Below are 115,343 nucleotides of genomic sequence, written 5' to 3'. Positions count from 1 at the left end.
ATCAGAAGCATTGGGATAGGTAGTATCATCAGCAAGGAAACGGATGGAAGTTAGAGACATCTGTTTTACGTTTTTAAGATAGGAGGTCAGTTCTTCCTGAAAAAGTTTCACCTGTTCCTTGGAGAAAAAGTATTCCAAAGCTTCAAAATCCTGAAAGCTTATGGATTCGTTATTTTCTGCTTGTTCTGTCTCGGTATTTTCATTATTATCGTGTTGAGTATTTTCTGTCTCGGATTTTTTGTTTCCTTTTTGGGATTTCCAGATGGAGGGAAAGACAAATCCGATGATAATTAAAAAGGCCATCATAAAGATAGCCAGAATTGCTTTTTTTCTGTTCATAAGTGTCTCCTTTATTTTTTAGCGAAGATCCAATAGGCATTTGCGGTTGCATGCACTTCCGTCATCATATCGAATTCACGGTTGATGTAGTTTTTGGAGGAACTGTCATTGGGATCATTGACTAATACTTTACCTCCAGCCGTTACACCACGAAGGACAATAAAATGTCCGCCACTGGTAAAAAGCCCAGCTCTTTGGGAACTGATGACCGGATGACCTTCAGATAAAGCCTGAAGTACCTGGTTGGGATCACTGGTCTGTGTGACAGTTCCACACCCAAAATGATCGGACGCTGCCTGGAAATAAGACCAGTAAGTGCCGACTCCTGGTTTGTAATAGGAATTTCCGCACCAGGATATTGCATCAATAGGTGTAATGGTAGTGCCTGTAAGATAACTGGCAATCATAGCAAAGCTTGTCGGACCGCATCCGCTGCTGGCGATGGAACCCCCGCCGTATGGAATGTTTCCATAGTCTGTCTGGAGATAGTGTGGAATCTGCATGCCGTTTGCGGGATAGCTGCCGCCACTGGCAGTAATTTGGTAATAGCGAAGGACATGATCCACATATTCTTTATCCCCATACCGGTCATAAGGCCAGCTTGGTCTTGCACACATCATATCAGAGTAGGCAATCGCATTTTCTTTGGTATAGCCACCGTCACGCTCCATTGCCCAGTCAATGTATGCAGAACCGTAGTTGTAACCCTGAAGAGCCAGTTTAATCCGGTCTAAGTCCGTAGATCCGGTACAGCCGGCTTTGTCGAGGGCATATTTTAATTCCTGAATACCACATTCAATGGAGTATTCAGGATCTGTAATCCCATTTGGCACATGGGGATAGCGGGTATTAAATCCACCTTCCGCTGCTTGCATAACATCCAGCCCTCGTCCGCCAGATTCCTGCATCATGACTGCCAGAATTAAATCCACATAATCACTCATACCATATTTCGCAGCGGCTCTTTCTACAGCAGGGCGGTAGGACAATACCTCATCACTAAGATTGATAGCAGCTACTATGCCGGAAGAAGCAGTTCCAAAGAAAGCAGTCAGATTTTCTGCATAGTTTTTGGCAAGTTCTTTCTGCTTGTCTGTAAGATGGAATACATGGTCTGCAAAATAGGAATCCCCAGCATAAACAACGGTATAGGTGTGTTTCGTAAAAGTAACCGTCTGTGTTTGTGCCTGTCCCTGTTCTGTGCCGGCTTCTCCTTCTGCACCGCCATCAACGGTAACTTCCATGGTAACTGTTTCGGTTGCTACATCATAAGAAAAAAGTCCTTCTTTGTTTTCACGGATGAGTTTCTTTAATTGGTTTAGGTTGATGTTTTTATAGTCATCCTGGCTGGCACAAAATTGTGAAATCAGCAGATTGGCATTGACGGAGATGCTGTATGTATAGGGATCATTGATGGATGCAGTATCACCTTGTGGAAGACGGGAAATTGCTGCATGGATCTCTGCCAGAATGTCTTCATGGCTTTCTTCTAACACTTCAACGATGGCTTCACGGGAAGCACGGATGTTTTCACTGATCATAGAGTTGCTGTTTAGTACATCACTTTGCTCGGTCAGGCTTCCAAAGATCAGACCAGGGAGCATCACAATAAATAAAACCGGGAGCAGCAGTATGGCGAGAATAACAAGAAGAATTTTAGCGAACTGATTCCGGTTGGCTATGACTGCGCCAATCGCTGCTGAAAAAGGCCCGCCAAGGGCTGCACCATATCCTGCTTTGGAGAAAGTGGCTGCTGTTTTTAAGGACTTTAGATGAGAAATGGTACTGGAGCCTACATCCATTGCTTCGTCAAGTCCAGAGCGTTCTGTATCCATCACTAAATCCGATCCTTTCTTGGAGGAGTAGGAGGAAGCTTTTGGACAATGGATTCGTTGTAGGCTATCTTTCCATCGCCAGCATCATAAGGAATTTTGGATACCGTATTTTCAGCATACTGTTTGTACCAGGTAGCTCCGTCTACAGATTGAACAGTTTCATAGGTTCCCTGGGTAGGAGCCGTATATTGATCGGCATGGTACATAGCAAATTCCCGGCTGTCCCCATTGGAACCGGACTCAACTCCTGTTATCCTGCCGCCGCCAATCTCAACATTGGTATAGGAATGATCCGTTTTATCTTCATTTTGAATTCCCATGTAGGATTGAAATGCAGAAACAGCCCCATCACCTTTGATCGAGCCAACCTGACCATAGTTTCCTTGAGCAATATTGCTGATAACGTTATTGGCAAAATCTCCGCCCTTTTCAAGGGAAGATTGATAGAGTGCATTTCCGATACTTGGCCCTTCGGTATATCCGGTGGCTGCATTTACCGCAGAACGCTCTGTCTGCCTTCCAACGGCTCCGGCTAATCCTCCGGAAAGGAAAGAACTTTGTACTGCAGCACTTCCGGGAGAGGAAGAATGGGAACTACTATGGCTTCCACCTCCATGCCCTCGAAAGGAACTTGCAAGACCTCTTCCGGCGATTAAAAGTTCAGCCATCATATTTCCACCAGTATTTCCAACATTGACTCCCAGACTTGCCATAAAGCTGTCAATCTTTTGAGAAACCTTCAAAAAAGCAATGGCACACAGAAACCAGATAAAGACATTACCGGTTACCGTTTCTTTTCCCTGTGCATCTACAGCTTGCTGTACCTCTGCTTCTGTAAGTTCAGCGGCAAAGACCGGCATGGAAGTTACAAGAATCAGACAAGAAATCAATAGCAGGCTGCAGAGCAGTGTTTTCTTATGTTTCATAATCTCCTCCTTCCTAGAGTGATAAAGGGTTTGCAAGGAATGTTCCGACCATGGAAGTAAACAGCCGTAAACACCAGGCGTTCATTAAAAGCAAAAAGAACTGTCCGCCGAGCATACGGCACCAGCTCTTAAAAACATTTCCGGTAGCCTGGGAAGCACCCGTGGAAAACGCAACAGGTGCGGTGTAGACCAGAACTCCAAGCAGTATGTAACGTTCCGCAGCTTCAAAAAGCAGCTTGATGTAATTCCAGGCAAGGATCAGTACCAGTATGAGGGCAACAATGGCAACAGCACCGTTGGCACATACCCCCAGGATTACTGTGATCACAGAATTGAATTTGGCAAATTCCAGTGGTGGAAGATCTTCAGTCAGAATCCAGCTATACGGGGTTCCTGCAATATTCAATAGAAGATCCACAATGTCTTTGGCATAGAATGTCAGGAAAAGGAACATAAATGTCCGCAGTGATAATTTGATTGGATCTTCAGCGTCAATCCCTGTCCCCATAAAATAATTCTTAAAAAGCTGCCAAACCCAGTTTAAAAGGATGAGTCCGATAGCCAGTGCCAGAAAAATCTGGTACATTGTTTCCGCTGCTGGAAAATACCGGAGAAAAGTATCCATGGAACATCCCAGTGCACCCAGAACAGAAGTAGTAATCAAATCCAGAATGTTCATGACCTGTTCGGCAATCCATTCTACAATTCCGTCAAGTATTCCCATGACAGAGCCACCTCCTTATCTGCATTATCCATTCCACTGCCCGCCGGCAAAGAACGGAGTGATGTAAGCCATGATAAATCCCAGACCATTGAGAATAGCCCATGTAATGATGATTCGTTTGAGCCATGCCCTGGATTCATCCACGGTTTTTCCGGATTTGGAAAAATTCATCAAAAGCAAAGCAACCGATGCAGTTACAACAGCCGCAATGGTGGAAATCAGGATAATCTGGTTATATACGTCTTTCATGATTTCTGAAGCTTTGTCCCAGATGGTAGCAGCCATAACGGGTTGTACATTACAGGCAATCAGAGTAAAGACAAGGAAGGCAGTATAGAGATATTTGCCATAGTTCCAATGATGTTTCATGCCCGGTGGTGCTTCTTTGTGAGTATGGTTTTTCAAGTAAATGAACCTCCTTCATAAAAAGAGGGCAAAGTGAGATCTTTCACTTTGCCCTGGCTTATAGTTTTCCTGCCTCATAGAAGCTTCCGTCCGGTCAATACGGAGGAACGCTTATTCTATATTTAGTTGTAATACTCCTTTCCATGCACGAAAAAACGCAGCTTGCACCAGAGAAGAGGCATTCCCTGGAAAGCTGCGTTTTCGCTACATACAATTTTGACAGTATCATTTTAACATGGGTAGATTTCCCTGTAAATCGCAGAAGTGTGCCAAGTTGGGACAAAACATAAGAAATAAATATGCCATATAGGAAGAAAAAAGTTCGATTTAGACAAAAAATATGGGCAAAATATAGAAAATATTGTAATGTGGGAAAAACAAAAAATAATCAATTTTCTCAATAAGAGTCTAATTAGAATATATAGTGTTGATTATTATGTGTGGTAGAGTTATGAATTCACTAATCTTGGAACTGGTAGAACAAAATTATCAATCGGGAGGCAGGTTCTATTTTACAGAATAGTGGATCTTAAAGGTTGACTTTATGGTTTAGGAAAAGTATTAAAATGTGCTAATAATTATATTGGAATGGTGAAAATAAATATGATAAGTGTTAAAAAACTAATAGAGTATATTTCCATGGAATCTATTATAAAAAAACGTATAGTAATTCGACTTGATGAAAATAAAAGTTTGACAGAGATACCAGAAGGGATTGTAGAACAAAAATGCTTCTACAAAATTAATTATTATCTTTTTCTATTTATTGCTTTATCAAGTAAACGTAAAAACAAGATCATAATAGATATAAAGCAGATATCAAACTTTATTTGTATTACTTGGTACTATGAATACCATAATAATAAAATTCTATTATCATTATTTTTAAAAATATTAAATAGAAATTTTAAACGAAATGATAAGTACATAGCATATTTAGATAATAAATTTTTTATGTGGCTATGCTGACTTGATTTTTAATTTTATAAAAATTAATGAGGAGATAAAACATTGTATAAATTATTAAAGGATAGTTTAAAAATAAGAAGATACCTTCTAGTAACAATTTTAGTAATACAATTCATATCGGTTATATTATCTACTTTATTACCGTATATGAACGGAATGTTTGTTGATATGCTTATAGACATAAAGAATGTTGAAGAGGTCATAAAATACGCAATAACTATTGCTGGGGTGGGGATTATTTCACTATTTTTGTCATATATATATAACTTAAAAATAATGAAGGTTAAGAATAATATTTCATTTGAAATAAATAGTCGGGGCATACTCCATCTGCAGAAAATTCCTTTAGAGATTGAATATGAACCTACATATATGACGCAACGCTTAAATTCGGATAGTAGAATAGTGGTTGATTTCTTTTTTGATAAAATTATTACTGCTACTATTAATTTATTCGTAATGTTTTTTCTGATAAGTTTGTTATTTTATTTAAGTAAACCGATTTTTGGGGTTACAGGAGTATTTATTCTTATATATATTTTTATTTATTTGCTTTTAAAAGGGGAAATTTATGAAAGAAATTACAAATTTAAGGAAAATCAAAGTGATTTTTTTAATACGTTGAATGAGCAATTAGTATTACGTGAAGAAATTAAAGTGCATTCTATTTTTAATATATTTGGAAAAGTTTTAAATAGCAGTTATAAGAGTTTTTTTTGGCATGCATATAAAGCATATCAAGTTGGACTTCTATTTCAAACATTGGATCAAATTGTTTGTGTGTGTTTCCAAGCAATAACCCTAATATTGGGAGGGGCATTAGTTTTGAAAGGTCAATTATCAATTGGCCAATATACAATAATTAATATATATTTTTTAAATCTTTTAACGCTGATTAAATACTTTTTCGGATTGGGAAAAGAATATCAAGACGTGAAAAGTTCTATTGACCGTATAAATGAAATTTTTAGTATTCCGCTTGAAAATAATGGGACAGTCTGTCTGGAAAAAATAAAAGAAATAGATATAAAGAATTTTTGTATAAGAAATCTTTTTTGCTTTAACGAAAAGCTAGAAGTGAATAATATGTATGTTGTTACTGGAGAAAATGGGATAGGTAAAACAACATTTTTAAAAGGAATGTTGGGATTATTTAATGAATATACAGGGAATGTTTATTATTCAGATGAAAATTTAGGGAAAATAGATAAATTCTATTTAAGGAAAAATAATATATCAGTTATGCTACAGAATGAAAAAGTTCCATATATGAATGTCGAAGAATATTTATGTAAATTTTTGGATAAGAATTCTTTAAAGAAAATTAAAGACGAAATAATACAAATAGGTGGAGGAGAATTATTAAATAAAATTCACTTAGAAGAGCTAAGAAAGAAAAATTTGCAGCAGATTTCAGATGGAGAAAGACAAATAGTTTTATGTTTGAGAACTATTTTGAAAAAAGCAGATATATATTTGTTGGATGAACCTACCACAAATCTTAGTATAGAAATTGCTAATTTATTTTTAGATTTTTTATTGGAAATAAAGAAGAAAAAAATAGTCTTAATAATAAGCCATGACGAAATGGTTATTAATAAAGCTGATATGAAAATAAAAATATCTAAAAATTTAGTAGAGAAGGTGAAAATAATGAAAACGTAGAAATATTGCAGCATTTAGTATTGTGTAGAAAAGTGAAACATTTGCAAGGCTTTATGAATAATTCAATATTATATAAAATTTAGAACACTAAAGTAGTGGAAAGGAGAAAGATGTATTGTGCATCTGTATAATGGGAGATGGGTAAATATTATAAATATAAAAATTTAGAAGAAAATAGGTTCCAGGAATTTGATAAAAGTGATATTTTATCAGGACCATTACACATAGCGATAGATATTACTAATAAATGTAATGCAAAATGTTTGCATTGTTTTAATAGGAGTGGGAACGAATTGTTGCGTAACGAGATTTCAGACAGAGAAATGTTAGAAATATTTAAAGAAATAGCAGTGATAAAACCATTTTCTACATGCTTTTGTGGAGGCGAACCAATGATGAAATATGATTTAGTTTTGCGAGCAACAGAAGTCTTAAAAAATGGTGGAGTCCCGAATATAGCAATGGTTACAAATGGTTGGTTTTTAACTAAAGATAGAGTAATAAGTTTACGAAATGCTGGTCTTACACATATACAACTTAGTCTGGACGGAAAAGATGCAAAAACGCATGAACGTATGAGAGGGATTAATGGAATTTATGAAAAAGTATTGGATGCTTTAAATTTTATTGATGATGCAGGAATTTCCTCGGCAGTTGCTTTTAGTCCGACACAATTTAATATCAAGCAATTTCCAGAGGTAGTTGAATTGCTTCAAAAATTTGAAAATCTAAGGGAAATTAAAGTTCAGCCTTTGATGCCATTGGGAAAAGCGGTTGAAGGAAAAAGTGAATTATTTGCATCGGAAGAGGAATATAGAGAATTAGTTGCATATATCGAAAGATTTAACGCTAAGAGAGATTATAATAACAAGTTTAGAATAGATTGGAGTGATCCTTTAGATCATCTCAGAAGATTTACTACATTAAATTTTAAAAATAATATATTTTCAGAGATAAAGTCAGATGGCAATCTTACAGCTTCAGCTTATATTCCAGTAACAGTGGGAAATCTAAAAAGACATTCTCTAAAAGATTATTGGAAAGCAGGATTAGGAAAAGTTTGGGATATTCCTGTAATTAGAGAACTTGCGGAGTTTGTGGTTTGTATAGAAGATATGAAATACGATTTACAAGAGCTGCCGAAAATTTTTTATGAAGATAATATTGAAATAGATTTAGTAGATGATGATATAATGCATCATCTTGAAGAATTTACACTTGAAAAATTATATAAATAGGAGAGAAAGATGTTTGATAGAAAATGTAAAGATTGCATAGTTTTGAAAAGGATTAAAAATGCTTTTGTTAGAGAAGAACTAAAAAACAGTGAATTGATAATTCAAAATGGTAAAACATACGATGATGCTATTATTATTAATGAGCAAGGAAAGGAAATCTTAGAATTTATAAATAATAAGAGAACAGTAGAAGAAATAATAAATTTAATGATACAAAAATATCCAGAGGTAGAAAAGGACGTGGTAGAGAACGATGTGTATTCTTTTTTATATGAGGGAGAAAGGCGAGAAATTATTAAAGTGAGAGGAGTAGAAAAAATGTATAAAGGACACGACATAAAAAGAATAAATGATTTTGAAATATATAGATGTAGTGAAGGTGATTTAAAGTTAATTTATAAAATTTTAAACGATCAAGATACTATTTTAGATATGAGAGATTATAATACACCTGAAGAATTGTATAATGCAATCAGTATTCGTGCAAAAGTATTTATGTATGTGGAAGATTATTATTTACTTAGAAAAGAGGATGAAATCTATGGAGTTATTAGTATTGTAAATGGAAAAGTTTACATAAATCAAACATCATTTATAGGAAAGATAGTTTTAACGAAGAGTTTCAACCAGCAAGTTTTAAAAGATTTTATTGGCAGTGTTTTAATCAATTATAAAAATGAGGTGAAAAAGGATAGTAAAAAGATACGTATTAGTTTTGAAAATAAAGATACAGAGATATATAAAGAGCTTATTCAGAGCTTAATAGAATTATCTTTTATTAAAGTAGCAGAATTAAAAGATGAACTGACAATTGGACAAGATGTACTAATATACGATTATTTTTATTAAGTCTGTTCCTTGGACGAATTAAACGATAGTATGGTAATACCTTACTGATTGTGAGGAATATTAACCATAAATACTTTTCAGTAGGAGGTGATACGTATGTATGAAAGTCCGGAAATGTACAGTTTGGCTCAAGATGGACAGAGAGGATCTGTAGCAGCCAATACAAATTGGGTAGGAAACGCTGAGGGCGTAGCCAATGCTATAGGATATGCAAATGCGGCTGTTGCAACATTGGCAGGTGTTGCAGTAGTAGTATTAGCAGTTGTTGGAGCTGTATTTACAGTGAAATGATGGTGAGCTAGTGGAGAGAGTTTAGACAGAATATTATTATTGAAATGAGGTTCTTCTAACTCTCTCTGAGTAGAAAAGGAGATAATTATGAGTAATTTAGAAATATTCTTCACACTTTGCATTCCAATTCTGCTTGTTGGATTAGGAATGGGGATGAAAACAAAGACGCCAAAAAAAAATAGGTGGATTGGTTGGAGGACACCTGCGGCAATGAAAAATGAAACCATTTTTAAGAAAGCCAATATATATGCTGGTAAAATTATGTTTAGATATGGATTTGTAATTTTAATATTAACAAGTATAATTGATATTATATTAAGATATGAAAGCATAGGTTCATTTATTACTCCATGGGTTTGTATGGCACAAATAATTATGTGTGTTTTAATGATTAGAAAAATCGAAAGAAAAATTAGAAAGTTTTGAAGTGTTTTATAAGCATGTATAAATAATTATAAGATAAATTGTAATGCAGAGAAAAGTAAATCAAAGGTCTTATTCTTTAAAATGAGTTTAGAATATATAGGACTATTTTGCTTAAGAGATTCTGTTAAACATGATTGACAAGGAGAAAACAATGATAAGAATAAATATAGAAAAAATTAAAAAATTAAGAAATTATTTAGATGATACTTGCTATGACACATTAAACCAAAAAATCAGGCAGCATCAGAATTATTTTTTTAATCCCTTACCAAATGAATATGATAATATTCAATTAGAATTGTTAAAGCTAAAAAAAGACAAAAGAGTATTGTTGAAATTATTATTGCTAGGAGATAAGATTGAATTAAATGAGATTGAAAATACAATTGGTACCGAGTTCCTGAATTTATTGATTGAATTAGGGATTGTTATAAAAAGTGATGGTTATGTTCAGACGGACAGTTATATTATAATTTCCTTTTTGGATAAATATTTTTTAGTGGGATTACCTTATAATAATCCTAATTGCAGGATAAAGGATCCATCTGTTTATATAGGCATGGATACATATAGATTAACAGAGAATATAACATCTAAACGAGTAGATAAAGTTTTAGACCTATGTGCCGGAAGTGGAATTCAAGGAATTTGTGCTGCTAATAAGGCTAATAGTGTTACCTTGGTAGAAATTAATCATAAAACAATTCCCTTTACAAAATTTAACATTGTTTTAAATAATGTTGAGGATAAGGTAAGAGTGAAAGAAGGATCTTTATATGAAAATCTTGGTAATACAACATTTGATGAAATATATGTAAATCCACCTTTTATTGCTGTGCCACAAGACTGGAATTTTCCAATAGCAGGAAATGGGGGAGAAAATGGTTTAGAAATTACATTGAATATTATACGGGGGTATAAAAGGCATTTAAATATCAATGGGCGAGCATATATGGTAGGAGAAGCAATAGGGACAGAAAAAGAACCGTTTTTAATAGATGAGTTACGTACAGAATTAGGCAATGATTTTAAAATAACGGTGATTTTAGATTTTAAATTCTCAATTGAGGCACATTTAAGAAGATCATCTTATGTTGCTATAAATATGGGGAAAATGAATGGTAAAAATGCTGATGAATTGTTTGAAAAATATAAAGACTGGATAAAAAAAGTTAATGCGACTTCTGTGTATAACTATTATTTAAAAGTAGAAAGAACGCAGCCGGCACAGGGAAGCATAGAAGTCATCAATATGACAACCACATGGTCAAAAGATGATGTTCCAGTTTTAAAAAATAATAAAGACTTTCAAATCCAAAAGTTTCCCCAATATTATGCCATTTGTAGAAACGGAAAAATAATTGCGCAGTTAGATGATGCAACATTAACATTTATAAAAAAGATAGATGGTAAATTGACAATAGAAGAAATATATCAAAAACTTTGCGAAGAAAATAAGAATGTAGCAAACTATTTGCCAAGAGTAGAAGCAATAGAAAGCTTAGCGGAAGCGTGTGGAACTTTAAAAGCAAGAAACATTATTGAAAAATGCAATAGAAATTAGCGGAGAGTAGGAATATATGAAAGTATTATATTTATTTTTGCCGGTTCATCCAAAATGTAATACAATTGGAATGCGCTCAATGCCACCACTGGCACTTTATTATTTAGCTACCATTTTAGAAGATAATGGAATTGAGGTGGATATTGTGGATCCGTCCATAATTTCTAGGTCACAATATTTTGATACGAATGTAGAAGCTAAAAAATTTATTGGAAATTTATTTGACAATAAAGAGTATGATGCTATTTTGTTTTCTGCTACAACGGGGAATTGGGGTGTAACCAAAGAAATGATACAACAAATACATGAAGAGTTTCCCAATATACCTATTTGTGTAGGAGGGATTCATGTATCTTATTTTGCAAGATATATAATTACAGGTATGCCGTATTTAATAGCCTTGAAAGGAGAAGGAGAAAAGAATATTGTAAGTGTAATACAAAATGTAAAGAATTATAATGAGTTAAAAAAAATTCCCAACATTGTGTTTTATGATGGGGAACAAGTAGTAGAAACTGTAAAAAATGAATTAATGGAAATCAAGGAGTTGCAGGAAATTAAAAACGTTGACTATTCTAAAGTACCTAAAAATAGTTATGGGTGTATAGGGTTAGAAACTTCTAGAGGCTGCAGATTTAGATGCGTTTTTTGTTCTGTTTTGTACAAACATATATGGAGAGGATTGACGGAGCAATATGTTGTAAATAATATTATGTCTCAAGTAGAAACTATAAAAGAAAAAACAAAAAGTAATTATGCGAAAATATACTTTGTCGATGACTGTTTTACGGCAGATGTTAAAAGAGCTAAGAATATTTTGAATTTACTTTCAAAAAAGAGTTTGGATCTAAGAATATCATTTGAGGCTAGGGTAACTGATTTAATGCAGGTTGGATTTTTGGAAAATATTCCCGAGAAAATTATAGATAATATTCAAATTGGTGTAGAAGCTGGTTACAATGAAGGGCTTAAAAAAGTTAGAAAAGGGATTACTATAGCACAGTTAGAGGAATGTGCGGAACATTTATATGAGTTGGATCTACAAGACAAAGCTTTTTTTTCTTTTATTATAGGATTTCCTTGGGAAACAATTACGGAAATAAAAAGTACAATTTCTACAGCAGCCTATTTATATGATAATTTTAAAATTTTAGCAAATATTAATTGGTTGTGGTTAATGCCTTCTGACTTGTGGGATGAAAGACAAAACTATGGAATAGAGGTTAACGAAAGTATATTTGATGATCCATTATGGTTTATTAATAGAGAATATTTTATGGAAACACATCCTAATATTGAAATAAAGGATATTAGAGCTGTTGAAGAATTGATAAAATATTATGCAAATAAAGGGATACGATTAGCATATACTGGAGTATTGTTTGATTTAGAGTAATATTCAAATGATTTTTTAATAGAGATTTAATCTATACTTCTTATGAGTTGTAGTTGAGGTTATATAATAGGGACAAGAAAATATTTTATAATGTGCGAAAAGTTGGGGAAGTCTAAAACGAGAAGAGTATAAGAGAAATGTTGGCAACTTTCCAGAGCTTGTTTGATAACTTTTGGTGAAAATTCAGTCAGTTAAGGCTTTGGGTTTTTCAGGGTGAATAACCCGTTGTTTCCACCTGCATAGCAGATGCCTGAAACAGGATAAAGCCCATACTCTCCTTAATTACGCTTGCACCTAAAATGATAGATGCAAGCGTTTTACTTTATTTTAGTTTGAGACGTAGGTGCTTAATTTTGAGTAACTTCCAATTTTATCCTTTTATCGTTCATAATGATAGAAAATAGTTTTTTACTCCATCTTGATGTTAAATATTCTGTTTAATAATCCGAGTGATAATTCCAACTGCAACATTCCGTTCTTCATCAATATGTGTCACAACAAAGGACACCTTATCTTTCTTTCCAACGGTGCGGCTGTCGTAGCAACTATGAGCAATGGCGTTGACGCCCAATTCTAACCGGACAAAAACAGTTCCTTTGTGGATGTCTTCCACCGTTCCGGCATATTTTCCCTGTACCCGACAATTTTTCAGATTTTCTTTGCTGGTGTTGCCTTCCACGCTTTTTACATCTGCATGGATGGAGAGCGTTTCAGGGGAATCTCCATCTACGTTCAGAATACGTACCAAAATGTGTTCCCCTACCTGGAATCGCTCCCTGGCATCACCCAGCCAGTCAAAAGACAGATCTCTTGCAAGGATGGAAGTTTCTACACCAAAGATTTCTGCCCGGACTACTTTTTCAGCAACGGCAATGACCCTGGCCTGTACAATACGGTCTTCATGGATTTTAGTCTGCCCGGAAGAGTCCTGATCAAAATAGAAAATCTGACGTTTTTTCAGCATAGCATCTTTCCGGCTGGCAACGATGCTTCTGGATTTGGTATCCAGACCTTTGATAATGAAATCAATTTCGCAGCCAAGCATATTATTCAGAACCTTATTCTGGCGGAGGGAAATGTCACCGTAGTCATGGGCTTCATCTTGGACCAGATTGATCATCATTTCCGAGATAGGGATGACAGCCCGGTAATCCTTATAGTAAATAATTGCTATTAAGCTGCCGGCTTCGGTCTTTTCAATACCTCCCAGAATACCGGTGAGAATTTTCCTGGTACGATAGGCATTTTGGATGTCATGCCAGATTAAATCCGCTTTTGATTGAGCAGTTTCTAATACAGTATCGGAGTCAAGGGTTAAAATAGGGGTGTTCAGGTTCATTGTTTCGTTTGCCATAAATGTTATCTCCTTTCCAAGGTAGTGAGGAACATCTTTAAAGTTAATATGAAAACATTTTATACCAGAAGGGATACAAATTTCAGTATATTTTATTTTGTTATCAAATAGTTTAACAAAAATATGTTTATAGTACAATGGCAACGATATGCCATTGTACGTTTTTGCAATGCCATCTATATGCCATTGTACGTTTTTGCAATGCCATCTATATGCCATCTATGAATTAGATTTAGTATGAATAGAGAAGCTTGGGGCTATGTAGGCAAAAAAAATAACAATCTACGCAAAAATTATAGAAATAAAATATAAAAAATATAGAATATGGATTAAAAGTAACAGGGAGATATGGTAATAGAACAAAATGGTTATAAAATTTTTAAACGAATTAGACATAAAAATTTCTAAATTAATACTTACACATTTTAAGTGTTTCATTCCGTCATTTATAGCAACAGCAACCAGCCTACTGTTTCCTGGATTTATAAGTAAAATTATTGATCAAGGGCTGGAAAAAGGTGATTTACAGGCAGTAGGTATGTATTGGGGTGAAATGTTGATTTGTGGTGTGCTTTTGGTTATTTCCAATTATATACAGAGCATACTGTATTGTAAATTTGAGCAAGAATTATATTATCAATTAAAAAATAAAGTTTTTGATAAAGTATTACATACAAAAACAGTTGATAGAGATAGCTTAGCCAATGGAGATATATATATGAGCATAGATGATGATTTGAGTAATATATCATCATTTTTGACTACACTTTTGCCAGAATTATTTATTAGCATATTATCTTTAGTGGGAGTCGTGTTTATAATATTTAAATTTTATTCTTTAATGGGCATAGTAATATTGGGTTTAATAGGGGTACTGGTTATAAGTCAACCATGGTTTGGAAAAAAAATAAAAGAACAATCTTCGTTATGTCGAGAAGCAGGGGGAGAAGAAGCTGCATTTTTACAAGAAAGTATTGGAAATGCTCCCTATTTGAATATTATGGGATATGTTGAGGGTGTTCGTGATAAATATTGGGAAAAGAGCAGAAATGTAAAAAATAGGAACATTAGCATATCAAGAATACAATATATCGCTCAAAACTTTCGATTAGGAATCAATACGATGGCCTTGCTGATTACTATCGGGATAGGAGTAATTCTAGTTGAAAAAGAGGTTGTAGGTGTGGGAGGGGTTTTTGCAATGTCAATATACATTCAGCGTGTTAGTGGTCCCCTCAACAGCATTGTTCAAAGTTATCTTTTGATTAAAAGCTATACGCCTTACTTTGAACGAATAACAAAGATATGTAATAGAAGTAAAAGGGATAATACTGTAAAAGAAAATCCAAGAGAAGAGTTAAAAAAAATAGAAATTTCTGATTTGACATATTCATTTTCTTCTAATTTGACGTTATATAAAAATTTTAATTTAGAAATAAACAAAGGAGAAATAGTAGGAATTGTTGGAAATAACGGGGTAGGAAAATCAACATTGATAAAAATTATAATGAAGATGATTCCTATTGACATTGGGCGGATTATAGTAAATGGAAAGTATGGATTGGAAAATATAGATGAAGAATATTTATACAAAAATATCAGTGTCGTACCACAGTCAACTGTTATTTTGAGCGGTAAATTGAGAGATATATTAAACCCGGCAAAGAGGGATATAAGTGACAATAAAATTATAGAAACCTTAAAGAAATTTACAGTTGACTATTCTATTTTTGAAAATGATCTAAATTACGAAATATTAGAAAAAGGTGGGAATATGTCAGGTGGAGAGGCTCAAAAACTGTCACTTGTTAGAATGGTTTTAGAAAATAAGCCTTGGGTTTTGTTGGATGAGCCTACTTCAGCAATGGATGTTGAGTGCGAAAAGATAATTTGTAGTATTTTGAAAGAATACTTGAAAAGAAGAACCGCAGTAATTATTACACATAGACCTGAAATATTAAGTATATGTGACAAAATAATAAGATTGGAGAGTTGAGAGAGCTATGAGGTTTAGCAAACACACAATAATATTGAGAAAAGAGAATAGAGTAGTGTTGGTTAATAAGTGTACCAGAAATTGGTATAGGTTAAGTGAAGAACTCTTTTCTGTAATTAAGTTTGCTGTAGATAAAAATTTGGCAGATGATGAGTTACTTCAGAATTTATATGATGAAGAAGATAGGAAGATTGTTAAAGATATAATCAATCACTTGAAGCGTCTAAAAATTATTTTAGAAACAGAAGAAGATGTAAGAGAAGAACTCAATATTACTATGGCAATTACGGATAGGTGCAATTTGTTATGTAAACATTGTAGTTATAATGCAAAATACAGTGAAAACATAGCTGAAAAAGTTTCAAAAAATGAAATGATGGCGAGGATGAAGTCAATTTTATGCTATAATCCGACCTCTATTATACTTACAGGGGGAGAGCCTATGATAAGAGATGATTTCATAGAATTGATAGATTGGTTGAAAAATCAGTATAAAGGAAAGATATTTTTGATGACAAATGGGACACTCATTAATAATGCAAATGTCAAAAAAATTGTTAACACATTTTCGCAGATTGATATAAGTATAGATGGTATTGATGATGAAACATGCGAGAAAATCCGTGGCAAAGGAGTTTATGATAAAGTTGTAAAAGCTGTGCAACTATTACAACATAATAATTTCCATAAAATATCATTATCAATGGTAGATACACATATAACACATAAATATATCAGAGAGTTTTACAAGCTTAATGAGAAATTAAATACGCATCCAATTATACGATCATTTTCAGCAGTGGGAAGAGGGGAAAAAAATAAACATCAATTGGAACTAAAAGGTGAAGATTATGAAGAAAGTAAACAAATCCTTTCTGAAAATGTTAAAACAAATTTTAAAAGGAATTTTAAATCAAGTGGTTGTGGAGCTGGAAGAGGTAACTTTTTTGTAGATTATGATGGAAAGATTTATGGTTGTGCCACATTGCGTGAATTTGGTTGTAAACTGGGTGAAATAAATAATATAAAGGAAGTCATAAACTATGAGGAAAATGCTTCATATAAAGAAATGACAAGGAAAATTCCTGAGAAATGTAAAAAATGTGATGTTAACATTTTTTGCATAGAATGTTTGGCAGATTTTTTGGAAATAGAAGAGTTTGAAACATTTTGTTCTGAAAGAAAAAAATGTATTCAGGACATTGTTTGGGGAATAGAAGAGGACAAAAAATGTTTGTAAATTTGTGGGTAACAACAAATTGTAATTTTTCATGTAAATATTGCTATGAAGGTGTGGAGAAAAAAAATTACATCTTGGATAAAAAGACTGTTGACAATTTAGTACATCATATACAACAGGCAATATGTATTGGTGAAGAAATAATTATTGAATTTCATGGTGGCGAACCATTATTGAATTTTCCATTGATAGAATACACCATAAGAAAGATTAATGACGTATTCCCCAATATTAAAAGACATTATGGAATTACAACAAATGCCTTTTATTTAAAGGGTGATATTCTTGACTTTATAACAAAATGGATGGATTTTAATTTGTCAGTCAGTATAGATGGAACACCAGAGGTAAATGACAGCTATCGAATTATGAACAATGGTTTAGGGACTTTTGAAAAAATAGAAGAGAATATAAAGGCGTTGTTGAAGAAAAGAGCTGATGCCATGGCTAGAATTACAGTATTACCTGATACTGTTCAATATCTATATAAAAATAGTGTATTTTTAGCAGAAATGGGTTTTCGCATAGTTGGTGGTGCTCTTGATTATTATAATCCAAGATGGAATGAGCGTAAATTTAAAATTCTATATGAGGAACTGGTTAAACTTAAAAAATATCAAATGGAAGAAAAAAACGTACGATTTCCTATGACAAATTTTTATTGTAGGAAAATGGGGGAATGCGGATTTGGAAAAAACTACTTTACTTTATATCCTAACGGGGATATATATCCCTGTACATATTGTGTGGGGAAATCAGAATTTCTTCTAGGAAATATTAATAAAGAGGGATTTAAAGAGGATAAAATATTAGAATTTCAAACTATAAATGCTAAGTGCAATCCTCTATGTGAAGGGTGTGGGCATTTGGAACATTGTGTCAGCAGTCGATGCAAATTTTTGAATTATGCACTTTCAGGAGATTTTTTAACTCCATCTGGAGTGGTTTGTGCAATGGAAAATATAAAATATAAGTTAAGCATATTGTAATAATGTGATAAAAACAGCACTATTTTAGTATCTATTCATAAAAAGAGAGGTATTGATTATGGAAATTAAAAAAATTCAGGATACATACGCAATGGATATTTCAGGACAGAGCTGCCCTGGCACAAATGAAGACTGTTGTTACGACTGTGCACATTGGAAAAATAATACAGGATCTAATCCTAACAGATGTACTGTCAAGTTAGACAAAGAAATTACTGATTTGTGGTAATAAGTGATTCATAGCTATTAGAATTAAGTAGTATAAAGATTTAAGATACTAAGTAGTGCTGTTTTTTATATATGATAGGTGGGAAAGATGAAGTGAGATGTGCAATTGTTGATAGTGGCGTACAAAGAGAACTTTCAGGTAATAATATATTTGGCGGGATAACGTTCAAAAGAAGTGAGGCTGGAATTGAAATAATAGAGAATGAATATCAAGATGAAAACGGGCATGGTAGTATGGTATATCGGACATTAGCCCAAACAGACACAGAGTTTTATATTGTAAAAGTTCTTAATGAATCTAATCAAGGAAATTCGTTGACTTTGTGTGAAGCATTAAAATGGCTTTTAAACATAGAGGTAAAACTTATTGTTATTTGTATTTCAACGAATAATCTGGAAATGGGACAAGAATATGAAAAGCTTATAAATAAGTTATCTATTCAAGGTAAGATATTATTTGCTTCATGGACAAATAATGGCAGGGATACGCTTTCTTATCCTGCAATCTTAAAAAATGTAATATCTGTTGGGAGAAAGAAGATGGATTCTAAATTCATTGAATGTGATTGGAAAAATAACATTCAATGTTTAATAAATATAGATATATCTTATATATGGATACCAGAAAAAGGTTTTAGATCATTTGGAGGAAATAGTCAAGCCACTGCTGATTTAGTAGCGATGGTATGTAAACGGATAGGATATGTTAGGGATATAAAAGAAATGAGAAAACGGATAGATGAACTTGACTATAATTACTATAGAATATATAGGGATTATGAATGTGAAACAGATCAAAGACTTTTATCTATAATCGAGAAATATTCTAAAACGTTTACTGCAGAAAGTGCTATGTGGGAGATATTTCCGACAATAGAAGAATTATCAGACTTTTTAGAGGAAATATGTACGATTTTTGAAATAAATAAGTATACAGTAATATTTAAGCGCTCAATGTTTGTAAGCATAAAAAAATTCTCGAATACAATTAATATAATTAAGAATGGAGAAAAGAAATATGAAAACTAAAAGAAAAATTAATACAATTATTTTGAGCATAATATTGATTTTGGGAATTTTACAACAAAGTATAAATGTATCCGCTGCAAAAATATCGGATTCTTATGAACATGTAGAAAAAATTACAACAAATCAAATGTTTGAACAAAGAGAGACAAACTATTATGTTTATTTTTATAGTGAAAATTGTTTAGCCTGCAATTTTGTTAAGGATAAAGTGTTAAATTTCTCAAAAGAAAATAAAGTTTATTTTATAGATTATAGTTTATCCCACAATCATGTTGGTGCGTATGATTGGAATTCTTTACGTGAAAAATATAATAAAAAAGTAGGATATTTAGATGAGAATGAAGAGATAGTTTTTTTGCCAGGTGAATCATACGAAAAATATGAAAACCAAAAGAATATGTATGGAAAAAAAATTACATATAGCTATAGAATAATAGGAAATGATGTATATACGAACATTATGACTCCTGAAATTGATTATAGTAGTATAAATAATGTAGAAGAAATGGTTATTGCAGGAGTTCCTACTTTATTCTATATAGAAGATAAATGTATCAAAGAATTTTATTTTGATTCATTTGAAATCGATGAGTTTATTAAATAGCATTGTAAATTATGTAGATATGTATGATTGGATTAAATAAAAGGAGAACTAATTATATGAATATTATTGGGAAAAGATTATCGAAAATTTACGGAAGTGGAGAAGGTAGAGTAATTGCGTTAGATAAGGCTGATTTGAATATTTCATCTGGTGACTTTGTTTCTATTATGGGACCTTCTGGAAGCGGAAAGAGTACATTATTGCATTTACTTTCTGGTTTAGACAAACCTACGTCTGGTAATTTAACGTATGACGGAAAGGATATTTATACTTTTAGTGATAAGGAATTAGCTGCTTTTCGACGTAAAAGTATTGGATTTATTTTTCAACAATTCAATTTAATACCTGTTCTAACTGCTAGAGAGAATATTATTATGCCGATGCTTTTGGATCGAAAGCAACCAGATGAAGATTATGTAAGAGAAATAACAAGTTTGTTAGGTATTTATGAAAGATTAGATCATTTGCCACACGAACTTTCTGGAGGACAGCAACAACGTGTAGCAATTGCTCGGGCTTTGATTGCAAAGCCAGATATAATTTTTGCAGATGAACCCACAGGAAATTTGGATAGCACAAATGGCCGAGAGGTTATGGAACTACTTCAGAATGTATGGAAAGAAATGGGAAAGACGCTTGTTGTGATTACTCATGATAAGAGCATTGCTCAAATGGCATCTCGACAGTTTCAGATTATTGACGGAGTTCTTTCGGAGGTGATAAAAGAATGAAATCCTATCGGACATTAGCAATTAAAGAGTTACTATCGCAAAAAGTTACTTCTATTCTTATTTTGCTTGCAGTTATTTTATCTACAATGATGACAACAATTGTAGGTCAATCAATAGGTGCTCTTGCTGCTATGCGAGAGCAGCAGGCAATTATGATTGGAGGGAAGCGATACGCAACTTTTTTGCAAATGGATGCAGAACAGTTGCATGCACTTCGAAAAGATCAAAGGCTTTCTTATATAGGAGCGTCTATTTATATAGGAAGTATGAAACTAACACCGGCTTTAAATCTTGGTCTTACAGAATATTTGGGCGATAATGCTTCCATTTATCCTGCAAATACAAGTATTGAGGAGGGGCGTTTACCTCAAAAACCAATGGAAATAGCTTTATCAAAAGATACATTACAATATCTTGGTATCGAAAAACATATTGGTGATAAAATCACACTCTCCTTGGAGAAATCACTTCGTCATAATATTGCTGATAGCTATACATATACAGCAGAATTTGTGCTTACAGGAATTTTAAAGAACAATTATTTAGGATACACAAGTGGTATGATTACTGGAATTGTTGGTGAAGGAAGTGCAAAGAATGTTCTTCCTAGTTCTCACGTATATTATAATGTTGATATACGGACTGTTGATAAGGGTAAATTCCAGACGATTGTAGACGATATTAATGAGCAATTTCAAATTCATGAACTAGACACTAGCTATAATGTAGTATATTTGAATGCATTGGGGATTTCTTACAATGCCGATTCTGAAGATAGTAATGATACAGGTTTTTCTTTTATGATGCTGGCCGGTATATTGGTTGCTGGTTTGGTACTGTTAGCAGCAGGACTTGTTATTTATAATATTTTGAAAATATCTGTCTCTAAACGAGTTAAAAGTTATGGAATACTTCGTGCAATTGGAGGGGAAAAAGGTCAGCTTTATCAAATTGTAGTAATAGAAGTAATTCTATTATGTTTGCTAGGTATACCTATTGGTATAGCATTAGGTTCTGTGAGTGCCAAAGGTATTTTGACTGCATCTACTACACTAATTTCACCAGAGGTTTTTTTAGTTGAAAACGCTTCAGAACTTAAAAGACTGATTGCAGAGAATAGTTCATTAAAAGGATTTTATTTACTTGTTAGTGGTGTTATTACGTTGGTATTTGCGCTTATTGCTACATTGCCAGCAGCACGATATGCTGCAAAAGTATCACCTGTTCTAGCAATGTCGGGAACAAGTTTAAAGATTCGTCGTAAGAAACGTAAAAAAAAGGTGATTCGTAACTTTGAGTCCTATTATGCTCGCTTGAATTTAAAACGTAATAAGGGAAGAACAGTTATTACAATTCTATCCCTTGTTATGAGTATCACAGTATTTATTGCCTTACAGGGATTTTCTTCAATATTAAATGTGGCCAGTGGTCTTCAAGATAGTCATTTGGGAGATTATCAAATCACAAATGAAACAGTTGGTTTTACTACTGAAAACTTACATGAGTTACTGGAAAATTCCGACGTAAAAAATGTGGCAGCTATTCAGTTTTCGCTTTATGAACAAAATTTAGATGGAAGATTTGATGAAATTGATGTTAGCTTTCATTTGAAACCAAGTGAAACTTTACAGATTGTCGGAATAAATGATGAATATTGGGATTATTTTATGGGAACGGAGTTAAAAGAAGAGCAGCTTGAGCTATTAAAATCAGGAAATGCTTGTGTAGTGCGTAACCCTATTTCTGTTAGTTATGGTGAAGAACAGTTAGAAACTACAAGTATAGAAGTGGGTACAACAATTAATGTTGCAGGAACATCGTTGAAAGTTATAAATACGTTGGATGGCTATGAGGGCTATCTTGGAATCGGTAATAGTGGTTTTACAAATGGTATTCAAGTGATTGTAGATGATAGTATTTATTCACAGTTAACTGGTAAAAACACGTATTCAGAATTTTTACCTACTTTGAATAAAAATGCCGATAGGAGAAGTTTTGATAAGTTTGTTGAGGCATTTTGTGGGAAAATACCAGGAAGTACTTTCCTATCATACGAGGAAACTGAACAGCAATTAAAAGAGAGTTTTGCTCAAATTCAGATGTTAGCTTGGGGATTAATCTTTTTCATAGGTCTGATTGGTATTCTCAATATTATTAATACAGTTTATACCAATATTCATACTAGGGTTACAGAAATAGGTATGCAACGTGCTATTGGTATGAGTGCAACAAGTCTTTATAAAATCTTTTTGTGGGAGGGTGCATACTATGGTATTTTTGCATCTATAATAGGTGGCTTTTTGGGGTATGTTTGTACTATCTTCATTGGAGCAGCAACTAGTGGATCTATTCAATGGGTTTCAGTCCCTATTATTTCAATTATACAGGCGACAGTGTTAGCCGTTGTTGCTTGTCTGGTTGCGACATCTATTCCTTTACGGAAAATTACTAAGATGAGTATAGTAGATTCTATAGAGTCAGTAGAATAGAAAAAAATATTGTAATATTATTGTATCTATTTTGGACAGGAAAGTAAAGAATACTAACCTGTCCATTTTTCTATAATCATGACATGATGGAATCTTTATCTAAAGGAACCATGCCAGAGTCAGGGGAATCTTCTATAAAATTTTCCTGAAGGAAATCCTCCATAAAATCATCGGGAGTAGGTTCCTGATAAACGGGTTCGGATGTAAAATGTGGTTTCTGTTTTGCTATTGACGCAGAAGATGAACGGCGTTTCCTTTTGGCTGATCCGAATGAGGGCTGTGGTCGATACTCTGTTTCTTCCAAGGACCCATTTTTGCGCCATTCAGGTATGTGTTCCGATGCTTTTCTTGGTGTCAGCTTTTTGACATCTGGATGTAGGGTATAATCGTATTTTTCTACTTTTAGGACTTTTTGCCCACGTAGGATAACCAAAGCAGTATCAAGAGGGAGCCGCAAGATTTCATCTGGTGTTAAGAGTTTCCGTTTGCCGATGGATTTTGTCTGCCGGTATTCTGGCGTATAGTCGGATACCCGCCAGCTATTGAGCTGCTTGGCTTCGCTGCTTACCCCTACGGTCACATCGCCGCTGCGGTTGCTGATAAAGGTAGCAGTAACTTCATCTGTGCAGCCCAAAAAGAGCTGGGTATCACAGTTGCCAATGATTTCCTGCCATTGGTTATAAGGATAGCGGTTCTGCATCTGAGGCAAATTCTGAAAGATGCAGGAAATGCTGAGATTCCGGCTTCGGATTACACTGATCTTCTTATTCAGTTCCAGGATAGCTCCGGTGTTGGCAAGCTCATCAGCCAGTATATGTACAGCAACAGGAAGTTTTCCTTCTTCTCCATATTTATCTGCATAACGGACCAGTTTGATGAAGATGAAGGTCATAAACAGGGAAGATAAAAAATCGAAGGTGCTGTCCTGGTCTGAGGTAATGCAAAAGTAAGCACATTTCTGTTTCCCTGGAAGTGTCAGATCAATCTCATCATAAGAGGTAATCTGCCGAATGAGTTTATTCTGAAATACCTGAAGTCTGGCACCCAATCCGATAATAACTCCGCTTCGCACGGTATCACTGGCTTGTTTGTAGATGCAGTAAGGAACTTTTGCTGGATGGGACACTGGGAGCAGATCAAAAAGACTGTTCAGCTCCTTTTCGGAACTCATGGTCAGCAGCTTATAAACCTGTCCGATATTTCTGGCTTCCGGCGGAAATCCCTGATCCACATAGAGAACCAGGGCTTTTAGCAGGTTCATCTCCGCATTATCCCAGAAATGATCTCCTTTTCCGGAACCTGTATTCTGGATGATGACATCTGCAAATACCTGAGCCATCGTTTCCTGTCCATTGATTTCACCCAGGCAATTCCAACTATCCGAGTTTTCCGGATTGACCAGATTAAATGCTTTTACTACATAGCCCTCGTTTTCCAGATAAGCAGACATGCTTTCATAGAGTTCGCTTTTGGGATCGGTAATGATTAAACTTTCCCCGGAAGCGTTGTTGCCTTCCTGCCCTCTGGCGACACACTGGAAAATCATATTCCTGGCAAATGCCCTGGATTTCATGGAACCGCTGGCACCATACACGGCGATATTTTTATTCATTCGTGTTTGATATGGAAGACATACGGCTTTGCCATTCAATTTTCCTAAAATGGTTCCTTTATTTTTCTTTACATCTCCGGTCAGTTCCAAAACTTTCATCATTTCATCTGGAGTCATGAATCCGGATGTACCGTAGGTTCCTTTTGTAGAGTAATTTAAGTTCCGGTCATGGTCACTAATCTCCCCGTTTCTGTCATATCCCATACGCATAAGTAAAAAAGTAAGAAGCCCAAAGAGAACCAGGCAAAGAAAAATCCCATACAAATTGTATGGGAAATCGGTAAGGGCAGTATGAAAGCATACCAATGGGTGTAAAGAAGCTGCTTGCGGATAGGTTCCGTTGCCGGCAAAGTTTCCGGCAGAAGTCCATTCCTGATAGTTTTTAATAAATTGTGCTGCGTATCCTCCGGCATACAGAGTGCAGACGCTTATGGGAAGCAAAAACAGGAACTTCCACCATTTACGGTTCATTGAAAAACCTCCTTTTAAACTTTTGAAAATCAATGCTGGAGAAGTGTATATCTGCAGTTAGGTATTTTTTCAGGCAGGGAAGCTGAAAGTCAAAGCAAATCAGGTTCCCGGATAGCCCATATACATTTAATCCAGTATTGAAGCGGTTGATACGCTGCATGTCAAAATCATACGCAAGCAAAATAGGGTTTTCCTGGCTGTCTATTCCATCATGTTCAATTGGCAGATCCTCACGCTGGGGAAAACAGTCGGACAGTAGTAACTGATTAAGCTGCATCATACGCTGGGGTTGTACCAATAAACGGAGCAGGTATTCTCCGTAGCTGTTATTGGGCAGGAAATAGAAGTGTTCATACGCAGTATCCAGCATGAACAGTGTTTTTTTGTATCCCCCGGTACTGGTAAGGAGACGGAAAGCCATATCCATATCACTGCCGGTCATGATGGCATAAACGGTAGGCGGGCCATGGTAAGGAAGTCCTTGAAGATAGTGCTGCAAAAAAGCATTGAGTCGGACTTCCGTTTTGTATTCCCATTTTAGAAGTGTATTTCCGGTATTATAAACAGCATAGACACAGTGAGGAGCCATCAGGATTCCCATACTACGGGAATTTTTGATTTTAGTAGTGGATGCTCCAAGATTTTTTATTTCCCTAGAAGAGTAAAACAGAGGAAGGCTTCGCATAGGAAACGTAGCCGCTTCGCCGGATTCAGAAAAAAGCAGGGGCTTTTCATCTGGAAAGAATGGGATTCCAGCATGGGAAAGCGTCAAATAGGTTTCTGCTTTTTGATGAAGTCGCAGCCGTCTTGGTAATTCGCTACGTATGAGGTTGGTTTCTGCATTTCCGGTTAAATAGTTTTGAAAACGACAGGAATTTTGCGAAAGCAGCAGTTCTTTTGCCCGTTTGGTAAGGCGATAACCTCGTAGGCCATCTTTATAGTGTGTTCTTATAAGCTTACTCTGCTTTAAATCTGTAACCACCTTCTCTGCATAGGAATCACTCTCAATCAATCTGTTAAGCTGTCCGGAAGGGAATTCCCCACATAGTCCAACCATTTCCAAAAGCTGATATTTTATAGAATCGGTTTTTATCAAATAAGCATCACCTCAGTTCGATTTTTACCTATGACAGCCTATACTTGGGTAAAGTAAGGGCGGTATTAAGCATAAAAAATGCAAAGAATATGGCTTCTTTGCAGAAAAATTACCTATATCGGAAAAAGAAAGAAAAATATCAGGAAATTTCCGATATGGTTTTGATAGACGATTTTCTATTTTTCAGCCAGCCAGGAAAGATTTCCGGTTCCATTACAAAGATAACGGTGTGATCGTAATTCCCCAGTTCTGTAGTGTGATAGGAGTCGCAAAAGAGTCCCGTATCATCAACCAGAACATAGGAAGCGATAGTATCTAAAATCTGTTTGAACTCCAAATTATCGTAATCACGTATTCGTTGTAAAGAAAGGCTCTGGTCATAAATTTGACTGAAACAGACCACACATCTTTTATATAACGGAATAGAATGTTCTGTCACATAAGTCTGCAAGGCAAGGTTTAATGGCTCATGTAGAAAAGCGGTGTTGGTTCGCAATTTACGTTTGGGCAGTAGCCCTGGCATGGTAATGGAAAGAACACTATTTGAAAAAGAGATTTTGATTCTCTGCACATCCGCAGCCTGTTTCAGATAGTCTTTCTTTCCAGTATCAGTTGTGGTATATACCAGATTTCTGAGCTGGCAGGCAATCCTTTCAGAACGTAGGGCAGCACTGATACTCAGCTCTTCGTATTTGTCGGCATACGCTTGAATATCTGTTGTTTTCAATGCAAAAATAGTGTTGTGAAGTTTTTGGACTTCATCATCAATGCTCTGTAAACGGTCAAAAACAGTTTTGGTGTTCATACATACCTCATTTCTTTGCATAATAGCTGACAGATCCGGTAGAGGAGTCTACAAGGCAAAAGGCAATCACGCCTGTGATATGAATTTTTGCAGCTTGTTCTTCCGTTTCTAATACAACCAGCCGTTTAGCATCGCTTTTTGTCTGGCTTTCCATGACATGATTGATAAGATATTCTTGTTCCTGGGGGACATAGAGGACTTCATACCACTCATCTTTAGAGAAAAAGTTCAGTTTTACAGGAAATTCACCGTCAGTATGGTACACAATGGCTGTTTTGAAGTCCAAAAGCACCCAAAAGGATGCAATCATGCCATAATCGGGATTGTTAGCAGATTCCTGGCGGTCGCAGAGAAGCCCGTTTTCCTTATCATAGATAATGCGTTTTTGTTTTACCAGACTGGTGATCAGAGACTTGATAGACTCTCTGTTTTTGGAAAAGAGCCGTAAGATCTGTTCATATTGCAACGAATGGTAAGTTGTAATGAACCGGAGCAGTTGGGCACCTTCCCCTTGATAGATTTCATTTCTTGTTTTCATGGTAATCTCCCTTCATTATATAATAGGAAGTTTTACTTACACTGTACGCACACAATACGTTTTTATTTTAGGGGAAGTACGCTGTACGTACTGTGTAAGTATTGGCTACTGTCAGCGAAAGGTTTACGGGTACAAAAAAGCACCGATAAAGGTGCTGGTAAAAATAGGAATACTATAAGCAATATCAATTGTAACATGGGTAAAATTACCCTTCAATCGCAGAAGTGTGCCAAGTTGTGGCATATTTAGGAAATGATAAAGACAGTTGAAAACCAATTAGGAAGAAAAAATGTCAATCTATACCAAAAATAAAGACGAAATTCGGAGATAGGATATAATAAAAATTAAGATACTTAGGTATCAAAAGGCCCTAGTTCTGAAGAAAGGAATGGTGGATATTATGAGAAAATTTGACAGAACAAATATGAAATATAACAACCCGGCTGGAGATCTTTTGACAGAATTAGAAGCAGCAGATTTGACAAGTAACAAAGTTGATAGTTTAGCTTCATCAGGTGTGGTTTGCACAATTTCTGTTGAATGCGGAAGTATTTTTACACTTGCTTGTTGCTAATTAACCAAAGATGATTTTAGAACTAGGGCCTGGATTAAGAGAAAGGGAGATAACATGAAAAAATCTAGTTATTTATCTGAAAGAGTGTATGATACTATTCCGTCTGAAATAAATATGGAGTCTTTAGAGTATTGGAAGAAAATACTGAAGGAGGAAGGATTACAATATGTAAAGAAAAACCACCTTGAGTATTTTTTTGGTTTTATAAATAATTGTGCTTTTAGCAGCCACGAGAAGATTCAACCACGAAATTTTGTGAAATTGTCTTTGAACAAAAAGGCGTTTAGGCATGAGTGTGAGAAAATGGTTTTCGGAGCATTTTATGATCCTTTTGTGCAAGAGGCAAGTAGACAGCTTAGAGAAATAGTTATACAAAAACGATATATCAATGAATCGATTCTATTTGATTTTCAGCAATTTTTGTTTAATTCGCTTAATAATCTTTGTATCCGGACTTTAATTTATGAAATGTATATATGTGGACAAGAAGGCGTGTTAAGGGGAAATGAATCTGAACAGTATCAATATTATATCGACCATTTTTTAAAAGATAAACAATATTTGAATGATTTATTTTCGCTTTATCCAGTGTTAGAAAGAAGGATAAATGAAATTATACAAAATGCGATAGATATTTACAAAGAAGTGATAGAACGCATCGAGAATGATGCAGATGTTTTAATGAAAAAATTTAATATCACTGAAAAAGGATTTGTTGTAAATCATCTTTCGACAGATTTTTCTGATTCACATAAAAAAGGGAGAAGAGTATTTTGTGTGGAATTTGTATCGGGAGATAAAATTTTATATAAACCACGAAGTTTGCAAAATGAGATTAAGCTACAAGAGATTACAAATTATTTCTATAGAATATGTAATTTGGGAAGTTATGAGTATTCTATACTTGATAAAGAAATGTATGGTTGGTGCGAAATTGTAATACAAAGAGATTGTAAGTCTATAGAAGAACTTTCAAGATATTATCAAAGAATAGGGATTATTTTGTTTATAAATTATCTTTTGGAAGGAGGAGATATTCATTTTGAAAATCTCATTGCATGCAATGAATATCCAGTTATTATTGATGCGGAAACATTTATAGGAAATATAGAAGAGAATAATGGGAAAAGTGCAGCGGAAAAAGTGGCTAGTCTTTTAAGAAAATCGGTGTTGTATTCAGGGATATTACCCTTTTATTCATGGAATAACGCAGGAGATACAGGAATCAATATGAGTGCCATTAGTGGAGAAGAAGGACAAAAATTTCCGATAAAAATCCCTTTTATTATCAATCCAAAGTCGGTTAACATGAGGGTTGTCTATGATTATCCAGTATCGAAAAGAAATCACAATTTGGCAATGCTAAAAGGAAGGTTTATTCAACCATCCGAATTTGCAGATAAAATTATCCAGGGATTTGAAAGTGCATACTTAGGTGCAATGGAAAATACAGAAACACTATTAAGAATCATACAACAATATGGTGAATTAGAGGTGAGATATCTGATTAGAAATACACAACAGTATGCAATTGTGTTGAGTAGTTCATATCATCCTGAATTATTAGTGGATGGAGGAGCACGAAATTTATTTTTTTATTCATTGGTAAATGGAAATCTTCAAAATCAAAGGAGTAGATCTCTTATTGAGTATGAAATTGAAGATTTATTAAGTGGTGATATACCGTATTTTTATTTTCTTGGAAGTAAAAAAAACATTTATACTTGGGATGGCAGAGAAGTAAAGGATTTCTTTAGTAAGCCAGCTTTGCAGCAAATTGAGGAAAATATACAGAATTTGTCCTATAAGAATTTAGAACAACAGACGCAATATATTAAAATTACTTTTAATATGGAGAATGCAGGAACAAGGAAAATAAAGAATAAAAGGTTAAAACTAGATCTTTATAGTAATATGTCCAAAACGGCAGAAGAATTGGCAAAAGAGCTGCTAGATAAAATAGGAACAAATGCGATTTATAGCGAAGATGGAGCAGACGTTAATTGGATTGGCGTAAAATTATTTGGTATAAAAGAAAATCAGTGGATGATCCAGGCATTACCGAATACATTATATGATGGTACGGTTGGGATTAATTTGGTATTCCATTTATATGAATGGATATACCATGACAGAAAATATCATAAGATTTGTGAGGTCTTAGATAATCGTTTGTTGAGGTATATTGATACTATAAGTGAAGGGGAACAGAATATCGAAGACTTTAATACAGGAGTCTTTAGCGGCGAAGGTTCGATTTTATATACGTTGGGTATTTTATATGAAATACATGATGATATCAAGTATAAGGAATATTTCGATAAGTGGCTAAATTGTATGGAAACACTTATCTTAGAAGATCGTTTGTTTGATATGATTTCGGGAAATTCGGGAATAGTTTTGGTTCTGATTAATATGTATAGAAAAACAAAAAAGCCTATTTATCTACAAAAAGCTATACAAATAGCAGAACAATTGATGGAGAATATGATTACTGAAAATGGAGAAGTTGGTTGGAAATCAGAGGTGGTTCCTGAAGTATTGGCGGGATTTGCACATGGAAACAGTGGTTTTATAGAACTATTTTCAAGATTATATGAGGTATATCCACAAACAAAATATTTAGATATCCTTTCGAGTTTAGTAGAATATGAAAATTCTTTATACTCAGAAAAGGATAATAATTGGATTGATTTAAGAAAGTTTTCAGAGGTTGATCAGCATAAGAGTCAACCAATAGCGTGGTGCCATGGAGCTGCGGGTATTCTGTTATCCAGATTAACCTTATATAATGCCATCAAGAATTTAGGAGAAACTGCATTGCTTCAGCAAGCTATTAAAGATATAAGCCTTGCTAAAAATAAATTAATTGAAGACGGTGTACATGCAGGTTTCTGCCTATGCCATGGAAACATGGGAAATTTGTTGATTTTAAAAAGATATGCAGAAATTTTTGATGATAAGCAGGTAAGAAGCATTTGTGATTCTCGATTTGAACAGATTTTGAAATTCCTTAATGAGGAAAATATATTACCCACAGAATTATACAATCCAGGTTTTATGACTGGTTTATCTGGAATTGCTTATGCTTTGTTAAAATATAAGATGCCCAAATTACCATTGCTTATAGGAGTTGAGGGAATATATGATAGAAATGAAGTTTAGTAAAAATGATGAAGAAGATGAGTTGTTCCGAATAAGTTCGAGAGACATAGTTGGATTTTATAATTGTAGTAGTAAACAAGAGCGTAAGATAACAGACATTATAAAATGTTATGGAACAACAAAAAGCATAAAAGAAATTGAACTGAAAAACGTGAACCCAGAGGATAATGTTACAGTATCTCGGTATATAGAGAGAAATGTAGGTTCAATTATAAACAAAGATTATGTGATTGAAGGCTTTCTGGGAATGGGGAAGTTGTCCGATTGTAAAGACGAAATGGTTAGCAGATTGGATATATCTAAGAGATACTGTTTAGAAATATTAGTGGCATTTCTTCAAGAAGCAGACATTATTATTTTGCATGAAATGTTTGAATATGTTTGGAATCATACTATAGAGGAAATTTTAGTTGAATTTTCACTAAGAGGAGCAGTGGTTGTGTTCTCAGAACATGGTGAAGAATCATTGATGAAATTACCAATGCACAGTTACGACCTAAGTGGCAGGTGTGTTGGATGGTAGAATAATTGGGGAATATGATTTTTCATATTCCTTGAGGTATATAGGGTAGAAAATATATGTAGATGTAATGTTTTGTCCCTCCATAGTTAACGAATCTATCTAAATAAGAAATAGGTTATATCAAACAGATTTTACAAAGGAGAAATACATGGAGAGAGTTTTAATAATATCTTATATTATCAGTATGATACTTATGGTAGGCTTTATTTATTGTGTTTATAGGGAGAAATATTGGGTTTTTGAATTTGTAAATAAAATCAAGAAGCCGATACAACAACTTGTTTATGTTTTGCTTATGCTCATATCATCGTATGCATATATTTGCTTTTCGTTACTCATAGAGGCTAACTTTAATGCTGTGATATGTGCAGTGCTATTACTTCTTTTGATTTGGGCTATGGACTATCTGTTTTCTTTATGTTTTAAAAAAAGTGATTTGGGGATAAGTGAAAAAAAACGCTATATTTTTATGGCGTATGTGGGTGCCTGCATATCGGGATTTATTATTGCAAGTCGTGATGCTTCGAAATTGGCTTTAGAAATTCCAAATATAACAATTAGCGTTTTGATCGGAGCTTATGTACCTTTTACATTATTATTAGAGGATGGGAAAAAAGGGAAAGTAGAATTGCAAAGTATGAAAGAAGAATGGGAGGAAAAGTATAAGAAGACATTTCGTGAACGTAAGGCCAAAGACATTCTTTCTGTTCTACTATTTGCGATGGTATATGGCGTTTTACTGGGAGTGGCGTTATCTCCTGCTCAAAATATCATCAATGATATTACTTCAGGGATAGGAATGGGGATGGCTACAGTGGTTGTTGCCTTTGTAGGTTTAGTTGAAGTGAAAAACAGGTTAACGAAAAGGAAGAATAAAAGAGAAGACGCAGATCAAGAGAAATCCGGTACAGAGTAGACGGGGGCAAGACAGCAAGAAATATTTAGCTGGAATTATTTCAGATGTATCTCGCAAGATTGGATGTTGATGCGATATAAATGCTATGATATACTGAAGTCCATATTATTAGATTTGTGGAGAAATAGGGATATCCAGGAGAAAAACTATAAAATTAAATTTTGCAGAAAGAAGGCATTTTTATGAAACTTGTAGGAAGCAGAAAATTAACATGGGGAATTTGCAGTATTGGTGTTTTATTAGCAATAGTAAGTGTGTTTTTCTTACCTCAGATTATTCCTGTTCATTTTGCAAATGGAATAGCAGATGATTTTGGAAATAAGGTAGAGATTTTTTTATTTCCTATTTTGCTACTCATAATTACACTTTTGACTGGGAAAGAAAACATTAAATATTTCCTGACACATTCAAAAACATTTTTGACAGATATACAGTATAATTTGATGATAGATGGTGTTCTCGGAATTATTTTGATTGCAGAAATTTATGTTATTTATGCTTCATTTGTGTAAGTGTTTCAACAAAAAATTCCAGTTTCTATAAAGAGCAAAGGAGAATGGTCATGATTGATATGCAGAATCAAGAGGAAATTCCGATCTTAGAGGATTTTGAGGCATATATTAGAAATCCGGTATTTATGCAATTTTGCTCCGAGATTAAAAAGAAGTACAGGTGCAATGAGAAAATAGAATTTAGCCGTTGTAGTTGGGAACGTGGTTGGAATGTAAAATTTAAAAAGTCTGGAAAAAGCCTGTGTACCGTATATCCCAGGGAAGGATATTTTACGGTACTGGTTGTGGTTGGAGAAAAAGAAAAAGAAGCAGTTGAAGCTATTTTATGGGAATGTACTTCAGAATTAAGAGAACTTTACGAAAAAGCAAGATGGGGAAATGGACAAAAATGGCTTATGATTGATTTAGAAGATCAAGGAGAAATGTTTGCGGATGTACTTCAGCTTATTGAAATTCGTAGGAGATAATTAATTTTGGAGTGTGGAACAAGGAGTAAAGACGGAAGACTGCGAGGTAAATGATGAAGGCGTATGAAAATAAAGAGGAACTAAAGGCAGAAATCAAGAGGGCTTACGACAAATATATTGCAGAGTTTGAGGATATCCCAGAATCCTTGAAGGACAAACGATGTATGGAGGTGGATCGAACACCTGCAGAAAATCTTGCATATCAGGTTGGGTGGACCACATTAGTATTGAAATGGGAAAATGATGAACAGGCTGGACTTCCAGTGAAAACACCATCGGATGGTTTTAAGTGGAATCAATTGGGGGAATTGTATCAGTGGTTTACCAATACCTATGCCAATTTATCTCTAAAAGAACTAATGGGCATGCTGGATGATAATATACAGAAAATTTTTACAATGATTGATTCTATGACGGAAGAGGAGCTATTTTTACCACATAAAAGAAAGTGGGCAGATGAAGCTACCAAAACAGCAGTATGGGAAGTTTATAAGTTTATTCATGTAAATACAGTAGCCCCCTTTGGAACATTTCGGACAAAGATTAGGAAGTGGAAGAAGCTTTTACTTTGACACACAGATAGAGTTTTAGAAAATATCGTGCTTTTTTGTGCAAAAGAAAATAAATATATAATGCTATTTGGAGTGCATATTCGGTTTCAGGATATGCACTTTTTTTTAATAAAATAAAAAGCGACAAACATTATTCAGATTCAAAGGGTATGAAATTGTGATAAATCTATACGGTATGCTTTGATGGTTTTTGAATTTAATTTTTTTATTGTTTCACATGTTTTGAGATATTCGGATATAAAATTTGATAATTGATCCATAATAGGCACCCTCCTTTGTTTTTTTCAATTATGAGTGCCTATATGGAAAATGTCGATTTTATTTTGGGAAAAACTTATTTAAAGTTTCCAGTGTCCCCTTTGCAGAAAATCCCCATAGTATGCTGCTAAGAGCGTTAATAGCAGCCTGCCTCCTTCGGTAGTACGTCCGGTAGGAGATACTGGGAACGTGCTTTTCCAACTCTTCCAGGATTTCCTCTGTGTTTTTCAGTTCATGGGGAGACAGAAAGGCGTAATATAATATCCAGTAATATTCTTCCCCATGTTTATGATTTTTCCGGAGCAGATCCACAGAAGAGAGAAGCAGCTTTATCATTTTGTTACTGCGGGCAATGCTTTTTGCCCATTCTTCAATCTGGCTGTCTCCCAGATCTGCTCCTGCAGCATAGATGGAATCTAGAAATTCGTCTACACTGGTGTTGTATTCCAGTTGGAATTGAATTTCTACCTGCCGGACAGCAACCATCAGGCTATAAGTAGAATCCCGGTAACAACGGAGCAGCTTATAGGTATCATGGTACAACGGATTATTTTCTACTTCAGCAGAAACAGGGTGGTGATTTTTCTTTGCCATTATACAACCCCTCCTTTCAACAGAACTTCTGGGATTTCAGCGAAGGCAGGTAAGGTATGCGGCAGAGGCGGAGTATGCCCTGGGACGTTGGTGACGGCGGGATTTTCCGGTTTTAGTTTTAACTCAAACTGATAGGCGGCTTTCCCCCAGGGGCAGATAATACGTAGTGAATATAGATATATACTATCCTTGCAGGCTGATAAAGGAGATAATATATACTTTGTTTTGGGGCATCTACAACAAGAAATGCCTTGTATTTCCAGTATTTCAGCGACTTTGCGAACAATGGCTTTGATGTGTGATTCTGGAACGCAGGAGCCTTCCTGTGAAACGATGATTTGTTCGTCAGTAATAGATTCTGAAACGCATTCAGAATTGTTTTTGTCAGGCAAGGTATTTTCGGTTATATGTATTGGCAGTTGCATTTTCATGGCAATTTCCTCCTTATCAATCATGACATCACTGATATTAAACATAACGGACAGATAATTACGTAGATATACCATGCTGCCATGTTTCCCGGAATAGGAAATCAGTGTGATCATGTCGGTATCTTCAAGTTTTTTTAGCAGACGGGACACAGAAGATTTCGACTGTTTCCAACGTCTGGCAAGTTCCTGATAACTGAACAAGGGATTTCCAGTCTGATTGCGAAAATATACTACCGGACCGGCATCAGAGCCTTGCACAGATGGATCATTATAGACTGCATGAATCCAAAGATCCAAAAGAGCATCCATTTCCGAACATTTTCCTAGTCCGATTAGTTTATGAACATCTGCGATTGGAAAAAAGAAAAACCCGATGTCTTTTTTGCATGGGTAATTATAGGAAAGGGCAGTATTATCTTTTGGCCAGTCTTTGATCTTGTATTGGATAATCTTATTTTTTTCGTGTAGTGAGTAGGTTAGAAGGTTTTGCTCTACCAGGGTATCCAGTATGGATATGACCTGGTGCTGGAATTTTTGGCGGAAGTGAATCTGTAGTTCTTTAAGAGAACAGATCCATTCGCCAGGAACAACTTTGTAAGTAAGGTGTTCGATGTTCCGATAAGAGGAACTGTAATTTGCATAAGAACATAAAATGAGAAAATAAAAAAGACAGGAACCTCCGTTGGTACGGATGCTTCTGTCTTTCATAAGGGTTTGTATAAATTCCCGGTAAATCCGGCAGCGTGGAAAATCCACAATTTGTTTTAATTCTAATTGATAATTCACGATAAACCTCCATATAATATTGTAGTTGTAGTAAAATAATTGTAGACGAAAGATACTAAAATGTTTATAATATGCCCATAGGGGTGCTAAGTGGCATAGATTTGGCACAGTAAAATACCTGATATGGCATGAAAGCAACATGAAAATTAGGGTGGATATAGGGTGGACAGTTTGGAAAACCTTAGAGTTTTAGCGGGTTCCAAGGATTTTTTCCGGGGTCTGCAACACCTCTATCCCCGGTTCAAATCCGGGTGGCACCTCTCAGAAAGCCCTGGAAGAATAAATTTCCAGGGCTTATTAATTGTTATTTGAAAAAATAAGAGAGCTGACAGCAGAAGCAAAAAAGCTCGCTGATTCCATAAGAAAGTAATCAAACTTAATACACATATTCAATAAAAAAAGCAGAACCCTGCACAACCAAGCAGAGTTTTGCTTTTTTGTCAATTATTGTGAAAATAGATCAATGAAGCAGGATCCGCAGAAGTTTTTTCCAGTTCAGCTGCCAGATCAGCGTCAGAATCTGCAGAAGGTTTCTGAAGATCCATTCGGTAAAGATATAAGATCCCACCGAAGAAACCGGGAATCAGTCCGGCGTATCCACCGGCACATAAGATCACAGTCAGCTTCACCATCAGTTCTGTCTGAAGTCCCAGACAAACAAGTAATCCGGCAAGAATTCCGGCTACACTCCATCCAGCTGTCAAAAGTGTAAGAAAAACAGCTGGCGCAGGGGCCTTTTTTTTATTTTGATCTAAGTGATTCCATAGTGTTTTATACATAATCCATTCCTCCTGTTTTGATGGAATTATACTTCTGCTGTTGTCAGCAACAGTCAGCCATAATATTGATTTCCTTTATCTGTATCTGTCTGTATTATAGAAAAGAAATGTAAAATACAAATGCGCAGGAATGAAAAATTTTTGTAAAATATAAGTAGAAATTGCATTTTGAATTAAGAACCGATATACTTATAAATATAGTTATTGATAATATTCGATCACAGCCGAAAACATTTTTCTACAGCTGTGATACGTGAGTGGGAGAATTAAAAGGGGGCAGATAAAAGCCCCCTGAAATCATATAGAGAGCAAAGAGGAGGGGTGGAAATGGAGCATACGGAAGATTATGTGAAGCTGGAGAATGTATCCAAAATATATGGCTCAAAAGAAGTGAAGATCATAGCGGTGGATGAGATCAGCTTCCGGATAAAAAAAGGAGAATTTGTGGTTGTGGTAGGACCCAGCGGTGCCGGAAAGACGACGGTGCTGAATATCCTGGGCGGAATGGATAAGGCCACATCCGGCAATGTCTGGATCGATGGAAAAAATATCGCAAAATATACAGACCGGCAGCTGACCGGATACCGGCGTGAGGACATTGGATTTGTATTCCAGTTTTATAATCTGGTACCAAATCTGACTGCATTGGAGAATGTGGAGCTTGCTCTTCAGATCTGTAAGGATCCTCTGGATGCCAGGACAGTTCTGGAGGAAGTGGGTCTGAAGGAGAGACTGACTAATTTTCCGGCACAGTTATCCGGCGGTGAGCAGCAGAGAGTTTCCATAGCCAGAGCTCTGGCGAAGAATCCAAAGCTTCTGCTCTGTGATGAACCTACAGGAGCGTTGGATTATCAGACCGGCAAGGCAATCCTGAAGCTCCTTCAGGATACCAGCAGGGAACGTGGCATGACGGTTATTGTCATTACTCACAACTCTGCACTGACACCTATGGCCGACCGTGTGATCAAGATCAAAAACGGCAAGGTTTCCAGGATGACCGAAAATGCACATCCCACACCAGTGGAAGAGATTGAATGGTAGGTGACGGAATGAAAGCATTACACAAAGATTTCTGGATGGAGATCCGGAAAAGTAAAGCACGTTTTATCTCGATCTTTCTGATCGTGGCACTGGGCGTTGCATTTTTTTCCGGGATCCAGGCGTCTTCTCCGGATATGAGATATTCCGGAGATGCCTATTATGAAGCGGCAAAGCTGATGGACCTGAAGATCCAGGGAACACTGGGACTGACTGAGCGTGATGTAAAAGCGGTATCAGACATTGACGGTGTGGAACTGGCTGAGGGCGGTTACTCTACGGATGTTATGAGTGGAGAGGACGATGCCAGGAAGGTTCTTCATCTGGAGTCCATCAGCAGCAATTTTAATCTGCTCACAGCAGATGAAGGAAGGATACCGAAAAAAAGCGGCGAGATTTTTCTGGACAAGCCATTTGCAAAGAATCGGGGGTATAAAATCGGGGATACCATATCCGTCAGTGAGGATGGAGACAGTGAGCTTCTGAAAAAAACAACCTATACAGTTGTGGGAATCGGAAGCAGCCCTCTTTATATTTCGTTTAACAGAGGAAATACGACTCTTGGATCCGGTGAGGTCAGCGGCTTCGGATACATTCTTCCCGAGGATTTTGAACAGGAAGCTTTTACCCAGATCTATGTTATGGTTCATGAATCCGGGGATGTGGTCAGCTATACCGATGCCTACGACAATCTTATCAGGAAAATACAGAAGCGTGTGGAAGGCATCGAAAAAGAACAGTGCAGCCTGCGCTATGATGAGATCGTCGCAGAGGCCAATGAAAAACTGGATGATGCCAGAAAAGAGCTTGAGGACGGAAAGAAGGAATCAGAGGAAAAACTTGGCGACGCGAAGAAAAAGCTGGATGATGGGCAGAAGAAGTATGATGATGGAAAAAAAGAGTACGAAGATGGAAAACAGCAGCTCAGCGATGCAAAAAAAGAACTGACCGACGGAAAACAGCAGCTTGCTGACGGAAGAAAGCAGATCGAAGATGGATGGTCTCAGCTTAACAGCGCAAAACAGCAGGTGGAAGACGGTCTGTCCCAGTTAAATGCTGCCAGATCCCAGCTTGCCGACTCCGAAGCACAGATAAATGAGAAGCAGTCAGAGCTGACTGCCGGATATGAACAGCTGACTGCCGCAAAACAGCAGGTAAGTGACGGTGAGGCTCAGCTCCGGGAAGCGGAGAAAACCCTGGAAAGCAAACAGGCTGAGCTTGACAGTGGAAGAGAACAGCTGGAAACGGGAAAGAATACAATCAAAGAAACAAAGGCTGCTCTCACCAGTCAGAAAGAACAGTGTGAGGCAGGACTTGTACAGGTTTCCGAGGGCGAATCCCAGATCAGTTCCGGTGAAGAAGCCCTTTCCGGGCAGCAGGCACAGCTGGATGAACTGACCAGTCAGAAAGAGGCATTAAGCAGTCAGGCGGCGGAGCTGCAGGCGCAGTATGACGCCGGTGCGGAAGCAGGAAAAACTGAGGAAGAGCTGGCGGAGCTTTTCACACAGATTCAGACATTAAATGGTCAGATCAGTGCAATGGAAGAACAGATAAATGCCGGTCAGGCACAGATCGACGGGGCGCGGTCAGAGCTTACTGCAAAAAAATCAGAGCTGGCCCAGACAAGAGCTGAACTGGAGAGCAGCCTAGGTCAGATCAATGAGGGCTTTAGCCAGATCAAAGAACAGGAAGAAACACTTTCCGGGACAGAGGCACAGCTGAACAAAGGCCAGGAAGAACTGGATAAAGGGAAAAAAGAGCTGGAAACAAAGAAAGCAGAGCTTTCAGCGGCAAAAGAAGAAATTGCGGCAAACCAGGCAACTCTGGATGATGGCCAGAATCAGCTGGATTCGGCCAGAGTCCAGCTCAGCTCCGGGAGGCAGCAGCTGGAGGAAAAACAGGCCCAGTTAAATGCCGGTCAGGCAGAAATCCAGGCCAACACAGAAAAGCTTACCAGCAGTCAGGCTGAACTGGATGCAAATGAACAGAAACTCCTGGACGGAGAAAAGGAAATCCAAGAAAACGAACAGAAATTAAAAGATGCAAAAAAAGATCTGGAGGACGCAAAAAAGAAGCTTTCCGATGGAAAGAAAGAATATCAGGATGGCAAAAAAGAGGCCGATGAAAAAATTGCGGAAGCTAAGCAGAAGATCGAGGATGCCCAGAAAGAGGTGGATGATATTGAAACGCCGGAGTGGATCATCACAGATCGTAATGACCTTCCGGAATATTCGGATTTTGGTGATAATGCAGAGCGGCTGAAAAACATCGGAAAGGTTTTCCCGATGATATTCTTCCTTGTAGCGGCTCTGATCAGTCTTACCACGATGACACGAATGGTGGAGGAGCAGCGAACCCAGATCGGAACCATGAAAGCGCTGGGCTACGGAAAGGCATCCATTGCATCCAAGTACCTCAGCTACGCATTTCTGGCTACAGCAGGCGGAAGTATCGCAGGAGTACTTTTCGGAGAAAAGGTTCTTCCGTGTATCATTATCCAGGCCTATGGGATCATGTACTGGAATATTGGCGATCACATGAAGCTGGATTATGAGTTACAATATGCACTGATCGCTTCCGGAGCAGCGGTGATCTGTACTATGGGCGCTACACTGTTTTCCTGTGCAAAAACCCTGGCAGAAACACCGGCATCTCTGATGCGTCCGCCTGCACCGAAAGAAGGAAAACGGATCCTTATTGAACGGATCAGTTTTATCTGGAAGCATCTGAGCTTTTCCTGGAAATCGTCCATGCGAAACCTTTTCCGTTATAAGAAACGTCTTTTTATGACCATTTTCGGAATTGCAGGAAGCATGGGACTGATGCTTGTAGGATTTGGACTTTATGACTCCATTATGGATATTGCGATTCTTCAGTATGATCAGATCCAGCATTATGATGCCATGGTGATCAATGATGAGGATGCCACAGACAGCCAGGAAAAGGATCTTCTGAAATTCCTGGACAAAAACAGCGAGATCGATCACTATACCCGTGTGCAACTCACCAAGATGACGGCACCAAAAGAAAAGGGAAGTGTCAGTATCTATGTGTATGTTCCGGAAAATACGGAGAATTTTAAAGAGGATGTAACGTTACGTGACAGAAAGTCCCACGAGCGGTATGAGCTTACCGACGACGGAGCCGTGATCTGTGAAAAAACAGCTTCACTTATCGGTGTGAAAACAGGAGACGAGATCACCCTGGAGAAAGATAACAGAAAGTATAAAGTAAAGATCACTGCTGTCACAGAGAACTATATGGGACACTACGTTTACATGACCCCATCCTGCTATGAAAAAACATTCGAAGAGAAACCGGAGTATTCAAGTACAGTATATACTATGAAAGAGGATGCAGAGAGTGATCTGGAAACTCTTGGAAATGCGATCCTGAAATATCCGGCGGCTTTAAGTATCAGCTATACAAGCAGCACGGCAGGTCAGGTAGAGCGAATGCTGGGATCCCTAGGAGCGGTGATCTGGGTCCTGATCATTTCGGCCGGAATGCTGGCATTTGTGGTACTGTATAATCTGAACAACATCAATATCACAGAGCGTCAGAGAGAGCTTGCAACATTGAAGGTTCTGGGATTTTATGATGGCGAGGTTTCCCAGTATGTATTCCGGGAAAATATCCTGCTGTCCTTCATAGGAATCCTGGCAGGCGCAGTGTTCGGAATCTTCCTCCATCGGTATGTGATCACAACCGTTGAGGTAGATGCGGTGATGTTCGGAAGAAATATCAAGCCAATAAGCTTTGTTTACAGTGGAATCATTACCTTCGGATTCTCCATGTTTGTAAATATGGTGATGCATTTTAAGCTGAAAAAGATCAATATGGTAGAGTCACTGAAAAGCGTAGAATAAAATAATAAAAATAAGAAAGCGAAAAATTAATTACCGGAGCGGTAAAAGGATAAGGAGACGAGCATGAAAAAAGTATTATACGAAGAATTACTTCCGGAAGAATGTGTACAGAGGATAAAGGAGATGCCGGTTGCCTATCTGCCACTTGGCACACTGGAATGGCATGGTCCACATATGCCACTTGGAGCTGACGGGATCCAGTCAAAAGAACTGTTTGTCCGGGTGGCAGAAAAGGTCGGCGGTGTGGTGCTTCCGATGCTGTTCATGGGACCTGACCGTTTATTTGATGATCGTGGAACTGTATTTTATGGAATGGATATCAATACAGAGGGTGCATTGAATACCTATTATGCCCAACAGATGAAGGGCAGTGCCTACTGGATGGAAAAGGGACTGTTTCAGGATCTGCTGCGCAGTATTTTTGCTCAGCTTTCCAGAGCAGGAGTCCGTATCGTTGTGGGACATGGACACGGTCCGTCGACAAATGTATTTCAGGAAATGAAGGAAGAGGCAGAAGAAAAATACGGACTGTGCATTATGACAGCATGGACCTATGCGGATGATGAGAGACTGAAATATCAGAATGATCATGCCGGAGCAAATGAGACCTCTATTGTAATGGCTGTTCGGCCGGAGCTGGTTGACTTTGGACAGGTAAAAGAAGATGAGAGTAATCTGATCGGTATTGCAGGACGTCATCCGGTCAGAGAATCATCGGAAGCATTCGGAAATGAAATTCTGGAATATACAATGAAAACACTGATCTCAGGCATTGAAAAGGAGTACAAAACAATAAAAGAAAGATAGATACCTGTCTTGACAAAAAAAGAAAATTTCATTATAGTAGGAACATGGCAAAGGCGTTGAATAAGAGGAGTATGCAGATCTACGCTGACAGAGAGAAATGCACAGACGCAGGAGAAGCGCAGGCTGAAAGGCATTTTCAGATGGAAGACTGCAGAAGGTAGCTTAGGAGCCGGGAAACTGAAAGCAGAAATGCAGAACAGATGCAGATGTTGCTGTGTAGGTTTTCACGTACCCCGCGTTAAGGGACAAGAGATAGACGGGAATAACAGATGTTTTTTCCGGATAATGAAGGTGGTACCGCGAGAATGATCGCCCTTCGCACATTAGTTATTGGCTTTTGTGTGGAGGGCGTGTTTTTTTCTTGCAGAAAACAGGAGCATTTTAAGGTTCCTATAATCAGAAAGATTCAGGAGGAAAACATGAGCAAAGAACTTGCAAAGACTTATGATCCCAAGGGCATTGAGGATCGTCTGTACAAAAAATGGATGGATAACGGATACTTCCATGCAAAAGTTAATCCGGACAAAAAACCTTTTACAATTGTAATGCCGCCGCCCAATGTAACCGGACAGCTGCATATGGGACATGCACTGGATGAGACCATGCAGGATATCCTGATCCGTTTCAAAAGAATGCAGGGCTATGAGGCTCTCTGGCAGCCGGGAACTGACCATGCAGCCATCGCTACAGAGGTTAAGGTAACAGAGAAGCTTCGTAAGGAAGGGATTGATAAGAACGAGATCGGCCGTGACGAATTTATGAAACATGCCTGGGCATGGAAAGAGGAGTACGGCGGAAAGATCATCAATCAGCTGAAAAAGCTGGGAGCATCTGCAGACTGGGAGCGTGAGCGCTTTACCATGGACGAGGGCTGCTCCAAGGCTGTTCAGGAAGTATTTATCCGTCTTTATGAGAAAGGATATATCTACAAAGGCTCCAGGATCATCAACTGGTGTCCTGTATGCCAGACCTCTATTTCTGATGCAGAGGTTGTGCATGAGGACCAGGACGGATTTTTCTGGCACATCAATTATCCCATCGTAGGAGAGGAAGGACGTTTCGTTGAGATCGCAACCACACGTCCGGAGACACTTCTGGGTGATACTGCAGTTGCAGTAAATCCGGAAGATGAGAGATACAAGGATCTGGTTGGCAAGATGCTGAAGCTGCCTCTTACAGACAGAGAGATCCCGGTAATTACTGATGAGTATGTTGACAAAGAATTCGGAACCGGCTGTGTAAAGATCACACCGGCACATGATCCGAACGACTTTGAGGTTGGACGCCGTCATAACCTTGAGGAGATCAATATCTTAAATGATGATGCAACCATCAACAGCCTTGGCGGAAAATACGCAGGCATGGACCGCTACGAGGCACGTAAGGCCATGGTAGAAGACCTGAAAGAGCAGGGACTTCTTGTAAAGGTTGTTCCGCATAACCACAGTGTTGGTACCCATGACCGCTGCGGTACAACCGTAGAGCCGATGATCAAGCCACAGTGGTTTGTAAAAATGAGCGAAATGGCAAAAGCTGCCATCAAGACTCTGGACGACGGAAACCTTCAGTTTGTTCCGGCACGTTTTGACAAGACATATCTTCACTGGCTGGAGAATATCCGTGACTGGTGTATTTCCCGTCAGCTCTGGTGGGGACACAGAATCCCGGCTTATTACTGTGATGAGTGCGGTGAGATGGTAGTGGCAAGAGAAATGCCTGAGAAATGCCCGAAATGCGGATGCACACATATGCATCAGGATGAGGACACTCTGGATACCTGGTTCAGTTCCGCACTTTGGCCGTTTTCCACACTTGGATGGCCGGACAAGACACCGGAGCTTGAGTACTTCTATCCTACAGATGTTCTGGTAACCGGATATGATATCATCTTCTTCTGGGTTATCCGTATGGTATTCTCCGCACTGGAGCAGACCGGTGAGACACCGTTCCACCATGTTCTGATCCACGGACTGGTACGTGATTCCCAGGGACGTAAGATGAGTAAATCTCTTGGAAACGGTATCGATCCTCTGGAAGTTATCGACAAATACGGCGCAGATGCCCTTCGTCTTACACTGATGACAGGTAACGCACCTGGAAATGATATGCGTTTCTATTGGGAACGTGTAGAATCCAGCCGTAACTTTGCAAATAAGATCTGGAATGCTTCCCGTTTCATTATGATGAACCTGGAGGGCAAGACAGTAACAGAGCCGGGAGACCTGAACGCACTGTGCAACGAGGATAAATGGATCCTTTCCAGACTGAACACAGTGATTCGTGATGTTACTGAGAATATGGATAAATATGAGCTTGGAATTGCCGTACAGAAGGTCTATGATTTCCTGTGGGATGAGCTCTGTGACTGGTATATCGAGATGGCAAAGGTAAGACTGTGGAAGGCAGAGGAAAACCCGGCAGCAGCAAACGATGCACTGTGGACACTTCGCACTGCGCTGACACAGGGACTGAAGCTTCTTCATCCGTTCATGCCGTTTATCACAGAGGAGATCTACTGCACACTGCTTCCGGATGAAGAGTCCATCATGATCTCTGACTGGCCGGTATACAGAGACGAGATGAATTTTGCAGATGCTGAGAAAGCAGTTTCAAGCTTCCAGGAGGTTGTACGTGGAATCCGTAATACCAGAAACGAGATGAACGTACCGCAGAACAGAAAGACCAATATCTACATCGTAGGCAAAGATGCAGAGTGCTGTGCCCATTTTGAGTCCTGCAAGAAGTCCTTTACAAACCTTGCGTTTGCAAAAGAGATCCACGTACAGCAGGATAAGAACGGAATCGGTGAGGATGCGGTATCCATCGTTGTGGCAGACGGTGTGGTATATCTGCCGCTGGAGGATCTGATCGACCGTGAAAAAGAGATCGAACGTCTTACAAAGGAGCAGGAGCGTCTGGGCAAAGAGATCGCACGATGCGAGGGAATGTTAAACAATCCGAACTTTGTAAACAAAGCGCCTGCAGCCAAGGTTGAGGCGGAGAAGGAGAAACTTGAGAAATACAAAGAGATGAAAGAGAAAGTGAACCTGCAGTTGAAACAGATGGTGAAATAACGAAGGAGCGTTTTCATGAAGTGGTGTAACTTTTTCAATAAGATTTCGCTGATACTTCAGGCTCTGGGCTGTGCAGTCCTGTACTTTGTGATCGAGGCCATATGCAGGCACTCGTTCACAGAGGCGTGGACCTACATGACCACAAGGCCACTTGTATTTGCTTATAATGCGGCGTTTATCTTTACGACGATGCTGATTGTTTATCTCTTCCGAAAGAGAATTTTCTGGCGTATATTTGTGGGCAGCTTATGGCTGTTTCTGGGAATAGTAAACGGTGTGCTTCTTCTCAACCGTGTCACACCGTTTACAGGACCGGATGTGAAGAATCTGACAGATGGACTCAGTATTGCAAAAAAATATCTGACCCGTACCCAGATGACCATAGGTGCAGTTCTTCTGGGGATTGCAGTTCTGATTCTTCTGATCATCCTGATAAGATCGCCGAAGTACAGAGGCAAGCTGAAATATAAGGTAAATATTCCGCTGGTCCTGGTCGGGGTTCTTGCATTTGGAGGAATCACACAGCTTGCTCTGGAAAAAAGAGTTCTTTCCAATTATTTTGGAAACATTGCCATAGCTTATGAGGATTACGGATATCCCTACTGTCTGGCAACGACGATCTTTAATACCGGAATCAGTGCTCCGAGAGACTATTCCGAGAGTGAGATCAAAAGGATCGAGAAGTCGGAAGAAAATCTTCCGGAAACGAAAGAAGGCAGTCATCCGAATATTCTGTTTTTGCAGCTGGAGTCCTTTTTTGATCCTACGCTGGTAAATTATCTGGAACTGTCAGAAGATCCTATTCCGAATTTCAGAAAGCTGATGAAGGAGTATTCCTCCGGATATTATAAGGTACCTTCCGTAGGAGCCGGAACCGCAAATACCGAGTTTGAGTCCATTACCGGAATGAGCCTTCATTATTTTGGACCAGGAGAGTATCCTTACAAGAGTATCCTTAAGGAAACTACCTGTGAGAGCGCACCGTATGTTCTGAAGAATCTGGGCTATACTGCTCATGCAGTACATAACAATGAGGCGAATTTCTACGGAAGAAGAAGCATTTTTCCGAATCTGGGATTTGATACCTTCACTTCGGCAGAGTACATGAAGGATGAAAACCAGAAGAACCCGTTGGGCTGGACAAAGGACAGTGTCCTCACCGATGAGATCGTCAAGTGTCTGGATTCCACAGAAGGACCTGATTATGTATATACTATTTCCGTGCAGGGACATGGAGATTATCCTTCAGAACCGGTACTGGAAAATCCGGAGATCACAGTTTCCGGGGCACCTACTGACGAGCTGAACAATAAGTGGGAGTATTATGTAAATCAGATCCACGAGATGGATAATTTTGTCAAGGAGCTTACTGATAAGCTGGAAGATTATCCGGAGGATGTGGTGCTTGTCATGTATGGAGATCACCTTCCGACTATGGGACTGACCGTGGAGGATGTGGAGAATAAATATCTGTTCCAGACAGAGTATGTGATGTGGGACAATTTCGGACTTAAGAAAAAGAAAGAAAATCTTGCGGCATACCAGATGGCAGCAGAGGTTATGGATCGTGTAGGTATCCATGAGGGAAATGTTTTCAAGTATCACCAGGCAAGAAGAAACACCAAAAATTATCAGGTGGATCTGGAGACCCTGCAGTACGATCTTCTCTACGGAAAACAGTATACATATGACGGAGAGAATCCTTTTGAGCGGACAAAGATGCGTATGGGAATCTATGATACCACACTGGATTCGATTCAGGTTGTGTCTGAGATGGATCACACCTATTATATCCAGGGAACAAACTTTACGCCATCCAGCCAGGTCAAGATCAACGGAGAATGGTACGATACGGTTTACGTGAATCCTACCAAGCTGATCATTACCGGAAAGGAACTGGATGATTTTGACCGGCTCTCGGTAGTGCAGCGAAGCAACAGTTCCACCAGAAAGGCCATGACAAAGAGCCATGACCGGGCAGTTTATGCACTGCTTGCTGACAGCAAGTGGAAGCTTGACAGTGAAAAGAGCAGTTCTGATACAGGGCTAACGGAGGAAACGGATATAGCGTTAGAAACGGGATCCACAGAAGATTCCGGTGAAGAAAACAGTACAGACAACCAGTAAATGGCATAGAAAAAATACTCCGATACAAAAAATGTCGGATAAAATATTACGATTAGGACTGGACATCTTCCACCACTATTATATAATGGTATCGTAACGAACAGGAGGGGAGAAGCTTTTCTCCCCAAAAGTTCTTTACGAATACATTATAGATAAGTGATGGTTTTTTTTATGAATTACGAAGAAGCAGTTGCGTATATTGAAGATATACCGAGATTTACTACTAAGAACAGCCTGGACCATACCAGAGAATGCTTAAGAAGACTTGGAAATCCGCAGGAGAAATTCCGTGTGATCCATGTGGCAGGAACCAACGGAAAGGGAAGTACCTGTGCTTTTATCACATCGGTCCTTCGGGAAGCAGGATATTCCTGCGGACTTTTTACATCTCCTCATCTGGTGGAGATCAACGAGCGTTTTCAGATCAACGAGGAAGTGATCGATGACGATACCTTCCTTCGTGCTTTTGAAAAAGTTAAAAAGCTTTCCGATGAGCTGGTTGCGGAGGGAAGCTATCATCCCACCTATTTCGAGACACTCCTTCTGATGGGAATGGTGATCTTTGCAGAAGCTGGCGTAGATTATGTAACACTGGAGACCGGTCTTGGCGGACGTCTGGATGCAACCACTGCTGTGGAGAATCCGGCAGCCTGTGTGATCACATCCATCAGCCTCGATCATATGCAGTATCTTGGAAATACAGTTTCCGAGATCGCAGGAGAGAAGGCAGGGATCATGGTGCCGGGTGTTCCGGTGATCTACGATGGAAATGATCCGGATGCGGCCGGAGTGATGCGTGAGCATGCAGAGAAACTGGGATGTCCATATTATGAGCTGAAACGGGAAGATACAGAAATCCATAAGATCACAAAGGACGGAATCAGGTTTTCTCTTAAGGACGAGATATATGGCGATACCGTTTTTGATATACCGTTTATCGCTCGTTATCAGGTTATGAATGCAGCTCTTGCGGTGAAAACCATTCAGGTACTGAAAGATCAGATCCCGGTATCTCTGGAGGCGCTGAAGGCCGGTATGGCAAAAACACGCTGGCAGGGAAGGATGGAAACGGTTCTTCCGGGTGTGATCGTGGATGGCGCACATAACGAAGACGGTGTCGAGAAGTTTGTAGAGACAGCAGAACATTTCCAGAAGGAATTTCCTCTTACTCTGCTGTTTTCCGCAGTGGATGACAAGGACTATACGGATATGATCCGCACGATCTGTACCAGGATCCGTTTCCGACATGTGATCGTCACACAGGTAGGCGGATACCGTAAAGTTCCGGTGGAAGAACTTGCGGAGATCTTCCGTGAAGACGGAGTACCGGAAGTGGAAGCAATAGAGGATGTTCCAGCAGCTTTTGAACGGGCAGTAAAGGAAAAAGGCGAGGATGGAATGCTGTTCTGTGTAGGATCCCTTTATCTGGTCGGTGAGATCAAGGCTGTGATCAGGAGGAAAAAATTATGATCGATTACGAAGAGGAACTGAAGAAATTTGAACCATGTCTGGATGTGGCAGATGTAGAAGGTGCCATTTATGACCGGGAGATCACAGATATCATGGATGTACTCCAGGAGATGCTGCGTGAGGTCAAGAGCAACAGACGTGTAAGATAAGGAGAAGTGAATGAACTGCATAAACTGTGGAGCGTTCCTGACAGATACAGATCTGGATTATTGTCCGCACTGTGGAGCCAATGTACTGATTCAGAAGAAGGTGGATTACCTTTCCAAGCTTTATTATAACCAGGGGCTGGAAAAAGCCAGCATCCGGGATCTGTCCGGGGCGATCAGCTGTCTGAAGCAGAGTCTTGCCTATGACAAACGGAATATCCGTGCAAGAAATCTTCTTGGTCTTGTATATTTTGAGACCGGTGAGGTGGTTGCCGCACTGAGTGAGTGGGTCATCAGCAAGAATATCCAGAAGAACCGAAATCTGGCTTCAGAATATATTGCCAGGCTTCAGGCAAATCAGAACAAACTGGAAACGATCAACGAAAGCATCAAGAAATATAACAATGCCCTCGCCATGTGCAGGGAAGGCCATGAGGATATGGCGGCCATCCGCCTGAAAAAGATCCTGTCCCAGAATCCCAAGCTGATCAAGGGGTATCATCTTCTTGCTCTGATCCAGATGAAGAATCAGGAGTGGAATAAGGCAAGAAGAACCCTGAAAAAAGCAGCCAGGATCGACAAGACCAATACCACCACACTTCGTTTCCTGCGTGAAGTTGACGAGCAGACGGGTGTTACCACAAAGATGGAAAAACGGCGTAAGGGCTTGTTTGGAAATGAAAAAAATGAGAACGATAATATTTCAGGAGAAATCGTTGTAAGGCCGTCATCTTATAAAGAAAGATCAAAGATATCACTTTTCTTTACCACGGTACTTGGATTTGCGGCAGGAGCGGCAGCATTCTGGCTCCTTGTACTGCCGGCTGTGAAACAGGATATTTACAGGCAGGCCAATCAGCAGATCATACAGTACAGTGATTCTCTTTCCAGCCAGAGCGTGGAGCTTACCAAAGCTCAGGGAGAAGCTGCCCAGTCCAGTGATACGGCAGATGCAGTTGCCAGGCAGGCAGAGGAAGAGAAGAAACGCAGTCAGAGCTATGAGGCTTTGTTTAATGCATATACTGCCATGCAGCAGGATGATCTGGATACAGCGGCGCTGGAACTCCAGAAGGTATATGTGGATACACTGTCAGATTCTGCAAAGGGAATCTATAATACCATCAGCGGAAAGACCGGTGTAAGCGGGAGCGAGAGCGGATCTTCTGACGGAACGTCCGGTGATGACAGCAGCACAGATGGAACAGCTGGAGTTGATGCCGCAGCTTCGGATGGAGAAGATACACAGAGCTCTGACGGAGATACCGGAGAAGACAGCAGCTACAGTGACGGAGGATATGGGGATTCCTCTTACGATGGAGGCTATACAGAATAAAAAAGATCATAACTCATACAGAGGAGAAACCTCGGATAAGGGGAATGTGCGTTGGCACATTCCTCTTTTTTTACCCTTTGGTCATTAAAAATGGAATAAAAAATCAAAAATGGGGGAATGATAGAATGACATCAGGTTTTGAAAAATCCGGAACCGTGCTGACTGTACATCTTCCGGCGGAACTGGATCATCCGGCTTCTGATGAGATTCGGAGAGATTCAGACCGTATTATTGGACATAACTATATAAAAAATATGATTTTTGATTTCTCAGAGACCGTTTTTATGGACAGCTCCGGGATCGGTCTGCTGATGGGTAGGTACCGGGCACTTGGCATGAGGGGGAAATGTGTGCAGGTTATCAATGTGAACAGTCATATTGCAAAGATTCTGCGGTTATCCGGAGTGGGAAAATATATTGAAATCTGTGGAATTGAAAAATCGGCAGGTGAACAGGAGGGTGTTTATGATGGAAAACACAAATGAAATGACGATCATTTTTGACAGCAGACCGGTAAATGAAGCACTGGCAAGAGTTGCTGTGGCTTCATTCTGTACACAGCTGAATCCTACGCTGGAGGAAATTTCGGATCTGAAGACCGCAGTATCGGAGGCAGTGACCAATTGTATCATACACGGGTATGAAGGGGAGATACATAAGATCCGGGTAGAATGTCGTCTCCGGGGGCAGGAACTTCAGGTAGATGTGACAGATCACGGAGCCGGGATCCCGGATATCAAAAAAGCCATGGAGCCTCTGTTTACCACAAAGGCGGATAAAGACCGCTCCGGTATGGGGTTTACATTCATGGAGGCGTTTATGGATGAGCTTCAGGTGGAATCGGAGGTTGGCCGTGGAACTACAGTGCACATGAAAAAGATCATCAGGAGGTAACTATGGATCGTACTCTTGTCCTCATCGGGCGTGCACACCAGGGGGATAAAGCGGCAAGGGATCTTTTGTTTGAGGAAAATACAGGACTGATATACAGTGTGGCAAAGCGTTTTCTGGGACGTGGGGTGGAGATGGAGGATCTGTTCCAGATCGGCAGCATCGGACTTCTGAAAGCAGTGGATAAGTTTGACATGTCCTATGATGTGAAATTTTCTACCTATGCAGTTCCCATGATCATCGGAGAGATCAAACGTTATCTCAGGGACGACGGGATACTGAAGGTAAGCCGTTCTCTGAAGGAAAATCATTACAGGATCTATCAGGTGAGAGAAGCACTGACGCGCCGGCTGGAGCGGGAACCTACGACGGAGGAAATGGCAGCGGAAATGGGAATTTCCATAGAAGAACTGATAATGACTATGGAATCCGGTGCAGAGGTGGAATCTCTTCACAAAACGATCTATCAGGGTGAGGGAACGGAGATTTCTCTGATGGACAAGCTCCCGGAAAAAGAAAATCGGCAGGAAAAAGCACTGGACAGGATTTTTCTGGAAGAAATACTGGGAACTCTGGAGGCAAAGGAACGGAGGCTGATCTATATGCGGTATTTTCAGAACATGACCCAGATGGAGATTGCTCATGAGCTTGGCGTATCCCAGGTACAGGTATCCAGAATGGAAAAGAGGATCCTGCGCAGTCTGCAGGAATCCGCAGAGAAAAAATAAAAGGGAGCCATGAGAAATGCTGCTGTTTTCTCATGGCTCCTTTTTGTGGGTAGCAGATTTAGTCAGACTGCTGCTTTTTTATGAAAAAGTACATTTTTGTATTTGGAAAGTGCCCCAAGAAGGATCATACCGATCACACCGGCTGAGATAAATTCGCCGGCTCCTACTGTGAGCATCATAAACGGGATAGGAAGGTTAATGCCATATCCGTAACGAAGCACAAGAGGAACGATCACAATGTTGGAAACGATCGGCGGGATCGGGGCTGTCCATTTGCCTGTATTGCGAAGCTTGTAGGTAAAGAATGCACCGATAAGTGTGGCAATGCTTCCGAAAATGATGTCAACCGGAATCGCACCGCCAAGAAGATTGGCGATGATACATCCCACGAACAGTCCCGGTATGGCAGCCGGTGTGAAGAACGGAAGTACAGTCAGTGCCTCGGAAAACCGGATCTGAACTTCACCGAAGCTAAGTGGCGCGAATACCAGTGTCAGGACAACATATACAGCTGCTATGGCAGCTCCCTGTACCAGAAAATGAGTACCTTTGTTTTTCATGTTTTTTATTCTCCTTTAGTTTTGTTTTACGAGTGGAAGGTCACGAACACTCGGCACATTTATAGGCGGTGACCGCCTTGTAAGCCCTGTACGACCTTGGTTTTTGCGGGCTTTTGCAGCGGAATTGAGTATAGCATAAGGGGCGTGGAAATGCAAGGTACGATCCTGACTATTTGATAACCCTGGCCTGTGTGGACAGACCCTGGCTCTGAAACAGCTTTTTGTAAGAGGAAAGCCTGCTTGCCGGAACTTTTACGGTCAGTTTTTTGTAATTATTCTGACCTGCTCTTGTGAAGATATATTTACCTGAGCTTTTGGAAGTAAGACGTCCTGTCTGTATGGTGACAGAGGTAAGGGCCTTACAGTCACAGAAAGCTTTCGTGCCGATCACAGAAACTCGGGAACCGATTTTTACAGTACGAAGACTTGTGCATCCCTGGAAGGCTCCGGCACCTATGCTTGTGATATTTCCTGAAATCGTTACCTGTTTCAGGTTTTTACAGTTTTTGAAGGCATTGGCTGCAATGGCTGTGACTTTGTAGGTTTTTCCGTTAGCTTTGACAGTGGCCGGAATCTTTGCAGTGACAGTATTGCGTGAACGCGGTCCCTTCAGTGCTACGGAAGTCCCGGTGGCGTTGACTGTGTAGATATTATAAGCATCCTGGAATGTTTTTGCAGTCTGTGGCTTTGGTGTGGCAGCAGGAGTGATCTGGAAATTTAAGGTGATGGTTCCGTAGAAATGGTTATCGCCGATGATCTTCAGAGTAGCGGTTCCTGCTTTTTTATTGTTCTGGTATGTCACATGATAATCATTGATGCCAGAGAGCTTTGCTTTTCCAAGAGTTACGGTTGGAACGGGCTTTATGTCAGAGCCTGTATAAGTATATGTTTTTTTGATCCCTGTTACAGCTGCACCGGAAATATTGCATGCGTAGCTGATATTGTTTTTCTTGGCATATGTAACTGCGTAAGAGCCGTACGGAGCATGGATCTTGCAAAAATATGCATGAGAACTGTCAGACCAGTAATAGCCGCACCACACAGCATCCGTTCCAATGCTTTTAACGGTATCAGGTATGTTGATCCTGGATAGCTTGTCACAGTAGGCGAAAGCTTCTTTTCCGATCTTTGTGACCCCTTTCTGGATGTCCACCTCTTTCAGCTCAGGAAGATAAACAAAGGCCCTTTCGGAAATACTTGTGATTCCGGGTTTTATTATGACTTTTCTGATCTGGTTTTTGATAGCTTTCCAGGAGGAATCGCTGGAGAAGGAAAACCAGCCGTTTGTTGAAGAGACCGGGTACCTGTTGTTTTCCTCTGTGGAAATAGAAAGTGGTCCGTAGCCGGAGATCGTAAGGATACCATTTTTGAAATTCCAGGTTGCGTTGTCACCTGCGATATGGTAAGTTTTTTTGTCAGCTTTTCCGTTGTCGGAATTAATGGAATAAAAGTTCAGGGTGTTGGAGTTTGAAGCATAATAAACGACCTTGGAATCCTTTACCACAGGCTGACAGTCAGAAATCGGAGCAGCTGTTGTAAACTCTTTGCTGAGGCTCTTTCCTTTTCCGTCCACAAAAAGATAATGAAGGGTGCTGGAAGAGAGCGGATCGTTAGTGGAAGAGCTTTTCCTGTCATCGTCGGAAACGTATTCCTCCCAGGAAATCATAAAACGGTTGTCATTTATTTTGGTGATCTTTACGCCCGCAAAGCTTTTTCCTCCGCCTGTAAAGTTGGTAAGCTTCCTGGTAGCGGTTGCTTTTTCGGAAAAGTCAGATATTGGTGTGACGGACAGATAAAGATTATGAGGCGTGTTTTCAGATACCTTATCATATTTGGACTGATCGATGGAAGTGCCGACGCATAATACACTGTCAGAGGAAACAGCCATGCCGTCAACGCTTGCGTAGCAGGCCAGTGCCCACACAGAAGTACGTGAGCCTCCGTATGGCAAAAGTTCTATGGTGGTGCAGTCAAGTGTATTGCTGTCATATCTGGAAAGCTTTGTACATCGTGAACCCTCACTCTGCTCCAGTACGTAGAGATAAGAACCATGTGATTTGATATACTGTGCAAAGGAATGCCACAGATCGCAGGAAACGATCTTTCCTTTCATGGTTGCCTGGTCGATCTCAGCCATAAGGAAGCCCTGATGTCCCCGACCGACAGAGGAATCCACATATCCTTCGTGACCGGTAACAACATAGAGCCTGCCGTTGCTTTCTGTCATTTCCACACAGCCATAGTCAAAGGGCGTGCGGACCTCACCGCCAAAAAGCTCAGGGTTACTGGTAATTGCTGCCGCACCGGTTCGTTTCCAGTTTGTATCGTAGCGGATGACGCGGATAACCTCAGCGGAATCGTTTTCCTTGTTGTTTGTCTGGCCTTCTACCAGATAATATCCGTCAGATTCGGCATAAAAGCCACCCCACAGCGGAAGCTCCATGTTGATCTTGCGTTTGCTTCTGATCTTCAGATCATTATCATAGTATTCAACGCCGATAGAATTTTTCTGGTGGAAGACCCTCATGTATCCGCCGGAAACAGGAACAAGGTCAGAGGTACGGCGTAACCTGACATTGAGATTGTCCTGTGCGGTTGGCGTAAGAGAGCCTGCCCGGGCTGTCTGCGGAAACAGGATCAGACAGAAGCAAAGACAGCAGAACAGAAATAGCAGAGATGTTAATTTTTTTAGCTTTTTCATAAGTTTCTCCTTTGTATGTGTTTTTAGATGATCTTCTGTTTAGATTATAATTCATAGGACAGAATTTACAATACAAAATCGGGAGTTATGTAACTACCGGTTCTCAGGATTTCTGTAAATTCTGTTCACAAAAAACATCTTGAGGAAATACTGCCGGTGGGCAGTAACATCAGCAGCAGGAACCTTATGGAAACAGGGGCTTTTTTCTTGACAGTTTTTTGTGATATTGATAAAATATATTACAGTATATAGGTTAAAGGGGCATTGGTTTTGATCTAAATCGATGTCTCTTTATTTTATGTATCACACATATTACACCAGGGAGGTAGAAAGATGTTAAAAGTATGGATCGCAGGTGCCAACGGACAGATCGGACGGGCACTGAATGATGTTCTGGATCCAATGCAGATCGAGACTCTGAACACAGATCTTGATGAGCTGGATATCACAGACACAGATGAAGTGATCAACTTCGGTTCCATTAACCGTCCGGATGTGATCATCAACTGCACCGGTATCACAGATACCGATGAGTGTGAGAAGAATCCGGAACATGCATACCGTGTCAACGCACTGGGAGCAAGAAACTTAAGCATCGTGGCAAGAAAATGCGGGGCAAAGATCGTCCAGCTTTCCACAGATGATGTTTTCGACGGAAAGAGCAAAAAACCGTATACAGAGTTTGACGATACCAATCCGCTGACTGTTTACGGCCGTTCCAAGAGAGCCGGAGAGAACTATGTAAAAGAGTTTACACACAAACATTTCATTATCCGAAGCAACTGGGTATACGGAAAAGGCGGAAACAATTTTGTAAACCGTGTGCTGGAGACAGCAGAAAAAGGCCAGGCACTTTCCGTTGCTTCTGATCAGTTCGGATCACCGACCAGTGCCAAGGATCTGGCAAGAATGATCCTGTATCTTATCGATACCAACGAATATGGAACTTATCACGTAACCTGCAGCGGTGTATGCAACCGCTATGAGTTTGCAACAGAGATCCTTCGCCTTGCAGGAAAGGAGATCGAACTGAGATCCGTGCCGACAGAGCAGTCAGATCTTTCTTCTGTCAGACCGCCTTATGCCGTCCTTGATAATTTTATCCTCCGTATTATTGAAGTGTACGACATGCCGGACTGGAAAGCATCATTGAAAGAATATATGGATGAAAGAACGGAGGACTAGGATGAAAGAAAAAAATATAAAAGAGAAAACACAGCAGAAAAAGAAAATGGGTCTTACCACGAAGATCTTTGTGGCGCTGATCGCAGGTGCGATACTGGGAATCATTCTCTGTTACCTGGTTCCTGACAGCAGCTTCAAGAAAGATGTGATCGTGGAGGGAATCCTTTATGTGATCGGACAGGGATTTATCCGTCTGATGAAAATGCTGGTTGTACCGCTGGTATTCTGTTCCCTTGTCTGCGGAAGTATGTCCATCGGTGATACCAAGAAGCTTGGAACCGTAGGTGTGAGAACACTGGTATTTTATCTGGCGACTACAGCTCTGGCTGTTTCTGTTGCTCTGACTGTGGGTAATCTGATCAATCCGGGTGTGGGACTCGATATGAGCTCTATTCAGTCCTCCGCTTCCTCGGTGGAGACTATGGAGGCTACCTCTCTTACAGATACTATCCTGAATATCATCCCGGACAATCCGATCAATTCCCTGGCAAGCGGAACCATGCTTCAGGTTATCGTATTTGCCCTGATCGTGGGTGTGATCCTTGCGAAAATGGGAGAGCGTGCAGAGACAGTGGCAAACTTTTTCAGCCAGTTCAATGACATCATGATGGAGATGACCATGATGATCATGGCACTTGCACCGATCGGTGTATTCTGTCTCATCAGCAGAACCTTTGCAAACATCGGTTTCAGCGCGTTTATCCCGCTGGCAAAATATATGATCGGTGTTCTCCTTGCACTGGCGATCCAGTGCTTCGGCGTATACCAGATTCTGCTGAAGATATTCACAGGACTGAATCCAATAAAATTCATCAAGAAATTTTTCCCGGTTATGGCATTTGCATTCTCAACAGCTACATCCAATGCCACAATCCCGATGTCCATTGATACTCTGTCCAAGAAAGTGGGTGTTTCCAAGAAGATTTCTTCATTTACCATTCCTCTTGGAGCTACCATCAATATGGACGGTACCTCTATCATGCAGGGTGTTGCCGTAGTATTTGCGGCACAGGCCTTCGGTATCCACTTAAGTCCGATGGATTATGTGACAGTTATCGGAACTGCAACCCTTGCTTCCGTAGGAACTGCCGGTGTACCAAGTGTTGGTCTTGTTACCCTGACCATGGTATTTAACTCTGTAGGACTTCCGGTTGAGGCAATTGGTCTGATCATGGGTATTGACCGTATCCTGGATATGACCAGAACAGCGGTTAACATTACCGGTGATGCAGTCTGCACAACCATCGTTGCACACCAGAACGGTGCGCTGGATAAAAAAGTGTTCAACGAATCAAACTAAATATCCGGTTCAGAAAAAGATCCGACCCTGTCGGGTGAGAAAAAAAACGAAAAACGGCCGTACATATCGTAAGAACGATATGTACGGCCGTTTTTTAACTGAATCAGGTAAGTCCCCTGCCTATTCCTGTTCCAGAACCCCCATGACAGAGGGCAGTTCCAGCTGCTGATAGGTGTGAAGGATCTTTTCCAGCTCAAAGATGGCAGGGGTAAGAAACTTATTCTTGTGATAGACCAGCTTGAATTTCCGGTTCCATTCCCCTGCTTCGTTGCAGAAGACCCGGACTGAACGGTGACGGATCTCATGAGGCATAAGACGGATGGACATAACAGATAGCATCTGGTTATACAGCACTGCGTTCAGCAGTGCCTGCGGACTGTTGGCTTCCCAGGCAGTTCGGATCTTCAGGTCATGGCGAAGGGTGTAATCCTCAAAAAGCTGTCTGGTACCGCTTCCATATTCCCGGACTGCAAATTTCTGGTTGTTCAGCTCCTGGACATGGATGCGTCCTCTGCGGTAAAACGGGTGCTTTTTTCCGGCGGCAAGAACCAGACAGTCGTCGATGATGGGAAGAACGACAAGATCCGGAGAATGGATCTCACCTTCTACCACGGCAGCGTCCAGCTCAGAACGCAGAAGCTTCTGCTCGATATTTTGCGTGTTGGTGACAAAGGAGTAAACGTCAAGGTCCGGTATTTTTTTCTGCAGATCCAGGATAATGGATGGGGTCAGGCACGTTCCCACAGTGAGGGTGGAGCCCAGCTTCAGAGTGGAAGACTGTCCCTGGTTCTGCATCAGCTCTTCCAGCTGCTGAAACTGGCGGATCATTTCACGGGCATGGGGAAGAAGAAGCTTTCCCCGTTCTGTGAGATAAAGCTTTTTTCCAAGACGTTCAAAGAGAAGGCCGTTATAATGAGCTTCCAGCTCCCGGATGGCCTGACTGACTGTTGGCTGGGAAAGATAAAGATGTTTGGCAGCAGCACTCATGGAGCCCTGTTCCGCAACGGCAACAAAAACAGTGAGATGGCGGATGGTCATGTGGAATCTCCTTTTATTATAAATTGATATATAGGTAAAAACTATCATTTTTATAAAATAATATCATTTTTCAAATACATCTTCAAGTGGTATAGTAGGAGGTACGTGAAAACGATTTCAACAGGTGTTACTGTTCAGGAGTAAACAGTAACTTCAACATTGCAAAATACAGGGCAAAGATACCGTGGGAAAGTATCGGAATGCCAGTGAGACCAGGAGGAGGAAATATGTCAGCATTAACTGTAAGCAAAGAGGAAGAAAAAAGACTGAAGGGTCAGGGATTTTTAAATAACCGGGGAACCGATGAATTTTCCGCACGGGTGATCACCGTAAACGGAAAGGTGACAGCGGCACAGCACAGATGTATGGCGGAAGCAGCGGAGAAATTCGGCAACGGAAATCTTACCTACACGACCAGACTCTCCGTGGAGATCCAGGGAATCCCATATGAAAAGATCGAAGAGTTTCAGGAATTTATTGCGAAGGAAGATCTGGAGACAGGAGGAACAGGAGCAAAGGTCCGGCCTGTAGTATCCTGCAAGGGAACCACCTGCCAGTATGGACTTCTGGATTCCTATGCAATTTCAGAAGAAATTTTCCGAAGATTCTATAAAGGCTACCGTCAGGTTGCGCTGCCGCATAAATTTAAGATCGCAGTAGGCGGATGCCCGAATAACTGTGTGAAACCAAATCTGAATGATGTGGGAATCATCGGACAGAGGATCCCACATTTTGATATTGAAGCCTGCAAAGGCTGTAAGAAATGTGCTATTGAAGCAGCATGTCCGAATAAAGTTGCAAAGGTCGTTGACGGGAAACTGCACATTGATGAGGAGCTTTGCAGACACTGCGGAAGGTGTGTGGGAAAATGTCCGTTCCATTCCATCCCGGATGGTACCTACGGATTCAAGATCTATATCGGCGGACGCTGGGGAAAGAAAATTTCTCATGGAAAGGCCCTGAATCGGATCTTTACGTCAGAGGAAGAGGCACTGGATGTTATTGAGAAGGCAATCCTGCTTTTTAAGGACCAGGGATTAAAGGGAGAACGTTTTGCTGAGACTATAGAACGAATTGGGTTTGAAAATGCAGAAAAACAATTATTGGAAAAAAATCTTCTGGAAAGAAAAATGGAAATTTTGTCCAAATAGAGATATAAAAAAACTACCTATTATATAAGCTGTCTGAAACTGAAAAAATACAAGTAATAATATAAAATTTTTTTATCTCATTTATATAAATTTTTATTATATCATAATACTTACAAAAAACTAAGTGAAAATTCTATTTGAAATATGCAAAATAATGTGATAAAGTATTAACAATACATGAACGGAGGTAAAAAGAGTGGAAAACTACATGTATTTGGTGCCGGTGGCAGCAGTACTGGCACTTCTGTTCGCAGCATACCTTGCAGCAAAGGTCAGCAAACAGGATGCAGGAACAGACAGAATGAAGGAGATCGCAGGTGCGATCGCAGAAGGTGCCCGCGCCTTCTTAACAGCAGAGTACAAGATCCTGGTTATTTTTGTAGCCGTACTTTTTGTACTGATCGGAATCGGAGTTGGAAGCTGGGTAACAGCAATCTGCTTCGTAGTAGGTGCTCTGTTTTCAACAATCGCAGGATACTGCGGTATGACTGTTGCAACAAAGGCTAATGTAAGAACAGCAAATGCAGCAAAAGAGGGAGGAATGAACAAGGCTCTTTCCATTGCATTCTCCGGCGGTGCTGTTATGGGTATGTGTGTTGCAGGTCTTGGCGCACTGGGTGTCAGCGTTGTGTATATCATCACAAAGAACGTTGACGTACTTTCAGGATTCAGCCTTGGTGCTTCTTCCATCGCACTGTTTGCACGTGTTGGTGGTGGAATCTATACAAAGGCAGCTGACGTAGGAGCTGACCTTGTAGGTAAGGTTGAGGCAGGAATCCCGGAGGATGACCCTCGTAACCCGGCTGTTATCGCGGATAACGTAGGTGATAACGTAGGTGATGTTGCCGGTATGGGTGCAGACCTTTTTGAGTCCTATGTAGGATCTCTGGTATCTGCCCTTACACTTGGTGCGGTAGCCGGAGCAGTTTCCGGTGTTCTCTATCCGCTGGCTATTGCAGGCTGTGGACTGATCGCATCCATCATTGCAACATTCTTTGTAAAAGGTGATGATAATTCCAATCCGCAGAAAGCCCTCACAAGAGGAAGCTATGTATCTGCAGCACTTGTTATCATCGTGTCCCTGATCCTCAGCAAGACTCTCTTCGGAGACATGAAAGCAGCCATTGCTGTGATCGCAGGTCTTGTTGTCGGTGTCATCATCGGAAACATTACGGAGTATTACACATCTGCAGATTACAAACCGGTTCAGGGAATCGGCGAGCAGTCTGAGACAGGTGCAGCTACAACTATCATCAGTGGTATCGCAGTAGGTATGAAATCTACAGCATTCCCGATCCTGCTGATCTGTGTTGGAATTTTTGTAGCATATGGTGTGGATGGATTATACGGAATCGCTCTTGCAGCAGTTGGTATGCTTTCCACAACAGGAATCACAGTTGCCGTTGACGCATATGGACCTATCGCTGACAATGCCGGTGGTATTGCAGAGATGTCAGGTCTGGATGAGTCAGTTCGTGAGATCACAGATAAGCTTGACTCTGTAGGTAACACAACAGCAGCTATGGGTAAAGGCTTCGCGATCGGTTCCGCAGCTCTTACAGCACTTGCATTGTTTGTATCTTATGCGAATGCAGTAAATCTGGATGCGATCAATATCCTTGCTCCTCGTGTTACGATCGGTATCTTTATCGGTGGTATGCTTACATTCCTCTTCTCAGCATTCACAATGGAATCCGTTTCCAAGGCTGCTTATAAGATGATCGAGGAAGTAAGACGCCAGTTCCGTGAGAAACCGGGTATCATGAAGGGTACTGAGAAACCGGATTACAAATCATGCGTTGCGATCTCCACAACAGCAGCTCTTCACGAGATGATGCTTCCTGGAATCATGGCGGTCGTTGTTCCGGTTATCGTAGGTGTTGTTCTTGGCGTTGAGGCTCTTGGCGGACTTCTTTCCGGTGCTCTTGTAACAGGTGTACTGATGGCAATCTTCATGTCCAACGCAGGTGGTGCATGGGATAATGCAAAAAAATATATTGAGACAGGTCATCACGGCGGAAAAGGCAGCGAGGCGCACAAAGCAGCCGTTGTCGGCGATACAGTCGGCGATCCGTTCAAAGATACATCAGGACCTTCCATTAACATCCTGATCAAGCTTATGACTATTGTATCACTGGTATTTGCTCCTCTGTTCTTATCCATCGGAGGACTTCTGTAAACATCATTTCAGAAAAACAGTAAACCCATATTATATAAAAAAGCTCTTTGCAGAAATCTGCAGGGAGCTTTTTTGGATGCGACAGACGGCGGATCTGTACGGATATGAGAGTGGGCTCTGGTTATGATTCAGTTTCTGGATTTTCTGTTCGTGCAGCCTGTTCGATCAGTGTCCGGTTTACATCATCCTCATAGGTCCGCATCTGCACCTGCATAGGTGTGGGATCATCGCTTAGCTTCAGATGCCCGAAATGATTAAAGAAGATCAGTACGCCGAGGCCGATCCCGATGGAGTAGGAAATCTCCAGGATGGTAAAGCCGGAGGAACTTTTTCCCGTAACAAGAGTGTAAAACTGGCTAAAAAGGCTGCCCATATCTACGTCATTATTAAAGGTCATAATGGAAAAAGCGGCGCCGAAAAAGGAAACCAGGCATACAAAAAGGATTTTCACATACCGGAAAATTTTCCCTGTGGCAGAGCTGATGCGGTAGGTGATGATAAAATCCGTTTCCCCGATGGGAGAAATATCAATGGAGGGTTCCAGCTTCTGGATCTTTTTCAGAAGATCCGAGACAGACATCACATAGCGTCCGGGCTTTTTCGCATCCAGAACGATCACAGGCATGACCCGCAGACGATTGAGGATTTTGGGGTCACTCATGGAAAGTGCAGCGATATCCTGAAGATATACATGTGGGTTGGTGACTTCAATGTTCTGATCCAGCTGCAGATAAAGAGTATCACTCATGAGAAAAAACTCCTTTCCCGGAATATTATTTCTTCATTTTTGGACGGAAGAAGAGACTGGCCAGATAAGAGAAGATCAGGGCGGAGGAAACTCCGGCAGCACAGGCAGTGAAGCCTCCTGTAAAAAGCCCAAGAATGCCGTATTCTTCAATGGCTTTTTTCATACCCTCCCATAATACATGGCCGAAACCGATCAGCGGGACGGAGGCCCCGGCACCTGCAAAATCCACCAGCGGCCGGTAGATGCCAACGGCACTTAACAGGGCGCCGCTGCATACCAGAAGTACCATCACACGGCCAGGCATCAGCTTTGTCTTGTCCAGAAGGATCTGGATCAAGGCACAGATAAGGCCGCCGAACCAGAATGCGTTAAAGTAGTCCATGCTCATACCTCCATATGCTCGATGACAACTCCGTGGGCAATACCCGGAATACTGTCACCTTCGTTAAAGCTTACTTTGGAAAGAAGCGCTCCTGTTGGTACAAAAAGGATCCGCTTCCATTCTCCGGATACGATCTTCGGAAGGATATAGGAGGCAAGGACTACAGCAGAACAGCCGCAGCCGCTTCCTCCTGCGTGAGTGTCCTGAGAAGGATCATCATAGATCAGGATACCGCAGTCTTTATGAATGGGAGAAAGCCGGATATTTTGTTCCTCCAGAAGATCCAGGAGAATTTTCTGTCCGATGATCCCCAGATCACCAGTAAAGACGGCATCATAATCCGAAGGCGTCCGCCCGAAATCTGAAAAGCTCCGTGCAATGGTGTCACAGGCTGCAGGAGCCATACAGCCTCCCATGTTCATGGGATCCCTGAGACCGTAATCCATCACACGGCCGGCAGTAAGGCCGGTGATAGCAGCACAGCCTTTGCCGGAGCGCAGAGGAGCTTTTTCTCCGGGAGGAGATGTACTTAGGATACAGGCTCCGCTTCCGGTTACTGTCCAGGTGGCAGAAAACGGCCGCTGGTTCCCGTATCCCAGAGGAAAACGAAATTCTTTTTCCGCACTTGCGAAATGGCTGGAGGTGGCACATAAGACCCGTGTGCCGAATCCGGCGGTCAGAGCAAGGGAACCGAGAGACAGCGCTTCTCCTATGGTAGAGCAGGCGCCGTAAAGTCCGTAAAAGGGAATTCCAAGTCCGGCGGAGCCGAAACAGGTGGCTGCTGTCTGAGCGAGAAGATCTCCGGCGAACATCAGATGGATATCTTCGGAACTCAGTTTGGCTTTGCTTATGGCATGAGTGGCAGTTTCTTTCTGCAGCGTGCTTTCCGCAGATTCCCAGGTGTCACAGCCAAACATGGGATCTTCACAGACCAGGTCAAAAAGATCTCCAAGAGGACCGTCCGCCTCTTTCTGACTGACGATGGATGCGGCACTTTCGATATACAGGGGCTGTGAAAAGGCAATGCTGGCTGCGCCAAGTCTGAGATTTTTGCTCATGATATCACCTCCAGGATCTTCAGGATATAATAGATCACACCCAGTCCCCAGGCGCTTAAGATGCCGTAGAGAATCACAGGACCTGCAATAGTAAAAATCTTGCACCCTATGCCGAAAACCTGTCCTTCTGCCCGGAACTCAATGGCGGATGCGGCCACTGAGTTGGCAAACCCGGTAATGGGAACAAGACTTCCAGCACCGCCGAATTTGCCGATTTTGGGATAAATACCAAAGCCTGTGAGAATGACGCTTAAGAGAATGAGAAGGACAGAACACCAGGTTCTGGAATCAGAAGCATCTGCACCGAGAGCCTGCGCTGTGTTGACGATAACCTGTCCGAGAAGACAGATCAGTCCGCCTGTGAGAAAAGCTTTTGCCATATTCAGCGGCAGACTGTGGGTGGGAGTAAGCTGCTTGACATATTGTTCATATTTTTTTTCGTTGATATTTTGCATATGGAAAATCCTTTCGTGAGATGGTAGAGTGACAGTAAGAATTACATCCAACCCATGGCATAATAAAACAGGGAACCCAGGATTTTTCCGGCAGCAATGGAAATTATTACCGGAGAAAGCCCCTGAGAGAGCTTCAGCCGTCTGGCAAAGACGGGAAAGACTTTTGCAATCTCTGCCAGTGCAAGGATCCAGCCGCCCAGGAAAATTCCGAAAAATACTCCGCAGACAGCCAGGAAAAAAGGTCCCAGCGGAATTCTGATCGGAAACAGGGTGACGACGGTTCCGGCAACTGTTCCCAGAAGTGTCAGATCTTCATAAAGAAAAATCTGGTCAGCTGTATGCGTGATACCTGCATAGCGGGGAACAATGGAAAGGCCGATCAGCAGTCCGGAGACACCTCCTGCGACGATGATCCCGGCACAGAAACCGATAAAGCACAGAATCAGCTGTTGAAGCATGGACAGAACCTCCTTGTAGGATTGTATGGGAATAGTATGAGAAAATATAAATTTTTTATGCGAAAATCTTAAAAAACAAGAATATCTGTACATTTACGGACAGAGATAGTATAATAAAAAGGAATATGGACAGCGGCGGACAGGCGCTGTCTTTCTCAATCAAAAGAAAAAACAGTGTCAGGAGGACGGATATGCAGGATGCTTTTTCACGTATGGAATTGCTCGTTGGAAATACAGGTGTAAAAAAACTCAGCAGGGCGAAAATTGCAGTATTCGGTCTTGGCGGAGCCGGATCACAGGTGGCAGAGTCACTTGCGCGCTGTGGTGTGGGGAGTCTGACACTGATCGATCATGAAAAGATCACATTGACGAATATCGGAAGCCAGGTGCTGGCACTTCATTCTACTCTGGGAATGAGCAAGGTAGAGGCGGCCAAGAAGAGAATCCGGGATATTGATGAGAATATTTTGGTGCATACCTACGAAACCTTTTATAATGAGGAGACTGCGGGAATGTTTGAGCTGCGTTCCTTTGATTATATTGTGGATACAATGGGAACACTGTCGTCAAAACTGCTTCTGATCAGCAGAGCAAGGGAAGGACGTGTGCCTGTGATCTCCTGCCTGGACATCGGGGACAAGATAGATCCGTCCAGACTTGAGGTTGCGGATATCAGCAGGACCACAGCATGTCCGGCAGCCAGGATCATAAAAAAAGAACTGCGTAAACAGGGAATACGTAAACTCAAAGTACTGTATTCCAGAGAACAACCGGTAAAAGAAAAGCTTTTCAGACGGAGCAGAACTATGGTGAAGAAGCCTGCCAAAGGAAATATTTCCTTTGTGACAGGGACTGCGGGATATCTGCTGGCGGGAGAAGTTGTGCGGGATATACTGTCAGCCGGAAACGTTTCACACAGCTGACAGCAAATGAGAAATTGAGCGCAGATCACGGACAGATCCAGTTCATGAGCATGAGTCAAGGCGGAACAGTAATGTCTGCTTTACAGAAATAAAACAGAAAGACTGAGGAAACAAAAAGTGAATTCAGAAATCATAAAAAAGTTCTGCGATCTTCTTGGAGAAGAACGCGTTTTTACAGGCGAAGCAATGAGCCGTCATACAACTTTTAAGATCGGAGGTCCGGCGGATTATTTTCTGATGCCGGATAAAGGCACAGATGTGGGGCGTATCGTAAAAATCTGTAAAGAAAGTGCGATCCCTTATTTTATCCTCGGAAACGGAAGTAATCTTCTGGTAGGAGACGGCGGTTACCGTGGCGCGGTTATCCAGATCTACAAAAATATGTCTGCCGTTACCGTAGAAGGAACAGAGATCACCGTACAGGCAGGTGCGCTGCTTTCATCGGTGGCAGCAGCAGCAAAAAATGCAGCTCTTACAGGCTTTGAGTTTGCCGGCGGGATCCCGGGAACTATGGGCGGTGCGGTTGTGATGAATGCAGGTGCCTATGGCGGCGAGATGAAGGATGTTCTCACAGAGGTAACTGTGATGGATGAGGAGGGAGAGATCATTACCCTTCCGGCAGATAAACTGGAACTGGGATATCGTACCAGCATCATCAAAACCGCAGGTTATATCGTGCTGGAAGCAAAGCTGCAGCTGAAGAAGGGAAATCCGGAAGTGATCCGTGAGACCATGAAAGATCTGACGATCCGTCGTACCACCAAACAGCCGTTGGAGTATCCCAGTGCTGGAAGTACCTTTAAGAGACCGGAAGGATATTTTGCAGGTAAGCTGATCATGGACAGCGGTCTTGCTGGATATCAGGTAGGCGGTGCACAGGTTTCTGAGAAACACTGTGGCTTTGTGATCAATGCAGGCGGTGCAACTGCGAGGGATGTCCGCACGCTGATGGATAATGTCAGGGATATCGTTTATAAGAAATATGGAGTTACGCTGGAACCGGAGGTGAAGTTCCTGGGTGATTTTGAAGCCTGATTACCATTTCTGGTACATCGTTTTCAAAATAATTATACCACGTACTTGTCTGTGAATCCGATTGCTGTAGGATACGAAACAGAGGGAACAGGAATGCGTATATACGCTTTACAGATAACGGAAGAAGAAATGGAAAGGAAGAGAGACTATGCGTTTTGTGATCGTTACAGGAGTGTCAGGAGCAGGAAAAACAGCTGCACTTAAAATGTTGGAGGATATGGGATATTTCTGCGTGGATAATCTTCCAATTCAGCTTCTGGAAAAATTTGCTTCTCTTCTTCCTGAGATGCAGAGTGAAAATGTCAGAAATGTGGCTCTGGGGATCGATGCCAGAAGCGGAAGTGCCCTTGATGAACTGGAAGTAGTTCTGGACCGTATGAAGCAGACAGGGTATGACTACGAGATCCTGTTTATGGATGCTGAGGATTCTGTCCTTGTAAAACGCTATAAAGAATCCAGAAGAAGCCACCCGCTGGCAAGAACAGGGAGAGTGGATGAGGGAATCCGCCTGGAACGTGAGAAAACAAAATTTCTCCGGAAACGTGCGGATTATATCATTGATACCAGCCATCTGCTTACCAGGGAGCTTCGTCAGGAAATCGAAAAGATCTTTGTGGATGACAGAGAGTTCAGCAATATCATGATCTCTGTGCTTTCCTTCGGCTTTAAGTATGGAATCCCGGCAGATGCAGATCTTGTGTTTGATGTCCGATTTCTTCCCAATCCCTATTATGTGGATGAGTTGCGTCCTCTGACAGGCCTTGACGATGAAGTGTTCAATTATGTGATGGCCAGTGATACGGCGAAAGCCTTCGCGGACAAACTGGAGGATATGATCCGCTTTCTGATCCCTAACTACATTAAAGAAGGGAAAACAAGCCTTGTGATCGGTATCGGATGTACAGGGGGAAAACATCGCTCCGTCACTATCGCCAGAGAACTTTTTTCCAGGCTTGCCAAATCGGATGAATATGGTATCCGCCTGGAACACAGGGATGCGGAGAAGGACAGACTTCTGAAAAAATAACTGCCGCGATGAAAAGTATGGCAGGGGAAACAGTAAAAGAGGGTTCGGGATGTCATTTTCGGGAAAAGTCAAAGAAGAACTTGCAGGACAGCTTAGTCTGGCCAGGCACTGTCAGGTGGCAGAACTGGCGGCACTGCTCTGTGGCTGTGGCCGTGTGGAAAAAATGTCGGATGGAAACAGGAAACTGTGGATCCAGACAGAAAATGAAGCAGTTGCAAGAAAAAGCTTTACATTATTGCGAAAAACCTTTAATATAGAGACAGCGATTGTTATCCGGGAAGGGTCTCATCTCAAACGGGGTAGGGTATATCTTGTTGAGGTTGCTGATCCTGTCAGAACAGAGGAAGTACTGCAGGGGACGAAACTTTCTGTGGATAACGAAACCGGTTTACTTGAAATGGATAATTCGCTTGTGGTTCAGATGAACTGTTGCAAGCGGGCATTTATTCGCGGCACTTTTTTGTCGTCCGGTTCGATCAGTGATCCAGAGAAAGGATATCATTTTGAGATCGTGTGTCCGGACAGCAGGAAAGCAGAACAATTACAGGGGATTATCCGCAGCTTTCACGTAGAAGCTAAAATTGTGGTGCGCAAGAAATCATATGTGGTCTATGTGAAGGAGGGCGCACAGATCGTTGACATGCTGGCAGTCATGGAGGCGAATGTAGCACTGATGGATCTGGAGAACATCCGGATACTTAAGGAAATGCGTAACACGGTAAACCGTAAGGTGAACTGTGAGGCTGCGAATATCAATAAAACGGTAAATGCGGCAGTGAGACAGGTGGAAGATATACAGCTGATCAGCAGAACTATTGGCTTTGAGAGCTTGAGCGATGGACTGGCGCAGATAGCTAGGCTGAGACTGCAGTATCCGGATGCTACACTGAAAGAATTAGGTATGATGTTGAATCCGCAGGTGGGCAAATCAGGTGTGAATCACCGGCTTCGCAAGCTGAGTGAGATCGCAGATGAGCTGCGGGAGAACAAGGAGGAGCTATTATGATTAAAAAACCAATCACTATCAACTTATCCACTGGACTGGAGGCAAGACCTGTAGCACAGCTTGTTCAGGTGGCAAGCCAGTTTAACAGTGAAATTTATGTTGAGATTGGCAAAAAAAGAGTCAATGCAAAGAGTATTATGGGAATGATGACCCTGGGACTTGACGCTGGAGAAGAGATTACACTGTCTGCCAATGGTGATGATGAGAATGCAGCGATGGAGAGCATTGAACAGTATTTAAGCAACCAGTAATCAGTTGGGACAGAGCAGTCCGCAGAAAAGGTAGAGTTCTGCGGATGTGGAATATAAAGGGATACAGAAGGAAAGGAAGACCGATTCCCGCTGTATCCCTTTCCGCTTCAAAGCACCTACAAATATGAAAGAGGAAGATTACCTATGTCAAAAGTATTGAAATTTATCGTACATTTTGTTGTGATATGCACACTGATCTGTGTACTGGGACTTGTTCTTCCGCCGTTCTTCGGGGTGAGAACAGTGATCGTGGATAAATCCGATAAGGCAACGAACCTCCCGGTCGGATCTGTTACATATGCGATTCCGGAGAAGAGTTCTGCGATCAGCGCAGGTACTCCGATACTTGTACAGAAAGATTCCGAGACATATAAATATACGATCACTAATCTCGATGCTTCCAAGGGAACCGGAACAGTAACAGATCAGTCCGTTTCCGGAGGAAAGACTTTTACCATTAAGGTTGGAGATTATGTTCCGAAAGTTGTAGTTACCATTGGCTATGTGGGATATCTTATGGTGGCTACAGAAAGTATTGAAGGTCTGATCATTCTTGGGCTGATCGTATTGTTCCTGATCATCCTGTACGTGATCGCAGAGCTCTGGAAGAAAGAGCCGGATGATATTGAGGAAGATGTGAATGATCCGGAACCGGGTTATGTGAAGTCCAGGAAAGAACTGAAGCAGGAAGAAAAAGCACGTGCCAGAAGAATGAAGGAAGAAGAAAAAGAAATCATTCAGGAAGAAAAGGCACGAAAACACAAAAATAAAAAAGCAGATAAGCGTAAGGTTCGCACAGGCGGTTTCGTAGATGAGATCGATGAAGAGGATGTTACAGACTATTCGGAGAATGGAAAGAAGGCTGCTATACAGCAGACTGTACAGACTGCCGCAAGCGAAGCTCATGCGGAACTTAAGAAAGAGATTGCAGCAGCCACTTCGGAAGAAGCAGATATGCTTTCCAGACTGGAAATGGCAGAACGTACGGTTGAAGAAAACAGAAAGCCGCACCCGGCCGGAAAGGTTGAAGAGGTTCCGGAAGAGGAAGAAGAACCGGTTACCATTGGAAGCCTTGCGATGCCGTCTTATTCCGCAGCGCAGCTTGCAAGCCGCGTAAAGAAGGCCGGTGATGCACCGGATATCGTTAAGGATGACATTACGAAGGTTACATTGTTTGATTACTCGGATATCATCAGCGGCGATGTGGATGATATGGAAGAATAAAATAAGTACCTATTATATAAGAAGAAAATGGTTCAGAAATGAGCCATTTTCTTCTTTTTTAAAAAAAATCAAAAAAATTAAAAAAAAGGCTTGCATTCTGAAGAATCATCGTATATACTAATCCTTGCTGTGACATTGATAGCTATGAAGCGCGAGGTTGCTGCCACACTGGCAGGTTTTCCGTGGAGCGAATGTCAAGTTAGGAAACTGACGACAAGTCACTGTACAAAGTTCAATAACCATCTTGGGATGGGCGTGTGTGTAAATATACCATGACACACACGGAGATGTGTACAGTCGCCGCTTGTCGTACTGCTATATAAGTACGAATAGGAGGAGACTTTTTTTATGGCAAATCAGGTAATGAGAATCACATTAAAGGCATATGATCATCAGCTCGTTGATGCATCTGCAGCAAAGATCATCGAGACAGTAAAGAAGAACGGAGCAATGGTAAGTGGACCGGTTCCGCTTCCTACTAAGAAAGAGGTTGTTACAATCTTAAGAGCTGTTCACAAATACAAAGATTCCAGAGAGCAGTTTGAGCAGAGAACACATAAGAGACTTATCGATATCCTGACACCAACTCAGAAAACAGTAGATGCACTTTCCAGACTAGAAATGCCGGCTGGTGTTCACATCGATATCAAGATGAAAAACCGCTAATAATGTCATTTGACATTAACTATATGATTACCGAATGGTAATCCGCTATAAGGAGGAAGAAAGAAATGAAGAAAGCTATTTTAGCTACTAAAGTCGGAATGACTCAGATCTTCAATGAAGATGGAATGTTAATTCCGGTAACTGTTTTACAGGCAGGTCCTTGCGTTGTAACTCAGGTTAAGACTGAGGAGAACGATGGATACACATCAGTTCAGGTTGGTTTCGGCGAGATCAGAGAGAAACTGGTCAACAAACCGGAGAAAGGCCACTTTGACAAAGCTGGTGTAGCTGTAAAGAGATTTGTAAAAGAGTTCAGATTTGACAATGCCGGCGAGTATGAGGTTGGACAGGAGATCAAGGCTGATATCTTTGCAGCAGGAGATCATATCGATGCTACTGCAGTTTCCAAAGGTAAAGGCTTCCAGGGCGCTATCAAGAGACATGGCCAGTCCAGAGGACCTATGGCTCACGGTTCTAAATATCATCGTCATGCAGGTTCAAACGGCGCTTGCTCCGATCCGAGCAAGGTTTTCAAAGGAAAACATATGCCAGGTCACATGGGACATGTTCAGGTAACTGTTCAGAATCTTGAGATCGTACGTGTAGATACAGAAAATAACTTACTGTTAGTTAAGGGTGCTGTTCCAGGACCTAAGAAATCTTTGGTTACAATCAAAGAGACAGTAAAGTCCTTATAATAGGAAAGGAGGAGCATCAGAATGGCTAATGTAACTGTTTATAATATGGAAGGCAATGAAGTTGGCACAATGGAGCTGAATGACGCAGTATTCGGCGTTGAGATCAACGAGCATCTCGTTCATCTTGCAGTTGTTCGTCAGCTTGCAAATAACCGTCAGGGAACTCAGAAAGCGAAAACTCGTTCTGAGGTAAGAGGCGGCGGAAGAAAACCGTGGAGACAGAAAGGAACAGGTCATGCAAGACAGGGTTCCATCCGTGCACCACAGTGGACAGGCGGCGGTGTTGTATTCGCTCCGGTTCCGAGAGATTATGAAGTAAAAATGAACAAAAAGGAAAGAAGAGCAGCTCTTAAATCCGCTCTGACATCCAAGGTTCAGGATAATAAACTTGTTGTTGTTGACAGCCTTGCACTTGCTGAGGTTAAGACAAAAGAGATGCAGAAGGTTCTTACAAACCTGAAAGCAGAGAAAGCTCTTGTAATCACAGCTGACAACGATCAGAACGTAGTTCTTTCTGCAAGAAACATCGCTGACGTGGAAACTGCAACACCGGCTACAATCAACACATACGATGTTATGAAACACAACACCGTAGTTGTTACAAAGGATGCCGTTGCATCTATCGAGGAGGTATACGCATAATGGCAAGTATTCAGTACTATGACGTAATCATCCGTCCGGTTATCACAGAGAAATCCATGGCAGACATGGGTGAGAAGAAATATACATTCCTTGTACATCCGGAAGCTAACAAGACTCAGATCAAAGAGGCTGTTGAGAAGATGTTCGAGGGAACAAAAGTTAAGAGCGTAAACACCATCAACAGTGATGGAAAGAAAAAACGCCGTGGAATGGTAGTTGGAAAAACTGCTAAGACTAAAAAAGCTATCGTAGCTCTTACAGAAGAGAGCAAAGATATCGAGATCTTCGAAGGACTTTAATCAGAAGATCAAGCCAAGAGCGGTATGAGTGACACAGTGTCACTCTGATTATCGCGAATATGTGCACGAAAGCACGAGAACAAATTCGAAAGGAGAAACATCATGGGAATCAAAAGCTATAACCCATATACACCGTCAAGAAGACATATGACTGGTTCCGACTTCTCTGAGATTACAGCTGCAAAACCAGAGAAATCCCTCGTTACTTCCCTTAAGAAGAACGCTGGACGTAACAATCAGGGTAAGATCACTGTAAGACATCAGGGTGGCGGAAGCAGAAGAAAATACAGAATCATCGACTTCAAGAGAAGAAAAGATGGAATCCCTGCAACAGTTAAAACAATCGAGTACGATCCGAACAGAACAGCTAACATCGCTCTGATCTGCTACGCAGATGGCGAGAAAGCTTACATCCTCGCTCCAGAGGGACTTAAAGTAGGCCAGAAGGTTTACAATGGTCCGGAAGCTGAGGTTCGTGTTGGAAACTGCCTCCCACTGGAGCTTATCCCGGTTGGTACTATGGTTCACAACATTGAGCTTCATCCTGGAAAAGGCGGACAGATGGTTCGTTCTGCAGGAAACGGCGCACAGCTCATGGCTAAAGAAGGAAAGTACGCAACACTTCGTCTTCCTTCCGGTGAGATGAGAATGGTTCCGATCGTATGCCGCGCAACTGTTGGTGTAATCGGAAACGGAGATCACAACCTTATTAACATCGGTAAAGCCGGACGTAAACGTAACATGGGTATCAGACCTACAGTTCGTGGTTCCGTAATGAACCCGAATGACCATCCACATGGTGGTGGTGAAGGTAAGACCGGTATCGGACGCCCAGGTCCTTGTACACCGTGGGGCAAACCTGCTCTCGGCCTGAAGACCAGAAAGAAAAACAAACAGTCCAACAAGTACATCGTAAGAAGACGCGATGGAAAAGCATTATCGAAATAATAAGGAGGAGAAAGCATGTCTCGTTCACTGAAAAAAGGACCTTTTGCAGACCAGAGCTTACTTAAAAAAGTAGACGCTCTTAATGCTGCAAATGATAAATCCGTAATCAAAACTTGGTCTCGCCGTTCCACAATCTTCCCGTCTTTCGTAGGACACACAATCGCTGTTCATGACGGAAGAAAACATGTGCCGGTATATATCACAGAGGATATGGTAGGACACAAACTTGGTGAGTTCGTTGCAACAAGAACTTACAGAGGACACGGAAAAGACGAGAAGAAGTCCGGAGTACGCTAGTCATCAGATTTATAACTGCCTGCTGTCAATTTAAGACAGCTGGCAGATAACTTAGATATCGAATTTAAGAAAGGAGGCACTTTAAGATGGCAAAAGGACATAGAAGCCAGATAAAGAGAGCCAGAAATGAGAATAATAGAGAGACAAGGCCGTCTGCAAAGTTATCTTATGCAAGAATTTCTGTTCAGAAAGCCTGCTACGTATTAGATGCGATCCGTGGCAAAGATGTACAGACAGCACTTGGTATCCTGACATACAATCCGAGATACGCTTCCAGCGTGATCAAAAAACTGCTTGAGTCAGCAGTAGCAAACGCTGAGAACAACAACGGAATGAACGCAGACAACCTTTATGTTGCAGCATGCTATGCAGATAAGGGACCTACAATGAAGAGAATTCAGCCGAGAGCACAGGGTAGAGCTTACAGAATCGAGAAGAGAACTAGCCATATCACAGTTGTGCTTGATGAAAGGTAAGGAGGAAAAGCATGGGACAGAAAGTTAATCCGCATGGCCTTAGAGTCGGAGTTATCAAGGATTGGGATTCCAGATGGTATGCAGAAGACAAGTTTGCTGACTACCTGGTAGAAGACTACAACATCAGAACATTCCTTAAAAAGAAATTATACAGCGCAGGTGTTTCCAAGATCGAGATCGAGAGAGCATCTGACAGAGTTAAGATCATCATCTACACAGCAAAACCTGGTATCGTAATCGGTAAGGGCGGCGCAGAGATCGAGAAAGTTAAAGCTGAGCTTCAGAAATACACAGACAAGAAGCTTATCGTTGACATCAAAGAAGTTAAGAGACCGGACAAAGATGCACAGCTGGTTGCTGAGAACATTGCTCTTCAGCTTGAGAACCGTATTTCTTTCAGACGTGCTATGAAGTCCACAATGCAGAGAACAATGAAGGCTGGCGCTAAGGGAATCAAGACTTCCGTATCCGGACGTCTCGGCGGAGCTGATATGGCTCGTACAGAGTTCTACAGCGAGGGAACAATCCCGCTTCAGACACTTCGTGCAGATATCGATTATGGCTTTGCGGAAGCAGACACCACATACGGTAAAGTTGGTGTTAAGGCATGGATCTACAATGGTGAGATTCTTCCGACAAAAGGAACTAAGGAAGGGAGCGATAAATAATGTTAATGCCAAAAAGAGTAAAACGTCGTAAACAATTCCGTGGCTCCATGAGAGGAAAAGCCCTTAGAGGTAATGTTATCAACTATGGTGATTTCGGTCTTGTTGCTACTGAGCCATGCTGGATCAGATCTAATCAGATCGAGGCAGCCCGTGTTGCTATGACCCGTTACATCAAACGTGGCGGTAAAGTTTGGATTAAGATTTTCCCGGATAAACCGGTAACAGCTAAACCAGCTGAGACTCGAATGGGTTCCGGAAAAGGCGCTCTGGAGTACTGGGTAGCAGTAGTAAAACCAGGTCGTGTTATGTTTGAGATTGCAGGCGTGTCCGAAGAGGTTGCCCGTGAAGCATTACGTCTTGCAATGCACAAGTTACCATGTAAATGTAAAATCGTTTCTCGTGCAGACTTAGAAGGCGGTGATAACAGTGAAAATTAATAAGTTCGTGGAAGATTTAAAAGCAAAGTCAGTTGCAGAACTGAATGAAGAATTAGTAGCTGCTAAAAAAGAGCTTTTCAATCTGAGATTTCAGAATGCAACAAACCAGTTAGACAATACAGGACGAATCAAAGAGGTTCGTAAAAATATTGCCAGAATCCAGACAGTAATCACTGAGCAGGCAAACGCTTCCAAATAGGACAGGAGGACATAATCGTGGAAAGAAATCTGAGAAAAACCCGCGTGGGTAAGGTTGTCAGCGACAAAATGGATAAGACCATCGTAGTTGCAATTGAAGACCATGTAAAACATCCTCTTTACAAAAAAATCGTGAAGAGAACATATAAATTAAAAGCTCATGATGAGAACAATGAGTGCAACATCGGAGATACCGTTAAGGTAATGGAGACCAGACCGCTGTCCAAGGACAAGAGATGGAGACTGGTTGAGATCGTAGAGAAAGCTAAATAAGGAGGAAACCAGTATGATTCAGCAGGAAAGTAGACTGAAAGTTGCCGACAACACTGGTGCAAAAGAAATCCTTTGTATTCGTGTTATGGGCGGCTCTACAAGAAGATATGCAAACATCGGTGACACAATCGTTGCTACGGTTAAAGATGCAACACCAGGCGGCGTTGTTAAAAAAGGTGACGTTGTTAAAGCTGTAGTTGTTAGAACTAAAAAAGGCGCTCGTCGTAAAGACGGATCTTACATCCGTTTCGATGAAAATGCTGCCGTAATTATCAAGGATGACTTAACTCCGAGAGGAACACGTATCTTTGGACCAGTTGCCAGAGAGCTTCGTGAGAAGAAATTCATGAAGATCGTTTCCTTAGCTCCGGAAGTATTATAGGAGGGTGCCGAATGTCAGCTATGAAAATTAAAAAAGGTGATACTGTAAAGGTAATCGCTGGAAAAGATAAAGGTAAGGACGGAAAGGTTCTTGCAGTTAACGTAAAAGACAACACAGTAGTTGTTGAGAACGTAAACATGGTTACAAAGCACGCTAAACCGTCCGCAGCTAATCAGAACGGTGGAATCGTGACAAAAGAAGCTCCGCTTCATATCTCCAACGTAATGCTCGTTGTAGACGGAAAAGCTACAAGAGTTGGATTCAAGATGGATGGAGACAAAAAAGTTCGTGTTGCCAAAGCAACAGGAAAGACAATCGATTAATTAAGAGAGGAGGCATATAAAGGTGAGTAGATTAAAAGATCTTTACAAGAACGAGATCATGGATGCCATGACCAAGAAATTCGGATACAAAAACGTAATGGAAGTGCCAAAACTCGAGAAAATCGTTGTTAACATGGGTGTTGGCGAGGCAAAAGAGAACGCTAAACTTCTTGACGCTGCAATCGCAGATATGGAACTTGTTACAGGACAGAAAGCAATCGCTACAAAAGCTAAAAAGTCTGTCGCTAACTTCAAAATCAGAGAGGGTATGCCAATCGGATGTAAAGTTACTCTGAGAGGCGAGAAGATGTATGAGTTCGCTGATCGTCTTATCAACCTTGCTCTTCCACGTGTACGTGACTTCCGTGGTGTTAACCCGAACGCATTCGACGGCAGAGGAAACTATGCTCTTGGTATCAAAGAGCAGCTGATCTTCCCAGAGGTTGAGTACGATAAGGTTGATAAAGTAAGAGGAATGGACGTTATCTTCGTTACAACTGCTAAAACAGATGAAGAGGCACGCGAATTACTGACATTATTCAACATGCCATTTGCTAAATAGGAGGAAAAGATTCATGGCTAAGACAGCAATGAAAATTAAACAGCAGCGTAAAGCTAAATTCTCCACAAGAGAGTATACTCGCTGCAGAATCTGTGGCCGTCCACATGCATACCTGAGAAAATACGGAATTTGCAGAATCTGCTTCCGTGAGCTGGCATACAAAGGTCAGATCCCGGGTGTTAAGAAAGCTTCCTGGTAGGCCGAGGCGAAAGCAACTTTTTAATCATTTAAATAATATTCACACGACATGTAAAGTCTGAAGAAAGAGGAGGAAACTTACATGACAATGAGCGATCCGATCGCAGATATGCTTACAAGAATCCGTAACGCAAATACTGCAAAACATGACACTGTAGACGTACCGGCATCCAAGATGAAAATTGCTATCGCAAACATCCTTGTAGATGAGGGATACATCGCAAAATATGATCTGGTTGAGGATGGAGTTGTTAAAACTCTTCACATCACACTGAAATATGGTGAGGACAAAAACCAGAAGATCATCACAGGACTTAAGAGAATCTCCAAACCAGGTCTTCGTGTATACGCAGGCAAGGATGAGCTTCCGAAGGTTCTTGGTGGACTTGGTATCGCAATCCTTTCCACAAACAAAGGCGTTATCACTGACAAAGAGGCTCGTAAGCTTCAGGTTGGTGGCGAGGTACTTGCATTCGTTTGGTAGGCCAAAGCCGCTTAACGAAGCAGTCATATAGCTTTTAAACTGAAAACAGAGAGGGCATGGGCCCTCTCCGACAATCTAAGTAAGGAGGACAAATTTATGTCACGAATCGGAAGACTTCCGGTTGCAATTCCAGCTGGCGTTGAGGTTACAGTCGCAGATGGAAACGTTGTAACAGTAAAAGGACCTAAGGGAACACTTGAGAGAGCACTCCCGACAGAGTTAGAGATTAAAGTTGAAGACGGTCATGTAGTTGTAACAAGACCGAACGACTTAAAGAGAATCAAAGCCCTTCACGGCTTAACAAGAAGCCTTATCCACAACATGGTTGTTGGTGTAAGCGAAGGATACAAAAAAGAGCTTGAGGTTAACGGTGTTGGTTACAGAGCTGCTAAGCAGGGCAAGAAACTTGTACTTAACCTCGGATATTCTCACCCGGTAGAGATGGAAGATCCAGAAGGTCTTGAGTCCACAGTTGACGGAAACAAGATCATCGTATCTGGTATCAGCAAAGAAAAAGTTGGCCAGTACGCAGCTGAGATCAGAGACAAGAGAAGACCTGAGCCATACAAGGGCAAGGGAATCAAGTACGTTGACGAAGTTATCAGACGTAAAGTCGGTAAGACCGGTAAGAAATAATTAAGGAGAGTGAGAATATGATTAACAAAGCATCCAGAAGCGAAATTCGCGAAAAGAAGCATAGAAGATTACGTCATCATTTAAACGGAACTGCAACTACTCCTCGTCTGGCAGTATTTCGTTCCAACAAGCACATCTATGCACAGATTATTGATGACACAGTTGGTAAAACTTTAGTATCCGCTTCTACTCTCCAGAAGGACGTAAAAGCAGAGCTTGAGAACACTGATGATGTACAGGCTGCAGCAAAAGTTGGAACAGTGATCGGTAAAAAAGCTGTTGAGGCTGGTATCGAGAGCGTTGTTTTCGACAGAGGTGGATATATCTACCACGGAAAAGTTAAAGCACTGGCAGATGCAGCAAGAGAAGCTGGACTGAAATTCTAAGAGGAGGAAAAGAACACATGAAACGTAATCTTATTGATGCTAGTCAGTTAGAGTTAGAAGATAAAGTAGTATCAATCAAGCGTGTTACCAAGGTTGTTAAAGGTGGTCGTAACTTCCGTTTCACAGCTTTAGTTGTTGTAGGTGACGGCAATGGACACGTTGGTGCAGGTTTAGGAAAAGCAGCAGAAATTCCGGAGGCGATCCGCAAAGGTAAAGAGGACGCTATGAAGAAGCTTGTTACTGTTGCAAGAGACGAGAACAATTCCATTACACATGACTTCATCGGAAAATTCGGAAGCGCTGAGATGCTTCTGAAGAGAGCTCCGGAAGGTACTGGAGTTATCGCCGGTGGCCCGGCACGTGCCGTAATCGAGCTTGCAGGTATCAAAAACATCCGTACAAAATGTATGGGTTCCAGAAATAAACAGAACGTAGTTCTGGCAACAATCGCAGGCCTGAGCCAGTTAAAGACTCCGGAAGAGGTTGCAAAGCTCCGCGGAAAATCTGTAGATGAGATTCTGGGTTAAGGAGGATATGGAAATGGCAGATACAATCAAGGTTACACTGGTAAAATCTCCAATCGGTGCAGTACCGAAACACAAAAAAACTGTAAAAGCTATGGGTCTTACAAAGATGCATAAAACAGTTGAGATGCCAGACAACGCTGCAACCAGAGGAATGATTCAGCAGGTGCAGCACCTGGTAAAAGTAGAAGATTAAGGAGGTGCCAGAATGGAATTATCAAACTTAAGACCCGCAGAGGGTTCCAAGCATAGCGATAACTTCAGAAGAGGCCGTGGACATGGTTCAGGAAACGGCAAAACTGCTGGTAAAGGACATAAAGGACAGCTTGCTCGTTCCGGCCACAAGAAACCGGGATTCGAGGGAGGTCAGATGCCTTTATACAGACGTCTTCCTAAGAGAGGCTTCACTAACAGAAACTCTAAAGAAATTATCGCAATCAATGTAGACGTTCTCAATCGTTTTGAGGATGGCGCAGAGGTTACAGTTGACAGCTTACTTGCAAGCGGTGCAATCTCCAAGATCGGTGATGGTGTTAAGATCCTTGGAAACGGCGAGCTTACAAAAAAACTTAATGTTAAAGTAAACGCTGTCAGCGAGACTGCAAAAACAAAAATTGAAGCTGCTGGTGGTACAGTAGAGGTGATCTAATGTTTGAGACTCTTAAGAGTGTTTTCAAAGTAAAGGAAATGAGAAGAAAGCTTCTCTATCTGATCTGGATGATATTCGTGATCAGAATCGGATCCCAGCTTCCTGTACCGGGAGTCGACAGTGACTTCTTTAAGCAGTGGTTTGAATCTAATACCGGTGACGCATTCAATTTCTTTGATGCGTTCACCGGCGGTTCCTTTACTCAGATGTCAATTTTTGCATTGAACATCACACCTTACATTACTTCTTCCATTATCATTCAGCTTCTTACCATTGCCATTCCGGCACTGGAAGAGATGCAGCGTGACGGAGAAGAAGGAAGAAAAAAGCTTACAGCAATCACACGTTATGTAACGGTTGGTCTTGCTCTGTTTGAGTCTGTTGCCATGGCAATCGGATTCGGACGTCAGGGTATGATCCCGAACATGAACTTCCTTAAAGGAGTCGTAGTTGTTGCAAGTTTAACGGCGGGTTCCGCAATGCTTATGTGGTTGGGCGAGCGTATTACAGAGAAGGGCATTGGAAATGGTATTTCCATCGTCCTGACTATCAATATCGTGTCCAGGATCCCGAGTGATATGTCCCTTCTTTATGAGAACTTCGTCAAGGGCAAAACAATTGCAAAAGGAATGCTTGCAGCCTGCATCATTGCTGTGATTATTCTGTTTGTTGTAGTGCTCGTACTTATCCTCAACGGAGCAGAGAGAAGAATTCCGGTTCAGTATTCCAGAAAGATGGTTGGACGTAAAATGATGGGCGGTCAGTCCACAAACATCCCGCTCAAGGTAAATACTGCCGGCGTTATCCCGGTTATTTTTGCTTCTTCTATCATGTCTTTCCCGTCGATTATTGCTCAGTTCGCTGGCAAAGGAAACGGAACGGGCATCGGAAGTGAGATCTTAAGAGGACTTTCCTCTAATAACTGGTGTAATCCAAGTCAGATCCAGTACAGCTGGGGTCTGATCGTGTATGTGGTACTTTGCGTATTTTTCGCATACTTCTATACATCAATTACCTTTAATCCGTTGGAAGTAGCCGATAATATCAAAAAGCAGGGCGGTTTTATCCCAGGCATCCGTCCGGGAAAACCGACTTCAGATTATTTGACTAAAATCCTGAATTATATTATATTTATAGGTGCAGTAGGTCTTGTTATCGTGGCCGTTATACCGTTCTTCTTCAACGGTGTGTTCGGTGCGGATGTTTCCTTCGGCGGTACATCTATCATCATCATCGTAGGTGTTATCCTGGAGACCGTTAAGCAGGTGGAATCTCAGCTGCTTGTACGTAATTACAAAGGCTTCCTGAACTAATTGAAAATGAAGGTTGCGGTGCGAAAGTGTCGCAGCCTTGATTTGTAAACAGGACTGTCTGAAAATCAGGCAGAAAACAGGAAAATGGAGGGTATGCTATGAGAATTATTATGTTGGGTGCACCAGGGGCAGGTAAAGGTACTCAGGCTAAGAAAATTGCGGCGAAATATGGGATTCCGCACATCTCCACAGGAGATATTTTCCGTGCCAACATCAAAAACGGTACCGAGCTTGGAAACAAAGCAAAAACTTACATGGATCAGGGACTTCTTGTTCCGGATGAACTGACCTGCGACCTTGTTGTTGACAGAATCCAGCAGGATGACGCACGGGAAGGGTATGTTCTGGATGGTTTCCCGAGAACAATTCCGCAGGCAGAATGTCTGACAGAGGCTCTGAACAAACTTGGAAGCAAAATTGACTATGCGATTGATGTGGATGTGCCGGATGATAACATCGTGAAACGTATGGGCGGACGCCGTGCATGTGTGAAATGTGGTGCAACTTATCACGTTGTATTTGCAGCACCGAAGACAGAGGGTGTATGCGATACCTGTGGTGACAAGCTTGTACTCCGTGAAGATGACAAGCCGGAAACAGTCCAGAAGCGTCTGAATGTTTATCATGAGCAGACACAGCCATTGATTGACTATTACACCACACAGGGTGTTTTGAAGACGGTAGACGGAACCAGGGATCTGAATGAGGTATTCCAGGAGATCGTTGACATCTTAGGAGAATAAGAATGTCCGTAACAATTAAGACACAGCATGAAATTGAACTTATGAGAGAAGCAGGCCATCTTCTTGAGAAGGTGCATGACGGTTTGATCCCTTACATCAAACCGGGTGTCAGCACCAAAGAGATTGATAAGATCGGGGAAGAAATGATCCGGTCTATGGGCTGTATTCCGAACTTTCTGAACTACGGAGGTTTTCCGGCTTCTTTCTGCATCAGCCTGAATGATGAGGTTGTGCATGGAATTCCATCCGAGGAGAAGATCATCCAGGACGGGGATCTGGTTAAGATCGACGCCGGCCTGATTTATAAGGGCTACCATTCTGACGCAGCACGTACCTATGCGGTAGGTGAAGTATCCAAAGAAGCACAGCAGCTCATTAAAGTTACAAGAGAGTGCTTTTTTGAAGGACTGAAAATGGCAAAAGCCGGAAATCATTTAAATGATATTTCCAAAGCCATCGGAGCCCACGCAGCGAAATACCGTTACGGTATTGTACGTGACCTTGTAGGACATGGAATCGGAACTCATCTTCATGAGGATCCGCAGATTCCAAACTTCCCGCAGAAGCGCAGGGGCATCAAGCTCCTTCCGGGAATGACCCTGGCCGTCGAGCCCATGATCAACCTTGGTCGTGCGGACGTGGCATGGCTGGACGATGAGTGGACAGTAGTAACCATGGATGGTTCACTTTCCGCCCATTATGAAAACACGATTCTCATCACTGATGGGGAACCAGAGATTCTGACGCTTACGAATCTGTAAGCAGCAATTGTTGTTATGACATAGGAGGTAAAAAATGTCAAAAGCAGATGTGATCGAAGTAGAAGGCACTGTTCTGGAGAAACTGCCTAACGCGATGTTTAAAGTAGAACTGGAAAACAAACATGTGGTACTTGCACATATCAGCGGCAAGCTCCGTATGAATTTTATCCGTATTCTCCCGGGAGATAAAGTAACGATCGAACTTTCTCCGTATGATCTTTCCAAGGGAAGAATCATCTGGAGAGATAAATAAGAATATTGTAAAAGATGACCTGGTGGCGTTAAGCTGCCGGGTCTTTTTTGCCTTTTCTGCAGAAAAAGAATCTGAAGTGGAGTTTATTGCTCACATTTATTTCACGCTTTAAACATAAAGTGAACAGATTTTGCTGATATACATCGGGAATGATAGAGAACTATCATTCCCGGCTTTTTTATGCTACAGGAAAATATTCTGTGATGTTCCGATAACATCAGGCAGGATTCTTTATTATAAGAACAGATGTCGCATCATCCGATTCCGCCAAGTACAATTCCAAGAATCAGAACCAGAAAACAAACAGGAACATAAATATATTTACACACCGGATAAAAATATTTCGTGAACGGTTTCTCACGTCCTTTGCTGACCTGATTTTCCACATAGCTCCGGCCGAAGATCCAGAAGAACATGATTCCTGCAAGTCCTGCGCCGAGAGGACAGATATAGATGGAAAGCACATCCATCCAGTCAGAAACAATGCCCTGGATCAGCAGAGAAGCTACAACGCCGATCATTGCGATCACCATGCAGGAAGGAGTCCGGCCAAGACCTGTTTTTTCCTGGACTGTGGCAATGGGTGCTTCATAAAGGTTCATAAGCGAGGTCATGCCTGCAAGGAATACAGCTACGAAAAAGATGATGGCAATGATCCGTCCGCCAGGCATGGTTTTGATCAGGTGCGGCAGGTAGATGAACAGAAGTCCGGGACCGCCCTGGTCAAGCTTGGCACCTGTGGTAGCCATGGCCGGAATGATCACAAGAGCTGCCAGCATGGCGGCAATGGTATCAAAAAGAGCCACTTTTGCAGCAGAAGCCGGGATATCCTCACTGTCCGGAAGATAGGAACCGTAGATCAGGGTTCCGTTTCCGGCCACAGACAGGGAGAAAAATGCCTGCCCCAGTGCAAAGATCCAGGTGGAAGGCTTGGCCAGAACTTCCGGCTCCACGCGGAAGATATAGCGGTATCCTGCGTTTGAGCCCGGCTGAAACGCAACATAGATGCCAAGGATCACAAACAGGATAAAGAAAACAGGCATCATGATCTTGTTGGCCTTTTCGATACCGCTTCCAACGCCGTACATCAGGATAAACATGCAGATCACAAGAGCAGCCAGCTGCCAGAGATTATTTCCCCAGGCAGAGGCCATACCTCCGAATTGAGACCCAAAGGACTCAATATCCGCAGGTGCCAGGGTAGATCCTGTAAAGGCTCCGATCATATATCGGAAGATCCATCCCATAACAACTGTATAGCCGATAGCCATAGCCAGTGCTCCGATCACAGGGATCCATCCGAGCAGTTCGCCAGGCTTTCGCTTTCCGCGGGTTTCACAGGCCATGCCGAAGGCGTCAATGGGCCCGGAACGTGTCCCACGGCCAAAGCTCATCTCACCGATCACTCCGGTAAAGCTGATCAGTGCTACGAAAATAAAATACGGGATCAGGAACGATCCCCCTCCATACAGGGAAACTCTGGTGGGAAACATCCAGATATTTCCCATTCCAACCGCAGACCCGATGCAGGCCAGAATGAATCCCCAGCGGCTGTTAAAAGATTCTCGTTTTTTCATATAAATAAAATATCCTCTCTCCATTTGCTCGTTTCAGTATAACATAATTCCGGGAAATAGGAAACTGCAGCATCTATACAGATTCAGGTATCTATACAGATCCAGGCAGATATTTGTGAGACACATTTGTTGCCGGTTTATAACCGTATAGCTGCGAAGCAGTTATGAGCTGGGCTCATCGGCGCAGGGCATTATCATAAAATCGAAAGTGATCCGGTCTGTGTCGTGACTGGGTATACTCAAACATCACGCCATCACTGTTATAAGTCTGGCTGGACACCACAGCCACGCAGTTATAATCCTTTACATTCAGATGGAGATATTTTTCATCAATTTCCGTAACCTTTTCCACAGTCATGACCCGTTTGCTGTTGATAATGGTCATATGAAGCTCCTGCTCCAGGTATTCATAGATAGAATGGCTGGCGATCTCGGCAGTAAGGCCGGGAACGGATTCCTTCAGAAAATAATTATGGTTGATGATCAGTGGGATATCTTCAAGATAATGGATACGCTGAATATAATATACTTCTGCACCAACGGGAAATCCTGTGTAAGCAGACTGCTTTTTGCTGATACAAAGTTCTGTAAAGAGAGCCACCTCTGTATGGGCATTCTGACCGTTCCTTGCCGCAGATTCCTTGAAGGTTTCGATCTCTCCGATGGTGAAAGCAGTCTGCTCGTTTGGACGGTAGATATTGCGGACACCTTTTCCCTGCATGGTCTGTACATAGCCGTCACTGACAAGAAGACGGACCGCACGGCGCAGGGTATTGCGGGAACAGCCATAGGTTTGGATCAGAGTGTTTTCGGAAGGCAGAAGTTCCTGATAGGCAAAGGTGTTGTCCTCTATTTTCATTTTCAGATCTTTATAGATATCTTCGTAAATACTTCTGGGCATTTTAATTCTCCATTCATGTTCGGTCAAAAATATATAGAGGGATTCATGATTTCTGAAATAATTATAAAAGATTTTCCCGGCAAGCGCAATGTAAATACCGTAAAATGTTTAAACAAGTTACAAAACATATTGATATGTTATGAAGACAGTATGAGAAATATAGATGAAATCAATTTGCGGCTATTCAAAACTATGATACTGGATTTCGAACGCATATAAGCTGTAAGCTGCGCGTAAACAAAAAAGGAAATGCGACAGTGTAAAAACAGATCACATTTCCCCTTCTTTTATCAAAGCTAAAATAAAGTCAGGCCTCTTTTTTCTTATAAGAAAGATTCCTGAAGCTGCTGCAGGCAGAAGCGCTGCTTCGGGTAACTGCCGGTGTATCAGCAGTATTCCGGTCTGCACTGACCAGCCATACAGCATAGAAGGCAGGAACCAGACAGAGCCATACGCCTGAGAGACCGCAGGTCATATACAGGATCAGAGACAGAGCTGCACCTGTATGGAAAGAAAGCAGCGTCATTCCGTAGAATTTTGCTTTATCGCACTGTGCGCTGTCCTTTTTCATAAGGAACTGTGTGACAGCTGTGGTGAACTGACGGAGATTGTTGGTAGAAAAGATCGTTGAGCTGTTATATCCGCCGGGAGCCTTGAAGGTGCACCACTGGAAAGGCATTGCAAAGAACACCGGATAAAGAGCAACAACCGGAGACATTCCGGAAGGAAAGAATCCCAGGAGCAGGATCGCAAAGATATCGATCCCGATACTGATAAAACGAAGATCTGTGGAAAAATGCTCCGGGATCCAGACTGTAAGGATCACGGCAGTCATATATATAAGAAGTGCGCCTACACGCAGCAGCATATCCGAAAAATTCCTGCCTATGAGATCACGAACAACACCAAGAAGGTTGGCTGTCTGGGCATTGCCAAAAAGATCAGCTCTTGACACAATGGCATAAAGCCCCAGGTATCCACCGATAAAAGATAAGGTGTAATGTATCAGAAAACGATACTTCATTTCCGTATGCATATGTAAAGATTCCTTTCATTAAAATAGGCAGATTCCATATGTCTGCCGGACTTTGCCACCCATTATAATACAGCCTGTAAAAAAAATCAAAAATTTTTTAAATTTTTTCTTGCATTTCAGGAAAACAGGTGTTAGTATATATTTCAAGCGCGCAAATACTGTGTATGAGTGCGCCTGTGAAACTGCAGATATGAGACTAATTTACGGAAGGAGGATTTCCAGTGAAAGTAAGATCATCTGTAAAGCCGATCTGCGAGAAGTGCAAGGTCATTAAGAGAAAGGGATCCATCAGAATCATCTGTGAGAACCCGAAGCACAAACAGCGTCAGGGTTGATTTCCATATCGGAACTTCTTTGGAATGTTTGTGAAACGTGCGGCTGCAGTATGAAACACCCGGTAGGGTTGTTCTGCTGAACAGATAATAAGCATGTATTGCCTAATACCGAGAGGCAACAGCGGTTAAGATCCGCAATTTCGGAAAGGCTGTGATTCGCCAATTACAGCTGGGTGTTTTACCGAGGCACCCCAATTAGGAAACTAGAAAAGAAAGCGGCAGGTCGATATGTCCCATTTCACCTTGCGAGAGCAAGTGACATACGATATGCGGAACTTTCAGAAACAGAAAATGGAGGAAACAGTACATGGCTCGTATAGCTGGTGTAGACTTACCAAGAGAGAAACGTATTGAAATCGGTCTTACCTACATTTATGGAATTGGTAGACCAAGCGCAGACAAAATTCTTGCTAAAGCAGAGGTTAATCCTGACACACGTGTCAGAGATCTGACTGATGATGAGGTTAAGAGACTGAGCGCTGTTATTGATGAGACAATGACAGTAGAAGGTGATCTGAGAAGGGAAATCGCCCTTAACATCAAGAGACTGCAGGAGATTGGATGCTACAGAGGTATCCGTCATCGTAAAGGACTCCCGGTTCGTGGTCAGAAGACTAAGACAAATGCGAGAACTCGCAAGGGACCGAAGAGAACTGTTGCAAACAAGAAGAAATAATTTATAGATATAACTAATTAATTTCAATAAAAGGAAAGTGTAGGTTAGTTTTAAAATGGCAAAAGTTACAAAGAAAACGACAAAACGTCGTGTCAAGAAAAACGTTGAACACGGACAGGCACACATTCAGTCTTCCTTCAACAATACAATCGTCACACTGACAGATAACGAAGGAAACGCTCTTTCATGGGCAAGTGCCGGTGGTCTTGGATTTAAAGGTTCAAGGAAATCTACCCCTTATGCAGCACAGATGGCAGCAGAGACTGCAACAAAGGCTGCTTTAATTCATGGATTAAAAACAGTAGACGTTATGGTAAAAGGCCCGGGCTCAGGCCGTGAAGCTGCAATCCGTGCGCTTCAGGCATGCGGACTTGAAGTAACCAGCATTCGTGACGTAACTCCGGTTCCTCACAACGGATGCCGTCCACCAAAACGCAGAAGAGTCTAATTAGGAGGTAGTTGAAATGGCAGTAAATAGAGTACCTGTTCTGAAAAGATGCAGATCCCTTGGCCTGGATCCGATTTACTTAGGAATTGATAAGAAGTCCACAAGACAGTTAAAACGTGCAAACCGCAAGGTGTCTGAGTATGGTCTTCAGTTAAAAGAGAAACAGAAAGCAAAATTCATCTACGGAGTTCTTGAGAAACCTTTCCGTAATTACTACAAGAAAGCTGACAGAATGCAGGGCCAGACAGGTGAGAACCTTATGGTTATGCTTGAGAGCAGACTTGACAACATCGTTTTCCGTATGGGATTTGCCAGAACAAGAAGAGAGGCTCGTCAGATCGTAGATCACAAGCACGTACTTGTTAACGGAAAATCTGTAAATATTCCGTCTTACCTGTGCAAAGCAGGAGACACAATTGAGATCAGAGAGAAGAGCAAAGGTTCTGAGAGATATAAAGGAATCCTTGAGATCACTGGCGGAAGACTTGTTCCGGAGTGGATCGACGTTGATCAGGAGAACCTGAAGGGTGTAGTTAAAGAGCTTCCTACAAGAGAGCAGATCGATGTTCCTGTAAACGAGATGCTTATCGTCGAGCTGTATTCTAAATAATTAATAACTGTTTACTGTGTCTACAGTTATAAAAATTGGTAATACCCTCGAATGTTGATTAACCCAGAAGGAGGGAACCTTATAGTGTTTGATTTCAATAAACCAAAAATCGAAATTACCGAAATATCCGAAGATAAGAAGTTTGGAAGATTCGTTGTAGAGCCTCTGGAAAGAGGTTATGGTACTACCCTTGGCAATTCTTTAAGAAGAATTATGCTGTCCTCCCTTCCGGGAGCTGCAGTAAGCCAGGTGAAGATCGATGGTGTACTTCATGAATTCAGCTCTATTCCGGGCGTGAAGGAAGATGTGACCGAGATCATCATGAATCTGAAATCTCTTGCCATCAAGAATCACAGCAGTGACAATGAGCCGAAGACCGCATACATTGAGTGCGAGGGAAAAGGTGTTGTTACAGCAGCTGATATCCAGGCAGATCAGGATATTGAGATCATGAACCCGGATCAGGTGATCGCAACCCTGAACGGTGGAAAAGACTGCAGACTGGCCATGGAGCTTACCATTACCAAGGGACGTGGCTATATCAGTGCAGACAAAGGCAAAACCGATGACATGCCGATCGGTATGATCGCAGTGGATGCGATCTACACACCGGTAGACAGAGTCAACATGATCGTAGAGAATACACGAGTTGGTCAGGTAACTGACTTCGACAAGCTTACACTGGATGTATATACCAATGGAACACTTGATCCGGATGAGGCAGTCAGCCTTGCAGCGAAGGTTCTCAGCGAGCATTTAAGTCTGTTCATTGATCTTTCCGAGAATGCTAAGACCGCAGAGGTTATGATCGAGAAAGAAGACAATGAGAAGGAAAAGGTTCTGGAGATGAGCATTGATGAGCTTGAGCTCTCTGTTCGTTCCTACAACTGCCTTAAGAGAGCCGGTATCAATACGGTTGAAGAATTATGCAACAAGACTTCTGACGATATGATGAAGGTTCGTAATCTGGGCCGCAAATCCTTAGAGGAAGTACTTGCAAAACTCAAAGAGCTGGGACTTCAGCTCCAGCCTACCGAGGAATAATCCGGAAACAGAGTAATGAGTGGGGTGTCAGCAGCAGGGCAGTAAGACCGAACAAGCATGTCCTGGTGTCCCACAGATGGAGGATAATAAAATGGCAAAATATAGAAAATTAAGCAGAACATCTAACCAGAGAAAAGCACTTCTCAGAAATCAGGTTACAAACCTGCTTTATCACGGAAAGATCGTGACAACAGAAGCTAAGGCTAAAGAAATCCGTAAGATCGCTGAGGGACTTATTGCTATGGCTGTACGTGAGAAAGACAATTTCGAAACAGTTACAGTAACAGCTAAGGTTGCTCGTAAAGATGCTGACGGAAAACGTGTAAAAGAAGTTGTAGACGGTAAGAAGAAAACAGTTTACGACGAAGTTCAGAAAGAGATCAAGAAAGATGCTTCTTCCAGACTTCATGCACGTCGTGAGATGATGAAAGTTTTCTATCCTGTAACAGATGTTCCTGCTAAGGGCGCTGGCAGAAAGAAAAACACAAAAGAAGTTGACATGGTTGACAAGATGTTCAGCGAGATCGCTCCGAAATACGCAGATCGTAACGGTGGTTACACAAGAATCGTTAAGATCGGACAGCGTAAGGGCGATGCAGCTATGGAAGTTCTTATCGAGCTTGTATAATTTACTTCTGACCGATTTAAAGGACATTTGCAGAAATGCAAATGTCCTTTTTTTATATTCCAAAAAGTTTGAAAAAATGCATAAATGGTGGATTTTCGACCATAAATTACATGAAGATACCATAATTTGAATAACAAATCATGGTATAATATATAGAACAAAAGGTAACAATGATGGAGTAAAAGGGGATACATATATATGACGATGATGACCATTGCCATTTGTGACGACATGCAGGTGGATGCAAGAAGACTTCACAAACAGCTTGAGCGGATCGTTCCAGGGTCAGAAATTCGGATATTTAAAAGCGGCGAGCTTTTACTGGAAGAATTGGAAAAGAAAAGGAAACCTTATGATGCAATCTTTGTGAACATTGATTCAAAGAAAGTAGACGGACTGGAAACAATACGGAAGATACGGGAAAAAGAAATGTCAATGGCAGTGCTTTTTATGAGCAGAAGCGATGAATATTACAGAGAGGCTTTTGACCTGTTTGCATATAACTATTTACTGAAACCTGTAACCGAAGAAACTTTGGAATATGTAATGAAACCACTGAAGAAGCTACTTTGCAACGGAAATGATGATCGGGTGATCCATTTTCAGTATCGCGCCCGTGTGTATACGGTGCGGTACAGTCAGGTGAGTTATATTACCAGCAGTCTTCATATCGTGAATTTCCATAAGACAGACGGAAGCATACTTCAGTGCCGAGGTAAGTTGAAAGATTTTGAAAAACAGCTTGATGACAGTACATTTTTGCGGTGTCATCAGAGTTTTATAGTAAATATGGAACGGGTCACAGGAGCTGAAAATGACAGCTTTCATATTGGCGAGCATGTAATACCGATCTCTCGATCCTATAACCGGAATGCGCACGAGAAATATGATGAATATCTGAGACTTCAGCAGGAATATGACGAGGAAGAAGAGGATTAACTTGATTATTATCCTTTTTTAGCGTACAATCGGTAATGTACGAAATACGACTACACGTATGCGAAAGGATGATAAACATGGTCGGTGGGACTTTTGGTATTACCGGACAGAAACAATATAGGAATGATTTGGGACAGTTTCCCGGATATGATAAATTTGCAGAAGATAAAAAGGAAAGCAGAGAGGAACTGTTTTCCTTTACGTCTTGTGCATTTTTTTGTTGCCTGAGATGATGCGACGTTTTATACTGACATTGGAAATACTGTTTGTATCGCTTTTTCTTCTGGGAGGAAGTTTTCCGGAAACAGAAGCTGCCCGGAATACATCAGGAAGATTTAGCTGGAAGGACCGCAGGACCATTGCACATGCTCTGGGAGGTATGGACGGAAAGGATTACCTGAATTCCAGAGAGGGATTTCTGTTCATGTATGAACAGGGAGTACGTCTTTTTGAATTGGATCTTTCCAGGACATCAGATGGAGTATGGGTCTGCAGGCATAACTGGAACGATTCCATGGGACAGTGGGATGGCAACGGAAAAAAAGTCCTTACAGAAAAGGAATTCAGACAAAGTAAAATATATGGGAAATACACCCCCATGACACTGGAGGATTTTTTTCTTCTTCTGAAAGATTATCCGGATGCATATGTGCTGATCGATTCCAAACAGTATTCTCTTCGCAATTATCAGAGAACGCTGGAGGATTACAGTGATTATGTGGAAATCGCCAGGAATGCAGGTGCCGGTGAGACGCTGGATCAGATCATTCCGGAAATCTACAATGAAGTAATGTTTCCCGGGACGGCCATGATCTATTCCTTTCCTTCCTATGTATATTCACTGTGGCAGGAGTATTCTGTGGAAGAACTGGAGCATATTGCATCCTTCTGTAAAGAAAAGGGAATTCCGGCAGCAACAGTATACTGGGAGTACTGGTCAGAAGAAACGGAGAAGATCTTCGAAAAAAATGGAATCAGTCTATATGTTTATACGGTCAATGACCGTGACCAGGCCAGAAGGTATATTTCACAGGGCGCAGAAGGAATCTGTACCGATTTCCTGACAGCGGAAGATCTGTGGTAAGAGAAATAAAAACAAAGGAATCAGAAGATTATGAAAATAAGAACAACTATTGCTGTGATGGCAGCAAAGATCACAGGACATGTCTGTAAGCTTATGGGCCGGCAGGGTGTGACCTGGGCCGGTAAGGTCGCGATGAAGATCTGTCCGGATATCCTGGAAGAGCTTTCTTCTCAGGTAAGAGAAAAAATATTTGTAGTATGCGGAACCAACGGAAAGACCACAACCAATAACATGCTGTGCGCAGGCCTTGAGGCAGAGGGAAAAAAGGTCATCTGCAATCATACCGGTTCAAATATGCTGAACGGAGTTGTGGCAGCCTTTGTATTGGGGGCCAAATTCAGCGGAAAACTGGATGCGGATTATGCCTGTATAGAGGTGGATGAGGCATCCACAAGACATGTGTTCACAAGAATCAAACCGGATTATATGGTTATGACCAATCTGTTCCGTGATCAGCTGGACCGTTATGGCGAGATCGATATCACTATGAACATCCTGGAAGAAATGATGAAAAAGGTTCCGGATATGAAGGTCATTGTCAATGGCGACGATGCACTGTCTGCATATCTTGCCATGGACTGCGGAAATCCTTTTGTAACCTACGGGATCAGCAAACCGGTGATCGAGAACAAAACAAACGAGATCCGTGAGGGCCGGTTCTGTAAGTGCTGTGGAGAAAGACTGATCTACAGCTTCTATCATTACAGTCAGCTGGGTGACTACAGATGTCCGAAATGCGGCTTTAAACGTCCGGAGATCGACTTTGATGCCACAGATGTGAAGGTGGATGATCAGATCGCTTTTACAGTGGAGGATAAACGGATCGTGGCCAATTATAAGGGATTCTATAATGTGTATAATATTCTGGCTGCCTATGCGGGAATTCGTACCGCAGGCTTTAAGGCGGAGCATTTTAATGAGATGCTCCGGAAGTTTAACCCGGAGAACGGACGCAATGAACAGTTTCGGATCAAGGGCACCGGTGTTGTTCTGAATCTTGCTAAGAATCCGGCCGGTTTTAACCAGAACATTTCAGCTGTGATGCAGGACGGATCACCAAAGGATATCATCATTGTGATCAATGATAATGCACAGGATGGAAAAGATATCTCCTGGCTCTGGGATGTGGATTTTGATCTTTTCGGAGGGGACAATATCAATTCCATCACAGTCAGTGGTATCCGGTGTCAGGATATGCGCCTCCGTCTGAAATATGTGGATATCCCGTCCATGCTGGAAAATGATGTGGAGACAGCCATCCGCAAACGAATCGGGGATGGATGCGGCAATCTTTATGTACTTGTTAATTATACGGCGCTGTTTGGCACCAGAAATATCCTGAAGAAACTGGAGGGTGAGAAATGAAGATAACGATAGGACATTTATATCCGGATCTTCTGAACCTTTACGGTGACAGAGGAAATATCCAGTGTCTGATGAAGCGCTGTCTCTGGAGAGGAATCGAGGCAGAAACCATAGCCTATGAACTGGATGACAGAATTGATTTTTCCAAACTGGATATCGTACTTCTTGGCGGTGGCTCCGACAGAGAACAGATGCTGGTATGTGAAAAGCTGAAGGAAATCCAGAAGGATTTCAAGGCGTATGTGGAAGATAATGGAGTTGTGATCGCAATCTGTGGAGGGTATCAGCTCCTTGGAAATTATTATAAAACTGATCAGGGAATGATCGAGGGGCTGAAGCTTGTAGATATGAGCACTGAGCAGGGAAAAGGCCGCCTTATTGGAAACATTGTGATGCAGAGCGATCTTTTTGATATGCCTATCGTAGGCTTTGAAAATCATGGAGGGCGTACCACCATCGGAAACAACAAATCCCTGGGGAAGGTTCTGTCAGGATACGGAAATGACGGACAATCCGGAGAGGAAGGGGTTGTATACAAAAATGTGATCGGTACGTATCTTCACGGACCACTTCTTCCCAAGAATCCGCAGCTTGCAGATCTTCTGATCAGCCGTGCACTGGAAAAGAAATACGGTAAAAAGATCGAACTTGAGAAACTGGACGACAGCGAGGAACAGGAGGCAAACTCCTATATTTTCCACCGCTTTGTAAAAAACGAAGGATAAGAGGGCAGTATGGCAAAATCAAACAATCAGAAGGCGAAGATCCTGTACCTTGAAAAAATGCTGCGGGAAACAGGGGAGCATCGGGTAATATCTATGCAGAAGATCCTTGAGAATCTTGAGAAACAGGGAATCCATGCAGAGCGAAAGAGCATTTATGATGATGTGGAGGTATTACGTTCTTTTGGAATGGATATCCGTTATACAAGAGAACGGCCGGGTGGTTATTATCTTGCCGGTGAGAGTGCCGGAGAGGAACAGCTGTCTGAAGAACCCGGGCTGACTGCTGAAGCTAAGGATATTCGTGAAACTAAAGATATTCATGAGACATCTGTGACAGGGTACCGGAAGCTTCTTGAGGCTTCAGTCGGAACCATAAAAAAAGAAATAAAACTTCTCTGTGCCGGAGCTGTACAGGTGGAGGTGAGAGACTTTTTCGGCACAGCTGCAGAATATAAAATGAAAGATAGCGGAGATCTGACGGTAACTGCAGAACTTCCGGAAAATGGAAAATTCTACGGATGGCTGACTGGGATGGGCGGCAGTGTACGTATCCTGAAACCCAAGAAATCTGCAGCCGCCTACAGAGACTATCTGAAATCACTGGCAAAGGACTATAAAGGCTTATAGGAGAGATTTGATCATGAAGAAAAAAACAGCAATCCTGCTTGTGGGAGCTTTTGTCTTTACAGCAGCCTTTTCCGGCTGTGGAAAAAACAAAGAGGCGACAGAGGCAGCCAATGAAAGTGTGGAGTCTGAAGACCCGGAAGGAAAGGCCAAAAACAGCGATGATGCAGAGAAAGAAGAAAAAGAAGAAGCAAAGGAAACTGCGGCAGCAGATAAGAAAGTAGGTGTGTTTCTGCCTTCATCAGCAGATGATCCTCGTTGGTCTGCTGATGGAGAAACTCTTCAGAATACACTGGAAGATGATGGATATGATGCAGAGATATTTTGGGCAGATGAAGACAGTGATACGCAGGTATCCCAGATCCAGTCCATTCTGGACGATGAAGAGCTTTCTGCACTTGTCATCGCACCTGCAGATGCTTACAGCCTGAACGATGTGCTGGAGCAGGTGTACGAGAAATCCATTCCCGTGATTTCGTACGATCAGCTGATCATGGATACAGATAAGGTCAACTATTATGTTGCCTTTAATACAAGAAAAGCCGGAAAAATGGTGGGAGATTCCATCATAAAAAAAATGGATCTGGAGAAAGCACGGGAAGAAAAGAAAACTCTGACCATTGAGTTTCTTATGGGCTCTCCGGATGATCGTGACGCACTGTTCTTTTATAATGGAGTGATGGAGAAGCTTCAGGAATATTTCGACGATGGAACACTGGTATGTACTTCAGGAAAGCTGACCTTTGATGATACTGCAGTGATGCGTTCCGGAAGAAATACCGCAAAGAATGATATGGCGGAGATCCTTTCTCAGAATTATACAGAGGGTGCGCCGGATATTATCTGCACAGGTGCCGATGACCTTGCACTTGGGGCTGTGGATGCTCTGGAGGATGCTGGATATGTGTCTGGAGAGGATGGCTGGCCTATGATCACAGGAGGCGGCTGTGAGGCAGAAGCAGTGACAGCTGTGATCCAGGGAAAGATTGAGGATGATCTGCTGTTTGATAACCGTGTACTGGCAAATGACTGTGTAACGATGGTGGATGCTATTCTGAAAGGGGAGAAACCGGAGATCTCCGATTATGAGCAGTATGATAACGGGACCAAGATCGTGGGAACTGTGACCAGTGATATCCAGCTGATCGATGCAGATAATTATCAGATGCTTGTGGATGACGGATATTATGAAGAGAATGAAATCATGCCGGAGGCAACTGCTACACCAACGCCGACAGTGACACCGGAAGCTACGGTGACGGAAGAACCGGATATAGATGAAAATACAACGGAAGCTGCATCGGCTTCATCGGAAAAGGAAGAGACGGAAATTTCCGGAACACCGACACCGGAGGAAACAGTAACTCCGACACCTTCAGAGAAGCCAGAAAAGGATGCAGCTGCATAGATCAGAAATGACATCATGATCCGGCTGTGATAAAAATAAAAATACTCCTGGAAACAATGTATATAAGTTTTCAGGAGTATTTTTTATGATAAATCTTATTCACGGAAAGTAAGTTTGCCATCAGCAATGGAGTCAATGATAGCAAGGGATTCCAGGTGGATACCCATGTCACGGATGGTCTGTCCGCCGGACTGGAAGCCTTTTTCGATAACGATTCCGGCTCCTTCAAGAGTTGCGCCGGATTTCTTAACGATGTCGATCAGACCGAGAAGTGCACAGCCATTGGCAAGAAAATCATCGATCAGGAGTACGTGATCTTCAGGTCCGAGAAATTTCTTGGAAAGGATCACATCGTAAACTTTCTTGTGGGTGAAAGACTCTACCTTGGTGGTGTACATCTCGCCGTCAAGGTTCACACTCTGTGCTTTCTTGGCAAATACAACCGGTACATGGAAATACTGTGCCGCAATACAGGCAATACCGATACCGGAAGCTTCGATGGTAAGGATCTTGGTGATTGGACAGTGGTCAAAACGTTTCTTGAATTCTTTGCCGACCTCGTTGATCAGGTCAATATCCATCTGATGATTCAGAAAGCTGTCCACTTTTAAAATATTTCCTTCTTTTACTACGCCGTCTGTCAGAATTCTGTCTTTTAAAAGCTGCATGAAATTTATCTCCTTTGATTTATCACATTAATATATGTTTACTGCCCACGGACAGAGCAGTAATATTTTTAATATGTATCATACGACAATATTTGCGTGAGTGCAATTATTTTTGACAAAAAAACATAAAATTATTATAATAGATAAGATGACGAAGAAAGGAACAGGCACAGATGAAAGAGTACGAAGTAATCTGGGAAATTTTTAACAAATGCCCGAGAAATCAGATGCGTGATGTATTTGTGGAAGAAGTGGAGATTGCAGATCCGGAAGCGTATGTGAAACAGAAATTTCAGGGGAAGGATGTCTCCTACGAGAAGACAGTACTGGAAGACGGAACCATCATTTTTGACATTCAGACATCTATGATCCGGCAGCGCTGTTCTTTCACGGAGATCTGAAGGAGGAAATACACATGAAAGAAACACATGTGCACGTTCTCGAGGATGGAACCGTTCTTGAGCATACCCACGGGGAACAGGAACATGTGCATACTCACGATAGCACACATCCTCATCATCACAGCCACGCACAGACCAAGGCCGTACTCAACAGACTTTCCAGGGCCATTGGTCATATGGAATCCATTAAGCGTATGGTGGAGGAAGGACGTGACTGCAGCGAAGTGCTGATCCAGCTGTCAGCCGTAAAATCTGCGATCAATAATACAGGCAAGATCATACTGCAGGATCATATAGAACACTGCATCGTGGATGCAGTAGAGCATGGAGACAGGGATGCTATCAAAGAACTGGAAAAAGCGATTGACAGATTTATGAAGTAAGGTAAGGAGTTCATGAGAGATCATGAATGAGAAAAATGCACGGACAGAGAGTCAGTTCGGTCAGTGTAAATACAAAGAATGAGAGGAATCTATTATGGCAAAAGAGTGTAGCAATACATCCTGCAACAAATCAAGCTGTGAAGGCTGCGGAGAGAAGAAAAACCAGAGCCTCATGGCAGAACCAAATGTTTTTTCTGACGTAAAACATGTGATCGGAGTTGTCAGCGGAAAGGGAGGCGTGGGTAAATCCTTCGTAACAGGCTCCCTGGCAAACCTGATGGCTTCCAAGGGATATAAAGTGGGCATTATGGATGCTGATATCACCGGTCCGTCCATCCCGAAGATGTATGGCATCAAGGGCAATGCACAGGGCAGTGACAATGGGATCTATCCGATGCCAACTGCAAATGGAATCGAGGTTATGTCTGTAAACCTTCTTCTTCCGGATGAGGAGACACCGGTGATCTGGAGAGGTCCGGTCCTTGCAAATATGGTAAAACAGTTTTGGAGTGATGTGATCTGGGGTGAATTGGATTATCTCTTTGTAGATATGCCGCCAGGAACCGGAGATGTTCCGCTGACAGTATTCCAGTCCCTGCCGATCGAGGGTGTTGTGATCGTTACTTCCCCGCAGGATCTGGTCCGCATGATCGTCAAGAAGGCCTATAATATGGCTGATATGATGAAGGTTCCGGTCCTTGGAATCGTGGAGAACTATAGCTATGTGAAATGTCCGGACTGCGGAAAAGAGATCAAGGTCTTTGGCGAGAGCCATATCGATGAGATCGCTGCAGAATTGAAGGTTCCGGTCCTGGGCAAGATGCCGATTGACGTGAAGCTTGCAGAGCTTGCAGACAGCGGTCTGTTCAGTAAGATCGAGAATGAGTATATCACCGCGGCAGCAGACGTGATGCCGAAGGCTGAAGCGTAAGTAATAAGAATAATATCTGACCGATATCAATAACAGAAAAGACCACCGGAATTGAGTATATAAGGATTGTAATAACCTTATGGCAGATTCCGGTGGCTTTTTTTAACTGGATCAGGGAAATATCCTGCTTCAATCGCGAAAAGCAGTAAGCGGCAGGGACTTGATCGTATCAGATCTGGGAAAAATATTTCAGAAAACACTGGGCAGCCTGAGAAAGCTGCAGTGCTTCATGATGAGCGATCACGGCACTTCTTGCAGGCAGAGGTGTTTTCAGATGGACAGGTTCCAGGCCCGGACGGTTGCGGAGCATATAATCCGGGATACAGGCAATACCAAGTCCGATCTCTGCAAGATCGATCAGCAGATCGTTGCTGTTCAGTTCAACCTCAGGCAGCAGCTTCAGTCCCTGGGCTGCAAACACCTGATGAAGATATTCGCTGGTGGTACTCTTTGGAGCGAGCATCAGGATGGGATAATCCAGAAGATTTTCCATGGAAAGAGGAGATTTGCCCATGGTGAAATAGTCCGGATTTGCCACGAAGATATCCCGGAATTCCAGCACAGTCTGAAGCTTGGTGTGGGCCGAAAGCCGGGAATTCGGGTAGTTGGTGACGATCAGCTCAGCCTGGCCGTTTTCCAGAAGCTCCGCACATCCGATAGAAGTACTGTTGATGATCTTGATCCGTACCTCCGGATGATCCTTGTGGAAACGGCGGAGATAGGGGATGAGAAAATAGCGGCACAGAGTATCGCTGGCACCGATCCGCAGCTGACCGGTAAGATTTCCTTCTCCGGAAAGGACAGCCTCTCCCTCGTTTAGCATGGAAAGGGCCGGTTTTACATGTTGGAGAAGAAGCTCTCCCTCCGGAGTCAGGATGACCCGTTTGGTGCTGCGCACAAACAGAGTATGGCCCAGCTTTTTTTCAAGGTTTTTGACGGCCTGGCTTACTGCAGACTGTGAGATAAAAAGCTGTCTGGAAGCCTCCGAAAAGCTCAGTGTTGTGGCCACATAATAAAACACTTTGTAAAGTTCAAGATTGATATCCATATGTGAAAAATCCTCCGCTTATAAATGATATAAGATATATTAATTTTACTAATGATATTTCCTATGATACTATATTTTCAGCAGAAAAGAAAGACTGAAATGCTTTCTGCACGTTTACCATCCTTATTATCGGATATAGAGAAAGGAGCCTTCTATGAGCAACGTAAGACGTGTGTATGTAGAAAAGAAACCTGCCTTTGCAGTAAAAGCAAAGGAACTGAAACATGAGATCAAACATTATCTTGGTATCAGCACTGTGACAGCAGTCCGTGAGCTGATCCGTTATGACGTGGAGAATATCTCCGATGAAGTATTTGAGAAAGCCTGCAAGACCGTATTTGCAGAGCCGCCGGTAGATGATCTGTATCTTGAAAAATTTGATGTGGCAGAGGGCGCACGTGTATTTTCCGTAGAATTCCTTCCCGGACAGTTTGACCAGAGAGCAGATTCTGCAGTGCAGTGTGTACAGTTCCTGGATGAGAATGCAGCACCGATCATCCGTTCAGCAACTACTTATGTAATTGAAGGAACCGTTACAGATGCAGAGTTTGAGGCAATCAAACATCACTGCATCAACCCTGTGGATTCCCGTGAGACAGGTCTTGAGAAGCCGGAAACACTGGTAACAGTATTCCCGGATCCTGAGGATGTGAAGATTTTTGACGGATTCAAGGATATGGCTGAGGCTGATCTGAAGGAGCTGTACGCTTCTCTGAACCTCGCCATGACATTCAAGGACTTCCAGCATATCCAGAATTATTTCAGGAATGAAGAGAAACGCGATCCTTCCATGACAGAGATCCGCGTTCTGGATACCTACTGGTCTGATCATTGCCGTCATACTACTTTCTCCACAGAGCTTACCAGCGTGAAGTTTGATGAAGGTGATTATAAGACTCCTATCGAAAAAACATACAAAGAATATCTGGATGCCCATAAGAACATGTACAAGGGCCGTGACGATAAGTTTGTCTGCCTGATGGATCTTGCACTTATGGCAATGAAGAAACTGAAAGCAGAAGGCAAGCTGGCAGATCAGGAAGAGTCTGATGAGATCAATGCCTGCAGTATCGTGGTACCGGTGGACGTGGATGGAAAAGAAGAAGAGTGGCTGATCAACTTCAAGAATGAGACACACAACCATCCGACGGAGATTGAGCCTTTTGGTGGTGCGGCAACCTGCCTTGGCGGAGCCATCCGTGATCCGCTTTCCGGACGTACCTATGTATACCAGGCGATGCGTGTGACAGGTGCAGCAGATCCTACCGTATCCGTAAAGGAAACTCTGAAGGGAAAACTTCCGCAGAAGAAGCTTGTCCGCAGCGCAGCCCACGGCTACAGTTCCTACGGAAATCAGATCGGTCTTGCAACCGGTGCTGTAAAAGAGATCTATCATCCGGACTACGTTGCAAAACGTATGGAGATCGGTGCGGTTATGGGTGCGGCTCCGAGACGTGCGGTCATCCGTGAAAATTCCGACCCGGGAGATATCATCATCCTTCTTGGCGGACGTACCGGCCGTGACGGTATCGGCGGTGCAACAGGTTCCTCCAAGGTCCACACAGAGGCTTCCATCGAGGTTTGCGGCGCTGAGGTGCAGAAAGGTAACGCACCTACCGAGCGTAAGATCCAGAGAATGTTCCGCAGAGAGGAAGTCAGCCATATCATCAAGAAATGTAACGACTTCGGCGCAGGCGGTGTTTCCGTTGCCATTGGCGAGCTGGCACCGGGACTTCAGATCGACCTTGACAAGGTTCCGAAAAAATACGCAGGTCTTGACGGCACTGAGATCGCCATCTCTGAGTCTCAGGAGCGTATGGCTGTTGTAGTTGACCCGAAAGATGTGGATACTTTCCTGAAATTTGCAAATGAAGAGAATCTTGAGGCAGTTCCGGTTGCAGTTGTAACTGAGGAGCCACGCCTTGTCCTTAACTGGAGAGGAAAAGAGATCGTAAATATCTCCCGCGCATTCCTGGATACCAACGGTGCACATCAGGAGACCTCCGTTGAGGTTGAGATCCCGTCAAAGGACGGAAATCTTTTCGAGGAACGTCCGGATGTAACAGACGTAAAGAAAAAATGGCTGGATGTTCTTGCTGACCTGAATGTATGCTCACAGAAGGGCCTTGTGGAGATGTTTGACGGCTCCATTGGCGCAGGCAGTGTATTTATGCCTCACGGTGGCAAATATCAGCTGACAGAGACACAGTCCATGGTTGCAAAGGTTCCGGTACAGAACGGAAAAACAGAGACTGTTACCATGATGAGCTACGGCTTTGATCCATACCTTTCCTCATGGAGTCCGTATCATGGAGCTGCCTACGCAGTAACTGAGTCTGTTGCCAAGATCGTTGCAACCGGTGGTGACTATAAGAAGATCCGTTTCACCTTCCAGGAATACTTCCGTCGTATGACAGAAGATCCTAAGAGATGGAGCCAGCCGTTCTCCGCACTGCTTGGCGCTTATGCGGCACAGATCGGATTCGGCCTTCCTTCCATCGGCGGTAAGGACAGTATGTCCGGAACCTTCAATGATATTGATGTTCCTCCGACACTGGTGTCTTTCGCAGTGGATGTTGCAAAGGTAAAAGATGTGATCACACCGGAATTCAAAAAAGCAGGAAGCAGGCTGGTATGGCTCCGTGCACCGAAGGATTCCTATGATCTTCCGGATTACCCGGCTCTTATGGAGCAGTATGATAAATTACACCAGGATATCCAGGCAGGCCGTGTGATCTCCGCATATGCACTTGACCGTCATGGAATCGCTGCCGCAGTCAGCAAGATGGCCTTTGGTAACGGCATGGGCGTAAAGATCGAGCATAACCTTGATCCAAGAGATTTCTTTGCTCCGGCATTCGGTGATATCATCTGTGAGGTTCCGGATGGAAAAGTCGGTGAGCTTGCCATTACCTATACTGTGATCGGTGAGGTTACGGATAATGCGAAGTTCACCTATGGTGATACAGAGATTACTCTGAAAGAGGCGCTTTCCACATGGGAAGGAACTCTGGAGAATGTATTTAAAACAGCAGCAGGAACCGAGGATGTCAAGGCAGATGATGGTTCCCTTTACAAAGCAGACAGCATCTATGTATGCAAACATAAAGTTGCAAAACCACGTGTATTTATTCCGGTATTCCCTGGAACAAACTGCGAGTATGACAGCACCCGTGCATTTGAGAGAGCAGGTGCCGAGGTAGACGTAAAGGTATTCAAGAACCTTACAGCAGAAGATATCCATGATTCTGTAGAACTCTTTGAGAAAGCCATCGCTCAGGCACAGATGATCATGTTCCCGGGCGGCTTCTCAGCTGGAGATGAGCCGGACGGATCTGCGAAATTCTTTGCTACCGCATTCCAGAACGAGAAGATCAAGGAGGCAGTTATGAAGCTCCTCAATGAGCGTGACGGTCTTGCTCTTGGTATCTGCAACGGATTCCAGGCACTGATCAAACTTGGACTGGTACCGTACGGTGAGATCTGCGGACAGAAAGAGGATTCTCCGACACTGACCTACAACACTATCGGACGTCACGTATCCAGGATGGTTTACACCAAGGTTGTCAGCAACAAGTCTCCATGGCTTCAGAAAGCACAGCTTGGCGGCGTATACTGTAATCCGGCTTCTCATGGTGAGGGACGTTTTGTCGCAAACGATGAGTGGCTGAAGAAACTCAAGGAAAACGGACAGATCGCAACAGAGTATGTACCGGTAGATGAGACCGGATATGAGGGTGAGTTTAACGTAAACGGCTCTTATATGAACATCGAGGGTATCACAAGCCCGGATGGACGTGTCCTCGGAAAGATGGCACACAGTGAGCGTCGTGACGCAGGCGTTGCTGTTAATATCTACGGAGAACAGGATATCAAGATTTTCGAATCTGGTGTTGAGTACTTCAAGTAATATCCGTAAGCATGCAGTGGCAGGGGATTTCAGACCTCCCTGCCACTGTAAAAATACAAAAAAGCATATATTTTTTAAAAAATTAAAAAAAGTGAAAAAAACTGTTGACACAAGTCATAAACCATTATATAATAGCAAAGCGAGTTGCGGAACGGAAGAGTTCTTAAGACAAGCGTTTGTTATGGGATCTTAGCTCAGCTGGGAGAGCATCTGCCTTACAAGCAGAGGGTCATAGGTTCGAGCCCTATAGGTCCCATGTTACAAAAGAATATGGCGAGATAGCTCAGTTGGCTAGAGCACACGGTTCATACCCGTGGTGTCGAGGGTTCGAATCCCCCTCTCGCTATTTATATGGGATCTTAGCGCAGCTGGGAGAGCATCTGCCTTACAAGCAGAGGGTCATAGGTTCGAGCCCTATAGGTCCCATGTTACAAAAAAGATATGGCGAGATAGCTCAGTTGGCTAGAGCACACGGTTCATACCCGTGGTGTCGAGGGTTCGAATCCCCCTCTCGCTACTTAACAAAAGGTCTGAAGATTCAATTTCATTGGGTTTTCGGACTTTTTTTGTTATAAAATTCCGGTTGTCTGTGGTAAGACCAGATGTGAAAAGTTAAGATTGACATTTTACATCGTTTTTTTTATCATAGTAAAAGAATAGACATAACGAATCATTTCGGGAAATGAGGATTGTATAATGAAAAAAAGAATGCTTTTTGTTTTCAACCCCAAAGCAGGAAAAGGAAGAATCAAGATGCATCTGCTGGACATTGTGGATATCTTTAATAAAGGTGGTTACGAAGTGATCATCCGTGCCACGCAGGGACCGAAGGATGCTTATGAACAGGTGAAGGAATATGCAGATCAGGTGGATCTGATCGCCTGCAGCGGAGGTGACGGTACACTGGATGAGGTGGTTACCGGAATCGTGGAAGTGGGCAGCCAGACACCGATCGGGTATATCCCCGCAGGAAGCACCAATGATTTTGCCAACAGTCTGTTTATGCCGAAGAGTATGACTGCAGCTGCCTCCATGATCATGGAGGAGCAGATCTATCACTGTGACATCGGTAAATTTAATAACCAGACATTTGCCTATGTGGCTGCGTTTGGACTGTTTACCAATGTTTCCTATGAGACGGACCAGGATCTGAAAAATATCCTGGGACATGTTGCCTATGTGCTGGAAGGAATGAAACAGCTTTTTGAGGTGAAATCCTATCATCTGAAGGTAACTTCCGATGAGCTGACTGTGGAGAATGATTTTATCTACGGTATGATCAGCAATTCCAGATCTGTAGGTGGATTTAAGAATCTTACCGGAAAAAACGTGGATATGAATGACGGACTGTTTGAGGTGACACTGATCACCAATCCGAAGAATCCGCTGGAGCTTCAGGAGATCATGACTGCGCTTCTTACTGCAGAGGATAATACAGATCTGATCTATTCTTTTAAGTCTGCGCATGTTGTGATCGAGTCAGAGGAGGCTGTTCCGTGGACGCTGGACGGAGAGTTCGGAGGAGACCAGACCCGTGTGGAAATCGATAATCTTCATGAGGCCATGAACCTTTATCTTACCAGCAGCAAGAAACAGAAAAAAAGCCGGCTGAACCAGAAAATGCAGGAGATCAAGGAGATCACCCAGAAGAGCGAAGAATGATCCGGGTATCCGGAGATAAGGTGATCATACAGAGGTGAAAATGTCTTTCCTCATAAGAAAGACTGGATATACAGGAACGAAAAGGAGGAAGAAATGGGAGATTATATCAACGTAAAGGAAATCTTTGGCTGCGATGTATTTAACGATTCTGTTATGCAGGACCGTTTGCCGAAGAAGGTATACCGCGAACTGAAAAAGACAATAGAAGAGGGCAAGGAGCTGTCCATGGAGATCGCTGATGTGGTTGCACATGAGATGAAGGAATGGGCTATTGAGAAAGGTGCTACTCATTATTGTCACTGGTTTCAGCCGCTGACAGGTGTTACTGCCGAGAAACATGACGCATTTGTCACAGCGCCAAGAGAGGACGGCAAGGTACTCTTAAGCTTTTCAGGTAAGGAGCTGATCAAGGGTGAGCCGGATGCATCCTCATTCCCATCCGGAGGACTTCGTGCAACATTCGAGGCAAGAGGCTATACAACATGGGATTGCACATCACCTGCCTTTGTACGTCATGACGCAGCCGGCGGGATCTTATGTATCCCTACAGCATTCTGCTCCTATACAGGAGAGGCGCTTGATCAGAAAACACCGCTTCTCCGTTCTATGGAAGCGGTTAATACACAGGCACTTCGACTTCTTCGACTTTTCGGAAATACAACATCAAAAAAAGTAACTCCTTCCGTTGGAGCTGAGCAGGAATATTTCCTGGTTGACAAGCAGAAATGGCTCCAGAGAAAAGACCTGATCTACACAGGAAGAACTCTTTTCGGCGCCATGCCTCCTAAGGGACAGGAGATGGATGACCATTATTTCGGAACTATCCGTCAGAGAATCTCCGCATATATGAAAGAAGTCAACGAGGAGTGCTGGAAACTGGGTGTAACAGCCAAGACACAGCACAACGAGGTTGCACCTGCACAGCATGAGCTGGCACCGATCTACGCACCGGTAAATATTGCAGCAGATCACAACCAGATCATGATGCGTATCCTCAAAAAAGTTGCCAGCCGTCATGGTATGCGCTGCCTGCTTCATGAGAAACCGTTTGCAGGAGTTAACGGTTCCGGTAAGCACAACAACTGGTCCCTGACAACGGATGACGGGATCAACCTTCTTGAGCCGGGAAAAACTCCTCATGAAAATATCCAGTTCCTTCTTGTTCTCACCTGTATCCTGAAAGCCGTTGATGAGCATGCAGATCTTCTGAGAGAGTCTGCAGCAGACGTCGGAAACGATGAACGTCTCGGAGGAAATGAGGCACCGCCGGCAGTTATCTCCGTATTCCTTGGTGAGCAGCTTCAGGATGTTCTGGAGCAGCTGATCAGCACAGGTACCGCCACACACAGTAAGACCGGCGAGATCCTGGATACCGGTGTTAAGACACTTCCGGATTTCATGAAGGATGCTACAGATCGAAACAGAACATCACCGTTTGCGTTCACAGGAAACAAATTTGAGTTCCGTATGGTTGGTTCCCGTGATTCCATTTCCGAGTGCAACGTAGTTCTGAATACGATTGCAGCAGAAGTATTCCGCGATGCATGCGACCGTCTGGAAGCAGCAGACGATTTTGATACTGCAGTACATGACCTGATCAAGGAGTATGCGATCCAGCATCAGCGTATTGTATTCAACGGAAACGGATATGCACCGGAGTGGGAGGCAGAGGCAAAGAGACGTGGACTTCCGATTCTTCCGTCCATGGTAGATGCCATTCCTGCACTGACTACAGACAAGGCTGTGAAGCTTTTTGAATCCTTTAATGTATTTACAAGAGCAGAGCTTGAGTCCAGAGCAGAAATTCAGTATGAAGGCTATGCAAAGGCTATCAATATTGAGGCCAAGACCATGGTGGATATTGCTACCAAGCAGATCATCCCTGCAGTGATCCGTTACACAACAGTTCTTGCAGAGTCCATCAATTCTGTGAAGGCAGTGAGCGCAGCGCTTGATGTCAGTGTACAGACAAGTCTTCTGGAAAAATCCTCCGCACTTCTTGCTGAGACCAAGACAGCTATGGATAAGCTTTCCGGACTGATCGCTGAGTCGGAATCCCATGAAGAGGGACGTGACCGTGCTGTATTTTTCAGAGAGAGCGTGGTACCGGCAATGCAGGCTTTAAGAAAACCTGTAGACGAGCTTGAGATGATCGTAGATAAAGATATGTGGCCGATGCCATCCTACGGTGATCTGATCTTTGAGGTATGATCGGTTAAATAAAATACAGGAAATAAGAGATGTTTCCTGGGTGAAGCGGCATCTTTGAGATCAAATGACGGGACAGATGTAAGATCTGTCCCGTTTTTTACCTGACGGAGAAAGAATCTGTAAGCTGTTGTCCGTCATAGGATCATATAATAACTGCGGATGAGGATATCTGCGGCATTCAATCAGATTCAGGAGTAAGTATATATGATAGAATTAGAATTTTTAAAAGAACAGAACGTTTCCGAAAACCTGATCCACGGCATTGAGAAATTTCGAAAAAATTATAACGTTGATGAGGGGGCTGCAGCCAGAGTTTCCAGACCATCCATACCGTTCTACGGAAAAGAAATCCTGGAAATGTCCATTGCAGGACTTCTGGAAGGAGAAAATCTTCTTCTTGCAGGCCCAAAGGCCACGGGAAAAAATATCCTGGCAGAAAATCTGGCATATGCTTTTGGCCGCCCGGTTTACAATGTATCTTTCCATGTCAATACAAACAGCGGAGACCTGATCGGAACGGATACCTTTGTAAACAATGAAGTCTGCCTCCGAAAAGGGAGCATCTATCAGTGTGCCGAGTATGGTGGCTTCGGTATTCTGGATGAGATCAATATGGCAAAGAACGATGCGGTCTCTGTCCTGCATGCAACTCTGGACTATCGCCGCTCCATTGATGTTCCGGGCTATGACCGGATCGACCTTCATCCTGCGGCACGTTTTATCGGAACCATGAACTACGGATATGCAGGAACAAAGGAGCTGAACGAAGCTCTTGTTTCTCGTTTCCTGGTGATCGATATGCCCGCGCAGACAGAAGAAACCCTGGGATTTATTTTCCGCAAAATGTTCCCGGAGGCAAAGGAAAAGGCAGTGGAACAGTTTATCGGTGTATTTATGGATCTTCAGAAGAAATCCGTAAACAGCGAGATATCTACAAAAGCGCTGGATCTTCGAGGACTTCTGGCTGCCATGAAGATTGTTCGTGCAGGACTTTCTCCCCTGGCAGCAGTGCAGATGGGAGTGGTGAACAAAACTTTCGATATTTTTGAAAAGGAGATCGTGGACGATGTAGTCCGTACAAGGATCCCGGAAGAATGGACAAAGGACGATGTCTATGCATAAAGATCTGACAGAAGAACTTTCTATAGAAGATTACGAGATGGAGCTGGAAAACCGGATCCGTAATCTCCTCTGGACGGTAAGCGGCGATTATACCCTGGATGTGAAGCCGGATGTATCGCTGTTTCTCCGCTCAAAAGAGATCGCTCTTTACGATGGAATCAAACAGGGTGCTTTTGCCAGATATTTTGACAAAAATCTTCTTGGTCTTTATCTTGTAAAAAAAATCTATCTGGATGCATCTGAGACGGAGCTGACCGGGCTGACACAGCTATGTATTGAAGCGGCAGTGGGAGAGCGGATCTGCGAAGAGCGCCCGGGGGTTCGCCGCATGAGAAAAAAAGCTCTGGAAGATATCCTGGATCAGGAATATGAAACCCTGCCTTCCTACGATAAGCTGTTAGACAGGCTGAAAATTGCAGTATTCCGTGATGTACTTACAGGAAGCGTACAGCCTCTGGAGAAAAAACTGTCTGCATTCCGGGATCAGATCTATGCCTGTGCAGAAAGCGGAGACACCATGGAACTGATTCGGATCATCGACAGCCTCTATAATACGGTCATCGATCCGGACTTTGAGAAGAAAAACGGTTCCCTTGAACGGGTAATGGCGGTGACGCTGGAAGAACTGACGGAATTTGGCTGGGAAGACTACCTTAATGAAGAGATGTATGAGGAAGCCCTGGAAAATTATGTGGAAAAGCTCACAGACCGGATGACAGATATTGAAGATTCCTCGCTGACACAGGATATGGAAGAAAAACGTAAGGTGAAAAACAAGATCACGGTGATTTCAGAGGAAGCTCTTCAGAAAGCTCATACCTATGTGGAACTGAATTTTGGAAAAACCTATCTCACACCTGCAGAAGAAAAAAGAATGAACCATCTTATGTGCCGGGGAATACACGGAGACTGCAGCCTGTATTTTACAGAAGGAATCCTGAAAAATCCGGTTCGTGATAATTATCAGTACCAGTATGCAAAGCGTCTGCGTAATAAGAACATATGGACCTATCATGACAAGCACAGAATTGCAAAACGAAATATTGCCATATTGACTGAACTCCTGAAAAAAGCACTGGTGATCCGAAGTGAAAACCAGGAAGTCCTATCAGACCGTGGAACTATCGTTCCTTCCAGGCTGTGGCGTATAGGCAGAAGCTGTGAGGCAAATCTTTTCAAGAGGATTCTTCGTGGAGACAATACGGATTTTGTGGTGGATATACTGATCGATGCCAGTGGTTCACAGATGAGCCGACAGGGAGATGTGGCACTGCAGGCTTATATGATCAGTTCTGCCCTGAGCAATGTGGACATCCCTCATCGGGTTATGAGCTACTGCACATTCTGGGATCATACGATCCTGCACAGGTTCCGGGAATATGATGATCCGGTTTCGGCAGATGAGGATATTTTCAATTATGTGACTTCCTCCAACAATCGGGACGGGCTTGCCATAAAAGCAGCGGGATACAGTCTTTTGCAGAGAGAAGAGGAAAAAAAGATCCTGATCATCTTAAGTGACGGACGCCCCTACGATGTGATCATAAACCGTCCCAATGCAAAGAATCCGGCCCCTTACCAGGGAAAATATGCCATTTCAGATACTGCATCAGAGGTGCGGCGTCTTCGGAGCCAGGGCGTCAGTGTTCTGGGGGTATTTGCAGGCGAAGAGAAGGATCTTCCGGCGGAAAAGAAGATTTTTGGAAAGGATTTTGCCTATATCCGTGATATCGGAAATTTCTCGAAGATCGTAGGACGATATCTGACAAAACAGCTGGAGGCGGACAACTGAAAAAAAAAAGCATTTTTTTAAAAATATATAATATTCAATTGAAAGGAATAAGGTCACTATGTTAGCATACAAGCTGCATAGTGACCAATTATTTGCTTATAATTATACAGAAAATTGTAAATTATATATAATATCTCAGATATAATTCCTTGCAAAATAATGCGGAATTTGCTATACTATATTACGTTACTAATTTAATAGATAAAGGGAGAGGAAATATGAACAAAAACACAGAGTTCAAACCTTACATTCCTGCGGAGAAAGTCACTCCGGAGCTCACAGTTACATCTGTGATCATGGGATGTATCCTTGCTGTCATCTTCGGTGCAGCCAATGCTTACCTTGGCCTTCGTGTTGGTATGACAGTATCTGCCTCCATTCCGGCGGCAGTTATCTCCATGGGTGTTATCCGCGTGATTCTTCGTAGAAACTCCATTCTGGAGAGCAATATGGTCCAGACCATCGGCTCAGCCGGTGAGTCTCTTGCAGCAGGTGCTATCTTCACCATGCCTGCACTGTTCCTCTGGGCAGAGGAAGGACTTTCAGACAAGCCAGGCATCGTTGAGATCACTCTGATCGCACTTTGCGGTGGTATCCTTGGTGTACTTTTTATGGTGCCCCTTCGTAATGCCCTCATCGTTAAGGAGCATGCAACTCTTCTCTATCCGGAAGGAACTGCCTGTGCAGACGTTCTTCTTGCCGGTGAGGAAGGAGGAGCCAATGCTTCCACAGTATTCTCCGGTATGGGACTTGCTGCTATCTTCAAATTTGTTGTTGATGGACTGAAGCTTCTTCCGGCAGATGTTTCAGCAGCATTTAAATCCTTCAAGGGTGAGATCGGTATGGAGGTTTATCCGGCACTTCTCGGTGTTGGTTATATCGTAGGACCGAAGATCGCATCCTACATGTTTACAGGTTCTCTTATTGGCTGGATGGTCATCATCCCGCTGATCTGCCTGTTCGGACCTGACACATGGATGTACCCGGCAGCAGAGGGAACAACAATTGCCCAGCTTTACGCAAACGGCGGAGCAGCAGCAATCTGGTCTACTTATGTTAAGTATATCGGCGCAGGTGCCATCGCAACAGGTGGTATCATTTCTCTGATCAAATCCCTGCCGCTGATCGTTACAACCTTCCGTGACTCCATGAAGAGCATGAAGGGAAGCAAGAACACAAGCACAGAGAGAACAGCACAGGATCTTCCGATGCAGTTCATCCTTCTCGGTATTGTTGCAATGGTATTTATCATCTGGATCGTTCCGGCAATCCCGGTGACTCTTCTTGGTGCATTTATCATCGTAGTTTTTGGATTCTTCTTTGCAACAGTATCTTCCCGTATGGTAGGTCTTGTAGGAAGCTCCAACAACCCGGTTTCCGGTATGGCTATCGCTACTCTTCTGATCGCCACATTTGCGATCAAGAGCTCCGGTAAAACAGGTATCGACGGAATGACAGCAGCAATCGCTGTTGGTTCTGTTATCTGTATCATCGCAGCAATTGCCGGTGATACCTCTCAGGACCTTAAGACAGGATACCTTCTTGGTGCTACACCTAAGAAGCAGCAGATGGGCGAGATGCTCGGTGTTGTTGTTTCAGGTCTTGCTATTGGCGGTGTTCTGTATCTTCTGAATGCAGCATGGGGCTACGGTACAGCAGAGATCCCTGCTCCGCAGGCTCAGCTTATGAAGATGATCGTTGAGGGAATCATGGGTGGAAACCTTCCATGGGGACTTGTATTTGTAGGTGTATTCCTTGCAATCTGCCTTGAGATCCTCCGTATCCCGGTAATGCCTTTCGCAATCGGTCTTTACCTTCCGATCTACCTGAACGCAACTATCATGATCGGTGGTATCGTTCGTGGATTACTTGACCGCAGAAAAGGCGTTGACGAAAAAACTAAGACAGCTCAGGCTACAGATGGTACCCTGTACTGTGCTGGTATGATCGCCGGCGAGGGTCTTGTTGGAATTCTTCTTGCGATCTTTGCAGTTGTCGGTATCAGTCTTGATATGTCCGGCGTTGTAAGCCTTGGAAATATCGGCGGTGTTGTGCTGATGATCATCATGATCCTGTCACTGCTTAAATTCTCTATCTGGAGAAAGAAGAAAGCCTGATGAGAAAAAACAAAAAGGATAAGAAACAGGATATCAACTATCTTGATCTGATCCCGGAAACAAACCAGTCGATCCGGTGGCACCGGGACCTGAAGCAGCGGATCATTCTTGAGATAGAGAATAAGGGTATGTTCAATACCATCGCGCAGAAGGTTTTTGGCAAGCCAAGGTTTTCCAAGGTTCATCTTGATGAAATGGGAACTTTTATCTGGCCTGAGATCGATGGAGCCAAAACCGTGCAGGAGCTTGCCCTGCTGGTGAAAGAACATTTCGGAGATAAGGCAGAACCGCTTTATCCGAGAATCGTAAAATACTTTCAGATAATGGAAAGCTATGAATTTGTTCATTTTATAAATAAAAAGACAGAGAAATAGCATGGAGAACGGGAACGGACGCAGAATAGTGTACGGTCCCGTTCTTTTTATGACACGTCAGTACGGGAAACTGATGCAGTTGTCGTATGATACTATAGCATTTCCGGGATTTTTACAGTGGAATGGAAATATTGCGGACATTTCATGACAGAAATTTTGAGAATCGCTGTAAAAAATGAAAGGAGCACTTTATGAGTCTTGTGGAAAAAAAGAACTGGTATCTGGATTATCTTCTGATCATAGTAGGAACCGGGCTGATGGCACTTGCCATCAATTCCGTTTTTGATGCAACCGGGCTGGTAACAGGCGGCTTTTCCGGTATTGCGATCCTGGTGAAGCACTGGACCGGTGGAATCATAGATGGCGGAGTTCCGCTGTGGCTTACCAACATCACGCTGAACATCCCGCTGTTTTTTCTGGGATGGCGGATCAAAGGCTTTTCCTTTGTAAAAAAAGCTCTGGTCGGTGAGATCTCCCTCTCAACCTGGCTTGCCATTCAGCCGGTGTGGAATATTGCGGGAGATGATCTTCTTCTGGCTGCTGTATACGGTGGCGTAATCCTGGGAATCGGCATCGGAATGGTTTTCCTCGGACAGGGAACCACAGGCGGAACGGATATGATGGCAGCACTGATCCAGAAGTATATAAGTCATTATTCCATCGCACAGATCATGCAGTTTATTGATGGGCTTATTGTGATCGTGGGAATGTATGTGTTCGGTATCCAGCGGGCCCTGTATGCCATCATTGCGGTTTATCTGGTAACAAAAGTATCCGACAGTCTGATCGAAGGTCTGAAGTTTTCCAAACAAACATTTATCATCACGGAGAAGCCGGATGAGGTTGCCAGAGTCATTATGGAAGACCTGGATCGCGGAGCGACAGGGATCTGTGGCAAGGGGATGTATTCGGGTCAGGAGAAGACGATCATCTTCTGTGTGGTAAACAAAAAGGAAAT

Annotated in this window: 117 protein-coding genes and 4 tRNA genes (2 of these 121 cut by a window edge); 95 read left to right on the top strand and 26 right to left on the bottom strand. The window is 42.1% G+C overall.

Annotated features, from left to right (window positions below):
- The 5 genes in view from DWX61_RS05840 to DWX61_RS05820 are tightly spaced (at most 24 nt apart) and all read right to left on the bottom strand, a layout consistent with a single transcriptional unit that may run on beyond the window.
- Window positions 1-339, bottom strand: the 5' portion of a protein-coding gene (locus tag DWX61_RS05840; protein WP_118624245.1) for a DUF5038 domain-containing protein. Its footprint begins 285 nt before the window's first position; only the first 339 of its 624 coding nucleotides appear in the window; it begins with the start codon at window positions 337-339; its stop codon lies beyond the left edge, outside the window.
- Between the two features lie 11 nt (window positions 340-350).
- Entirely contained in the window at window positions 351-2,174 is a 1,824-nt protein-coding gene (locus DWX61_RS05835; RefSeq protein WP_118624243.1) for a lysozyme family protein, read from the bottom strand.
- 2 nt (window positions 2,175-2,176) lie between these two features.
- Window positions 2,177-3,100, bottom strand: a complete 924-nt coding sequence (locus tag DWX61_RS05830) for a hypothetical protein (RefSeq protein ID WP_015526852.1) — start codon at window positions 3,098-3,100, stop codon at window positions 2,177-2,179.
- 13 nt (window positions 3,101-3,113) lie between these two features.
- The gene (locus DWX61_RS05825; protein ID WP_004223652.1) at window positions 3,114-3,824 is read right to left on the bottom strand and encodes a conjugal transfer protein TrbL family protein; all 711 of its coding nucleotides are present in this window, start codon (window positions 3,822-3,824) and stop codon (window positions 3,114-3,116) included.
- A gap of 24 nt (window positions 3,825-3,848) precedes the next feature.
- On the bottom strand, window positions 3,849-4,229 hold the full coding sequence (locus tag DWX61_RS05820; protein WP_330415505.1) for a fimbrial protein: 381 nt from the start codon (window positions 4,227-4,229) through the stop codon (window positions 3,849-3,851).
- Window positions 4,230-5,240: 1,011 nt separating this feature from the next.
- Between DWX61_RS05820 and DWX61_RS05810 the strand changes: the two genes are divergently transcribed.
- From DWX61_RS05810 to DWX61_RS05780, 7 genes are all read left to right on the top strand, one after another.
- The gene (locus DWX61_RS05810; RefSeq protein WP_117942317.1) at window positions 5,241-6,863 is read left to right on the top strand and encodes an ATP-binding cassette domain-containing protein; all 1,623 of its coding nucleotides are present in this window, start codon (window positions 5,241-5,243) and stop codon (window positions 6,861-6,863) included.
- Window positions 6,864-7,000: 137 nt separating this feature from the next.
- A complete protein-coding gene (locus DWX61_RS05805; RefSeq protein ID WP_118624241.1) occupies window positions 7,001-8,101 on the top strand; it encodes a radical SAM/SPASM domain-containing protein in 1,101 nt (366 codons plus the stop codon).
- A 9-nt stretch (window positions 8,102-8,110) separates the two neighbouring features.
- Window positions 8,111-8,950: a PqqD family protein gene (locus DWX61_RS05800; protein ID WP_117942319.1), complete on the top strand. Its 840-nt coding sequence runs from the start codon at window positions 8,111-8,113 to the stop codon at window positions 8,948-8,950.
- Between the two features lie 96 nt (window positions 8,951-9,046).
- Window positions 9,047-9,241 (top strand): hypothetical protein, encoded by a 195-nt coding sequence (locus DWX61_RS05795; RefSeq protein ID WP_117942320.1) that lies wholly within the window; start codon window positions 9,047-9,049, stop codon window positions 9,239-9,241.
- An 87-nt stretch (window positions 9,242-9,328) separates the two neighbouring features.
- Window positions 9,329-9,667, top strand: a complete 339-nt coding sequence (locus tag DWX61_RS05790) for an SdpI family protein (RefSeq protein ID WP_117942321.1) — start codon at window positions 9,329-9,331, stop codon at window positions 9,665-9,667.
- Between the two features lie 151 nt (window positions 9,668-9,818).
- Window positions 9,819-11,231: a methyltransferase gene (locus tag DWX61_RS05785; RefSeq protein WP_173819807.1), complete on the top strand. Its 1,413-nt coding sequence runs from the start codon at window positions 9,819-9,821 to the stop codon at window positions 11,229-11,231.
- A gap of 16 nt (window positions 11,232-11,247) precedes the next feature.
- On the top strand, window positions 11,248-12,627 hold the full coding sequence (locus tag DWX61_RS05780; RefSeq protein WP_117942323.1) for a B12-binding domain-containing radical SAM protein: 1,380 nt from the start codon (window positions 11,248-11,250) through the stop codon (window positions 12,625-12,627).
- Between the two features lie 424 nt (window positions 12,628-13,051).
- On the opposite strand, the gene DWX61_RS05775 is transcribed toward DWX61_RS05780, so the two are convergent.
- Window positions 13,052-13,981 (bottom strand): RNA-binding protein, encoded by a 930-nt coding sequence (locus DWX61_RS05775; RefSeq protein ID WP_117942325.1) that lies wholly within the window; start codon window positions 13,979-13,981, stop codon window positions 13,052-13,054.
- Between the two features lie 364 nt (window positions 13,982-14,345).
- Here DWX61_RS05775 and DWX61_RS05770 point away from each other — a divergent pair, with 364 nt between their 5' ends.
- The 8 genes from DWX61_RS05770 (at window position 14,346) to DWX61_RS05740 (ending at window position 23,287) form a co-directional block, all read left to right on the top strand.
- The gene (locus tag DWX61_RS05770) at window positions 14,346-15,977 is read left to right on the top strand and encodes an ABC transporter transmembrane domain-containing protein (protein WP_118624239.1); all 1,632 of its coding nucleotides are present in this window, start codon (window positions 14,346-14,348) and stop codon (window positions 15,975-15,977) included.
- A gap of 7 nt (window positions 15,978-15,984) precedes the next feature.
- A complete protein-coding gene (locus DWX61_RS05765) occupies window positions 15,985-17,217 on the top strand; it encodes a radical SAM/SPASM domain-containing protein (RefSeq protein WP_118624237.1) in 1,233 nt (410 codons plus the stop codon).
- On the top strand, window positions 17,208-18,206 hold the full coding sequence (locus DWX61_RS05760; RefSeq protein WP_182433954.1) for a radical SAM/SPASM domain-containing protein: 999 nt from the start codon (window positions 17,208-17,210) through the stop codon (window positions 18,204-18,206). The genes DWX61_RS05765 and DWX61_RS05760 overlap by 10 nt, the downstream gene beginning before the upstream one ends.
- A 58-nt stretch (window positions 18,207-18,264) precedes the next feature.
- A complete protein-coding gene (locus tag DWX61_RS18900) occupies window positions 18,265-18,435 on the top strand; it encodes a hypothetical protein (protein ID WP_182433953.1) in 171 nt (56 codons plus the stop codon).
- Between the two features lie 92 nt (window positions 18,436-18,527).
- On the top strand, window positions 18,528-19,463 hold the full coding sequence (locus tag DWX61_RS05755) for a S8 family serine peptidase (protein WP_118624233.1): 936 nt from the start codon (window positions 18,528-18,530) through the stop codon (window positions 19,461-19,463).
- Complete coding sequence (locus tag DWX61_RS05750; protein WP_118624231.1) at window positions 19,453-20,067, top strand: hypothetical protein; 615 nt, start codon at window positions 19,453-19,455, stop codon at window positions 20,065-20,067. The genes DWX61_RS05755 and DWX61_RS05750 overlap by 11 nt, the downstream gene beginning before the upstream one ends.
- Before the next feature lie 56 nt (window positions 20,068-20,123).
- Entirely contained in the window at window positions 20,124-20,798 is a 675-nt protein-coding gene (locus DWX61_RS05745; protein WP_118624229.1) for an ABC transporter ATP-binding protein, read from the top strand.
- A complete protein-coding gene (locus DWX61_RS05740; RefSeq protein WP_118624227.1) occupies window positions 20,795-23,287 on the top strand; it encodes an ABC transporter permease in 2,493 nt (830 codons plus the stop codon). The genes DWX61_RS05745 and DWX61_RS05740 overlap by 4 nt, the downstream gene beginning before the upstream one ends.
- A gap of 76 nt (window positions 23,288-23,363) precedes the next feature.
- Here the strand turns inward: DWX61_RS05740 and DWX61_RS05735 are convergent, their stop codons facing one another.
- From DWX61_RS05735 to DWX61_RS05720, 4 genes are all read right to left on the bottom strand, one after another.
- On the bottom strand, window positions 23,364-25,370 hold the full coding sequence (locus DWX61_RS05735; protein ID WP_118624225.1) for a VirD4-like conjugal transfer protein, CD1115 family: 2,007 nt from the start codon (window positions 25,368-25,370) through the stop codon (window positions 23,364-23,366).
- The gene (locus tag DWX61_RS05730; RefSeq protein ID WP_004223623.1) at window positions 25,360-26,466 is read right to left on the bottom strand and encodes a hypothetical protein; all 1,107 of its coding nucleotides are present in this window, start codon (window positions 26,464-26,466) and stop codon (window positions 25,360-25,362) included. Before DWX61_RS05730 ends, DWX61_RS05735 begins: the two co-directional genes overlap by 11 nt.
- Window positions 26,467-26,605: 139 nt before the next feature.
- Entirely contained in the window at window positions 26,606-27,271 is a 666-nt protein-coding gene (locus DWX61_RS05725) for a DUF6100 family protein (RefSeq protein ID WP_182433952.1), read from the bottom strand.
- 7 nt (window positions 27,272-27,278) lie between these two features.
- A complete protein-coding gene (locus DWX61_RS05720; protein WP_118624221.1) occupies window positions 27,279-27,809 on the bottom strand; it encodes a DUF5697 family protein in 531 nt (176 codons plus the stop codon).
- 400 nt (window positions 27,810-28,209) lie between these two features.
- On the opposite strand from DWX61_RS05720, the gene DWX61_RS05715 reads away from it, so the two are divergent.
- The 7 genes from DWX61_RS05715 to DWX61_RS05685 all read left to right on the top strand — a co-directional run bounded on the left by DWX61_RS05715 (window position 28,210) and on the right by DWX61_RS05685 (window position 34,538).
- Window positions 28,210-28,383: a plantaricin C family lantibiotic gene (locus DWX61_RS05715; RefSeq protein WP_114002469.1), complete on the top strand. Its 174-nt coding sequence runs from the start codon at window positions 28,210-28,212 to the stop codon at window positions 28,381-28,383.
- A 54-nt stretch (window positions 28,384-28,437) separates the two neighbouring features.
- Window positions 28,438-31,548: a type 2 lanthipeptide synthetase LanM family protein gene (locus DWX61_RS05710; RefSeq protein ID WP_117942329.1), complete on the top strand. Its 3,111-nt coding sequence runs from the start codon at window positions 28,438-28,440 to the stop codon at window positions 31,546-31,548.
- Entirely contained in the window at window positions 31,529-32,071 is a 543-nt protein-coding gene (locus DWX61_RS05705; RefSeq protein WP_117942330.1) for an ABC transporter, read from the top strand. Before DWX61_RS05710 ends, DWX61_RS05705 begins: the two co-directional genes overlap by 20 nt.
- A gap of 148 nt (window positions 32,072-32,219) precedes the next feature.
- A complete protein-coding gene (locus DWX61_RS05700) occupies window positions 32,220-32,987 on the top strand; it encodes a hypothetical protein (RefSeq protein ID WP_118624219.1) in 768 nt (255 codons plus the stop codon).
- Between the two features lie 182 nt (window positions 32,988-33,169).
- On the top strand, window positions 33,170-33,499 hold the full coding sequence (locus DWX61_RS05695; protein WP_025579368.1) for a DUF1648 domain-containing protein: 330 nt from the start codon (window positions 33,170-33,172) through the stop codon (window positions 33,497-33,499).
- Window positions 33,500-33,549: 50 nt separating this feature from the next.
- Window positions 33,550-33,966 (top strand): DUF3788 domain-containing protein, encoded by a 417-nt coding sequence (locus DWX61_RS05690; protein ID WP_025579370.1) that lies wholly within the window; start codon window positions 33,550-33,552, stop codon window positions 33,964-33,966.
- Window positions 33,967-34,019: 53 nt separating this feature from the next.
- Window positions 34,020-34,538 carry a ClbS/DfsB family four-helix bundle protein gene (locus tag DWX61_RS05685; protein WP_025579372.1) on the top strand — a complete coding sequence of 173 codons (519 nt, stop codon included), beginning with the start codon at window positions 34,020-34,022 and terminating at the stop codon, window positions 34,536-34,538.
- A 318-nt stretch (window positions 34,539-34,856) separates the two neighbouring features.
- Here DWX61_RS05685 and DWX61_RS05680 read toward each other — a convergent pair whose 3' ends face one another.
- The 3 genes from DWX61_RS05680 to DWX61_RS05670 all read right to left on the bottom strand — a co-directional run bounded on the left by DWX61_RS05680 (window position 34,857) and on the right by DWX61_RS05670 (window position 37,386).
- Complete coding sequence (locus tag DWX61_RS05680) at window positions 34,857-35,390, bottom strand: hypothetical protein (RefSeq protein ID WP_015526878.1); 534 nt, start codon at window positions 35,388-35,390, stop codon at window positions 34,857-34,859.
- The gene (locus DWX61_RS05675; protein WP_117942334.1) at window positions 35,390-36,607 is read right to left on the bottom strand and encodes a MarR family transcriptional regulator; all 1,218 of its coding nucleotides are present in this window, start codon (window positions 36,605-36,607) and stop codon (window positions 35,390-35,392) included. The genes DWX61_RS05680 and DWX61_RS05675 overlap by 1 nt, the downstream gene beginning before the upstream one ends.
- Before the next feature lie 440 nt (window positions 36,608-37,047).
- Entirely contained in the window at window positions 37,048-37,386 is a 339-nt protein-coding gene (locus tag DWX61_RS05670) for a hypothetical protein (protein ID WP_118624217.1), read from the bottom strand.
- 327 nt (window positions 37,387-37,713) lie between these two features.
- Between DWX61_RS05670 and DWX61_RS05665 the strand changes: the two genes are divergently transcribed.
- The 11 genes from DWX61_RS05665 (at window position 37,714) to DWX61_RS05620 (ending at window position 52,869) form a co-directional block, all read left to right on the top strand.
- Entirely contained in the window at window positions 37,714-38,427 is a 714-nt protein-coding gene (locus tag DWX61_RS05665; protein WP_118624215.1) for an ABC transporter ATP-binding protein, read from the top strand.
- An 8-nt stretch (window positions 38,428-38,435) separates the two neighbouring features.
- The gene (locus DWX61_RS05660; RefSeq protein ID WP_270426962.1) at window positions 38,436-42,293 is read left to right on the top strand and encodes an FtsX-like permease family protein; all 3,858 of its coding nucleotides are present in this window, start codon (window positions 38,436-38,438) and stop codon (window positions 42,291-42,293) included.
- Window positions 42,294-42,356: 63 nt separating this feature from the next.
- Window positions 42,357-43,100, top strand: coding sequence for a creatininase family protein (locus tag DWX61_RS05655; RefSeq protein ID WP_118512989.1), 744 nt, complete (start codon window positions 42,357-42,359; stop codon window positions 43,098-43,100).
- A gap of 419 nt (window positions 43,101-43,519) precedes the next feature.
- The gene (locus DWX61_RS05650; protein WP_118624287.1) at window positions 43,520-46,174 is read left to right on the top strand and encodes a valine--tRNA ligase; all 2,655 of its coding nucleotides are present in this window, start codon (window positions 43,520-43,522) and stop codon (window positions 46,172-46,174) included.
- A 15-nt stretch (window positions 46,175-46,189) separates the two neighbouring features.
- Window positions 46,190-48,301 carry an LTA synthase family protein gene (locus tag DWX61_RS05645; RefSeq protein WP_118624211.1) on the top strand — a complete coding sequence of 704 codons (2,112 nt, stop codon included), beginning with the start codon at window positions 46,190-46,192 and terminating at the stop codon, window positions 48,299-48,301.
- A gap of 171 nt (window positions 48,302-48,472) precedes the next feature.
- Window positions 48,473-49,771: a bifunctional folylpolyglutamate synthase/dihydrofolate synthase gene (locus tag DWX61_RS05640; protein ID WP_118624209.1), complete on the top strand. Its 1,299-nt coding sequence runs from the start codon at window positions 48,473-48,475 to the stop codon at window positions 49,769-49,771.
- Window positions 49,768-49,920 (top strand): hypothetical protein, encoded by a 153-nt coding sequence (locus DWX61_RS18895; RefSeq protein ID WP_021977044.1) that lies wholly within the window; start codon window positions 49,768-49,770, stop codon window positions 49,918-49,920. Before DWX61_RS05640 ends, DWX61_RS18895 begins: the two co-directional genes overlap by 4 nt.
- A 10-nt stretch (window positions 49,921-49,930) precedes the next feature.
- A complete protein-coding gene (locus DWX61_RS05635; protein ID WP_118624207.1) occupies window positions 49,931-51,250 on the top strand; it encodes a hypothetical protein in 1,320 nt (439 codons plus the stop codon).
- A gap of 125 nt (window positions 51,251-51,375) precedes the next feature.
- Window positions 51,376-51,735, top strand: a complete 360-nt coding sequence (locus DWX61_RS05630) for an STAS domain-containing protein (protein ID WP_118624205.1) — start codon at window positions 51,376-51,378, stop codon at window positions 51,733-51,735.
- On the top strand, window positions 51,719-52,144 hold the full coding sequence (gene spoIIAB, locus DWX61_RS05625; RefSeq protein ID WP_015526893.1) for an anti-sigma F factor: 426 nt from the start codon (window positions 51,719-51,721) through the stop codon (window positions 52,142-52,144). Before DWX61_RS05630 ends, spoIIAB begins: the two co-directional genes overlap by 17 nt.
- Window positions 52,145-52,146: 2 nt before the next feature.
- Complete coding sequence (locus DWX61_RS05620; RefSeq protein WP_118624203.1) at window positions 52,147-52,869, top strand: SigF/SigG family RNA polymerase sporulation sigma factor; 723 nt, start codon at window positions 52,147-52,149, stop codon at window positions 52,867-52,869.
- A gap of 62 nt (window positions 52,870-52,931) precedes the next feature.
- Here DWX61_RS05620 and DWX61_RS05615 read toward each other — a convergent pair whose 3' ends face one another.
- Window positions 52,932-53,429: a QueT transporter family protein gene (locus tag DWX61_RS05615; protein ID WP_015526895.1), complete on the bottom strand. Its 498-nt coding sequence runs from the start codon at window positions 53,427-53,429 to the stop codon at window positions 52,932-52,934.
- A gap of 169 nt (window positions 53,430-53,598) precedes the next feature.
- Complete coding sequence (locus tag DWX61_RS05610) at window positions 53,599-56,130, bottom strand: leucine-rich repeat domain-containing protein (protein WP_118624201.1); 2,532 nt, start codon at window positions 56,128-56,130, stop codon at window positions 53,599-53,601.
- A 333-nt stretch (window positions 56,131-56,463) separates the two neighbouring features.
- On the opposite strand from DWX61_RS05610, the gene rfbD reads away from it, so the two are divergent.
- Both rfbD and DWX61_RS05600 read left to right on the top strand, forming a co-directional pair.
- Window positions 56,464-57,315, top strand: coding sequence for a dTDP-4-dehydrorhamnose reductase (gene rfbD / locus DWX61_RS05605; protein ID WP_118071093.1), 852 nt, complete (start codon window positions 56,464-56,466; stop codon window positions 57,313-57,315).
- Window position 57,316: 1 nt separating this feature from the next.
- Window positions 57,317-58,615, top strand: coding sequence for a dicarboxylate/amino acid:cation symporter (locus DWX61_RS05600; protein ID WP_118512996.1), 1,299 nt, complete (start codon window positions 57,317-57,319; stop codon window positions 58,613-58,615).
- 120 nt (window positions 58,616-58,735) lie between these two features.
- On the opposite strand, the gene DWX61_RS05595 is transcribed toward DWX61_RS05600, so the two are convergent.
- Window positions 58,736-59,653 carry a LysR family transcriptional regulator gene (locus tag DWX61_RS05595; protein WP_118512997.1) on the bottom strand — a complete coding sequence of 306 codons (918 nt, stop codon included), beginning with the start codon at window positions 59,651-59,653 and terminating at the stop codon, window positions 58,736-58,738.
- A 227-nt stretch (window positions 59,654-59,880) separates the two neighbouring features.
- Here DWX61_RS05595 and DWX61_RS05590 point away from each other — a divergent pair, with 227 nt between their 5' ends.
- Window positions 59,881-60,804: a ferredoxin-like domain-containing protein gene (locus tag DWX61_RS05590; RefSeq protein WP_118512998.1), complete on the top strand. Its 924-nt coding sequence runs from the start codon at window positions 59,881-59,883 to the stop codon at window positions 60,802-60,804.
- A 208-nt stretch (window positions 60,805-61,012) separates the two neighbouring features.
- A complete protein-coding gene (locus DWX61_RS05585; protein WP_021650753.1) occupies window positions 61,013-62,983 on the top strand; it encodes a sodium-translocating pyrophosphatase in 1,971 nt (656 codons plus the stop codon).
- Window positions 62,984-63,104: 121 nt separating this feature from the next.
- Here DWX61_RS05585 and DWX61_RS05580 read toward each other — a convergent pair whose 3' ends face one another.
- The 5 genes from DWX61_RS05580 to DWX61_RS05560 are packed head-to-tail and all read right to left on the bottom strand — an operon-like array spanning window position 63,105 to window position 66,084.
- Window positions 63,105-63,731 (bottom strand): stage V sporulation protein AA, encoded by a 627-nt coding sequence (locus DWX61_RS05580; protein ID WP_118512999.1) that lies wholly within the window; start codon window positions 63,729-63,731, stop codon window positions 63,105-63,107.
- 25 nt (window positions 63,732-63,756) lie between these two features.
- On the bottom strand, window positions 63,757-64,113 hold the full coding sequence (locus tag DWX61_RS05575) for a SpoVA/SpoVAEb family sporulation membrane protein (RefSeq protein ID WP_118624199.1): 357 nt from the start codon (window positions 64,111-64,113) through the stop codon (window positions 63,757-63,759).
- Between the two features lie 2 nt (window positions 64,114-64,115).
- Window positions 64,116-65,171: a stage V sporulation protein AD gene (locus DWX61_RS05570; RefSeq protein ID WP_118624197.1), complete on the bottom strand. Its 1,056-nt coding sequence runs from the start codon at window positions 65,169-65,171 to the stop codon at window positions 64,116-64,118.
- Entirely contained in the window at window positions 65,168-65,626 is a 459-nt protein-coding gene (locus tag DWX61_RS05565) for a SpoVA/SpoVAEb family sporulation membrane protein (RefSeq protein ID WP_182433951.1), read from the bottom strand. The genes DWX61_RS05570 and DWX61_RS05565 overlap by 4 nt, the downstream gene beginning before the upstream one ends.
- Window positions 65,627-65,667: 41 nt before the next feature.
- Window positions 65,668-66,084 carry a stage V sporulation protein AB gene (locus tag DWX61_RS05560; RefSeq protein WP_118513001.1) on the bottom strand — a complete coding sequence of 139 codons (417 nt, stop codon included), beginning with the start codon at window positions 66,082-66,084 and terminating at the stop codon, window positions 65,668-65,670.
- Window positions 66,085-66,275: 191 nt separating this feature from the next.
- Between DWX61_RS05560 and DWX61_RS05555 the strand changes: the two genes are divergently transcribed.
- The 31 genes from DWX61_RS05555 (at window position 66,276) to infA (ending at window position 84,366) form a co-directional block, all read left to right on the top strand.
- Entirely contained in the window at window positions 66,276-67,007 is a 732-nt protein-coding gene (locus DWX61_RS05555) for a tRNA threonylcarbamoyladenosine dehydratase (protein WP_118624195.1), read from the top strand.
- 117 nt (window positions 67,008-67,124) lie between these two features.
- Complete coding sequence (murB, locus tag DWX61_RS05550) at window positions 67,125-68,042, top strand: UDP-N-acetylmuramate dehydrogenase (protein WP_118624193.1); 918 nt, start codon at window positions 67,125-67,127, stop codon at window positions 68,040-68,042.
- Between the two features lie 148 nt (window positions 68,043-68,190).
- Window positions 68,191-69,069: an RNase adapter RapZ gene (gene rapZ, locus DWX61_RS05545; protein ID WP_118513004.1), complete on the top strand. Its 879-nt coding sequence runs from the start codon at window positions 68,191-68,193 to the stop codon at window positions 69,067-69,069.
- A 49-nt stretch (window positions 69,070-69,118) separates the two neighbouring features.
- The gene (gene whiA, locus DWX61_RS05540) at window positions 69,119-70,075 is read left to right on the top strand and encodes a DNA-binding protein WhiA (protein ID WP_118624191.1); all 957 of its coding nucleotides are present in this window, start codon (window positions 69,119-69,121) and stop codon (window positions 70,073-70,075) included.
- Window positions 70,072-70,326 carry an HPr family phosphocarrier protein gene (locus tag DWX61_RS05535; RefSeq protein ID WP_015526913.1) on the top strand — a complete coding sequence of 85 codons (255 nt, stop codon included), beginning with the start codon at window positions 70,072-70,074 and terminating at the stop codon, window positions 70,324-70,326. The genes whiA and DWX61_RS05535 overlap by 4 nt, the downstream gene beginning before the upstream one ends.
- Before the next feature lie 144 nt (window positions 70,327-70,470).
- Window positions 70,471-71,550 carry a hypothetical protein gene (locus DWX61_RS05530; protein WP_118624189.1) on the top strand — a complete coding sequence of 360 codons (1,080 nt, stop codon included), beginning with the start codon at window positions 70,471-70,473 and terminating at the stop codon, window positions 71,548-71,550.
- A gap of 348 nt (window positions 71,551-71,898) precedes the next feature.
- Window positions 71,899-72,216 carry a 30S ribosomal protein S10 gene (gene rpsJ, locus DWX61_RS05525; protein WP_015526916.1) on the top strand — a complete coding sequence of 106 codons (318 nt, stop codon included), beginning with the start codon at window positions 71,899-71,901 and terminating at the stop codon, window positions 72,214-72,216.
- 65 nt (window positions 72,217-72,281) lie between these two features.
- Window positions 72,282-72,914 carry a 50S ribosomal protein L3 gene (gene rplC / locus DWX61_RS05520; RefSeq protein WP_015526917.1) on the top strand — a complete coding sequence of 211 codons (633 nt, stop codon included), beginning with the start codon at window positions 72,282-72,284 and terminating at the stop codon, window positions 72,912-72,914.
- Window positions 72,915-72,935: 21 nt separating this feature from the next.
- Window positions 72,936-73,556: a 50S ribosomal protein L4 gene (gene rplD / locus DWX61_RS05515; protein WP_015526918.1), complete on the top strand. Its 621-nt coding sequence runs from the start codon at window positions 72,936-72,938 to the stop codon at window positions 73,554-73,556.
- Window positions 73,556-73,855: a 50S ribosomal protein L23 gene (gene rplW, locus DWX61_RS05510; protein WP_015526919.1), complete on the top strand. Its 300-nt coding sequence runs from the start codon at window positions 73,556-73,558 to the stop codon at window positions 73,853-73,855. Before rplD ends, rplW begins: the two co-directional genes overlap by 1 nt.
- Window positions 73,856-73,957: 102 nt before the next feature.
- Window positions 73,958-74,803 (top strand): 50S ribosomal protein L2, encoded by an 846-nt coding sequence (rplB, locus tag DWX61_RS05505; RefSeq protein ID WP_015526920.1) that lies wholly within the window; start codon window positions 73,958-73,960, stop codon window positions 74,801-74,803.
- Window positions 74,804-74,818: 15 nt separating this feature from the next.
- On the top strand, window positions 74,819-75,100 hold the full coding sequence (gene rpsS, locus DWX61_RS05500; RefSeq protein WP_015526921.1) for a 30S ribosomal protein S19: 282 nt from the start codon (window positions 74,819-74,821) through the stop codon (window positions 75,098-75,100).
- An 86-nt stretch (window positions 75,101-75,186) separates the two neighbouring features.
- Window positions 75,187-75,576 (top strand): 50S ribosomal protein L22, encoded by a 390-nt coding sequence (gene rplV / locus DWX61_RS05495; RefSeq protein WP_015526922.1) that lies wholly within the window; start codon window positions 75,187-75,189, stop codon window positions 75,574-75,576.
- A gap of 11 nt (window positions 75,577-75,587) precedes the next feature.
- Complete coding sequence (gene rpsC, locus DWX61_RS05490) at window positions 75,588-76,244, top strand: 30S ribosomal protein S3 (RefSeq protein WP_015526923.1); 657 nt, start codon at window positions 75,588-75,590, stop codon at window positions 76,242-76,244.
- Complete coding sequence (gene rplP / locus DWX61_RS05485; RefSeq protein WP_015526924.1) at window positions 76,244-76,681, top strand: 50S ribosomal protein L16; 438 nt, start codon at window positions 76,244-76,246, stop codon at window positions 76,679-76,681. Before rpsC ends, rplP begins: the two co-directional genes overlap by 1 nt.
- Window positions 76,671-76,880 (top strand): 50S ribosomal protein L29, encoded by a 210-nt coding sequence (rpmC, locus tag DWX61_RS05480; protein ID WP_021650762.1) that lies wholly within the window; start codon window positions 76,671-76,673, stop codon window positions 76,878-76,880. The genes rplP and rpmC overlap by 11 nt, the downstream gene beginning before the upstream one ends.
- Before the next feature lie 14 nt (window positions 76,881-76,894).
- The gene (rpsQ, locus tag DWX61_RS05475; protein ID WP_173762681.1) at window positions 76,895-77,152 is read left to right on the top strand and encodes a 30S ribosomal protein S17; all 258 of its coding nucleotides are present in this window, start codon (window positions 76,895-76,897) and stop codon (window positions 77,150-77,152) included.
- 13 nt (window positions 77,153-77,165) lie between these two features.
- Window positions 77,166-77,534 carry a 50S ribosomal protein L14 gene (rplN, locus tag DWX61_RS05470; RefSeq protein ID WP_118513008.1) on the top strand — a complete coding sequence of 123 codons (369 nt, stop codon included), beginning with the start codon at window positions 77,166-77,168 and terminating at the stop codon, window positions 77,532-77,534.
- An 11-nt stretch (window positions 77,535-77,545) separates the two neighbouring features.
- Entirely contained in the window at window positions 77,546-77,857 is a 312-nt protein-coding gene (gene rplX, locus DWX61_RS05465; RefSeq protein WP_021650764.1) for a 50S ribosomal protein L24, read from the top strand.
- Window positions 77,858-77,879: 22 nt separating this feature from the next.
- Entirely contained in the window at window positions 77,880-78,419 is a 540-nt protein-coding gene (gene rplE, locus DWX61_RS05460; protein ID WP_021650765.1) for a 50S ribosomal protein L5, read from the top strand.
- 13 nt (window positions 78,420-78,432) lie between these two features.
- On the top strand, window positions 78,433-78,618 hold the full coding sequence (locus DWX61_RS05455; protein WP_015526927.1) for a type Z 30S ribosomal protein S14: 186 nt from the start codon (window positions 78,433-78,435) through the stop codon (window positions 78,616-78,618).
- A gap of 81 nt (window positions 78,619-78,699) precedes the next feature.
- On the top strand, window positions 78,700-79,101 hold the full coding sequence (gene rpsH, locus DWX61_RS05450) for a 30S ribosomal protein S8 (protein ID WP_015526928.1): 402 nt from the start codon (window positions 78,700-78,702) through the stop codon (window positions 79,099-79,101).
- A 96-nt stretch (window positions 79,102-79,197) separates the two neighbouring features.
- Window positions 79,198-79,737 carry a 50S ribosomal protein L6 gene (gene rplF, locus DWX61_RS05445; protein ID WP_015526929.1) on the top strand — a complete coding sequence of 180 codons (540 nt, stop codon included), beginning with the start codon at window positions 79,198-79,200 and terminating at the stop codon, window positions 79,735-79,737.
- 17 nt (window positions 79,738-79,754) lie between these two features.
- A complete protein-coding gene (gene rplR / locus DWX61_RS05440) occupies window positions 79,755-80,123 on the top strand; it encodes a 50S ribosomal protein L18 (protein ID WP_015526930.1) in 369 nt (122 codons plus the stop codon).
- 17 nt (window positions 80,124-80,140) lie between these two features.
- The gene (rpsE, locus tag DWX61_RS05435) at window positions 80,141-80,650 is read left to right on the top strand and encodes a 30S ribosomal protein S5 (protein WP_015526931.1); all 510 of its coding nucleotides are present in this window, start codon (window positions 80,141-80,143) and stop codon (window positions 80,648-80,650) included.
- Between the two features lie 13 nt (window positions 80,651-80,663).
- Window positions 80,664-80,843, top strand: coding sequence for a 50S ribosomal protein L30 (gene rpmD, locus DWX61_RS05430; protein WP_015526932.1), 180 nt, complete (start codon window positions 80,664-80,666; stop codon window positions 80,841-80,843).
- Window positions 80,844-80,855: 12 nt separating this feature from the next.
- Window positions 80,856-81,296 carry a 50S ribosomal protein L15 gene (rplO, locus tag DWX61_RS05425; protein ID WP_015526933.1) on the top strand — a complete coding sequence of 147 codons (441 nt, stop codon included), beginning with the start codon at window positions 80,856-80,858 and terminating at the stop codon, window positions 81,294-81,296.
- Entirely contained in the window at window positions 81,296-82,609 is a 1,314-nt protein-coding gene (gene secY / locus DWX61_RS05420; protein WP_118513011.1) for a preprotein translocase subunit SecY, read from the top strand. Before rplO ends, secY begins: the two co-directional genes overlap by 1 nt.
- 98 nt (window positions 82,610-82,707) lie before the next feature.
- The gene (locus DWX61_RS05415) at window positions 82,708-83,352 is read left to right on the top strand and encodes an adenylate kinase (protein ID WP_118624187.1); all 645 of its coding nucleotides are present in this window, start codon (window positions 82,708-82,710) and stop codon (window positions 83,350-83,352) included.
- Window positions 83,353-83,354: 2 nt separating this feature from the next.
- Entirely contained in the window at window positions 83,355-84,113 is a 759-nt protein-coding gene (map, locus tag DWX61_RS05410) for a type I methionyl aminopeptidase (protein WP_015526936.1), read from the top strand.
- A 34-nt stretch (window positions 84,114-84,147) separates the two neighbouring features.
- The gene (gene infA / locus DWX61_RS05405; protein WP_005428560.1) at window positions 84,148-84,366 is read left to right on the top strand and encodes a translation initiation factor IF-1; all 219 of its coding nucleotides are present in this window, start codon (window positions 84,148-84,150) and stop codon (window positions 84,364-84,366) included.
- Between the two features lie 254 nt (window positions 84,367-84,620).
- Here the strand turns inward: infA and DWX61_RS05400 are convergent, their stop codons facing one another.
- The 3 genes from DWX61_RS05400 to DWX61_RS05390 all read right to left on the bottom strand — a co-directional run bounded on the left by DWX61_RS05400 (window position 84,621) and on the right by DWX61_RS05390 (window position 87,880).
- Complete coding sequence (locus DWX61_RS05400) at window positions 84,621-85,943, bottom strand: sodium-dependent transporter (RefSeq protein WP_118624185.1); 1,323 nt, start codon at window positions 85,941-85,943, stop codon at window positions 84,621-84,623.
- Between the two features lie 175 nt (window positions 85,944-86,118).
- On the bottom strand, window positions 86,119-86,844 hold the full coding sequence (locus DWX61_RS05395) for a UTRA domain-containing protein (RefSeq protein WP_118624183.1): 726 nt from the start codon (window positions 86,842-86,844) through the stop codon (window positions 86,119-86,121).
- A 307-nt stretch (window positions 86,845-87,151) separates the two neighbouring features.
- Window positions 87,152-87,880, bottom strand: a complete 729-nt coding sequence (locus DWX61_RS05390; protein ID WP_118624181.1) for a YoaK family protein — start codon at window positions 87,878-87,880, stop codon at window positions 87,152-87,154.
- A gap of 221 nt (window positions 87,881-88,101) precedes the next feature.
- Between DWX61_RS05390 and rpmJ the strand changes: the two genes are divergently transcribed.
- From rpmJ to DWX61_RS05330, 12 genes are all read left to right on the top strand, one after another.
- Window positions 88,102-88,215: a 50S ribosomal protein L36 gene (gene rpmJ / locus DWX61_RS05385; RefSeq protein ID WP_003022746.1), complete on the top strand. Its 114-nt coding sequence runs from the start codon at window positions 88,102-88,104 to the stop codon at window positions 88,213-88,215.
- A 307-nt stretch (window positions 88,216-88,522) separates the two neighbouring features.
- Entirely contained in the window at window positions 88,523-88,891 is a 369-nt protein-coding gene (gene rpsM, locus DWX61_RS05380) for a 30S ribosomal protein S13 (protein ID WP_008707282.1), read from the top strand.
- 55 nt (window positions 88,892-88,946) lie between these two features.
- Window positions 88,947-89,339, top strand: coding sequence for a 30S ribosomal protein S11 (rpsK, locus tag DWX61_RS05375; protein ID WP_015526942.1), 393 nt, complete (start codon window positions 88,947-88,949; stop codon window positions 89,337-89,339).
- Window positions 89,340-89,355: 16 nt separating this feature from the next.
- Complete coding sequence (gene rpsD, locus DWX61_RS05370) at window positions 89,356-89,949, top strand: 30S ribosomal protein S4 (RefSeq protein WP_118513016.1); 594 nt, start codon at window positions 89,356-89,358, stop codon at window positions 89,947-89,949.
- An 84-nt stretch (window positions 89,950-90,033) separates the two neighbouring features.
- On the top strand, window positions 90,034-90,993 hold the full coding sequence (locus tag DWX61_RS05365; protein ID WP_118513017.1) for a DNA-directed RNA polymerase subunit alpha: 960 nt from the start codon (window positions 90,034-90,036) through the stop codon (window positions 90,991-90,993).
- A 91-nt stretch (window positions 90,994-91,084) separates the two neighbouring features.
- Entirely contained in the window at window positions 91,085-91,621 is a 537-nt protein-coding gene (rplQ, locus tag DWX61_RS05360; protein ID WP_118513018.1) for a 50S ribosomal protein L17, read from the top strand.
- Window positions 91,622-91,819: 198 nt separating this feature from the next.
- Window positions 91,820-92,560 carry a LytR/AlgR family response regulator transcription factor gene (locus DWX61_RS05355; protein ID WP_118624179.1) on the top strand — a complete coding sequence of 247 codons (741 nt, stop codon included), beginning with the start codon at window positions 91,820-91,822 and terminating at the stop codon, window positions 92,558-92,560.
- 379 nt (window positions 92,561-92,939) lie between these two features.
- The gene (locus DWX61_RS05350; protein WP_286188052.1) at window positions 92,940-93,644 is read left to right on the top strand and encodes a phosphatidylinositol-specific phospholipase C/glycerophosphodiester phosphodiesterase family protein; all 705 of its coding nucleotides are present in this window, start codon (window positions 92,940-92,942) and stop codon (window positions 93,642-93,644) included.
- A gap of 30 nt (window positions 93,645-93,674) precedes the next feature.
- Window positions 93,675-95,009 (top strand): MurT ligase domain-containing protein, encoded by a 1,335-nt coding sequence (locus DWX61_RS05345; RefSeq protein WP_118513021.1) that lies wholly within the window; start codon window positions 93,675-93,677, stop codon window positions 95,007-95,009.
- Entirely contained in the window at window positions 95,006-95,734 is a 729-nt protein-coding gene (locus tag DWX61_RS05340) for a type 1 glutamine amidotransferase (RefSeq protein ID WP_118624177.1), read from the top strand. The genes DWX61_RS05345 and DWX61_RS05340 overlap by 4 nt, the downstream gene beginning before the upstream one ends.
- Before the next feature lie 9 nt (window positions 95,735-95,743).
- On the top strand, window positions 95,744-96,361 hold the full coding sequence (locus DWX61_RS05335; RefSeq protein ID WP_118624175.1) for a WCX domain-containing protein: 618 nt from the start codon (window positions 95,744-95,746) through the stop codon (window positions 96,359-96,361).
- 13 nt (window positions 96,362-96,374) lie between these two features.
- Window positions 96,375-97,766 carry a substrate-binding domain-containing protein gene (locus DWX61_RS05330; RefSeq protein ID WP_118624173.1) on the top strand — a complete coding sequence of 464 codons (1,392 nt, stop codon included), beginning with the start codon at window positions 96,375-96,377 and terminating at the stop codon, window positions 97,764-97,766.
- 95 nt (window positions 97,767-97,861) lie between these two features.
- Here the strand turns inward: DWX61_RS05330 and DWX61_RS05325 are convergent, their stop codons facing one another.
- Complete coding sequence (locus tag DWX61_RS05325) at window positions 97,862-98,434, bottom strand: xanthine phosphoribosyltransferase (protein WP_015526955.1); 573 nt, start codon at window positions 98,432-98,434, stop codon at window positions 97,862-97,864.
- A 173-nt stretch (window positions 98,435-98,607) separates the two neighbouring features.
- Between DWX61_RS05325 and DWX61_RS05320 the strand changes: the two genes are divergently transcribed.
- The 3 genes from DWX61_RS05320 (at window position 98,608) to DWX61_RS05310 (ending at window position 100,149) form a co-directional block, all read left to right on the top strand.
- A complete protein-coding gene (locus tag DWX61_RS05320) occupies window positions 98,608-98,835 on the top strand; it encodes a hypothetical protein (protein ID WP_015526956.1) in 228 nt (75 codons plus the stop codon).
- A 14-nt stretch (window positions 98,836-98,849) separates the two neighbouring features.
- Window positions 98,850-99,218: a metal-sensing transcriptional repressor gene (locus DWX61_RS05315; RefSeq protein WP_118513024.1), complete on the top strand. Its 369-nt coding sequence runs from the start codon at window positions 98,850-98,852 to the stop codon at window positions 99,216-99,218.
- 94 nt (window positions 99,219-99,312) lie between these two features.
- Window positions 99,313-100,149, top strand: a complete 837-nt coding sequence (locus DWX61_RS05310) for an Mrp/NBP35 family ATP-binding protein (RefSeq protein WP_118513025.1) — start codon at window positions 99,313-99,315, stop codon at window positions 100,147-100,149.
- Window positions 100,150-100,318: 169 nt separating this feature from the next.
- On the opposite strand, the gene DWX61_RS05305 is transcribed toward DWX61_RS05310, so the two are convergent.
- Window positions 100,319-101,197 carry a LysR family transcriptional regulator gene (locus DWX61_RS05305; protein WP_021650784.1) on the bottom strand — a complete coding sequence of 293 codons (879 nt, stop codon included), beginning with the start codon at window positions 101,195-101,197 and terminating at the stop codon, window positions 100,319-100,321.
- Between the two features lie 154 nt (window positions 101,198-101,351).
- On the opposite strand from DWX61_RS05305, the gene DWX61_RS05300 reads away from it, so the two are divergent.
- The 12 genes from DWX61_RS05300 to DWX61_RS05245 all read left to right on the top strand — a co-directional run.
- Window positions 101,352-105,107, top strand: a complete 3,756-nt coding sequence (locus tag DWX61_RS05300; protein ID WP_118624171.1) for a phosphoribosylformylglycinamidine synthase — start codon at window positions 101,352-101,354, stop codon at window positions 105,105-105,107.
- A 183-nt stretch (window positions 105,108-105,290) separates the two neighbouring features.
- Window positions 105,291-105,363, top strand: a tRNA-Val gene (locus DWX61_RS05295).
- 16 nt (window positions 105,364-105,379) lie between these two features.
- Window positions 105,380-105,453, top strand: a tRNA-Met gene (locus tag DWX61_RS05290).
- A 7-nt stretch (window positions 105,454-105,460) separates the two neighbouring features.
- A tRNA-Val gene (locus DWX61_RS05285) sits at window positions 105,461-105,533 on the top strand.
- Between the two features lie 17 nt (window positions 105,534-105,550).
- Window positions 105,551-105,624 (top strand) — tRNA-Met (locus DWX61_RS05280).
- Between the two features lie 179 nt (window positions 105,625-105,803).
- Window positions 105,804-106,769 carry a diacylglycerol/lipid kinase family protein gene (locus DWX61_RS05275; protein WP_059085348.1) on the top strand — a complete coding sequence of 322 codons (966 nt, stop codon included), beginning with the start codon at window positions 105,804-105,806 and terminating at the stop codon, window positions 106,767-106,769.
- Window positions 106,770-106,862: 93 nt separating this feature from the next.
- Complete coding sequence (locus tag DWX61_RS05270) at window positions 106,863-108,980, top strand: glutamine synthetase III family protein (RefSeq protein WP_118624169.1); 2,118 nt, start codon at window positions 106,863-106,865, stop codon at window positions 108,978-108,980.
- A gap of 204 nt (window positions 108,981-109,184) precedes the next feature.
- Window positions 109,185-110,102 (top strand): AAA family ATPase, encoded by a 918-nt coding sequence (locus DWX61_RS05265; protein ID WP_118624167.1) that lies wholly within the window; start codon window positions 109,185-109,187, stop codon window positions 110,100-110,102.
- Entirely contained in the window at window positions 110,095-111,894 is a 1,800-nt protein-coding gene (locus DWX61_RS05260) for a vWA domain-containing protein (RefSeq protein WP_118624165.1), read from the top strand. Before DWX61_RS05265 ends, DWX61_RS05260 begins: the two co-directional genes overlap by 8 nt.
- A gap of 218 nt (window positions 111,895-112,112) precedes the next feature.
- The gene (locus DWX61_RS05255; protein ID WP_118513029.1) at window positions 112,113-114,011 is read left to right on the top strand and encodes an OPT family oligopeptide transporter; all 1,899 of its coding nucleotides are present in this window, start codon (window positions 112,113-112,115) and stop codon (window positions 114,009-114,011) included.
- Window positions 114,011-114,385, top strand: a complete 375-nt coding sequence (locus DWX61_RS05250) for a PqqD family protein (RefSeq protein WP_021650789.1) — start codon at window positions 114,011-114,013, stop codon at window positions 114,383-114,385. Before DWX61_RS05255 ends, DWX61_RS05250 begins: the two co-directional genes overlap by 1 nt.
- Before the next feature lie 191 nt (window positions 114,386-114,576).
- A protein-coding gene (locus tag DWX61_RS05245) for a YitT family protein (RefSeq protein WP_118513030.1) crosses the window boundary here: on the top strand, window positions 114,577-115,343 show its 5' portion. It continues 103 nt past the right edge of the window; 767 of the gene's 870 nt are visible here — the first part of the coding sequence; it begins with the start codon at window positions 114,577-114,579; its stop codon lies off the right edge, out of view.

The organism is Ruminococcus sp. AF20-12LB, assembly GCF_003478985.1.
In the GTDB taxonomy this organism is placed as follows: Bacteria; Bacillota; Clostridia; order Lachnospirales; family Lachnospiraceae; genus Blautia_A.
Note: the sequence above shows the minus strand (reverse complement) of the source record. Positions and strands in the feature narration are given on the sequence as shown.

Excerpts from the sequence above, each read along its gene's own strand:
- DWX61_RS05835 (WP_118624243.1), bottom strand. The coding sequence starts at position 2,174 with ATGGATACAGAACGCTCTGGACTTGACGAAGCAATGGATGTAGGCTCC.
- DWX61_RS05830 (WP_015526852.1), bottom strand. The coding sequence starts at position 3,100 with ATGAAACATAAGAAAACACTGCTCTGCAGCCTGCTATTGATTTCTTGT.
- DWX61_RS05825 (WP_004223652.1), bottom strand. The coding sequence starts at position 3,824 with ATGGGAATACTTGACGGAATTGTAGAATGGATTGCCGAACAGGTCATG.
- DWX61_RS05805 (WP_118624241.1), top strand. The coding sequence starts at position 7,001 with ATGGGTAAATATTATAAATATAAAAATTTAGAAGAAAATAGGTTCCAG.
- DWX61_RS05800 (WP_117942319.1), top strand. The coding sequence starts at position 8,111 with ATGTTTGATAGAAAATGTAAAGATTGCATAGTTTTGAAAAGGATTAAA.
- DWX61_RS05795 (WP_117942320.1), top strand. The coding sequence starts at position 9,047 with ATGTATGAAAGTCCGGAAATGTACAGTTTGGCTCAAGATGGACAGAGA.
- DWX61_RS05790 (WP_117942321.1), top strand. The coding sequence starts at position 9,329 with ATGAGTAATTTAGAAATATTCTTCACACTTTGCATTCCAATTCTGCTT.
- DWX61_RS05785 (WP_173819807.1), top strand. The coding sequence starts at position 9,819 with ATGATAAGAATAAATATAGAAAAAATTAAAAAATTAAGAAATTATTTA.
- DWX61_RS05780 (WP_117942323.1), top strand. The coding sequence starts at position 11,248 with ATGAAAGTATTATATTTATTTTTGCCGGTTCATCCAAAATGTAATACA.
- DWX61_RS05775 (WP_117942325.1), bottom strand. The coding sequence starts at position 13,981 with ATGGCAAACGAAACAATGAACCTGAACACCCCTATTTTAACCCTTGAC.
- DWX61_RS05770 (WP_118624239.1), top strand. The coding sequence starts at position 14,346 with ATGGTTATAAAATTTTTAAACGAATTAGACATAAAAATTTCTAAATTA.
- DWX61_RS05765 (WP_118624237.1), top strand. The coding sequence starts at position 15,985 with ATGAGGTTTAGCAAACACACAATAATATTGAGAAAAGAGAATAGAGTA.
- DWX61_RS05760 (WP_182433954.1), top strand. The coding sequence starts at position 17,208 with ATGTTTGTAAATTTGTGGGTAACAACAAATTGTAATTTTTCATGTAAA.
- DWX61_RS18900 (WP_182433953.1), top strand. The coding sequence starts at position 18,265 with ATGGAAATTAAAAAAATTCAGGATACATACGCAATGGATATTTCAGGA.
- DWX61_RS05750 (WP_118624231.1), top strand. The coding sequence starts at position 19,453 with ATGAAAACTAAAAGAAAAATTAATACAATTATTTTGAGCATAATATTG.
- DWX61_RS05745 (WP_118624229.1), top strand. The coding sequence starts at position 20,124 with ATGAATATTATTGGGAAAAGATTATCGAAAATTTACGGAAGTGGAGAA.
- DWX61_RS05740 (WP_118624227.1), top strand. The coding sequence starts at position 20,795 with ATGAAATCCTATCGGACATTAGCAATTAAAGAGTTACTATCGCAAAAA.
- DWX61_RS05735 (WP_118624225.1), bottom strand. The coding sequence starts at position 25,370 with ATGAACCGTAAATGGTGGAAGTTCCTGTTTTTGCTTCCCATAAGCGTC.
- DWX61_RS05725 (WP_182433952.1), bottom strand. The coding sequence starts at position 27,271 with ATGAACACCAAAACTGTTTTTGACCGTTTACAGAGCATTGATGATGAA.
- DWX61_RS05720 (WP_118624221.1), bottom strand. The coding sequence starts at position 27,809 with ATGAAAACAAGAAATGAAATCTATCAAGGGGAAGGTGCCCAACTGCTC.
- DWX61_RS05715 (WP_114002469.1), top strand. The coding sequence starts at position 28,210 with ATGAGAAAATTTGACAGAACAAATATGAAATATAACAACCCGGCTGGA.
- DWX61_RS05710 (WP_117942329.1), top strand. The coding sequence starts at position 28,438 with ATGAAAAAATCTAGTTATTTATCTGAAAGAGTGTATGATACTATTCCG.
- DWX61_RS05705 (WP_117942330.1), top strand. The coding sequence starts at position 31,529 with ATGATAGAAATGAAGTTTAGTAAAAATGATGAAGAAGATGAGTTGTTC.
- DWX61_RS05700 (WP_118624219.1), top strand. The coding sequence starts at position 32,220 with ATGGAGAGAGTTTTAATAATATCTTATATTATCAGTATGATACTTATG.
- DWX61_RS05695 (WP_025579368.1), top strand. The coding sequence starts at position 33,170 with ATGAAACTTGTAGGAAGCAGAAAATTAACATGGGGAATTTGCAGTATT.
- DWX61_RS05690 (WP_025579370.1), top strand. The coding sequence starts at position 33,550 with ATGATTGATATGCAGAATCAAGAGGAAATTCCGATCTTAGAGGATTTT.
- DWX61_RS05685 (WP_025579372.1), top strand. The coding sequence starts at position 34,020 with ATGAAGGCGTATGAAAATAAAGAGGAACTAAAGGCAGAAATCAAGAGG.
- DWX61_RS05680 (WP_015526878.1), bottom strand. The coding sequence starts at position 35,390 with ATGGCAAAGAAAAATCACCACCCTGTTTCTGCTGAAGTAGAAAATAAT.
- DWX61_RS05670 (WP_118624217.1), bottom strand. The coding sequence starts at position 37,386 with ATGTATAAAACACTATGGAATCACTTAGATCAAAATAAAAAAAAGGCC.
- DWX61_RS05665 (WP_118624215.1), top strand. The coding sequence starts at position 37,714 with ATGGAGCATACGGAAGATTATGTGAAGCTGGAGAATGTATCCAAAATA.
- DWX61_RS05660 (WP_270426962.1), top strand. The coding sequence starts at position 38,436 with ATGAAAGCATTACACAAAGATTTCTGGATGGAGATCCGGAAAAGTAAA.
- DWX61_RS05655 (WP_118512989.1), top strand. The coding sequence starts at position 42,357 with ATGAAAAAAGTATTATACGAAGAATTACTTCCGGAAGAATGTGTACAG.
- DWX61_RS05650 (WP_118624287.1), top strand. The coding sequence starts at position 43,520 with ATGAGCAAAGAACTTGCAAAGACTTATGATCCCAAGGGCATTGAGGAT.
- DWX61_RS05645 (WP_118624211.1), top strand. The coding sequence starts at position 46,190 with ATGAAGTGGTGTAACTTTTTCAATAAGATTTCGCTGATACTTCAGGCT.
- DWX61_RS05640 (WP_118624209.1), top strand. The coding sequence starts at position 48,473 with ATGAATTACGAAGAAGCAGTTGCGTATATTGAAGATATACCGAGATTT.
- DWX61_RS18895 (WP_021977044.1), top strand. The coding sequence starts at position 49,768 with ATGATCGATTACGAAGAGGAACTGAAGAAATTTGAACCATGTCTGGAT.
- DWX61_RS05635 (WP_118624207.1), top strand. The coding sequence starts at position 49,931 with ATGAACTGCATAAACTGTGGAGCGTTCCTGACAGATACAGATCTGGAT.
- DWX61_RS05630 (WP_118624205.1), top strand. The coding sequence starts at position 51,376 with ATGACATCAGGTTTTGAAAAATCCGGAACCGTGCTGACTGTACATCTT.
- spoIIAB (WP_015526893.1), top strand. The coding sequence starts at position 51,719 with ATGGAAAACACAAATGAAATGACGATCATTTTTGACAGCAGACCGGTA.
- DWX61_RS05620 (WP_118624203.1), top strand. The coding sequence starts at position 52,147 with ATGGATCGTACTCTTGTCCTCATCGGGCGTGCACACCAGGGGGATAAA.
- DWX61_RS05615 (WP_015526895.1), bottom strand. The coding sequence starts at position 53,429 with ATGAAAAACAAAGGTACTCATTTTCTGGTACAGGGAGCTGCCATAGCA.
- DWX61_RS05610 (WP_118624201.1), bottom strand. The coding sequence starts at position 56,130 with ATGAAAAAGCTAAAAAAATTAACATCTCTGCTATTTCTGTTCTGCTGT.
- rfbD (WP_118071093.1), top strand. The coding sequence starts at position 56,464 with ATGTTAAAAGTATGGATCGCAGGTGCCAACGGACAGATCGGACGGGCA.
- DWX61_RS05600 (WP_118512996.1), top strand. The coding sequence starts at position 57,317 with ATGAAAGAAAAAAATATAAAAGAGAAAACACAGCAGAAAAAGAAAATG.
- DWX61_RS05595 (WP_118512997.1), bottom strand. The coding sequence starts at position 59,653 with ATGACCATCCGCCATCTCACTGTTTTTGTTGCCGTTGCGGAACAGGGC.
- DWX61_RS05590 (WP_118512998.1), top strand. The coding sequence starts at position 59,881 with ATGTCAGCATTAACTGTAAGCAAAGAGGAAGAAAAAAGACTGAAGGGT.
- DWX61_RS05585 (WP_021650753.1), top strand. The coding sequence starts at position 61,013 with ATGTATTTGGTGCCGGTGGCAGCAGTACTGGCACTTCTGTTCGCAGCA.
- DWX61_RS05580 (WP_118512999.1), bottom strand. The coding sequence starts at position 63,731 with ATGAGTGATACTCTTTATCTGCAGCTGGATCAGAACATTGAAGTCACC.
- DWX61_RS05575 (WP_118624199.1), bottom strand. The coding sequence starts at position 64,113 with ATGGACTACTTTAACGCATTCTGGTTCGGCGGCCTTATCTGTGCCTTG.
- DWX61_RS05570 (WP_118624197.1), bottom strand. The coding sequence starts at position 65,171 with ATGAGCAAAAATCTCAGACTTGGCGCAGCCAGCATTGCCTTTTCACAG.
- DWX61_RS05565 (WP_182433951.1), bottom strand. The coding sequence starts at position 65,626 with ATGCAAAATATCAACGAAAAAAAATATGAACAATATGTCAAGCAGCTT.
- DWX61_RS05560 (WP_118513001.1), bottom strand. The coding sequence starts at position 66,084 with ATGCTTCAACAGCTGATTCTGTGCTTTATCGGTTTCTGTGCCGGGATC.
- DWX61_RS05555 (WP_118624195.1), top strand. The coding sequence starts at position 66,276 with ATGCAGGATGCTTTTTCACGTATGGAATTGCTCGTTGGAAATACAGGT.
- rapZ (WP_118513004.1), top strand. The coding sequence starts at position 68,191 with ATGCGTTTTGTGATCGTTACAGGAGTGTCAGGAGCAGGAAAAACAGCT.
- whiA (WP_118624191.1), top strand. The coding sequence starts at position 69,119 with ATGTCATTTTCGGGAAAAGTCAAAGAAGAACTTGCAGGACAGCTTAGT.
- DWX61_RS05535 (WP_015526913.1), top strand. The coding sequence starts at position 70,072 with ATGATTAAAAAACCAATCACTATCAACTTATCCACTGGACTGGAGGCA.
- DWX61_RS05530 (WP_118624189.1), top strand. The coding sequence starts at position 70,471 with ATGTCAAAAGTATTGAAATTTATCGTACATTTTGTTGTGATATGCACA.
- rpsJ (WP_015526916.1), top strand. The coding sequence starts at position 71,899 with ATGGCAAATCAGGTAATGAGAATCACATTAAAGGCATATGATCATCAG.
- rplC (WP_015526917.1), top strand. The coding sequence starts at position 72,282 with ATGAAGAAAGCTATTTTAGCTACTAAAGTCGGAATGACTCAGATCTTC.
- rplD (WP_015526918.1), top strand. The coding sequence starts at position 72,936 with ATGGCTAATGTAACTGTTTATAATATGGAAGGCAATGAAGTTGGCACA.
- rplW (WP_015526919.1), top strand. The coding sequence starts at position 73,556 with ATGGCAAGTATTCAGTACTATGACGTAATCATCCGTCCGGTTATCACA.
- rplB (WP_015526920.1), top strand. The coding sequence starts at position 73,958 with ATGGGAATCAAAAGCTATAACCCATATACACCGTCAAGAAGACATATG.
- rpsS (WP_015526921.1), top strand. The coding sequence starts at position 74,819 with ATGTCTCGTTCACTGAAAAAAGGACCTTTTGCAGACCAGAGCTTACTT.
- rplV (WP_015526922.1), top strand. The coding sequence starts at position 75,187 with ATGGCAAAAGGACATAGAAGCCAGATAAAGAGAGCCAGAAATGAGAAT.
- rpsC (WP_015526923.1), top strand. The coding sequence starts at position 75,588 with ATGGGACAGAAAGTTAATCCGCATGGCCTTAGAGTCGGAGTTATCAAG.
- rplP (WP_015526924.1), top strand. The coding sequence starts at position 76,244 with ATGTTAATGCCAAAAAGAGTAAAACGTCGTAAACAATTCCGTGGCTCC.
- rplN (WP_118513008.1), top strand. The coding sequence starts at position 77,166 with ATGATTCAGCAGGAAAGTAGACTGAAAGTTGCCGACAACACTGGTGCA.
- rplX (WP_021650764.1), top strand. The coding sequence starts at position 77,546 with ATGTCAGCTATGAAAATTAAAAAAGGTGATACTGTAAAGGTAATCGCT.
- DWX61_RS05455 (WP_015526927.1), top strand. The coding sequence starts at position 78,433 with ATGGCTAAGACAGCAATGAAAATTAAACAGCAGCGTAAAGCTAAATTC.
- rpsH (WP_015526928.1), top strand. The coding sequence starts at position 78,700 with ATGACAATGAGCGATCCGATCGCAGATATGCTTACAAGAATCCGTAAC.
- rplF (WP_015526929.1), top strand. The coding sequence starts at position 79,198 with ATGTCACGAATCGGAAGACTTCCGGTTGCAATTCCAGCTGGCGTTGAG.
- rplR (WP_015526930.1), top strand. The coding sequence starts at position 79,755 with ATGATTAACAAAGCATCCAGAAGCGAAATTCGCGAAAAGAAGCATAGA.
- rpsE (WP_015526931.1), top strand. The coding sequence starts at position 80,141 with ATGAAACGTAATCTTATTGATGCTAGTCAGTTAGAGTTAGAAGATAAA.
- rpmD (WP_015526932.1), top strand. The coding sequence starts at position 80,664 with ATGGCAGATACAATCAAGGTTACACTGGTAAAATCTCCAATCGGTGCA.
- rplO (WP_015526933.1), top strand. The coding sequence starts at position 80,856 with ATGGAATTATCAAACTTAAGACCCGCAGAGGGTTCCAAGCATAGCGAT.
- secY (WP_118513011.1), top strand. The coding sequence starts at position 81,296 with ATGTTTGAGACTCTTAAGAGTGTTTTCAAAGTAAAGGAAATGAGAAGA.
- DWX61_RS05415 (WP_118624187.1), top strand. The coding sequence starts at position 82,708 with ATGAGAATTATTATGTTGGGTGCACCAGGGGCAGGTAAAGGTACTCAG.
- map (WP_015526936.1), top strand. The coding sequence starts at position 83,355 with ATGTCCGTAACAATTAAGACACAGCATGAAATTGAACTTATGAGAGAA.
- infA (WP_005428560.1), top strand. The coding sequence starts at position 84,148 with ATGTCAAAAGCAGATGTGATCGAAGTAGAAGGCACTGTTCTGGAGAAA.
- DWX61_RS05400 (WP_118624185.1), bottom strand. The coding sequence starts at position 85,943 with ATGAAAAAACGAGAATCTTTTAACAGCCGCTGGGGATTCATTCTGGCC.
- DWX61_RS05395 (WP_118624183.1), bottom strand. The coding sequence starts at position 86,844 with ATGCCCAGAAGTATTTACGAAGATATCTATAAAGATCTGAAAATGAAA.
- DWX61_RS05390 (WP_118624181.1), bottom strand. The coding sequence starts at position 87,880 with ATGCATACGGAAATGAAGTATCGTTTTCTGATACATTACACCTTATCT.
- rpsM (WP_008707282.1), top strand. The coding sequence starts at position 88,523 with ATGGCTCGTATAGCTGGTGTAGACTTACCAAGAGAGAAACGTATTGAA.
- rpsK (WP_015526942.1), top strand. The coding sequence starts at position 88,947 with ATGGCAAAAGTTACAAAGAAAACGACAAAACGTCGTGTCAAGAAAAAC.
- rpsD (WP_118513016.1), top strand. The coding sequence starts at position 89,356 with ATGGCAGTAAATAGAGTACCTGTTCTGAAAAGATGCAGATCCCTTGGC.
- rplQ (WP_118513018.1), top strand. The coding sequence starts at position 91,085 with ATGGCAAAATATAGAAAATTAAGCAGAACATCTAACCAGAGAAAAGCA.
- DWX61_RS05355 (WP_118624179.1), top strand. The coding sequence starts at position 91,820 with ATGACGATGATGACCATTGCCATTTGTGACGACATGCAGGTGGATGCA.
- DWX61_RS05350 (WP_286188052.1), top strand. The coding sequence starts at position 92,940 with ATGGACGGAAAGGATTACCTGAATTCCAGAGAGGGATTTCTGTTCATG.
- DWX61_RS05345 (WP_118513021.1), top strand. The coding sequence starts at position 93,675 with ATGAAAATAAGAACAACTATTGCTGTGATGGCAGCAAAGATCACAGGA.
- DWX61_RS05340 (WP_118624177.1), top strand. The coding sequence starts at position 95,006 with ATGAAGATAACGATAGGACATTTATATCCGGATCTTCTGAACCTTTAC.
- DWX61_RS05335 (WP_118624175.1), top strand. The coding sequence starts at position 95,744 with ATGGCAAAATCAAACAATCAGAAGGCGAAGATCCTGTACCTTGAAAAA.
- DWX61_RS05330 (WP_118624173.1), top strand. The coding sequence starts at position 96,375 with ATGAAGAAAAAAACAGCAATCCTGCTTGTGGGAGCTTTTGTCTTTACA.
- DWX61_RS05325 (WP_015526955.1), bottom strand. The coding sequence starts at position 98,434 with ATGCAGCTTTTAAAAGACAGAATTCTGACAGACGGCGTAGTAAAAGAA.
- DWX61_RS05320 (WP_015526956.1), top strand. The coding sequence starts at position 98,608 with ATGAAAGAGTACGAAGTAATCTGGGAAATTTTTAACAAATGCCCGAGA.
- DWX61_RS05315 (WP_118513024.1), top strand. The coding sequence starts at position 98,850 with ATGAAAGAAACACATGTGCACGTTCTCGAGGATGGAACCGTTCTTGAG.
- DWX61_RS05310 (WP_118513025.1), top strand. The coding sequence starts at position 99,313 with ATGGCAAAAGAGTGTAGCAATACATCCTGCAACAAATCAAGCTGTGAA.
- DWX61_RS05305 (WP_021650784.1), bottom strand. The coding sequence starts at position 101,197 with ATGGATATCAATCTTGAACTTTACAAAGTGTTTTATTATGTGGCCACA.
- DWX61_RS05300 (WP_118624171.1), top strand. The coding sequence starts at position 101,352 with ATGAGCAACGTAAGACGTGTGTATGTAGAAAAGAAACCTGCCTTTGCA.
- DWX61_RS05275 (WP_059085348.1), top strand. The coding sequence starts at position 105,804 with ATGAAAAAAAGAATGCTTTTTGTTTTCAACCCCAAAGCAGGAAAAGGA.
- DWX61_RS05270 (WP_118624169.1), top strand. The coding sequence starts at position 106,863 with ATGGGAGATTATATCAACGTAAAGGAAATCTTTGGCTGCGATGTATTT.
- DWX61_RS05265 (WP_118624167.1), top strand. The coding sequence starts at position 109,185 with ATGATAGAATTAGAATTTTTAAAAGAACAGAACGTTTCCGAAAACCTG.
- DWX61_RS05260 (WP_118624165.1), top strand. The coding sequence starts at position 110,095 with ATGCATAAAGATCTGACAGAAGAACTTTCTATAGAAGATTACGAGATG.
- DWX61_RS05255 (WP_118513029.1), top strand. The coding sequence starts at position 112,113 with ATGAACAAAAACACAGAGTTCAAACCTTACATTCCTGCGGAGAAAGTC.
- DWX61_RS05250 (WP_021650789.1), top strand. The coding sequence starts at position 114,011 with ATGAGAAAAAACAAAAAGGATAAGAAACAGGATATCAACTATCTTGAT.